This is a genomic window from Geodermatophilus sp. SYSU D00766 (genome assembly GCF_054049915.1).
Genome location: NZ_JBJGYI010000009.1, coordinates 1 through 109774 on the forward strand (window position 1 = coordinate 1; position 109774 = coordinate 109774).

A 109774-nucleotide genomic window follows, 5' to 3' on the forward strand; every position below is an offset into this window, starting at 1 on the left:
GGGAGCGCGGTGAGCTCGGTGCGGGAGGTGACGCCGAGCTTGCTGAAGACGTTGCGCAGGTGGAAGTCGACGGTCCGGACGCTCACGAACAGCTGGGCGGCGACGTCCCGGTTGGACAGACCCTGCCGGACCAGCGCGGCGACCTGCCGCTCCTGCGGGGTCAGGTCGGTGGCCGTGGACACGTCGCGGCGGCGGGCGGTCTCCCCGGAGGCCCGCAGCTCGGCCGCGGCCCGCTCGGCCCAGGTCACCGCGCCGAGGTCCTCGAAGAGGGCCAGCGCGCTGCGCAGGTGCCCGCGGGCGTCGACCCGCCGCCGGGCCCGGCGCAGGTGCTCGCCGTAGGCGAGCTCGGTGCGGGCCCGGTCGGGCAGCCGCGGCGAGCCGGCGTGCGCGGCCAGCGCGCGCCGGAAGTGCTCCTCCGTGGCCTCGCCCTCGGCGAGCAGGGCGTGCCCGTGCTCGACGACGGCGACCGCGGCGGGCGCGCCGGTACCGGCCGCGAAGCCCTCGAGCTCGGCCAGCCACGCGCGGGCGAGGTCGTCGCGGCCGGCCCGGGCGGCGGTCTCCAGGCGATCGAGCGCCGCCATCCGGCTCACGCCGGTCTCGGTGATCTGCTCCAGGTGGTGCAGGGCGGTCGCGGGCTGCCGGGCGGCGCGCAGGCCCCGCGCCCAGTTCAGCAGGTCGACCACGACGACGTCGGTGACCCCGCCGGGGTGCCCGGCCCGGATGCCGGCCGCCTCCTCGACGAGACGCTCGGCGTCGTCGTCGCCGCGGCGGGCCGCCAGCACGGCGAGCTGCGCGGTCGGGAGCGCGACCATCCCGGGGTGGCCGGTGCTGGCCGCCAGCGGCACCGCCTCGGTCGCCGCGCCGGCCGCTCGCGCCCAGGCGCCCACGGCGAGCTGGATCTGCACGCCGCGGGTCAGTGCGTACTCGACGGTGGCGAGCGCTCCGGCGCGGCGGGCGGCGGCCAGCAGCTGCTCGTGCAGGCGCAGCCCGCGCTCGTCGTCGCCGATGACCAGGGCGGCGATGCCGAGGTTGCGCTGCACGTGGTCGTCCCGGACGTCGGCGTCGGTCAGCGCGAATGCGTCACGGAAGGAGCCAGCCGCGGCTGCCCAGTCCCGGCGGGCGGCTGCCGTGAACCCGCGCAGCAGAGCCGCCGCGGCCCGCACCCGCGGTGGGGCGTCCGGTGCGGGGGCGGCCACCAGCCCGGCCGGGTTCGCCGGCTGCGGGGAGCGGGCGCCGTACACGGTCAGGGCCGCGGCGATCACCGCCAGCTGCTGCGCCAGCGCCGGGTCGACGTCGCCGGCGACCCGCGCGGCCTGCGCCACGAGGTCGTAGCCGTCGTCCAACGACCCGGTCGTCCAGGCGATCTGCCCCTGGAGGGCCAGCAGCTGGGCTCGCAGCAACGGCTCGGTCACCTCGGCCGCCGCGGCGGACGCGAGTGCCGTCGCCCGCGACGGGTGCGCACCCAGCCACGCCGCAGCCGCGGCCCGGTACAGCCGGCGGCCACGGGCCGGGCCCGGGGCGGTCAGTTCGGCGGCGCGGGCCCAGGCGGCGTCGGCGGCCTCGTGGCCACCGCGACCGGTGGCACGCTCGGCGACGCCGTCGAGCGCGGCGACGACGGCCTCGTCGGGCCGGTCGGTCGCCGCCGCGAGGTGCCAGGCACGGCGGTCGGGGTCGGCGCCCGACACCTCGGCCAGCACCCGGTGCGCGGCCCGGCGCTGGGCGCTGGGAGCCGCCCGGTAGACCGCCGAGCGCACCAGCGGGTGGTACAGGGACAGCACGCCCCCCTCGACGCGCAGCAGGCCGGCCCGCTCGGCCTCGTCCAGGGCCTCGTCGCCGGCGCCGAGGCGGTCGGCGGCGTCGCGGACGACGGTGAGCCGGCCGGTGTCATCGGCCGCGGCCACCAGCAGCAGCCGCTGCGCCGCCTCGCCGAGCCGCCGGTACCGGTCCAGGAAGCCCCGCTCCACCCCACCGGTCAGCGGCAGCGCCGCCGGCAGCGGCGCCCGCCCGGTGAGCTGGTCGGGGGAGAGGACGCCGGCGAGCTCGCCGAGCGCGAGCGGGTTGCCGCCGGTGGCGGCCACCAGCCGGTCGCGCACGCCCGGGTCGACGTCGGCGCCGGACCGCTCGGCCAGCAGTGTCCCGGCGGCCGCCCCGGTCACCCCGCCGAGGACGAGGGTGGGCAGGTCGGGCGCGTCGAGGGAGTGCGCCTCGCCCTCGCGGGCGGCGAACAGCAGCGCCACCCGCTCGGCCTGCAGCCGGCGTGCGGTGAACAGCAGCGCGGCGGCCGAGGCGTCGTCGAGCCAGTGCGCGTCGTCGACGACGGCCAGCACCGGGCGCTCCTCGGCGGCGTCGGCGAGCAGGCTGAGCGTGCCCAGGAACGCCAGGAACCGGTCGCCCTCGCCCTCGGCCTCGCCCAGCGCCGCGCGCAGCGCCCGCCGCTGCGGCTCGGGCAGCGCGGCGAGGGAGGAGCGCAGCGGCCACAGCAGCCGCTGCAGCGCAGCGAACGCCAGCGGCGACTCCGACTCCACGCCCTGCGTGCGGAGCACGGTGGCGTCCGACGCGGCGGCGACCGCCTCGGCCAGCAGCGTCGACTTGCCCGACCCGGCGACGCCGCGCACCACCAGCGCTCCGCCCCGCGCGTTCCGCGCGGCGTCGAGCAGGGCGGCCACCGTGGCCCGCTCGGCGTCGCGACCGGCCAGCACGGGGCCGACCGTACCGGCCCGCGGGCGCCGTCCCGGCCTCCCGGACCCGGCGACGTCGCCGGTCCGAACGCGCCCGGTCCCCGGCGATCCTCGGGGTGCACTCCCACTCCACCCCGCACCCGTCGGAGGCTCCCGTGAGCAGCACCGCCGTCCGAACCCACCCCGCGGACCACGGCCTGCGCACCCCGGTGCTGTGGGGCGTCGTCGTCGGCGCCCTGCAGTCCGTCGCTCCGCTGGCCTTCCCCTGGCTGGCGCCGGTGACCGTCCACGCCCTGGGCCTCACCCTGATCGCCGCGGTCTACGTCGGGTTCGCCGTCGCCGACGGGCGCCGGCACGTCCTGGCCGTCGAGGTGGCCGTCGCGTCGGCCTTCGTGGTCCTCGCCGCGGCCGCGGTGCCGGCGTCGGGCTGGCTGGTCGTGGCCGGGCTGCTGGGCCACGGCCTCAAGGACCTGTGGCAGCACCGCACCGGCTTCGTGGCCGGCACCCGCTGGTGGCCGCCGTTCTGCGCCACCGTCGACGTGGTCGCGGCCGCACTCGTCGCCGTCGCGATCCTCACCGGGCTGCCCGTGGCGCCCTGACCCCGGCCGCGGGCCGGCCCCCCGTGGACGACGCCGGTCAGGACCGGGCGGAGTGGCGCCAGCTGCGGCCGTCCCGCGTGATGAGCGCGTCGGCCTCCGGCGGCCCCCAGGTGGCCGCCTGGTAGAGCGGGATGGGCCGCGGGTCGCTCGCCCAGTACCGCATCACCGGGTCGACGATCCGCCAGGACCGCCCGACCTCGTCGGCGCGGATGAACAGCGTGGGGTCGCCGATCAGCGCGTCGAGGATGACCCGCTCGTAGGCGTCGGGGGACTGCTCGTCGAAGCTCTCGTAGGAGAAGTCCATCGAGGCCTTCTGCACCCGGAAGGCGTGGCCGGGCACCTTGGCGCCGAACTTCAGGCTCAGCCCCTCGTCGGGCTGGACGCGCACGACGAGCGCGTCGGGCTCCAGCCCCTCGGCCCGGCCGGGGAACAGCGGCAGCTGCGGCGGACGGCGGAACTCCATGGCCACCTCCGTCAGCCGCGCCGGCAGCCGCTTGCCGGTGCGCACGTAGACCGGGACGCCGGTCCAGCGCCAGTTCTGCACCTCCAGGCGCATCGCCACGAAGGTCTCCGTGGAGCTGAGCGGGTCGACGCCGGGCTCGTCGCGGTAGCCGGCCATGAGGTCCTCGCGGGTGCCGCCGCGGGTGTACTGCCCGCGCACCGCGTTGGCCGCGATCTGCGCCTCGTCCTCCAGCGGCGCGATGGCCCGGAGCAGCTTGACCTTCTCGTCCCGGATCGCCTCCGCGTGGAACGACGTGGGCGGCTCCATGAGGAAGAGGGAGAGGACCTGCAGGACGTGGTTCTGGACGATGTCCCGCATGGCGCCGGTGGTCTCGTAGAACCCGCCGCGGTCCCCGACGCCCAGGGTCTCGGCGACGGTGATCTGCACGTTGTCGACCCACGTGCGGTTCCAGATCGGCTCGAAGATGGAGTTGGCGAAGCGCAGCGCCAGCAGGTTCTGCACCGTCTCCTTGGCCAGGTAGTGGTCGATGCGGAAGATCTGCTCCTCGGTGAACGCCGACGACAGGTCCGCGTAGAGGGCGCGGGCGCTGTCCTCGTCCCACCCGAAGGGCTTCTCGACGACCGCCCGGACGAAGGCGCCGTCGGAGGGCACCGACAGCCCCGCCTTGCCGAGGCTCACCGCGATCGGCCCGAACAGCCGCGGCGGCGTCGCCAGGTAGTACACCCGGTTGCCGGCGGTCCCGTGCCGCTCGTCGCACTCGGCCAGCACCTCGGCCAGTCGCTGGTAGGTGGCCGGGTCGTCGTAGCCGCCGTGCACGTAGCGGGCCGCCGCCGTGAGCTCGCGCCACCGCGGGTCGTCCCCGGACACGCTGCGGCGGCACAGCTCGCCGAAGTCGGCGTCGCTCATCGGGGTGCGGGCGACACCCACCAGCGCCACCTCCGGCGGCAGCGCCCCGTAGCCGGCCAGCCGCTCGAGCGCGGGCAGCAGCTTGCGCGCGGTCAGGTCACCCGAGGCGCCGAAGATGACCAGCACGCACGGCGGGGAGCGGCGGTCCGGATCGAGGTCCACGTGCTGAGCATGCCGGGGCGGGACGGCCACCGACAGACCTCGCCCCGGCTACTCGCGGACGACCCACACCTCGGCCGGCCCCTCGGGGGTGTCGCGCACCTGCACCGGCTCGTACCGCTGGTAGACGCCGAACCACCGGGGCCCGTCGTAGACCAGCACCGAGGACGTCAGCATCTCGGCCCGCAGGTCGTCGACCTCGCCGTGTCGGGGCCCGCCCCAGTGCAGCACCAGCGGCATGCCCGGCAAGGTAGCCGGTCGGGGCCGGTCCCGTCCGCGGGGGCCGGTCCGGGGACGGACACGCCTCGGCGTCGTCACCCTCCGCGAGCACCCCGTTCGGCACCGATCGGATGACGTCGGCGAGGCGGACGCGCACGGTGCTTGCGCAGGTCGGCAGACTGCCGGGGTGACGGAGAGCGCCGACGGCAGCGGGACGACGTCCCCGGCTCCCGTCCCCGCGCCCACCGCCGACACCCTGCTCGTCCCCGGCGAGACGTGCTGGCGCATCGAGCGCGCCGACCGGCACGCCGTCTTCGTCGACGCCGCCGACTACTTCGCCACGCTCAAGCAGGCGGTGCTGCGCGCCGAGCGGCGGGTGCTGTTCATCGGCTGGGACTTCGACCCCCGCATCCGGCTGGACCCCCGCACGCCCGGCCGCGCCCACGACGACCGGCTCGGGCCGGTGCTCGAGCGGGCCGTGCGGGCCAACCCGCGGCTGGAGATCGGCGTCCTGCAGTGGGACCTCGGCATGGTGGTGGCCCTCACCCGGCGGATGGCGCCGATCGTGCTGCTCAACCGCCGCTCGCCCGACCGGCTGCGGTTCAGCGTCGACACGCACCACCCGATCGGCGGCGCGCACCACCAGAAGATCGTCGTCATCGACGACTGCCTCGCCTTCGCCGGCGGCATCGACGTCACCGCCGACCGCTGGGACACCTCCGAGCACCGCGACCGCCACCCGCTGCGCCACCGGCCGCACACGACCCGGCTGAGCGGGCCGTGGCACGACGTCACCAGCCTCGTCTCCGGCCCGGCCGCCCGCGCGCTCGGTGACCTCGCCCGCGAGCGCTGGGAGAGCGGCACCGGCGAGCACCTGGAGCCGGTGGACGACGTCGAGGCGTGCTGGCCCGACGTCGAGACGTTCCTGACCGACGTCGACGTCGCGATCTCCCGCACCCGCCCGGAGCACGGCGGCGCGCAGCTGGTCCACGAGATCGAGCTGCTGTGGCTCGCGGTGATCGCGGCCGCCCGCGAGGCCGTCTACATCGAGACGCAGTACTTCGCCAACCGCCGGATCGCCGAGGCGATCGCCGACCGGCTCGGCGAGCCCGACGGCCCGGAGTTCGTCGTCCTCAACCCGCAGACGGCCGAGAGCTGGCTGGAGACCCGGGCGATGGACACCGCCCGCGTGAAGCTCCTCGACCTGGTCCGCCGCGCCGACCGGTACGACCGGTTCCGGCTCTACGTCCCGGTCGCCGAGGGCCGGCGGCCGGTGTACGTGCACGCCAAGGTGACCGTCCTCGACGACCGGCTGCTGCGCATCGGCTCGTCCAACCTCAACAACCGCTCGATGGGCCTGGACACCGAGTGCGACGTGTCGATCGAGGCGCGCACCGGCGACCCCCGCGAGGCGGAGATCCGTTCGGCGGTGCTCGGGATGCGCCACCGGCTGCTCGGGGAGCACCTCGGCGTGGCGCCCGAGGAGGTGGCCGCCGCCGTCGAGCGCTGCGGGGGCTCGCTGGTGCGGGCCATCGAGTCGCTGCAGCGGCCCACCGGCCGCTCGCTGGTCGCCTTCGAGCCCCCGGAGCTCGCGCCGGTCGAGCGGTTCCTCGCCGAGACCGAGCTGCTCGACGCCGAGCACACCCCCAACCGGTGGCGCCGGGTCAAGCAGGCCTTCGGTGGCCGCCGGCGGCGGCAGCGCGGCTGAGCCCCGCTCGCTGGCCGCACGCCCCGTGGCGGGGTAGGACACCGGGGTGCCCTCCGCGCGCCCCCTCGACCTGCTGGCCGCCCCCTCCAGCGCCGCGGCGCACTGGCCCGGGCAGGAGCGGGCCTGGGCCGCGCTGCAGCAGGCCGGGCTGCCCGGCGCCCTGGCCGCCGGCGGCGAGGTGGCGGTCCGGGAGCTGTTCGCGCCGGTGCGCTGGACGGCGGGCCGGGCGCCCGCGGGCCGGGTGCGCGACGCCGGCCGGGTCGCCGCCGGGCTGGCCGCGGTGCGCGACGCCGTCGCCGGATCGCTGCGCGCCGGGCGGCTGCCGGTGGTCGTCGGCGGGGAGTGCACGACGACGGCCGGGCTGGTCGCCGGTGCCCGCGCGGCCGGCCTGACCCCCGGGCTGGTGTACGTCGACGGCGGCGTCGACCTGCGCACCCCGGCCGACAACCCCACCGGCGTCGCCGACTCCATGGCGCTGGCGCACGTGCTCGCGCTCGACGGGTGCGACCCCGACCTGCTCGCCGTCGGGCCGGTGCCCCTGCTGCCGGTCGAGAGCGTGCGGGCCGTCGGCGTCCGCGACACCGAGCCCGACGCCACCACCGCGGCGCGCACCGGCCTGGCCGTCGTCGGCGCCGCGCAGGTCGCCGCCGACCCGGCGGGGGTCGCGGCGGACGCGGCCGCGGCGGTGGGCGGGCCCGACGGGTTCCTCGTGCACCTCGACGTCGACGTCGTGGAGTTCCTCGACCTGCCGCTGGCCGACGTCCCCGACCACGGCCAGGGCCTCGCCCTCGACGTCGTGGCCGGCCTGCTGGCCCGGCTGTGCGCCGACCCGGGGTTCCGCGGGCTGTGCGTCACCGAGCTCAACCCCGACCACGCCGCCGGCCCCGGCGACGTCCGGCGGCTGGTCGACGTGCTCGCCCGCGCGCTGGCGTGACCCGGCGCCCGCGTCGGGTAGGGCGCCGGGCATGAGCGGCTCAGCGACCTTCGACTTCACCGGCTCCGTCGTCCTCGTCACCGGCGGCGGCACGGGCATCGGCCTGGCCATCACCCGCGCGTTCCTCGACGCCGGCGCCACCGTCGTGGTCACCGGCCGCCGGCGGGAGCGGCTCGAGGCCGCCCTCGACGGCGTCCCCGCCGGGCGCGGGGCGGCACTGCCGGCCGACGTCTCCGACCCCGCGCAGGTGCGGCGGCTGGTCGCCGACGTCGTCGACCGCTTCGGCCGGCTCGACGTCGTGGTGAGCAACGCGGCCGGCTACGAGAGCGGGGAGGTCACCGACCTCGCCGACGACGCCTGGGAGCGGATGCGCGCCACCAACGTCGACGCGTTCTTCCACCTCGCCAAGGCCGCGCTGCCGCGGCTGGCGGAGTCCGGCGGCAACCTCGTCGCCGTCTCCTCGGTGTCCGGGCTGCGCGGCGACTGGGGGCAGGCCGGCTACAACGCCACCAAGGCCGCGGTCACCAACTTCGTGCGGTCCCTGGCGCTGGACTGGGGCCCGCGCGGCGTGCGGCTCAACGCCGTCGCGCCCGCCTTCACCTTCACCGAGCTCAACGCCGACGCTCCCCGCGACGACGCCTCGCTCGCGCCGTTCCGCAACCGCATCGCGCTGGGCCGCCCCGGCGAGCCCGAGGACATCGCGCCGTCGGTGCTGTTCCTCGCCTCCGAGGGCGCCCGGTACGTGACCGGCGCGGTGCTCGCCGTCGACGGCGGGACCAGCGCGTCCACCGGACAGGCGCACGTGTGACCGCACGGGCGGCGTCCGACCGGCTGGCGTTCGTCGCCGGCGTGGTCGCGGCGGCGCCGGGGGAGCGGGTGCTCGAGGTCGGCTGCGGCGCCGGCGTCCTGGTCACGGAGCTGGCTGCCGCGGTCGGCGCGGGCCGCGTGGTCGCCGTCGACCGGTCGGCGCGGATGGCCGCCGCCGCCGCCCGGCGCAACCGCGCGGCCGTCGACGACGGCCGGGTCCGGGTGCTCCCCGCGCCGCTGCTGTCGGCCGACCTCGGCGGCGAGCGCTTCGACGCGGTGGTCGCCGTCGACGTCCGGGCGTTCTGGACCCCGCCGGCCCCCGAGTGGGACGCCGTCGCGGCCCTGCTGGCTCCCGGCGGGCGGGTGGTCGTCGGCTTCTCGGTGATGCGCCCACCCGACCGCGACGCGGTGCCCGCCGCGGTGGCCCTGCTGGCCAGCCGGCGGGGGCTCGCCGTGACGGCGACGAGCGAGGCGGCGACGGCGCCGTACCCGACGGCCGCCGTCGCGTTGCGGGCGGCCGCGGCGGGTAGGTGAGGACGACCCGATCGACGGAGGACCCGCGATGACCGACGAGCTGCCCGGCGACCTCTACGGCTACGAGACGCTGCTGACCGACGACGAGCGCAAGGAGCTGACCGGCATCCGGCGCTTCCTGGACGAGGAGGTCCGCCCGCGGGTCAACGACGCGTGGGCGGCCGCGGAGTTCCCGATGGACCTGGTACCGCGCTTCGCCGAGGAGGGGATGGTCGGGCGCAGCTACGACCTGGAGCACCGGCCGCGCGCCTCCCGGCTGTTCACCGGGTTCATCGCCCTGGAGACCGCGCGCGTCGACCCGTCGATGGCCACCTTCCTCGGGGTGCACAACGGCCTGTCGATGGGCTCGATCGTGCTGTTGGGCTCCGACGAGCAGCGGGCCCGCTGGGTGCCCGGCATGGTGGCGCTGGACCGGATCGGCGCGTTCGCCCTCACCGAGCCGCACGGCGGTTCCGACGTCGCCCGCGGCCTGGAGACCACCGCCCGCCGCGACGGCGACGAGTGGGTCATCGACGGCGCCAAGCGCTGGATCGGCAACGGCACCTTCGCCGACGTCGTCGTCGTGTTCGCCCGCGACGTCGCCGACGACCAGGTGAAGACGTTCGTCGTCGAGAAGGGCACGCCCGGCTTCACGCCGACGAAGATGGAGGGCAAGTACGCGCTGCGCACGGTGCAGAACGCCGACATCGTCTTCGACGGCTGCCGCGTCCCGGCGGAGAACAAGCTCGAGCACGGCAACTCCTTCAAGGACGTCAACCGCGTGCTCAAGCTGACCCGTGGCGGCGTCGCGTGGTCGGCCGTGGGCTGCCAGATGGGCGCCTTCGAGGCGGCGATCGCCTACGCCAAGGATCGGCGGCAGTTCGGCCGGCAGATCGCCGGGTTCCAGCTTGTGCAGGACCTGCTCGCCCGGATGGCCGGCAACGTCACCGCCAGCCTCGGCATGGCGGTGCGGGTGTCGCAGCTGCAGGAGGAGGGGGTCTTCCGCGACGAGCAGGCGGCGCTGGCCAAGTCCTTCGTCACCGCCCGGGCCCGCGAGACCGTGGCGCTGGCCCGCGAGCTGTTCGGCGGCAACGGGATCCTGCTGGAGAACGACGTCGTGCGGTACTTCGCCGACGCCGAGGCGCTCTACTCCTACGAGGGCACCCGCGAGATCAACAGCCTGATCGTCGGCCGCGCGCTGACCGGGGTGAGCGCCTTCGTGTGAGGGCGCGCGGGCCGAGCGGGCAGGTGCGGTCGGCGACCCGCGCCGACCCGCCGCGTCGAGCCGCGGCAACTGCTCACTCGGCCGAGCGAGCCACCGCTCCCCGGCTGCACCTGTCGCACCGCCGCGCCGAAGCCCTGCGGGAGACGGGCGGGACCGCCGCCCGCGGTGGGGAGGTGCGGTGGCCGCGCAGTCGGTGCTCGTCGTGGAGGACACCGCCGAGATCCGCGAGCTGGTCGTCACGGTGCTCACCCGGGCCGGGCTGGACGTGCGCGCCGTCGGGTCGGCCGCCGGGTGCCTGGCCGAGGTGCGCCGGTCGGCGCCGGACCTGGTCGTGCTCGACCTCGGGCTGCCCGACGGCGACGGCACCGAGGTCTGCCGGCAGCTGCGCGCCGAGAGCGGCTGCTACGTCCTCATGCTCACCGCGCGCGCCGAGGAGGTCGACCTGCTCGTCGGCCTCGCCGTCGGCGCGGACGGGTACATGGCCAAGCCGTTCTCCCCGCGCGAGCTCGTCGCCCGCGTGCAGGCCATGCTGCGCCGTCCGCGCACGGTCACGGACACCACGGCGCCGGGCACGGCCCCCGTCCGGCTGGCCGACCTGGAGATCGACGAGGACAGCCGCGAGGTGCGCGTCGACGGCGCCGTCGTGGACCTGACCCGCACCGAGTTCGACCTGCTGGCGGCGCTCGCGTCGCGGCCGGGCCGGGTGCTGCAGCGGGAGACGCTGCTGCGCGAGGTGTGGCGCACCGAGTGGGCCGGCAGCCTGCGCCTGGTGGAGGCGCACATGTCCAACCTGCGCCGCAAGCTGCAGGCCGCGGGCCTGGCCGAGGCCGGGATCCGCACCGTCCGCGGGGTGGGCTACCGGCTGGTGGCCTGACCCCCGCGCGGCGCCGGCACCGCGCCGGCGGCCCCGGTCAGCCCGGTCAGCCCGGTCAGCTCGGTGACCAGCGCGTGCGCGACGACGCCGCGGCGGGCCTGCCGGGCGATCGCCCCGGACAGCCGCGCGACGGCGGGGTCGCCGAGCTGCCCGCTGCTGCCGGCCAGCGCGCTCGCGCCGTCGGCCAGGGCGGCGGTGTCCCCGGCGCGGGCGGCCCGGCCGATGGCGGCCAGCCGCCCCGGCAGGGCGTCGGCGTGCGCGGCGCGCAGCCGCTCGACGACGGCGGGGTCGACCGCGGCGGGGTCGACCGCGGCAGGGTCGGCGGGCGCGGTCGCGGCGCGGTGCTCGAGGAAGGCCAGCAGGCGGGCGGGGAGGTCGCCGTCGGTGACGAGGGTGGTCCGTCGCTGCGGGGTGCGGTCCGCCGTGCTCACGCCGGGGAGCCTGCCAGCGCCCGCGCAGCGCCTCCGCGGGGACCCCGCACGATCGCCGCAAGACGGCTGTGCTCAGCGGGGCAGGACCAGGGTGGCCGTGGTGCCGCGGCCCTCGGTGCTGACCAGCTCCAGCCGGCCGCCGTGCGCGGTGGCGATGGCCCGGGTGATCGCCAGGCCGAGGCCGGCGCCCGGCACCGACCGGCGCACGTTCGACCCGCGGGTGAAGCGGCTGCCCAGCCGCGCCTGCTCGGCGGCCGGGACGCCGACGCCGGTGTCGGCGACCGCCACCCGGACCTCCTCCGCGGTGGGGACGACGGTGAGGTCCACCCGCCCGCCGCGGGGGGTGAACTTGACCGCGTTGGACACCAGGTTGTCCAGCGCCTGGCCCAGTCGGACCGCGTCGCCGGGCACCACCGGGCCACCCGCGGGCACCCGGGCGGTGAGGACCACGCCGGCGGCGGCCGCGGTGACCCGCGCCGACTCCTCGGTGGCGCGCGCGAGGGCCCCGAGGTCGGCCTCGCCCGGCACGAGCGGGAACCGGCCGGCCTCCACCTGGGCGGTGAACAGCAGGTCGCCGACCAGCCGCTCGAGCCGGGCGGCGTTGCGGGCGACGACGTCGAGGTACCCGCGGGTCTGCTCGCCCAGCGCCGGGTCGTCGAGGACCAGCTCGAGGTAGCCGAGGACCGACGACAGCGGCGTGCGCAGCTCGTGGCTGACCAGCCCGACGAACTGGTCCTTGAGCCGCTCGGCCTCGCGCACCCCGGTCACGTCGGTGCCGACGAAGGTCCACCCGTCGGGACCGCCGTCGTCGGCCCGTGGGGTGACCGCCACCGACACCGTGCGGCGGGTGCCGTCGGCGGCCACGTAGGTCCAGTCGCGGACGTCGCTGCCGCGCTCGGCGGCGGTGCCCACCAGCGCGGACAGGCCGCGGCCGGCGAGCTCGGCGGGGTCGTGGAAGTCGGTGACGCGGCGGCGGCGCACGACCTCGGCGCGGGGGAGGCCCAGCAGCCGCTCGGCGCCGGGGTTCCACACCCGGACGACGCCGTCGGCGTCGGTGCCGACGACCGACTGCTCGGTGATGGCGTCGACGACGCCGGTCATCGTGGCGGCGCGGGCGCGCAGCACGCGGGCGGCGACGGCGAGCTCCTCGCCGCGGTCGTCGACCAGCGCGGCCAGGGCCGAGCGCTCGGCCTCCAGCTCGGCCACCCGCGCGCGCAGCGCGGCGAGCTCGGCCCCGGTCCCGGTCACGGGGGTCAGGTCGGCCCCGCCGGCGCGGCCCTGCAGGCGGCGCGCCGCCGGCTCACCCGAGCAGGGGAGACCCGGACACGGCAGCACCCCGCCGGGGAGACCCGGCGGGGCGCTGCGCGGTGCTGGGTGCTGCTACGAGCTGGTGGCCTGGCTCTGCACGGACTCGCGGGACTGCTGGGCCTGGCCCTGCACGTCCTGCGCGGCCGACTGGCCCTCCTGCTTGACCGTCTGGGCGGCGTCCTGGGCGGTGCCCTTGACCTCCTGGACGGCCTGCTGGGCGGCCGGCTTGAGCTGCTCGCCGACCTCCTGGGCGGCCTGCTTGGCCGGGGCCAGCAGCTCGTCCTTGTGCTCGCGGAGGGCGGACTCGGCCTGCTGCGCCAGCTCCTGCTCCTTCTGCGTGGCCGGCAGCAGGCTGCTCACCAGCCAGCCGACGCCGAAGGCGATGAGACCGGCCGCGAGGGGGTTGCCCTGCGTCTGGCGGATCACCGCGTCCGGGGCCTGCTGCACGGCCGAGGCCGCCGACGAGGCGGCGTCCTGCACGGTGCCGGCCGCGTTGGAGGCGGCGCCCTGCACCGAGCCGGCCACGTTGGAGGCCGTGCCCTGCACCGAGCCGGCCACGTTGGAGGCCGTGCCCTGCACCGAGCCGAGCGCGTTCTGAGCGGTGCCGCGCGTCGAGGACCGGGTGTCGTGGGCCGAGCCCATGACCTTGTCCTTGACGTTGGCGAAGCGGCCCTTGGCCGCGCTCATCCGCCGGTCGACGACGCGGGCCGGGTTGACCTTCTCGTTGAGGGCGTCGACGTCGTAGCTGAGCTCGCGCCGCGTCTCCTCGATCTGCCGCCGGATGGCGTCCGGGTCACTGCTGGTCATGTCTGCTCCAGAGAGGTGTGGGGGCCGTGGGCCCGGGGGTCAGTGGGGCTTCAGGGCGCCGGGGACCTGCTGGAGCGTGTCCACGGTCCGTTCGGGCTTGGGGTTGACCTGCCGGAACTTCTTGCGGCCCATCGAGAACGCGACCGCGCCGATGATCGCCCAGAGGACCGCGACGATGAGGGCCGACCAGCTGTGGCCGACCAGGTGGGACAGGGCCCACCACAGCGCGATGCTGAGGAAGATCACGGTCATCAGCCCGGCCAGGCCCGCGGCGCCGAACATGCCCGCGCCCTGCCCGGCCTTCTTGGCCTCGACCTGCAGCTCGGCCTTGGCCAGCGCGAGCTCCTGGCGCATGAGCACCGAGAGGTCCGTGGTGACCTCGCTGATGAGCTGCCCGACCGAGACGCCCTCGACGTCGGGCCGGCCGGCCTCGGTGGTCGGGGTGCCCAGGTTGCCGGCGTGGGCGCCCGTCGAGGCGCCGTAGGACTCGTCGGCGTAGGACTGCTCGCCGTAGGCGCTGCTGCCGGCCTGACCCTGGTCGTACGTGGGCGGGACGGCGTAGTTGGCCGGCGGGGGCTCCGGCGGGTAGCCCGACTGGCCGCCCACCGGCGTGGCGCCGGAGTAGGGAGAGGACATGGCTCAGACCCCCGTGCCCGGGCGGCGGGTGGGGTCGTCCCAGCCCGCGGGAGTGGTCGGCGGGACGACGCCGCCGGCCGGCGGGGTGGTGCCGTACGGCGGGGGCGGCAGCGGCGTGCCGGTGGTCCCGGTCTCGCCGTAGCCACCCGACGTGGTCGTCTCGTAGGTGGTGGTCGTCTCGTAGGACGGCGTCGACTCGTAGCCCGAGGTCGTCTCGTAGCCGGAGTAGGACGGCGTGGTGTCGACGAAGTTGCCGGTGCCCTGGGTCGTCCCCGTGTAGTGCCGGCCCGACGAGGAGCTGGTGTCGGAGTGCGCGGCCTTGACGCCGCTGGTCAGCCGGCCCGCGAGGACGCCGGCGAGCGCGGCGCCGAGCAGGAAGGAGCCGGGGCGGCGACGGGCGAAGCTGCGGACGTCCTCGAGCAGGTCGCCCGGCTCGCGGTTCTGCAGCATGCGGGCGAACTCCTCGACCCGGCCGGCGCCCTGCTGCAGCAGGTCACGGGCGGGGCCGGGGGCCGGGGCGTTGCCCTCGACCATGCCGCGCAGCTGCTCGGCGAGGCTCGCCAGGCTCTGCCCGGCCTTCTGCTGCTGGGAGACGACCTGCTGGCGCACCTGGGTGCGGCCCTGCTGGACGAGGCCCTGGGCCTGCTGCTGTGCCTCGGCGACGACCGTCTTCGCCTGGTCGGCGGCGGTCGAGGCGACCTGGCTGCCGGCCTGCTTGGCCGTCTGCCCGACGTTGCGGGCCTCGTCCTTGGCCACGTCGGTGGTGGACGGCGAGCCGGTGCTGGTCGTGGTCGAGGTCGTACTCGTGTCCCCGTAGCCGGTCGCACCCGAGGAGGGCGGCGGCGGGAGGGGGGCGTCGATGGAGTGGGTCATCGTTCCTCCTGAGTGGATCTCGGTCGGCGTCCTGCTACCCCGGAATGGATCACGCACACATCGCCGGGCGACGGCCGTCGCCGGATCGTGTGCAGGTCGAGCGGGGTCGGCACCGGGGCGGGTGACGGCCCGTGAGTCGTGGGGAGAGCGGTCCGGCGCCGTCCGGGGGAGCGGCGCGCGCCGGATGACGGCGCCGGGGACGGCGTCGTTCCCGCAGGCCAGGGGCTACCCGGACGAGGCGGTCCGGAAACGGGGCCGGCCCGGCGGTACACCGGAGGTAAGGTGAGCCTTCCCTGATCCGAGGAGGGCCCGTGGCCGACCCGACCCCGCGCCGCCGGCGCACGCCGCGCACCGGCACCGTGATGAGCACCACCCGGCCGACGCCGCACCTCGTCCGCGTCGTCCTGGGCGGCGACGGGCTGGCCGGTTTCGCGCCGGAGCACACCGACTCCTACGTCAAGCTGCTGTTCCCGCCGCCGGGAGCGCCCTACGCCGCGCCCTTCGACCTCGACGAGGTGCAGGAGCGGCTGCCCCGCGAGCAGTGGCCCTCGACCCGCACGTACACCGTGCGCTCGTGGGACGCCGCGGCCGGCGAGCTGACCATCGACTTCGTCGTCCACGGCGACGAGGGCGTGGCCGGACCGTGGGCGCTGGCCGCGCGCCCGGGGGACGCGCTGCAGCTGTTCGGGCCCGGCGGCGCCTACACGCCCGCGGTCGACGCCGCCTGGCACCTGCTCGCCGGCGACGAGACGGCGCTGCCGGCGATCACCGCCGCGCTCGCGGCGCTGCCCGCCGACGCCCGCGCGGAGGTCTTCGTCGAGGTGGCCGGGCCGGAGGAGCAGCAGCCGCTGCCCGGCGGGCCCCGGGTCCGGGTCACCTGGGTGCCCCGCGGCCGCGCGCCGGGGGTCGCCCTGGTCGCCGCCGTCGTCGGGGCCGACCTCCCCGAGGGCGACGTGCACGTGTTCGTGCACGGGGAGGCCGGCGCCGTGCGCGAGCTGCGCCGGTTCGTGCGCTCCGGGCTCGGCGTCCCGCGGGAGCGGATGTCGGTGTCGGGCTACTGGCGGCTGGGCAGCACCGAGGACCGCTGGCAGTCCGAGAAGCGCGAGTGGAACGCCGCCGTCGAGGCGGAGGAGGCCGGCCTCGGCGTCGCCTGACCCGGAGGTCAGCCGCGCCAGGGGAAGCGGGGTGCGCGGCGCTCGGCGAAGGCGGCGACGCCCTCGGCGAGCTCGCCGGCGGCCGCGGTCTCCCGGTACCAGCGCCGAGCCAGCTCCTCGACCCGCTCGTCGTCGCCGCCGTCGTCGAGCGCGGCGGTGATCTCCTTGGCCGCGCGCTGGGTCAGCGCCGAGCGGCCGGCCAGCACCTCGGCGAACCGCCGCACCTCACCGGCCAGGTCGCCGGCGGGCAGCAACCGGTCGACCAGCCCGGTGCGCAGTGCGGTCTCGGCGTCGACCAGCTCGCCGGAGTACAGCAGGTAGCGCGCCGTCGCCGGCCCGACCAGCCGGACGAGCTGGCGGGTCGACGTCGGGGTGAAGACGATGCCCACCTTCGCGGGGGTGACGCCGAAGACGCCGGTCGGGTCGGTGAAGCGGAGGTCGCAGCAGGTGGCCAGCTCCACGCCGCCGCCGATGCAGTGCCCGCGGACCATCGCGATGGTCGGCTTGGGGAAGTCGCGCAGCGCGGCCTGGGCGGCGAGGTTGGCCTCCCGCACGGCCGCCATCGGGTCGCCCGCGTCGGGACCGCCGAGCAGGTCGGCGATGTCGGCCCCGGCGCAGAAGCTGGGCCCCGCGCCGCTGACCACGAGCACGCGCACCGCGGGGTCGTCGGCCAGCTCGGCGAGGACGCCCGGCAGCGCCGCCCACATCTGCGCGGTGAGCGCGTTGCGCTTCTCCGGGCGGTCGATGACCAGCGAGGCGACGGCGCCGTCGCGGCCGGTCCGCAGGTGCCCGGTCACCGGCTCAGCCGAGGTCGTCGGTGGCGAAGGTGTCGCACTGCGCCGGGTCGCCGGTCTCGTAGCCGGTGAGGAACCACCGCTGCCGCTGCTCGGAGGAGCCGTGGGTGAAGGTGTCCTGGTCGACCGAGCCCCCGCCCAGGTTCTGCTGGATGAAGTCGTCGCCGATGCGGGCGGCGGTGTCCAGCGCCCGCTGGATGTCGTCCTCGGTGATGTCGGCGATCAGCGGGGCGCCGGACTCGTCGGGCACCGTCTCGGCGTGGTTGGCCCACACCCCGGCGTAGCAGTCGGCCTGCAGCTCCAGGCGCACGGTGCCGCTGGTGGGGCCGGTCTCCCCGGGGGTCACCAGCCGGTTGGTGCCGAGCAGGTTCTGCACGTGGTGGCCGTACTCGTGGGCGAGCACGTAGGCGTTGGGGAACGCCCCGCCCTCGGCGCCGAACTGGGTGCGGAGGGTGTCGAAGAAGGTCAGGTCGATGTACACGAGCTGGTCGGCGGGGCAGTAGAACGGGCCCGAGCCGCTGGTGGCCCCGCCGCACTGCGTCTGCACCTGGCCGGAGAAGAACACCGTGTCGGTCGGCACGTACTCCGCGCCCAGCGCCTGCGACCAGTAGTCCTGGATGGAGTCGATGTCGGCGACGACGGCGCACTCGACCGAGTCGTTGGCGTCGCCGCTGTCGTCGCAGGACTGCTCGAGCGCGGCGTTGTCGGCCGTCTCCCCCTCGGCCAGCCCGCCGGACAGCGCGCCGAGCCCGGCCCCGGCGCCGCTCCCGCCGCCGAGGACCTGGATGAGCACGACGACGAGCAGGCCGACGATCCCGAGCCCGCCGCCGCCGACGGCGAGCCCCCGTCCCCCGCCGAGCCCGCCGCCCCGGCCGCGCCGGTCCTGGACCGACGACGTGTCGAGCCGCCCGCCCTCCCTGTACCGCATCGCCCGCGCCCTCCCGGTCCGTGTGTGCCGCTCGACGGTGCCACCGGCTCCCGGGCCCCGCGACCGGGGAGCGGCTCAGCGGCGCCGGCGGCGGGTGCCGAACAGGCCGCGGGTGAGCTCCCGGCCCAGCGCCGAGGCCGCCGACCGGGCGAAGCTGCGGAACACCGGGGAGGCCATGACGTCGGCCAGCACGCCGCCCTCCTCGGGCTCCTCGCGCCGGCGCGCCGGTTCCTCCCTCGGGGCCTCCCGCGGCGGCGCGGGAGCAGCCGGCGGGGCGGGCGGCGCGAGCCGCGCGGCCAGCAGCTCGCGCGCGGACTCGCGGTCGACGGCGGTGCCGTAGCGGGGCTGCAGCGGCGAGGCGGCCACCGCCGCGGCCATCGCGTCCGGCGCCACGGTGCCCATGGAGGCCCGCGGTGCGCGCAGCACCGTCCAGGCCAGCGGCGTCGGCGCCCCCCGCTCCGAGAGCACGGTGACCGCCGCCTCCCCGGTGCCCAGCGAGGTCAGCAGCGCGGCGACGTCGTCGTAGACGTCGCTCGCCGGGAAGGTCCGCACCGTCTTGCGCAGCGCGTCGGCGTCCTCGGGGGTGAAGGCGCGCAGCGCGTGCTGGACCCGGTTGCCCAGCTGGCCGAGGACGTCGGAGGGCAGGTCGGTGGGCTGCTGGGTGACGAAGAAGACGCCGACGCCCTTGGAGCGGATGAGCCGCACCGTCTGGGTGACCGCGGTCAGGAACGCCTTGCCGGCCCCGGCGAAGAGCAGGTGCGCCTCGTCGAGGAAGAACACCACCTTCGGCTTGTCCAGGTCGCCGACCTCGGGCAGCTCCTCGAACAGCTCGGCGAGCAGCCACATGAGGAACGTGGAGAACAGCGCGGGCCGGTCGGCGACGGCGGGCAGCTCGACGGCGCTGATCACGCCGCGGCCGTCGGGGGCGGTGCGGATCAGGTCGGCGGGGTCGAAGGCGGGCTCGCCGAAGAAGACGTCGCCGCCGAGGTCCTCCAGCGCGACCAGCTCGCGCAGCACCACGCCCGCGGTCGCCTTCGACAGCCCGCCCAGGCCCGCGAGCTCCGCCTTCCCCTCGGGCCGGGTCAGCCAGGTCAGCAGTGCGCGCAGGTCGGCCAGGTCGAGCAGCGGCAGGCCCGCCTCGTCGGCGTGGTGGAAGACCAGCCCGAGCGAGCTCTCCTGGGTGGCGTTGAGGCCGAGCACCTTGGCCAGCAGCGTCGGGCCGAAGTCGCTGACCGTGGCCCGCACCGGGACGCCGGTGCCGAGCCCGCCGAGGGCCAGGTACTCGACGGGGAAGCCGGTCGGCGTCCACGGGTCCCCGGTCTCGGCGGCCCGGCGGGTGATCCGCTCGCTCGCCTGCCCCGGCTCGGCCAGCCCCGCGAGGTCGCCCTTGAGGTCGGCGAGCACGACCGGGACGCCGGCGGCCGAGAGCTGCTCGGCCAGGAGCTGCAGCGTGCGGGTCTTGCCGGTGCCGGTGGCGCCGGCGATCAGGCCGTGCCGGTTGAGGACCGACAGCGGCAGCCGCACCTGCGCGCCGGGGTGCGGGCGGCCGCCGACGGACACGGCGCCGAGTTCGAGGGCGGGCCCCTCGACCGCGTAGCCGGCCGCGATCCGGACCGCGGCCTCCTCGTCGGGCTCCGGGCTGCAGGGGTCGCTCACGCGGCGACCGTAGCGGCGCCCCGGCTCAGGCGCGCTCGGCCGGCTCGGCGCCCGTGCGCGGGGCGGCGTCGGGTGCGTCGCGCAGGAACAGGTACCAGTAGGAGGTCCCGACGAAGACCACCGCGCCGACGAGGTTGCCCACGCCGGCGAGCAGCCAGTTGGTCAGGGTGTCGCCCCAGTTCGCCCCCTCGACGCCGGCGAACACCGCCGCCGGCAGGAAGAACATGTTGGCCACCACGTGGTCGAAGCCCATCGCGACGAAGGCCATGACCGGGAAGAAGACGGCCAGGATCTTGCCTGCGACGCTGGTGGTGGCCAGCGACATCCACACCGCCAGGCAGACCAGCCAGTTGCACCCGACGCCGCGCAGGAAGGTCTCCCACGCGGTGTGGTGGGTCTTGCCGTCGGCGATCTCGGCCAGCCGCGCGAAGGTGAGCCCGGCGCTGCCGGTGCTGTCCGGGTCGCCGATGACCCCGGTGGAGACGGCGAGGAAGAAGGCGACGAACAGCGCGCCGAGCAGGTTGCCGAGCAGCACCAGCGTCAGGTTCCGGACGACGTCGGCGACGGTGACCTTGCCGTTCATCGCGCCCAGCGGGACCAGCATCATGTTGCCGGTGGCCAGGTCGGACCCGGCGATCAGCACCAGCACCAGCCCGAGGGTGAAGGCCGCGCCCATGAACAGCGTGGGCAGCGTGCCCCAGGTGCCCGGGTCCAGCCCCGAGGAGACGGTGATCGCGACCAGCGCCCCGAAGGAGATGTAGGCGCCGGCGAGGAAGGCGCTCACCAGCACCCGGTCCCAGCTGCGGTGCACCTTCTTCGCCCCGGTCGCCGCGGCGACCCTGGCGACCTCGGCGGGTTCCTTGGCGGTCATCACGCCTCCCCGGGCACGACGGCGTCGGTGCCCGGACCGTAGCGGTACGGGACCGTCCGCGCCGCCCGGCGGCCGTCGGGGGAGCCGGGACGGCCTAGGGTCGGGGCGTCCACCGAGGCGGGAGGGGTCCATGGCGTTCTCGAACCGGGTGCGCAGCGCGTTGACGACGACGGTGCTCGCCACCGCCGCCACCGGGTTCCTCGCCGGCTGCGGCACCGACGACCAGGAGGAGCAGGTCGCGTACTGCACCGACGAGGACGGCGAGATCGTCGACGACGACTACTGCGACGACGGCTACCGCGGCCCCGGGCTGTTCTTCCTCTACCTCGGCGCCTTCCGCCCCGGCCTGCCGGTCGGCACCGTGCTGCCCCGCGGCGGCACCCGGGTCGACCCGCGCGACACCGTCGCCCGCCAGCGCTACGGCCTGCCCGCCGCCGGCGCGGTGGTCGCCGGCACCCGGGTCGCCGGGGGCATCGGCTCGGGCACCGGCGGCACCGGCAGCTCGGGCTCCTGAGGCGTGCGGCGCGTCGAGGGCGGCGTCGTCCGGCCGGGGTGGGAGGCCGAGGTCGAGGCCCAGGGCCTGGTCTACAACCGCACCGCCACCCCCGGCGGTGAGGTGCGCAGCTACTGGCGCGAGGGCCCGTACTACGACTTCACCTCCGAGGAGGTCGCCCGGCTCGAGGGCTGGGTGGCCCAGCTGTTCGAGATGTGCGTCGCCGCCGGCGACCACGTCATCGAGCACGACCTGTTCGACCGGATGGGCATCCCGCTGATCGCCCGCTCCGGCATCCGCAGCACCTGGGAGGCCGAGCCGCCCAGCGTCTACGGCCGCTTCGACCTGCGCTACGACGGCTCGGGCCCGCCCAAGCTGCTCGAGTTCAACGCCGACACCCCCACCGCGCTGGTCGAGGCGGCGGTCACGCAGTGGAACTGGCACCTGTTCACCGGGCAGGGCCGCGACCAGTGGAACGCGCTGCACGAGAAGCTCGTCGCGGCCTGGCAGCGCAACCTGACCCGCTGGGAGCGGCGGACCGGGGTGCGCCCGCGGGTGCACCTGGCGTGGAGCAGCGCCGACACCTCCGGCGAGGACCGGATGACCGTCGCGTACCTCATGGACACCGTCGTGCAGGCGGGCTACGAGGCGGTGGAGGTCGTCGTCGAGGACCTCGCGCTCGACTCCGGCGACGGCCGCTTCTACGACCCGGCCGGGCGCCACGTCGACGTCGTCTTCAAGCTCTACCCCTGGGAGTGGCTGGTCGACGACGAGTTCGGCGCCGCCGTCCTCGCCGACGCGGCCCGGCCCGGCGGCACCACCTGGGTCGAGCCGGTCTACAAGATGCTGTGGAGCACCAAGGCGCTGCTGCCGGTGCTGTGGCGGATCTTCGGCGGCGACCCGGTGCTGTCCGAGCTGCTGCTGCCGGCCTACTTCGCCGACGAGATGCCCTCGAGCTGGCGCGACTACGTGCGCAAGCCGCTGTGGGGCCGCGAGGGCGCCAACGTGCAGATCGTCCGCGACGGGCAGGTGGTGACGGCGATGCCCGGCCGCTACGGCACCGAGGGCTTCGTGGTGCAGGGGTTCGCGCCGCTGCCCGACTTCGCCGGCGTCGACGGCCCGCACCACCCGGTGCTCGGCGCGTGGGTGGTCGACGGCGAGCCGGCGGGCCTGGGCATCCGGGAGAGCGACGGGCTGGTCACCGACGACCTCAGCTTCTTCGTCCCGCACACCGTCGACGCCGGCTGAGCCGCCCTCACGCCCGCCGGTAGGTCAGCAGCGTGACGCCGGAGCGGAAGGTGCGGCCGCTGCCGGTGGCGGTGAGCCGGACGTCGGTGCCCTCGGGGAACAGCCGCCGGCCGCGGCCGAGGACCCGCGGGAAGACGAACAGCCGGTACTCGTCGACCAGGCCCGCGGCGACGAGCGCGTGGCAGAGGGTGATGCTGCCGGTGACGCCCACCTCGCCGTCGCGGCCGGCCACCAGCCGGGCCACCTCCTCGACCGGGTCGCCGGCCAGCACGGTGGTGCCGGCCCAGTCCGGCTCGGTGAGCGTGCGCGAGACGACGGCCTTGTCCACCGCGTCGAGGTGCGCGGAGATGCCGGTGGTGTCGCCGGGCCGCTGCCGCCAGTAGCCGCGCATCTCCTCGAAGGTGCGCCGGCCGACGAGGAAGACCGACTGGCCGGTCATGTGCTCGCGGACGGCGTCGAGCTGGTCGGTGGTGTCGGCGTCGTCGTCCTGCGGGGCGAACCAGCCGCCGGTGGCCTCCACGACGCCGTCGAGGGTGCTGTTCTGGGTGATCACGAGCCGTCCCACGCCGGCCTCCTGTCGCTCGGGGTCTGACCAGGGGTGACCGGCCGGGCGGCGCGGAGTCATCGGTCCTACGGTCGCGACATGCCACTCGAGGGGGAGTACGAGCCGAGCACGCAGGGCTGGGTCCGCGAGCAGGTGGAGCGCTACGAGGCCACCGGGGGCCGGGAGGCCAACACGCTGCGCGACACCGGGCTGCCGGTCGCGATCTTCACGACCCGGGGCGCGCGGACGGGCAAGGTGCGCAAGCAGCCGCTCATGCGCGTGGAGCACGACGGCGTGTACGCGATGGTCGGCTCGCAGGGCGGGGCGCCGCGGGACCCGGCCTGGGTGGCCAACCTGCGCGCCCACCCCGACCAGGTGACCGTGCAGGACGGCCCGGAGCCGTGGGACGGCGTCGCGCGCGAGATCGGCGGCGAGGAGCGGGCCGTCTGGTGGGAGCGCGCGGTCGCCGCGTACCCGCCCTACGCCGAGTACCAGGAGCGGACCGACCGCGTGATCCCCGTCTTCCTGGTCGAGCGGAAGGGGTGACGTCGGCCCCTTTGGTGAGGCTGTCCTAAGTTCTCCGTGGTGCCGGGTGGTCCGGTGCCGGGAGGAGGGCAGTGGTGCTCTGGGGACGGACCGGCCGTGGCCGGGGAGCCGGTGCGGTGCTGGCGCTGGCTCTGCTCAGCGGCTGCGGGTCGACGGAGGCCGAGGCGGAGGCCGGGGCGGCGCCCGCCGAGGAGACGCGCACGGTCGAGCACGCGATGGGGGAGACCGAGATCGCCGGCGAGCCGGAGCGGGTCGTCGTCCTGGACACCGGTGAGCTCGACGCCGCCCTGGCGCTCGGCGTGACGCCGGTCGGGGCGGTCCGCACCGACGTCAGCGACGAGCTGCCCGGGTTCGTGACCGCCGCCGGCGCCGACCCCGCCGACATCGCCGCCGTCGGCACCATCGCCGAGCCGGACCTGGAGGCGATCGCGGCGCTCGAGCCCGACCTGATCCTGTCCAACGCGGTGCGGCACGCCGACGTCTACGAGCAGCTCGCGGGGATCGCGCCCACGGTCTTCGCCGAGGCGATCGGCGAGAGCTGGCAGGAGAACCTGCTGCTGGCCGGGGAGGCGCTGGGCCGCGCCCGGGAGGCCCAGGAGCTGCTGGACGCCTACACCGCCCGGGCCGAGGAGGTCGGCGCGCGCTACGGCGACCCGGCGGCCACCGAGGTCAGCGTCGCCCGCTTCCTCGACGGCACGCTGGTGCGCCTCTACGGCGAGGGGTCCTTCATCGGGTCGGTGCTGGCCGACGTCGGCTTCGCCCGGCCGCCGGTGCAGCGCACCGCCGAGACCTTCGTCGAGGTCTCGCCCGAGCAGGTGACGCAGGCCGACGGCGACCTGCTCTTCTACGGCGCCTACGGGCAGGAGGGCGCGACGGCGGCCGGGCAGGTCACCGGCGGGCCGCTGTGGCAGTCGATCCCCGCGGTGGCGCAGGGGCGCTCGGTCGCCGTCGACGACGACCGCTGGTTCCTCGGCCTCGGCCCGCTCGGCGCCGGCCTGGTGCTCGACGACCTCGAGGAGCTGGCCGACCGGCTCTGACGGCGCTGGACGCGGCCCGCCCGGGACCGGGAGCATGCCCGGCACGACCACCGACCGGCTGCTGCGGGCCGCGCTGTACGTCAAGGGACTCGACGGCGCGGTGGAACTGCTCGCCGGGGTGGCGCTGCTGGCGGTGGGTCCGCGCGGGCTCGGCGAGCTGACCCGCGCGGTCGTCACCCACCACCTCCTCGGCAGCCCGGCCGGCGGCCTGGCCGAGCGCTTCGCCGCCGGGGAGGCCGACCTGGCCGGGCGCGACCGGACCTTCGCCGTCGTGTACCTGACGCTGCACGGCCTGGTGAAGCTCGGCCTCGTCGTCGCCCTGCTGCGGGAGGTGCTGCCCGCGTACCCCGTCGCCGTCGGTGTCCTCGGGGTGTTCTGCGCCTACGAGGCCCACCGCGCGCTGGACCACGGCTCGTGGACGCTGGGGGTCGCGGCCGTGCTCGACCTCGCGATCGTCGTCCTGGTGCTGCGGGAGTACCGGCGGCTCAGAAGCCGGCGACGGCGTGCGGGCGGTAGGGCGCCTCGAGCCGGCTGACCTCGTCGTCGGTGAGGTGCAGGTCGACGGCGGCGACGGCGTCGTCGAGGTGCGCCGCCCTCGTGACGCCGACGATGGGTGCGGTGACCACCGGCTTGGCCAGCAGCCAGGCGAGCGCCACCTGCGCGCGGGGGACGCCGCGTTCGCCGGCCACGTCGGCCACCGCCTCGACGACCGCGCGGTCGCTGCGCTCGTCGTAGAGGCGGCTGCCGAACGCGTCGTTCTCCGAGCGGTGCGTCGTCTCGTCCCAGTCGCGGGTGAGCCGGCCGCGGGCCAGCGGGCTCCACGGCACCACGCCGATGCCCTGGTCGGCGCACAGCGGCAGCATCTCCCGCTCCTCCTCGCGGTTGAGCAGGTTGTAGTGGTCCTGCATCGAGACGAATCGGTGCCAGCCGTGCTCGCCGGCGGTGTACAGCGCCTTGCTGAACTGCCAGGCCCACATGCTGCTCGCGCCCAGGTAGCGCACCTTGCCGGAGCGGACGGCCGAGTCCAGCGCCTCGAGGGTCTCCTCGATCGGCGTGGCCGGGTCCCAGCGGTGGATCTGGTAGAGGTCGACGTGGTCGACCTGCAGCCGCCGCAGGCTCGCCTCGAGCTCCCGCAGGACGGCCACCCGCGACAGCCCGCCGCCGTTGGGGCCCGGGCGCATCCGGCCGTGCACCTTGGTGGCCAGGACGACGTCGTCGCGGGTGGTGAACTCGCGGATCGCCCGCCCGGTGATCTCCTCGCTGGAGCCGGCCGAGTAGACGTTGGCGGTGTCGAGGAAGGTCACGCCGGCCTCGAGCGCCTTCCGGACCAGCGGCATCGCCTCGTCCTCGGGCAGGCTCCACGGCGTCATCCCGCGCCCCGGCTCGCCGAAGCTCATCATCCCCAGGCAGATCCGCGACACCTCGAGCCCGGTGGCGCCCAACCGCGTGTACTCCATGCGCCCACCCTGCTGCGGCGGCCGGTCACCCGCGACCGCGCCCGGGTGCGCTGTGCCGGTGTTCCTCGTGCACTGCCGGTCCTGCAGCGCCCGCGGTGCACGACGAACGCGGGCAGTGCGGGCGCTCAGGGCAGCGCGGCGGCCAGCGCGGGCACCTGCTCGGCGACGCCGTCGGGCAGCGTGGTGAACGGCTCGACGGTCACCGTCCGCCGCGCGCCGGTCCCGGTCCACCGCCACGTGCCCACCGCGCACCCGCCGGTGACGACGGTCGGGCGGAAGACGCCGTTGCCGCCGGGCACGATCCGGTCGGCGTGCTCGGCCGGCACGGTGCAGGTGCGGTCGGCGTAGCCGAGGACGATCTCGTCGAAGCCCGGCAGCAGGTGCAGCCCCGCGGCCTCGGCGCGGCAGCCGGCCAGCCGGTCGGGCGTGTCCGGGTCCATCAGCATCTCGGTGCCGCCGACGTCGACCGCCGCCAGCCGGTCGCGCACCAGGGCGAGCCCGGCCCGGGCGTCGCGCACCGTCGTCCCGGCCCAGCGGACCAGGTCGGCGACGCCGGCCGGCCCGTGCCCGGTGAAGAAGCGCAGCGCCAGCTCGGCCAGCGCCTCCTCGCCGGCGAGTCGCCGGGGCCGGCGGATCCACTCGGCGAGCAGCACGAAGGCCTGGTCGGTGCCCTCGGGCGGGCCGAGGACGAGCGTCCCGGTCTGCGCGAGGTACCAGAGCGTGTGGTAGCCCTTCTGGCCGGCGACGTCGCAGCCGCCGTCGGCCAGCGCGGCCAGCAGGTCCCGGCGGCCCAGCCGCCGGCCGCCGGAGAGCGCGGCCACCGCCGTCTCCCGCGACCGCTCGAGGTCGGCCTCGGTCAGGCCGACGACCGCGCGCCGCTTGGCCGCGCCGGCCAGCGCGCGGGCGCCGAGCAGGTCGAGCATCCAGGGCAGGTCCTCGGCGGGGGTCAGGTGCAGCGTGCCGCGCATCGGCCACGAGCGGACGACGCTCCCGTCGGCCAGCGCCGCCTCGACACCGGCCCGCGACCGGTCGGCGGTGCGCAGCGCCACCGACGTCAGCGCCCCGGGGCAGTCCTGGCCCTGCACGGCCAGCAGTCCCCGGACGGCGGCCGCGGCGTCGGGGAACGGCGGCCCGGCGACCCGCTGGGCCACCAGCCGCAGCAGCGCGACCTCCTGCGGCGGGACCTGCGGCGTCGTCATGGCGCGACCCTGCCACGGCCCGCCGACGGCAGCGGGCCTCAGCGCACCAGGTGCCGGTAGACCACGTCCTCCGCGTCGGGCTCGGTGGTCAGCGCGGTGAACCCCGCGGCGGCCGCCGCGCGCAGGCTCGCGGTGTTGTCCGGCTCGATGCCGAGGACGAACTGCTCGACGTCGGCGGTCTCCGGCGCGGCGACCAGGGCCCGCAGCGTCGCCGCGCCGATCCCGCGGCCGCGGCGGGACGGCGCGACGACGTAGGCCGCGCCCATCGTCCGGCGGGGGTCGGTCGCGAGCACCCGCTCGGTCGCCGGGTCCCACACCGTCCAGCGGTCGTAGACGTCGCCGCCGACCTGGGCGACCACCACGCCGTCGTCGTCGAGGGCGACGAAGGTGCACGAGCGCAGCACCCGCCGGCCGCGGAACTCGTCGGTCCACACCGTGCTGCGCAGCGCGAACTCCCGCGCGGGCCAGTCGCGCCCGCCCAGCCGGCGCTGCGTCTCCGGGTCGTCGAACCACGGCAGCAGCCCGGGGAGGTGCTCCGGCTCGAACGGCGCCAGCCGGACCGTGCTCACCCCGACCAGCGTGGCCCGGCTGCGCACCGCCCGCACGCCGGGCCGGGGCGCTGCCACACTGCCGCCCGTGCAGGCGGAGGACTGGGACGCGCGCTACGCCGAGCGGCAGCAGTGGTCGGGGGAGCCCAACGCCCTGGTGGCCGAGCTGGTGGGCGGCCTGCCGCCGGGTGCGGCGGTCGACCTGGCCGCGGGGGAGGGGCGGCACGCGCTGTGGCTGATGCGGCTCGGCTGGCGGGTGACCGCGGTGGACTTCTCCGCCACCGGCCTGGCCCGGGGGCGGGCGCAGCCGGACGCCGGCCGCGTCAACTGGGTCACCGCCGACGTCACCGGCTGGTCCACCTCCCCGGACTCGCTGGACCTCGTGCTGGTCGCCTACCTGCACCTGCCCGACCCCGCGATGACCGGCCTGCTGCGGCGCGCCGTCGGCTGGCTGCGCCCCGGCGGGCGGTTCCTGCTGCTCGGCCACGACGTGGACAACCTCGCGCACGGGACCGGCGGCCCGCAGGACCCCGCGATCCTGCACAGCGCCGCCCGCCTGGCGCCGGTGGCCGCCCTGCTCGACGTCGACCGGCTCGGGCCGGTGCCCCGCGGGACCCCGGCCGGGACCGCCGTCGACACGCTGCTCTGGGGACGGCGACCCGCCCGTCCCGTCGGTCCCGGCGGCTAGCGTCGCGGGCGTGATGGGCATGGGCGGGGCCGGCGGCCCCGGGGCCGAGCGGCGACGGCGACTCGTGGCCGCGATCGTCGTCCTCGCGCTGGTGCTGGCCGCCGGCGCGACGGTGCTGTCCCTGGTGCTGCAGTGAGGAGGCCGTCGTGACCGACCCGGTGGAGGAGTGGTTCGCCGCCGCCGGCCCGCGCGCCGACGAGCTGCGCCGCGTCGACGCGCTGGTGCGGGAGGCCGCGCCCGGCCTCGACCGGCAGCTCGTCCCCGCCGGCTCCGGGCACGTGCTGGGCTACGGGCTGATGCCCTACCGGCCGCGGTCGGCGAAGGAGACGACGCGGTGGCCGCTGGTCGCCCTCGCCGCGCAGAAGCGGCACCTGTCGCTGTACGTCTGCGCCGTCGTCGACGGGGAGTACCTGCCCGAGGCCCGTGCCGCGCGCCTCGGCACGGTGTCCTGCGGGAAGAGCTGCATCCGCTTCTCCTCCCTCGACCGCGTCGACACCGGTGAGCTCGCCGCACTGCTCCGCGACGCCGCGGCGGTCACCTCCTCCGGCGGCAACGCCTTCTTCGCGACCTGACCGGCCGCCGCCCCCCGTGGGCCCTTGGTCCCTGGTCCGGCGGGCGGTGCCCCGCCACGCTGGACGCCGACCCCGGACCGGCCACACGAGAGGCCCGCCTGCGCATGACCGCGACCTCCGAGTACGTCGCCCCCGTCACCGACACCTCCGTCGACGAGGCGGTGGCCCGTCTCGTGGAGGAGTTCCGGCCGCGGCTGCGGCCCCAGGTGATCGGCACGGTGGTCGCCTCCTGCCGCCGCGACCTCAGCGGCGTCCCGGTCACCGCGCTGCCGGAGATGGTCGAGCGGCTGGCGCGCACCCGCCTGGAGTCGGTCGGCTGAATCCGCTTGCCCCGTCGCCGACGATGAGCCGGTGGGCTACGTCGACGTGAGCGGGGTCCGGCACACGCTGCCGGACGGCCGGGTGCTGCTGGACGACGTCTCCTTCCGCGTCGGCGAGGGCGCCCGCGCGGCGCTGGTCGGGGAGAACGGCGCCGGGAAGACGACGCTGCTGCGGATCATCGCGGGGGACCTCGTCCCCGAGGCGGGCGCCGTCGCCCGCAGCGGCGGTCTCGGCGTCATGCGGCAGTTCGTCGGCTCGGTGCGCGACGACACCACCGTGCAGCGCTTCCTCGTCGGGCTGTCCGCGCCGGCGGTGCGCGCCGCGTGGGACGCCGTCGAGGCCGCCGAGCTCGTCCTCATGGAGACCGACGACGAGCCCGCGCAGCTGGCCTACGCCGACGCGCTCGCGCAGTGGGGCGACGCCGGCGGGTACGACGCCGAGGTCACCTGGGACACCGTGACCGTCGCGGCCCTGGGCGTGCCCTACGACCGGTGCAAGTACCGCGAGCTGTCGACGCTGTCGGGCGGTGAGCAGAAGCGCCTGGCGCTGGAGGCGCTGCTGCGCGGGCCCGAGGAGGTGCTGCTGCTCGACGAGCCGGACAACTACCTCGACGTCCCGGGCAAGCGCTGGCTGGAGGAGCGGCTGCTCGAGACCCGCAAGACGGTGCTGTTCGTCAGCCACGACCGCGAGCTGCTCTCCCGGGTCGCCGACCGGGTGGTCACCGTCGAGGGCGGGACGGCGTGGGTGCACGGCGGCGGGTTCGCGAGCTACCCGGAGGCCCGCGCGGCGCGGCACGAGCGGATGGCGGAGCTGCGGCTGCGGTGGGACGAGGAGCACCAGCGGCTCGTCGACCTGGTGCGCACGCTGCAGCAGCAGGCCGCCAACTCGCCGGACATGGCCTCGCGCTACCGGGCGATGCAGACGCGGCTGGCGAAGTTCGAGGCCGCCGGCCCGCCGCCGGACCGCCCGCCGGAGCAGAAGGTGGCCATGCGGCTGCGCGGCGGCCGTACCGGACAGCGCGCGGTCGTGGCCGAGCAGCTGGAGCTGACCGGGCTGATGCAGCCGTTCGACCTGGAGGTCTGGTACGGCGACCGGGTCGGCGTGCTGGGGGCGAACGGGGCGGGCAAGTCGCACTTCCTGCGGCTGCTGGCCGGGCAGGACGTCGCGCACACCGGGTCCTGGCGGCTCGGCGCCCGCGTCCTCCCCGGGTTCTTCGCCCAGACCCACGCCCACCCCGAGTGGCTCGACCGCACGCCGGTGGACCTGCTCTGGCACGGCGAGCCCGGACGGCCGGGGGTCGACCGCGGCCGGGCGATGGCGGTGCTGCGCCGCTACGGGCTCACCGACTCCGCCGACCAGCCGTTCCGGACCATGTCGGGCGGGCAGCAGGCGCGGTTCCAGATCCTCGTGCTCGAGCTGTCGGGCGCCACGCTGCTGCTGCTCGACGAGCCGACCGACAACCTCGACGTGCTGTCGGCCGAGTCGCTGGAGGAGGCGCTCGCGGCCTTCGACGGCACGGTGCTCGCCGTCACCCACGACCGCTGGTTCGCCCGCTCGTTCGACCGGTTCCTCGTCTTCGGCGCCGACGGGCGGGTGTACGAGTCGGCCGAGCCGGTGTTCGACGAGGCCCGGGTCGCCCGGGCGCGGTGAGGCTCCGTCAGGTCGTCCTGACATACGCTGGGTCATGGACGTCGACGACCTCGAGCGCCGGACCACCCTCGCCGGCGCCGTCCGCCGCTACGACGAGCTGCGCGCCCGCGACTCGCTGGCCGACCCCGACGACCCCACCGGCCCGCGACCGCTGGACCGCGACGAGGCGCTGGAGCTGCTGGCCCTCGGCGAGGTGATCGTCCGCCGCGCCGCACAGGGCCGGCAGCTCACCGTGCGCACGGCACGGACCACCGGCGCGTCCTGGGCGCAGATCGGCCGCGCGCTCGGCGCCACCCGCCAGTCGGCGTGGGAGGCGCACCGCCGCTGGATCGACGCCCAGGTCGACCACCCGGAGGGTTCGGGCGGGCTCACCCCGGAGGAGGCCGCCGAGGCCCGCGCCTGGCTCGCCAACGACGCCGACTGATGAAGGGCCCTCCTGCCCCCCACCGCTCGCTCCGCTCGCGGCGGGCCCCTGCAGGAGGGCCGTTCCAGTACGTCACCCGAACGTGCGGCCCTCGCCGCGGTAGGTCGGGACGGCGCCGGTGAGCCGGTCGCCGGCGAGGGTGTGCAGGACGTCGACGTGCTCGCACACCTCCCCGGCCTTGGCGTGGCGGAACCACACCCGGTCGCCGACCGCCAGCCCCCGGGTCCCGGGACCGCGCAGCGGCGTCTGCACCTCCCCGACGCCCTCGGTGCCGAGCAGCCGCAGCCCCGCCGGGTGCACCGGGCGCGGGGAGCGGTCGGGGCCGGGCGGGCCGGAGGCGATCCAGCCGCCCCCCGCCACGGTGACGATCCCCGGCGCCGGGCGGCGGGTGACCGCCAGCGCGAACAGCAGCGCCGGCTCCCCGCGGACGGCGCGGTATCCGTCGAACAGCGTCGGCAGGTACAGCCCCGACCCGGCGGCCAGCTCGGTCACCGCGGGGTCGGCCGCGGTGCGCTCGAGGCTGCCGGTGCCGCCGCCGTTCACGAACTCCAGCGGCGCCACCGCGGAGACGGCGGCGACCGCGGCGGCCCGCCGCCCGGCCAGCTCGCGCATCGACAGCGCCTGCACGCCGCGCACCGCCAGGGCCCGCAGCGGCCGGCCGGGCGGCGCGTCGGGCACCCCGGCCACCTGAGCCTCGTAGGCCATGAGCCCGGCCAGGGTGAACCCGGGCCGGTCGTGCACCGTCCGCGCCAGCGCCGCCGCGCCGGCCGGGTCGTGCACCGGCGACCGGCGCACCCCGAGGTGCACCCGCCCGCCCCCGGCGCGCAGCGAGGCGTCGAGGTCGAGGCAGACCCGCACCGGCGGCCGGGTGCCGGGAGCGGCCACCGCGTCGACCAGGTCGAGGTGGTCGGGGGAGTCGACCACCAGCGTCACCCGGGCGGCGAGCACCGGGTCGGCCACCAGCCGGCGCAGCGCCGACCGGTCGGCCGACGGGTAGCCGACGACGACGTCGTCGCTGACCGGGTCCTCGCCCCCGGCCAGCCACAGCGCCTCGGCCAGGGAGTACGCGAGCACGCCGGCGAATCCCGGCCGGGCCAGCACCCGCCGCAGCACCGCGCGGCAGCGGACGGACTTGCTCGCCACCCGCACCGGCCGCCCGCCCGCGCGGCGCACCAGGTCGTCGGCGTTGGCGTCGAGCGCGTCGAGGTCGACGACGGCGAGCGGCGGGTCGAGGTCGGCGGTGGCGGCGTCGAGCCGGGCCCGGGCGGTCACGGTCCGGGAGCCTCCCGGGCGGTGGGGGCCGCGGCAAGCAGCGACCCTCGACGGGCGGCGCCGGGCCCGCCAGACTGCCGCGGACACCGGGAGGACGAGTGACGGGCACCGGCACCCCGCGCACGGGCACGTGGCGCAACTGGGCGGGCGACCAGCGGGCGAGCGGGCTGACCGTCCTCGCCCCGGCCGGCACGGAGGAGGTCGCCGCGCAGGTGCGGGCGGCGGCCGCCGCGGGCCGCCGGGTGACGGCGCTGGGCAGCGGCCACTCCTTCAGCGGCATCGGCCGGCCGGAGGACGTCGCGCTCACCCTCCACCGGCACGCCGCGCTGCTCGGCGTCGACGACACCGGCCTGGTCACCGTGCAGGCCGGCATGCCGCTGCACCGGCTGAACGCCGAGCTCGCCGCCCGCGGCTGGGCGCTGACCAACCTCGGCGACGTCGACCGGCAGAGCGTCGCCGGCGCGGTGTCCACCGGCACGCACGGCACCGGGGCGCGCTTCGGCGGGCTGGCCACCCAGCTGCGGGCGCTGGAACTGGTCACCGCCGACGGCGGCGTGCTGCGCTGCTCCCCCGACGAGCACCCCGACGTCTTCTCCGCCGCCCGCGTCGGGCTCGGCGCGCTCGGCGTGCTGACCGCCGTGACCGTGCAGGCCGTGCCCGCCTTCGCGCTGCGCGCCGAGGAGGGCCCGGCGCGGCTGCCGGACCTGCTGGCCTCCTTCGAGGAGGTCGTCACCTCCACCGACCACGTCGAGTTCTACTGGTTCCCGCACACCGACCGGTGCCTGCTCAAGCGCAACACCCGGGTGCCGCTGGCGGAGGTGGCGCCGCTGTCGCGGGCCCGGGCGCTGTGGGAGGAGGAGGTGCTGGCCAACGCCGGGTTCGCCGCCGTCGTCGCGGCCGGCCGTCGCGTGCCCGCGCTCGTCCCGCCCCTGGCGGAGCTGTCGGCGCGCGCGTGGGGCACGCGGACCCACACCGACCGGAGCCACCGCGTGTTCGTCTCCCGCCGGCGGGTGCGGTTCCGGGAGATGGAGTACGCGGTCCCGCGGGAGGCCGCCCCCGCGGTGCTCGCCGAGCTGCACCGGGCGGTCGACGCCGGACCGTGGCGCGTCCCGTTCCCGGTCGAGGTGCGGGTCGCCGCCGCCGACGACGTCCCGCTGTCGACGGCGTACGGGCGCGACACCGCCTACGTCGCCGTCCACGTCCCCGCGCGCAGCGACCCCGGCGGCTTCTTCGACGCGTTCGAGGCGATCGCCGGCGCCGCCGGTGGCCGGCCGCACTGGGGCAAGCAGCACGGCCTCGACGCCGCCGCGCTGGCCGCCCGCTACCCGCGGTTCGCCGAGTTCACCGCGCTGCGGGCCCGGCTCGACCCCGGCGGCGTCCTCGGCAACGCCCACCTCGACCGGGTGCTCGGCCCGGTCGGGGCGGGCGTCGCCGGGTGAGCGCTCAGAGGTCGACGTCGGGCTCCCCGGTGCCGCCGATCCGGTCGAGCTCCTCGAGCTCGGCGGGCCCGAGCACCCGCATCGCCGCCTGCAGGTTCTCCTCCAGGTGCGCCACCGACGCGGTGCCCGGGATCAGCAGGACGTTGGGCGAGCGGGCGAGCAGCCAGGTCAGCGCCACCTGCATCGGCGTGGTCTCCAGCCGCCGGGCCACGGTCTCCAGCGCCGCCGACTGCAGCGGGGTGAACCCGCCGAGCGGGAAGTAGGGCACGAAGGCGATGCCCTCGTGGGCGAGCGCGTCGACCAGCGGGTCGTCGTCGCGGTGCACGAGGTTGTAGTGGTTCTGCACGCACACCACCGGGGCGATCGCGCGCGCCTCGGCGAACTGCTGCGTCGTCACGTGCGAGACGCCGAGGTGGCGGATCAGGCCCTCCTGCTGCATCTGCGCCAGCGCCCCGAACGGCTCGGCCAGGGACCGCTCGACCGGGGTGGCCTGGCCGGGCATCCGCAGGTTCACCACGTCGAGGACGTCGACGCCGAGGTGCTCGAGGTTGTCGTGCACCGCCGAGCGCAGCTCCTCGGGGGAGAGCGCCTCGGGCCACCCGCCGTCGGGGGTCCGCCGCGCGCCGACCTTGGTGACGATCGTCAGGTTCTCCGGGTAGGGGTGCAGCGCCTCGCGGATGATCTCGTTGGTGACGTGCGGGCCGTAGTAGTCGCTGGTGTCGAGGTGGTCCACGCCGAGCTCCACGGCCCGGCGGAGCACGGCGACGGCGGCGTCACGGTCCGCGGGCGGGCCCATGACGTGCGGCCCGGCCAGCTGCATGGCCCCGTAGCCCAGGCGGTGGACCGTGCGGTCCCCGAGCGCGAACTGTCCTGACCTGTCGGCGGTCGTCATGCCCGCCTCCTACCCGTGCCGGCGGCGGCCGACCGTCGGGTCGGGCCGTCGCTCAGGCCGCCGTGTCGAGCCGGTCGCCCACCGCACGGCGCCACTGCCGGACGTCGGCGTCGACCCGTGCGCGCTCGCGCAGGTCGGCCCGCCGCACGAGCAGCGCCAGGCCGGTGCCGACGACGGCCAGCCCGGCACCCACCCAGATCGGCGCGGTGTAGCCGAGGTCGAGGGAGAGGACCAGCGCGCCGAGGGCGGCACCGATCGCGTTGGCCACGTTGAACGCCGCCTGGTTGGCCGCCGACACCAGCGTCCCGCCGCGCACCCGGGCGGCCTCGATGACCCCGTTCTGCACCACCGGGCCCATCGCGAAGGCGACGGTGCCGAAGAGCACGAGCAGGACGACGGCGGCGGCCGGGGTGCCGGCGAGCAGCGCGAAGGCCACGAGCAGGCCGGCGGTGGTCAGCAGCCCGACGGCGACGAAGGCGAACCCGAAGCGGTCGCCCAGCCGCCCGCCGGCCAGCGTGCCCACGGTGGTGCCCACGCCGAACAGCGCCAGCACCGGCGTCACCCAGCCCGCCGACAGGCCGGCCAGCTCGGTCAGGATCGGCGTGACGTAGCTGTAGACGGCGAACAGCGCGGCGAACCCCAGCATGGTCAGCGCCAGGACCAGCCACACCTGCGCGCGGCGGAACGCGGCCAGCTCCGACCGCAGGTCACCGCGCTCGCCGACACCGGCCGGCAGCCAGGCCAGCAGCCCGGCGATGGTGACCAGCCCGACGACGGCGATGCCGCCGAGGACCAGCCGCCAGCTCAGCTGCTGGGCGACCAGCGTGCCCAGGGGGACGCCGACGACGTTGGCCAGCGTGAGGCCGGTGATCATCAGCGAGATCGCCTGGGTGGCCCGCTCGGGCGCGACCAGCCGGCGCGCGGCCACCGCCCCCACGCCGAAGAAGGAGCCGTGCGCCAGGGCGGTGAGCACCCGCGCGGCGACCAGCGTCTCGTAGGTGGGCGCCAGCGCCGACAGCGCGTTGCCGACGACGAAGACGACCATCAGCGCGACCAGCGTCTGCCGGGGCGGGAAGCGCACCCCGAGTGCGGTCAGCGTCGGGGCGCCGAGCACGACGCCGATCGCGTAGGCGGAGATGAGCAGGCCGACGGCCGACACCGAGACGCCGAGGCCGTCGGCGATCTCAGGCAGCATGCCCATCACCACGAACTCGGTGGTGCCGATGCCGAAGGCGCCGATGGCGAGGGCGAGCAGACCGCGGGGCACGAGGGGGACTCCTGGGGACGACGGCGGACGGGGCGGTGCGGACGTCGTCGTCCGGAGTGGTTGTCCTATCCAACGGCAAGGCGCCGGCCGCGCGGGACATGCCCCGCGCGGCCGGTGGTCCTGCTCACGGTCAGGGCTGCAGCAGCACCTTCACCGCGCCGTCCTTCTTCTCGCGGAAGTCCGCGTAGGCCTGTGGCGCCTGCTCCAGCGGGACGCGGTGCGTGGCGAAGTCGTCGACGCCGAGCGGGTCGCCCTCGAGCAGCAGCGGCAGGATGTCGGGCACCCAGCGCCACACGTTGGCCTGGCCCATGCGCAGCTGGATCTGCTTGTCGAACATCTTCGACAGTGGCATCGGGTCGGTCGCCCCGCCGTAGACCCCGGACAGCGAGATGGTCCCGCCGCGCCGGACGGCCTCGATCGCCGTGTTCAGGGCGGCCAGCCGGTCGATGCCGGCGACCTTCATCACCGGCGCCATGATCGCGTCGGGGACGACGGCGCTCGCCTTCTGGGCGATCTGCGCGAGGGGGGAGCCGTGCGCCTCCATGCCGACGGCGTCGATGACCGCGTCCGGCCCGCGGCCGTCGGTCAGGTCGCGGATCGCGCCGACGACGTCGTCCTGGTCGGTGGAGCGGATCACCTCGGTGCCGCGGGCGGTGGCCCGGGCCAGCCGCTCGGGGACGACGTCGGAGGCGACGACGCGCTGGCCCAGGTGGGCGGCGATGCGGGTGCACATGTCACCGATCGGGCCGAGGCCGAGCACCAGCAGCGTGCCCCCGGGCGGGGTCGCGGCGTACTGCACCGCCTGCCAGGAGGTGGGCAGCACGTCGGAGAGGTAGACGAAGCGGTCGTCGGACGGCCCGTCGGGGACCTTGATCGGCAGCGTGTTGCCGAAGGGCACCCGCAGGTACTCGGCCTGCCCGCCGGGCACCTGCCCGTAGAGCTTCGTGTAGCCGAACAGCGAGGCGCCGAAGCCCTGCTCGCGGTTCTGCGTGGTCTCGCACTGCGACTGCAGGCCCTGCGAGCACATCCAGCAGGTGTTGCACGAGATGTTGAACGGAACGACGACGCGGTCGCCGGGCTTCACCGCGGTCACCGCGGAGCCGACCTCGCGCACGATCCCCATCGGCTCGTGCCCCATGACGTCGCCGGTGGACATGAACGGCGCCATCACCTCGATCAGGTGCAGGTCCGACCCGCAGATGCCGCTGGAGGTGATCTCGACGATGACGTCGGTGTCCTCCTGCAGCGTCGGGTCCGGGACTGTGTCGACCTGGACGTGGGCACGTCCGTGCCAGGTGACTGCGCGCATGAGTGGGCTCCTCGGGTCCTCGTCAAGGGGGTCTGCTTCCGGCTCCTGCCCCACGTGAGCCTCGTCGCGCCTGGTCAGCGCACCCATGCGGCGCGTCGGTCACTCTGAGTCAGCAGAGGTAACCGCTGCGTGGAGAGACGTCCGCGTCGTCCCGTGGCCGACACCACACCAACGGCCGTCTGTACCCCGGTCGTCAGATCACGAAAACATCACGGCGTGTTTACATGGGCCCCGCCCGCTCCCCCGGGCACCGCACGACGTCCCTGTCCCCGACGGAAGTCAGGTGCATGACCGAGCTCCACCACGACCGCCTCCTCGACGGAGGGACGGCCCCGCGACCGACCGCGGCCGGCACCCTCCGCACGGCTCCGGCGGCGTCGCCCTCGCGGCGGCGCTCCCCGAGCGGGACGGCGGCCCAGCGCACGACCCCGCAGGGACGTCCGGGGGAGACGTCCTCGACCGGGGAGTCCACGCCGACCCGCGACGCGGGCGGCCTCGAGGTCCGGACCATCGTCCTCACCGGCAACGTCGTCGTCGACCCCTCCCGGGGCGACGGCGGCGCCGCGCCCGCCGACCTCGTCGAGGAGGTCCTCGCGGCCGAGCCGGTGACCGCCGTGGCCGACACCACCGAGCTCGTCGAGGCCGCCGACGCCCAGGCGCTGGCCGTCGTCGCCGGACCCACCGAGGACACCCCGCCCGCGGAGGTCCGCCCCGCCGACGGGCCCGGCACGACCTCTCCTCGGCGCTCCCGGCTGCGGGTGCCGCGCCGGCGCCCGGCCTTCTACCTCGCCGCCGCGCTCGTCGGCGCCCTGGCCGTGGGCGCCACCTCCGCCGGCGACGGCGTGGCCCGGGCCCACGACCCCGAGCCGGTGAGCCACTCGGTCAGCGTCGCCGAGGAGCTCGGCCTCGACCGCGAGGACCTGTCCGCCGAGGCCGCCGCGCAGGCCGACGCCGCCGCGCTCGGCGAGGTGACCGCCAGCCGCAACGCCCGCGAGGCCGAGGCCGCCGCGGCCGCCCAGGCGCAGGCCGAGGCCGACCGGGTCGCCGCCGAGGCAGCCGCCGCCGCGGCCGCGGAGGCCGCCCGGCCGAAGGCCGTCCTGCCCGTGGCCGGCGGCCGGCTCACCAGCACGTTCGGCGCCCGCTGGGGCACCCTGCACGCCGGCATCGACCTCGCCGCCCCCATGCTCACCCCCGAGTACGCGGCCGCCGACGGCGTCGTCCTCGAGGCGGGCCCGGCCAGCGGGTACGGCAACGCCGTCTACGTCCAGCACGACAACGGCGACGTCACCGTCTACGGGCACATGGAGGAGATCCTCGTGCAGCCCGGCCAGGTGGTCCGCGCCGGCGACACCATCGCCCTGCTGGGCAACCGCGGTCAGTCGACCGGGCCGCACCTGCACTTCGAGGTGCACGTCGGCGGCATCGACGGGCAGAAGATCGACCCGATCCCGTGGCTGCAGGAGCGCGGCGTCACCGTCGCGTAGCCGTCTCGTGGTCGGGACCCCGTCCCGGCGCGCCCCCTCCCGGCAGGTCCGGGCAGGGGGGCGCCGCCGTCCGGGGACACTGCGGGGGGAGACCGAGGGGAGGTGGGGCGGGTGGGAGCCGGGCACCGGCACGACCACGGCACCGCCGCCGGCGCCTCCCGCGGCCGGCTCGCGGCCGTCCTCCTGCTCACCCTCGCGGTGCTCGCGGCCGAGGTCGTCGGCGCCCTGGTGTCCGGGTCGCTGGCGCTGCTGGCCGACGCCGGCCACATGGCCACCGACGCGCTCGGGATCGGCCTGGCCCTCGGTGCGGTGACCCTCGCCCAGCGCCCCGCCCGCGGCCGGCGCACGTTCGGCTGGCAGCGGGTGGAGATCCTGGCCGCCGTCGCCAACGGGCTGCTGCTCGCCGGGGTCGCGGTCGTGGTGGTCGTCGAGGCCGTCCGCCGCATCGGCGACCCGCCGGAGATCGACCCGGCGGTGGTGCTCGTCGTCGCCGCCGCGGGACTGCTGGCCAACCTCGCCGGGCTGGCCCTGCTGCACCGCCGCCGCGGGTCGCTGGCCGTGCGCGGCGCCCACCTGGAACTGCTCGGCGACGCGCTCGGCTCGGTCGCGGTGCTGCTCGCGGGCGCCGTCGTCGCCCTCACCGGGTGGACGCCGGCCGACACCGTCGCCGCCCTGCTGGTCGCCGCCCTGGTGCTGCCGCGGGCCTGGACGCTGCTGCGGGAGTCCCTCGACGTCCTGCTCGAGGCCGCACCGCGCGACGTCGACCTCGACGCCGTCCGCGCCCACATCCTCCGGGTGGAGGGCGTCGTCGGGGTGCACGACCTGCACGCCTGGACGATCACCTCGGGCCTGCCGGTGCTGTCGGCGCACGTCGTCGTCACCGACGAGGCGCTGGCCGCCGGCCACGGCGGGCGGGTGCTCGACGCGCTGTCGGGCTGCCTGGGCGACCACTTCGACGTCGCCCACTGCACCTTCCAGATCGAGGCCGAGGCGCACGCCGGGCACGAGGCCCCCGTCCACGACTGAGGAAGGACCACCCTTCCCCCACGCCTCGCAGGCTCGGCGCGGGACCCTGAAGGACGGCCGTTCCACCTCCTCACCAGGTGGGACAGTGGAGGGCGACGCGGAGGACCGGAGGTACAGGTGGAGCACGGGCACCACTCGGGCATGTGGGTGCCCGGCGAACCACCCACGTGGGGACGGCTGTTCCTGCCGCACCTGGACGCGTGGTCGGTGCTGCCGGTGCTCGCCCTGCTCGGCCTGCTCGCCTACCTCGTCGGCACGGTGCGGCTGCGCCGCACGGGCGTGGCCTGGCCGTGGTGGCGCACGGTGTCGTGGGGAGCCGGCTGCCTGTCGCTGTTCGCCGTCACCGGGACCTGGCTGAACGGCTACAGCATGGTGCTGTTCAGCGTGCACATGGCCCAGCACATGGTGCTGTCGATGGTGGCACCGCTGCTGCTGCTGCTCGGCCGCCCGGTGACCCTGGCGCTGCGGGCGCTGCCGCGGGGGAGGGGAGTGGCCGGGGTGCCGCGGGCGCTGCTGCTCGACGCCCTGCACAGCCGGGTGGCCCGCTTCCTCTCGCACCCGCTGTTCACGCTGCCGCTGTTCCTGGTGAGCCTCTACGGCGTCTACTTCACGCCCGTCTTCGACGCCCTCATGGGCGACCCGCTCGGGCACCAGTTCATGCTCGCCCACTTCACCGTGACCGGGCTGCTGTTCTTCGGGCCGATCCTGGCGCAGGACCCGTGGCCCCGGCAGGTCGGCCACGCCGGCCGGATGCTCGAGCTGCTCATCCCGATGCCGCTGCACGCCTTCTTCGGTGTCGCGATCATGATGTCGTCGTCGCTGGTGGTCCGGACCTTCGCCGACCCGCCGGCCGGCTGGGGCGTCGACCCGCTCACCGACCAGAACACCGCCGGCAGCATCGCCTGGTCCTTCGGCGAGCTGCCGACGGTGCTCGTCCTGCTCGTCGTCCTGGCGAGCTGGATGCGCTCGGAGGAGCGCCGCGGCCGCCGGATCGACCGGGTGGCCGCCCGCACCGACGACGCCGAGCTCGAGGCCTACAACGCCCGGCTCCGGGCGATGGCAGCCCGCAGGTGACCGGCTGGAACGGCCCCGCTGCAGGGGCCCGCGCCGAGCGGAGCGAGGCGTGGGGGGCAGCGGGGTCCTTCGTCAGCCGACGTGGACGACGCCGTCGCCGGTGGGGACGTCGTCCCTGGTCGCCTTGATCAGCAGGCCGGCCACGATCGAGCCGGCGACCAGCAGGGCCGCCGCCCAGGTGAACGCCGTCGTGTAGCCCTCCACCTGGCCCTGCAGGCCCACGGTCGGGTCCTGCGGGTTCGCCCCCGAGGACAGCGCGTCCGCGGTGTAGGCGCTGATGGCACCGACCGACAGCGAGGCGAGGACGGCGGTGCCGATCGAGGCGCCCACCTGCTGGGTGGCGTTGAGCACCGCGCTGGCGGCGCCGGCGTCCTGCTCCCCGGCGCCCACGAGCGCCAGGTTGGACAGCGGCACGAACGTGAAGCCCAGGCCCAGGCCCAGCAGCAGCTGCCCGGGGAAGGGCAGGGTCCAGAAGCTGGTGTCGAGCCCGACGAACGACAGGGTGAACAGCCCGGCCGCGGCCAGCAGTCCGCCGACCACCATCAGCGGCTTGGGGCCCAGCCGCGGGGTGAGCGCGCTGGCGGCGCCGGCGGAGACGAAGACGCCGAGGGTGGTGGGCAGCGAGGCCAGCCCCGCCCGCACCGGCGTGTAGCCGAGCACCTGCTGGAAGTAGAGGCTGAGGAAGAAGAACGCCCCGATCAGCCCGGCGCCGACCAGCGTGGAGGTCAGGTAGGCGCCGCCGCGGTTGCGGTCGAGGACGATGCGCATCGGCAGCAGCGGGTTGCGGGTGCGCAGCTCCAGCAGCACGAACAGCGCCACCAGCACCAGGCCGGCGACGATGAACACCCACGCCAGGCCGTCGGTCCAGCCGCTCTCGGGCGTCAGCAGGGAGGTACTGCCCTGGGCGGCCGCCTGGGCGTTGGCGGCCGCGGTCTCGGCGGCGTTGGTCTGCGACGCCTCGGCGACCCGGGTGAACCCGTACACGATCGACGCGAGGCCCAGGGTCACCAGCACGGCGCCGGGGATGTCGTACCTCGTGTCCCCGGGTGCCTTGCTCTCCGGGACGATCGGGATGGCCAGCGCGATGGCCAGCAGCGCCACCGGCAGGTTGACCCAGAAGCACCAGCGCCAGTCGGCGTACTCGGTCAGCACCCCGCCGAGCAGCAGCCCGACCGCCGACCCGCCACCGGCGATCGCGCCGTAGACGCCGAAGGCCTTGGCCCGCTCCCTCGGGTCGGTGAACAGCACGGTGAGCAGGGCCAGGGAGGCCGGCGCCAGCAGCGCGCCGAAGACGCCCTGCAGCGCCCGGGCGCCGAAGAGCATGGCCTCGTTCTGCGCGAGGCCGCCCACCGCCGAGGCGACGGCGAAGCCGGCCGCGCCGACGAGGTAGGTGCGCTTGCGGCCCCAGAAGTCGGCGATGCGGCCGCCGAGGAGCAGGAAGCCGCCGAAGGTGAGGGTGTAGGCGGTGACGATCCACTGCTGGGTCGCGGCGCTGATGTCCAGGCCGCCCTCGGACTCGGGCGCGGACACGGCGGGCAGGGCGATGTTGACGATCGTCGCGTCGAGGATGACCAGCAGGACGGTCATCGCGATGACGCCGAGGGCCAACCAGCGCTTCTCGTAGGGCTCCGCGGCCGGGGTGTCCGCGGACGTGGACGACGGGTGGCTCATGTGGGTCCTCGGGACTCGTGCGGGGGTGGACCGGGGCATCGGCCGTACGCAACGTAGTGCCCTGCGACGATGGTCCGGTGCCCCTCTCGCTGGTGGTGACGTCCGACACGCACCTGCCCAGGCGCGCACGTGACCTGCCCCACTCCCTCTGGGACGCCGTCGACGCGGCGGACCTCGTCGTGCACGCCGGCGACTGGGTCGACGTCGCCTTCCTGGACCAGCTGGAGGCCCGCTCGCGCCGGCTGCTCGCCGTCCACGGCAACAACGACCACGGCCCGCTGCGCGAGCGACTGCCGGAGGTCGCCCGCGCCGAGGTGGAGGGGCTGCGGATCGCCGTCGTCCACGAGACCGGCGACGCGAAGGGCCGCGAGCGCCGCTGCGCCGCCCGCTTCCCCGACACCGACGTGCTGTTCTTCGGCCACAGCCACATCCCGTGGGACAGCACCACCGGCACCGGCCTGCGGCTGCTCAACCCCGGGTCGCCCACCGACCGCCGCCGCCAGCCCCACGGCACCTTCCTCACCGCCGTCGCCGACCGCGGCGCGCTCACCGCGGTGACGTTCCACCCCGTCCCCCGGTGAGCCGGCGACCGTGGCCGCCGGGCGCCGTCGCGCTGCTGGCCTGCCCGGTGTGCGGGGCGCCCCTGTCGGCCCTGCCCGGCGACGCCGGCCTGCGCTGCCCGGCCGGGCACTCCTTCGACCGGGCGCGGCAGGGCCACGTCACGCTGCTGCCCCCGGGGCACACCCCGCCCTCGGGCGACAGTGCGGAGATGGTCGCCGACCGGGCCGAGGTGCTGGCGGCCGGCACGTACGCCGGGCTGACCCGCGTGCTGGCCGACGCCGTCGCCGCGGAGGGAGACCCGGTCGGGTCCGTGCTCGACCTCGGCGGCGGCACCGGCCACCACCTCGCCGGGGTGCTCGAGCGGCTGCCCGGGGCCGTGGGCGTGGTGCTCGACTCCTCGCGCTACGCCGCCCGCCGCGCTGCCGGCGCCTCGCCGCGCGCACTGGCCGTCGTCGCCGACACCTGGGCGCGGCTGCCCGTGCGCGACGGCGTCGTCGACCGGGTGCTGGTGGTCTTCGCCCCGCGCAACGGGGCCGAGACCGCCCGGGTGCTGCGCCCCGGTGGCCGGCTGGTGGTGGCGACGCCGGCCCCGGACCACCTCGCCGAGCTCGTCGGGCCGCTGGGGCTGCTGCGGGTCGACCCGGACAAGGCCGCCCGGCTGGCGGGCTCGCTGGAGCCGCACCTGCGGCCGGCGGGGGCGGTGGCGCACCGGGAGCACCTCGAGCTCGACCACCGCGCCGTCGCCGCGGTGGTGGGGATGGGTCCGCACGCCCGCCACCTGGCGCCCGGCCGGCTGGCCGCGGCGGTGGCCGGTCTGCCGCCGCGGGTGCGGGTCACCCTCGCCGTCGACGTCACCACCTGGACGGGCTGACCCCCGGACGCACGGAGGGGCCCGGCCGATCCGGCCGGGCCCCTCCGGGAGGACTCACCGCGGGGCCGTCAACGGGCCCCGCAGGTCACACGCGCGTGCTGCGGGCGCGTCCCCGCGTGGCGAACACGTAGACCAGCAGCACCACGATGGCGCCGATGATCGAGCCGATGATGCCGGACGTGCCGAGCTCGAAGCCGTTGCCGCTGAGCAGGCTGCCGAGCAGGTTGCCGACGAACGAGCCGATGATGCCGAGCACGATCGTCATGCCCACGCTCATGGACTGCTTGCCGGGGACGACGGCGCGGGCGATGAAGCCGGCGATGGCGCCGACCACGATCAGGACGATGATGTTCCAGAGGATCTCCACGGTGGACCTCCCGTGAGTGCTGGCCGAGGCGGCCGGCGTCCTGGGATCTCCAGGGCCAGACGCTCCTGTTCCCCTCCTGAGCAGGGCGGAAACCCGGATTGATCATGACGGATCGGTAACGGCCCTCCCCGGGCGCTCGGCGGACCGGCGCGCCCGCCCGGTCGGCCCCGACGGGTCGGCCGCGCACGGTCTAAGCTGCGGCCGTGACGATCGCGCCTGCACCGATCGTGAGCCGGCCGAGCCCGGCTCGCGAGGTCCAGCGGGGTGCGCGGCTCTCGAACCTGCTGCGGACCACGGACCACAAGACCATCGGCCTGATGTACATGGCCACCGCCTTCGCCTGGTTCATCGTGGGTGGCTTCATGGCCATGCTGATCCGCGGTGAGCTGGGGCAGCCCGGCCTGCAGTTCCTCTCGCCGGAGCAGTACAACCAGCTCGTCACGATGCACGGCACGATCATGCTGCTGATGTTCGCGACGCCGTTGTTCTTCGCGTTCTCGAACCTGATCATGCCGCTGCAGATCGGTGCGCCCGACGTCGCGTTCCCGCGGCTGAACGCGTTCTCGTTCTGGCTGTTCTTCTTCGGCAGCATCATCGTCGTCTCGGGCTTCCTGACCCCCGGCGGCGCCGCCGACTTCGGCTGGTACGCCTACGCCCCGCTCTCCGACGTCGTGCACACCCCCGGCGCCGGCGTGAACATGTGGTTCACCGGTCTGGCGGTCAGCGGTCTGGGCACCATCCTCGGCGCGGTCAACTTCACCGCCACGATCGTCTGCCTGCGCGCGCCGGGCATGACCCTGTTCCGGATGCCGATCTTTACCTGGAACACGCTGGTCACCAGCCTGCTGGTGCTGCTGGCCTTCCCGATCCTCACCGCCGCGCTGCTCGGCATGCTGGCCGACCGCAACCTCGGCGCCCTCGTCTTCTCCGACGAGAACGGCGGCCCGATGCTGTGGCAGCACCTGTTCTGGTTCTTCGGCCACCCCGAGGTCTACATCATCGCGCTGCCGTTCTTCGGCATCATCACCGAGATCATCCCGGTGTTCTCGCGCAAGCCGCTGTTCGGCTACAAGGGCATGGTCGGCGCGACGCTGCTCATCGGTGGCCTGTCGCTGACGGTGTGGGCGCACCACATGTACGCCACCGGTGCCGTCCTGCTGCCGTTCTTCGCCTTCCTGACGTACCTGATCGCCGTTCCCACCGGCATCAAGTTCTTCAACTGGATCGGCACCATGTGGCGCGGCCAGCTGACCTTCGAGACGCCGATGCTGTTCTCGATCGGCTTCCTGGTGACCTTCCTCCTCGGCGGCCTCACCGGCGTCCTCCTGGCCAGCCCGCCGCTGGACTGGCACGTCAACGACAGCTACTTCGTCGTCGCCCACTTCCACTACGTCGTCTTCGGCACCGTGGTGTTCGCCGCCTACGCCGGCATCTACTTCTGGTTCCCGAAGATGAGCGGCCGGATGATGGACGAGCGGCTGGGCAAGCTGCACTTCTGGCTGGTCTTCATCGGCTTCCACACGACGTTCCTGGTCCAGCACTGGCTGGGCACCGAGGGCATGCCGCGCCGGTACGTCGACTACCTGCCCACCGACGGCTTCACGACCCTGCACGTGATCTCCACGATCGGGTCGTTCATCCTCGGCGCCTCGACCATCCCGTGGCTCTACAACGTGGTGAAGTCGTGGAAGTACGGGCGGCTCGCGCTGCGCGACGACCCCTGGGGCCACGGCAACTCGCTGGAGTGGGCCACGTCCTCGCCGCCGCCGCGGCACAACTTCACCGAGATCCCGCGGATCCGGTCGGAGCGCCCGGCGTTCGAGGCGCACTACCCGCACCTCATCGAGCGGCTGCACCGCGAGGCGCACGTGGGCAAGCGTCACGAGCCCTACGCCGGTGTCAGCGAGCTGGCCGAGGGCACCGGCCCCCGGCAGGGGCCGAACGACCCCGACCCCTTCTGATCGCTGCGCGATCCCGTCACCTGCGACGCCCCGTCGGCTCCGGCCGGCGGGGCGTCGCCGCGTCCGGGCGGTCCCGTGGCCGGGGCGGTCGCCGTGTGCGCAGCCGGCCCCCACCGGCTGCCGGGACGGGCGCGCCGGTGCGGCACGATGGCCGCCGTGCCGCTCGACCCCGCACCCCGCGTCCGTCCGCAGTCCGCCGAGGCGGGGCCCCGCGCGCTGCTCACGGTCACCGGCGCCGACCGGCCGGGGGTGACCGCACGGCTCTTCGGCGCGCTGGCCGAGGGCGGTGCCGGCGTCGCGCCCGTGGAGGTGGTCGACGTCGAGCAGGTCGTGGTGCACGGGCACCTGGTCCTCGGCGTCGTCGTCGCGGCGCTGCCGGCCGACGGGCCGGTCGACGAGGAGGGGTTCCTCGCCGGGCTGGGACGGCTGGCCGCCGGCGTCGCGGCGGCCACCGGGGTGCAGGTGGCGGTCGAGTCGGCCTCCGACCGGGGTCCCGACGGCGCCCGCCCGGGCCGGCCGCACCACGTCATCCTGCTCGGCCGGCGGGTGCCCCCGGGCGCGGTCGCGGGCGCGGCCACCGCCATCGCCGGCGTCGGGGGCAACATCGACGCGATCCGGCGGCTCTCCGACCACCCGGTCACCGCCCTGGAGCTGACCGTCTCCGGCGCCGAGGCGACCGAGCTGCGCACCGCGCTGGCCGTCGTCGCCAGCACCACGGGCGCCGACATCGCCGTCGAGCAGGTGGGGCTGGCCCGCCGCAGCAAGCGGCTGATCGTCCTCGACGTCGACTCGACCCTGGTGCGCGGCGAGGTCATCGACGAGCTGGCCGCCCGCGCCGGCCGGGCCGCCGAGGTCGCCCGCATCACCGCCGCCGCGATGAACGGCGAGCTGGACTTCGCCGAGTCGCTGCGCGCGCGGGTGGCCACCCTCGCGGGGCTGCCGGTGGAGGTCCTCGACGAGGTGCGCGAGCACCTGGAGCTCACCCCCGGGGCGCGCACGCTGATCCGGACCCTGCAGCGGCTCGGCTTCCGCTGCGGGATCGTCAGCGGCGGCTTCACGCAGATCACCGACCCGCTCGCGCGGTCCCTCGGCCTGGACTTCGCCGCGGCCAACACCCTCGAGGTGGCCGACGGGACGCTGACCGGGGGGCTGGTCGGGGAGATCGTCGACCGCGCCGGCAAGGCCCGCGCGCTGGCGCGCTTCGCCGCCGAGCACGGGATCCCGCTGGACCAGACGGTCGCCGTCGGCGACGGCGCCAACGACCTCGACATGCTCAACGCCGCGGGTCTGGGCATCGCGTTCAACGCCAAGCCGGTCGTGCGCGAGCAGGCCCACGCCGCGCTCAACCAGCCCTACCTCGACGCGGTCCTGCAGGTCCTCGGCTTCACCCGCGACGAGGTCCTCGACGCCCTCTAGTGCCTCCGTCGCGCTGTTGGCTGCGGTGGGCGGCGCGCGGTGGTGCCTCCTGCCCCGCGGTCGGCCCGCCGTCCTGCGCAGGGCGGCTCACCTCGGGGCAGGGCTCACCTCGAGGGGGTGTGGACGGCGCCCGCCAGCTCGACGCCGGCCGTGCGGAGCTGGTCGAGGGCGGCATCGGTGGAGGCCTGCGCCACCCCGGCGGTCAGGTGCAGCAGCACCCGCGTGGCGAAGCCCTCGGCGACGGCATCCAGGGCGGTGGCGCGCACGCAGTGGTCGGTGGCGATCCCGGCGACGTCCACGGCCTCCACCCCGCGCTCGCGCAGCCAGTCGGCGAGCGGCACGCCGTCGGCGAGGCCCTCGAAGCCGGAGTAGGCCGCGGCGTACTCGCCCTTGTCGAACACCGCCTCCAGCCGCGACCGGTCCAGCGCCGGGTGCAGCTGGGCTCCCTCGGTGCCGGCCACGCAGTGCGGCGGCCAGGTGTCGAGGAAGTCCGGCTCGTCGGCGAAGTGGCCGCCGGGGTCGACGTGGTGGTCGCGGGTGGCGACGACGTGGGTGTAGGTGGCGTCCCGCAGGTGCTCGGTGATCGCGGCGGCCACCGCCGAGCACCCGGAGACGGCCAGGCTGCCGCCCTCGCAGAAGTCGTTCTGCACGTCGACCACCAGCAGCGCGCGCCTCACCGCGGACCCCCGTTCACGAGCTCACCGTCTCCAGCACCGGTTCCCCGCGGGAGAGCGCCCATGCCTCCTGCGGCAGGGCTTCTCGAACCCGCCGGTGGTGCGCGGCGGCCGCCGACAGCGCCTCGGCCGGCGACGACGGCGCCACCGCCTCGCCGCCGCGCACGAGGGGGACGAGCAGCTGCCGGTCGCCGTCGCGCGCCTCGACCGGCCCGCTGCTGACGACCTCGGCGGTCGCCGTGCCGTCGGGGTCGTGCCGGCGGACGGCGGACTTGCGCCCGCCGGTGGAGTTCTTGCCCTCCGAGCGCTTGGCCACCGGCACCCCGTCGCGCTCGACCAGCTTGTAGACCATCCCCGCCGTCGGCGCGCCGGACCCGGTGACCAGCGAGGTGCCGACGCCGTACCCGTCGACGGGGGCGGCCATCAGGCCGGAGATGGCGAACTCGTCGAGGTCGCTGGTCACGATGATCCGCGTCCCGGTGGCGCCCAGCTCGTCGAGCTGGCGGCGCGCGGCGGTGGCCAGCGTCGGCAGGTCACCGGAGTCCAGCCGGATGGCGCCGAGCCCGGGGCCGGCCACCTCGACGGCGGTGGCGATGCCCTTGGCGACGTCGTAGGTGTCCACCAGCAGCGTGGTGCCCACGCCCAGCGTGTCGACCTGCGCGCGGAAGGCCGCGGCCTCGTCGTCGTGCAGCAGCGTGAAGGCGTGCGCACTGGTGCCCGTCGTCGGCACGCCGTAGCGCCGGCCGGCCTCCAGGTTGGAGGTGGAGACGAAGCCGACCAGGTGGGCGGCGCGCGCCGCGGCGACGGCGGCCTGCTCGTGGGTGCGCCGCGAGCCCATCTCGATGCACGGCCGCTCGCAGGCCGCGGCCACCATGCGCGCCGCCGCCGACGCGATCGCGCTGTCGTGGTTGAGCACGGAGAGCACCAGCGTCTCGAGCAGGACCCCCTCGGCGAACGGCGCGCGCACCGTCAGCACCGGCGAGCCGGGGAAGAACAGCTCGCCCTCCGCGTAGCCGTCGACGTCGCCGGAGAAGCGGAAGTCGGCCAGCCAGTCCAGCAGCCGGGAGTCGGTGAGCCCCTGCTCGCGCAGGGTGGCGAGCTCGTCGTCGCCGAACCGGAAGCGGGGGAGCAGCTCCAGCAGCCGGCCGGTGCCGGCGACGACCCCGTAGCGGCGGCCGTGCGGCAGCCGCCGGGCGAAGACCTCGAACACGCAGTCGCGCGAGGCGGTGCCGTCGGCCAGGGCGGCCGCGACCATGGTCAGCTCGTACCGGTCGGTGAGCAGCGCGGGACCCGTCGGCATGGCACGGGAGCCTAGGTCGGTCGCGGCGACCGCACCGGGGGAGGCGGGACGGGGGCCGTCCTATGGTGGTCCCCGTGGCCGGACCACTCGCCCCGAGCCGGACGACCGACCCCACGGTCGAGGAGGTCGAGGACCTCGACCGCCCGTGGGTGACCATCGTCTGGAACGACCCCGTGAACCTCATGACCTACGTGACCCACGTGCTGCGCGAGCTGTTCGGCTACGACGAGCCCACCGCGACCACCCTCATGCTGCAGGTCCACAACGACGGCCGGGCCGTGGTCAGCTCCGGCCCGCGGGAGCGGATGGAGCACGACACCAGCCGGCTGCACGCCTACGGCCTGTGGGCCACCTACCAGCAGGACGCATGAGGCCGTTCCGCCGGAAGGGCAAGGACGTCGTCGCGCGGCTCGAGCCGGCCGAGTCCGGCGTCCTGGGGCTGCTGCTCGACCAGCTCGAGCAGCTGCTGACCGCCGACCCCGACGACGTCGAGGGCGACCCGGTGATGGCCCGGCTGCTGCCGGCCGGGCACCGCAGCGACCCCGAGCTGGCCGCGGACTACCGCGAGCTGACCGAGACCGCGCTGCGCAGCGGCAAGACCGACGACCTCGCCGCCGTCCGCGCGACCCTGCCCGACGGCGGGGGGGAGGTGCGGCTGGACCGGGAGCAGGCCGGCGCCTGGCTGCGGACCACCAACGACCTGCGGCTGGCGCTGGGGGAGCGGATCGGCGTCACCGAGGAGACCGAGCCGCCGGAGGACCCGGTCGGTGACGAGGGGCAGCAGCTGGCCGTCTACTACTGGCTCACCGCGCTGCAGGGGTCGCTCGTCGACGCGGTCGCCGCCGCGCGCGACGCCCGAAGGTGAGCAGCACCAGCGTCGCCAGCAGCAGGTCGAGCAGGAAGAACACCGGGACCAGCCCCGGCAGCTCGAGGTCGCGGACCACCGCCCCGACCGCGGAGAGGAGCGTGACCGCGGTGAGCGCCAGCACCAGCAGCAGCACCAGCAGGCGGACGGTGACCAGCAGGACCAGCGAGGCGCGGTCGGCGGAGGCGTCGCTGCTGTAGTGGCCGCTGCGCAGGGTCAGCCCCCGGGCACCCAGCCACAGCGCCGGCAGCGCGACGAGCAGCACCCCGGCGACCATGAGCAGCTCGACCACCACGGGTCCGCACGCTAGCGGTCGGCGGCCGGGCGACCGTCGTCCGGGAGCGACGGGGACGCCGCCTAGACTGCAGGGCGTGCTGCGCATCGACCGCGCGACCTACGACGCCATCGTGGCCCACGCCCGGGAGGACCACCCGGACGAGGCCTGTGGCGTCGTCGCCGGACCCGAGGGCAGCGACCGTCCCGAGCGGTTCGTCCCGATGCTCAACGCCGCCCGGTCGCCGACCTTCTACGAGTTCGACTCGGCCGACCTGCTGCGCCTCTACCGGGACATGGACGACCGGGGCGAGGAGCCGGTGGTGATCTACCACTCGCACACCGCCACCGAGGCCGCTCCCTCGCGCACCGACGTCAGCTACGCCTCCGAGCCGAACGCGCACTACGTCCTCGTCTCCACCCGGCACCACGGCCGGGAGACCGGCCTGGCCGGGGACGAGGTCGAGTTCCGCAGCTTCCGCATCGTCGACGGCGAGGTGAGCGAGGAGGACGTCGAGGTCGTCGAGTCCTACCTGTTCGGCCACTCGCCGACCACCGTCGTCTACGACTGAGCACGGACCCCCTCGCCACCCACGACGCGCTCCGCACGCCGCGGGGCCCTGTGAGGGGGCCGACCGGACGGAATCACCGCCCGGTCCCCGGCGTTACCTCCACCGACACGCGCCCCGAGGCGCTCCCGCACGTCCCCGTCCTCCCGAGGAGAACCGCACGCCATGGCCATCGAGGTCCGGATCCCGACCATCCTGCGCACCCACACCGGCGGCAACAAGACCGTCGAGGGCAGCGGGGACACCCTGGCCGCGCTCGTCGACGACCTCGACGCCAAGCACCCCGGTCTCAAGGGCCGCCTGGTGACCGAGGAGGGCACGCTGCACCGCTTCGTCAACGTCTACGTCAACGACGAGGACGTGCGCTTCACCGGCGCCCTGGACACGCAGGTCAAGGACGGCGACTCCGTCACCATCCTCCCGGCGGTCGCCGGCGGCTGCTGAGGCAGCGCCGCACCGTTCCTCCCCGTCTCCCGGAAGAGCCCCGCGCATGGCCCGCTTCGCCTCCCTCGTCGACTCCCTCGGCGGCACCCCGCTGGTCGGGCTGCCCTCCCTGTCGCCGACACGGGACGTGCGGCTGTGGGCCAAGCTCGAGGACCACAACCCCACCGGGTCGATCAAGGACCGCGCCGCGATCTCGATGATCGAGGCGGCGGAGAAGGACGGCTCGCTCACCCCCGGCGCGACCATCCTGGAGCCGACCAGCGGCAACACCGGCATCTCGCTGGCGATGGTGGCCCGGCAGCGCGGCTACCGGCTGGTCTGCGTCATGCCGGAGAACACCTCCGTCGAGCGCCGCCAGCTGCTGGAGATGTACGGGGCGCGGATCATCAGCTCACCGGCCGCCGGCGGCTCGAACCAGGCCGTGGCGATGGCCAAGGAGCTGGCCGCCGAGCACGACGACTGGGTGATGCTCTACCAGTACGGCAACCCGGCCAACGCCGAGGCGCACTACACCGGCACCGCCCCGGAGATCCTCGCCGACCTGCCCTCGATCACCCACTTCGTCGCCGGCCTCGGGACCACCGGCACGCTGATGGGCTGCTCGCGCTACTTCCGCGAGCACAAGCCCGGCGTGCAGGTCATCGCCGCCGAGCCGCGCTACGGCGAGCTCGTCTACGGGCTGCGCAACATCGACGAGGGGTTCATCCCGGAGCTCTACGACCCCGAGCTGCTGGACTCGCGGTTCTCCGTGGGCCCCGAGGACGCCCTGCACCGCACCCGCCAGCTCGTCGAGCGCGAGGGCATCTTCGCCGGCATCTCGACCGGCGCCATCCTGCACGCGGCGCTGGGCGTCGCCGACCGCGAGGTCGCCGCCGGGCGCCGGGCCGACATCGTGTTCGTCGTCTGCGACGGCGGGTGGAAGTACCTGTCCACCGGCGCCTACGCCGGCACGCTGGAGGAGGCCACCTCCGCCCTGGAGGGCCAGCTCTGGGCCTGACCCGGCAGATCCCCGCCCGGGGCCTGCTGTTCGACAACGACGGCGTCCTGGTCGACTCCGACGCCGCGGTCACCGCCTCCTGGTCGCGCTGGGCCGCCGAGCACGACCTCGTCCCGGCCGAGGTGCTGGCCGTCGTCCACGGGCGGCGGTCGGCCGACACCGTCGCCGCGCTGGTCCCGGAGTCCCGGCGGGCCGCCGCGACGGCGCTCATCGACCGCTACGAGCTCGAGGACGCCGGGACGGTGCCCGCCGTCGCGGGCGCGGCCGAGCTGCTGGCGTCCCTGCCCCCGTCGGTGTGGGCGGTCGTCACCTCCGGCACGCCCGCGCTGGCCGCGACCCGGCTGCGCGCCGCCGGGCTGCCGCTGCCCGGTGCGCTGGTCAGCGGCGCCGACGTGCGCACCGGCAAGCCCGACCCCGAGGGCTACCTGCTCGGCGCCCGCCTGCTGGGCGTGCCGCCGCAGGAGACCGTCGTGGTCGAGGACAGCCCGGCCGGCATCGCCGCGGGCAGGGCGGCCGGCGCGCGGGTCCTCGGCGTCGGCGCGCGGGCGCTGGGGGCCGGCGCCGACGTCGTCGTCGCCGACCTCACCGGGTTGTCCTGGGCCGACGGCGTGCTGTCGGTGCCCGCGGGCTCCCTGCTGCGGCCCGGCGGCTAGCCTGACGCCCGCCATGGGGAGCGTGCAGGGGACCGTCGGTCAGGGGAGTGCGGCGTGAGGCTGACGGTGGTCGGCTGCTCGGGCAGCGGCCCCGGCCCGGCGTCGGCCGCGTCCTGCTACCTGGTCGAGCACGACGGCTTCCGATTGCTGCTCGACCTCGGCAACGGCGCGTTCGGCGCGCTGCAGGCGCTGGCCGACCCCGACACCGTCGACGCGGTCTACCTCTCCCACCTGCACGGCGACCACTGCCTCGACGTCGTCCCGATGGTCGTCTGGCACCGCTACTCCGGCCGCTCCTCGCGCCGCCGCGTGCCGCTGATCGCCCCCGCCGGCGCCCAGGAGCGGCTGCAGCAGGTCTACGACTCCGGCGGTGCCCCGCTGACCGACGTCTTCGACTTCGCCGTCACCCCGGTCTCGGCCGTGCTCGGGCCGTTCACCGTGCAGACCACCCGCACCGCGCACCCGGTCGAGTGCCACGCCGTCCGGCTGACCGCGCACGGCTCCTCGCTCGTCTACACCGGCGACACCGGTCCCAGCCGGGCCGTGGTCGACCTCGCCCGCGGCGCGGACGTGCTGCTGGCCGAGGCCGCCGAGCCCGAGGGCGACGACCAGCCCCGCGACCTGCACCTGACCGGCCGCCAGGCCGGCGAGGCCGCGGCCGCCGCGCAGGTGCGCCGGCTGCTGGTCACCCACGTCCCGGCCTGGGTGGACCCGGCCGCGCAGCTGGCCGCCGCCCGGTCGGTGTTCCCCGCCGCCGAGCTGGTGCGGCCCGGCGCCACGTACGACGTCTGACGGCGGGGGCGCGCGTCGGGGTGCGCCGGGATCAGGTCACCTGATCGTCGGGCGTCCTCCCGCACGGTGGGACGTGCGGGAGGACCCGCTGCGGTGGGGGAGGACGACGCGCCGCGCCCCGGGGACCGGCCCGCGCTTGCCCCGCCCGACGCCGGCGGGCACGGTGGGCCGGTGGTCGACGACGAACGGGACGGCGTCCGGCTGACCAGCCTCGACGCGCCGCTGGGCGACGGGCTCGAGGTCACCAAGGGCGACCTCGTCGACCACCTCGACCGCTTCGCCGACCGCCTGGTGCCCCAGCTGGCCGGCCGACCCCTGACGGTCAAGCGGGTGCGCCCGGGCCAGCAGCCGTTCGTGCAGCGCGACGTCCCCAAGGGCGCCCCCGGCTGGGTGCGCACCGTCGCCGTCTGGTCCTTCGGCGCGCACCGCGAGGTGCACCAGGTGCTCTGCGACGACCGCCGCACGCTGCTGTGGCTGGCCAACCAGCGCGCCGTGGAGTTCCACGTCCCGTTCTTCGTCGCCGGTGCGGAGACCGAGCCGACCGGCATCGTGCTCGACCTCGACCCGCCCGAGGACGCCGGGTTCGACGTCGTCGTGCAGGCGGCGGACCTGGTGCGGCGGGCGCTGGCCGACACCGGGCTCACCGGGGCGGTGAAGACCAGCGGGTCCAAGGGCGTGCACGTCGTCGTCCCGGTGCACGGCGTCGGGCCGGAGGACGCCGCCGCCGCGACCCGCGCGCTGGCCGCCCGCGCCGCGGCGCTGGACCCGGACCTGGCCACCACCGCCTACATCAAGGAGGACCGGCACGGCCGGGTCTTCCTCGACTCCACCCGCTCGGGCTCCTCGACGATCGTGGCGGCCTACAGCCCGCGGATCCGCCCCGGCCTGCCGGTGTCGGCGCCGGTCGCCTGGGCGGACCTGCCCGCGCTGCGGCCCGGCGACGTCACCGTCCGGACGGCGGTGCAGCGGCTCGGCGACGGCGACCCGTGGACGGCGCTGCTGCCCGGTCCGCAGGAGCTGCCCGCCGACCTGGTGACCGAGGGGCACGCGATCCCGGTCGCTCGGGTGGCCGCGATGCACGAGGGCAAGCGGCGGGCGCGGGCCAGGCGGGCCGCCGAGGACTGACGCTGCGACGATCCAGGCACCGTCGTCCACAGCCGGCCCGCCCGTCCACCGCCGGGCCGGCGCCCCGGCGTCCTGTCGGTGCCCGGTCGCAGGCTCCCGGCATGACCACCGACCCGCAGACCACCGCCTGGCTCGACCAGGAGGACGCCCACCTCGCCGCCGTCATCCGCCGCGCACGCTTCGCCGTGCAGTACGTGGGGCCGGGAGACCTGCCCGAGGAGCCCGCCTTCGGCTACACCATCGGGCTGTTCGGGCTGGGGCACCCGGAGCTGGTGGTCGTCGGGCTGGGCGCCACCGCCACGCACGCCCTGCTCGACGCGGTGGCCGCCGACGTCGTCGGCGGCCGGTCGCTGGTCTCCGGCGAGCTGCTCGAGGGGGTCGGCGGCCGGGCCGACCTGGTGGTGGAGGAGTGCCCCAACCCCGGGGAGGTCCTGCTCGGGGCCAACCGCTGGTACCGGCGGCCGCCGGAGTACTCCGTGCCGGCCCTGCAGCTGACGTGGGCCTCGCCGCCGAGCTGCTTCCCGTGGGACGCGGGCTGGGACGGCGGCATCCACGGCCAGCCGCGGCCGGGTACCTGGACGGCCTGACGCCGTGGGCGGAGGGTCAGCCCAGCCCGAGGTCCCGGCGCAGCTTGGCCACGTGCCCGGTGGCCTTCACGTTGTAGGCGGCCCGCTCGACCCGGCCCTCGGCGTCGATGACGAACGTCGAGCGGATCACGCCCTGGACCTCCTTGCCGTACATCTTCTTGGTGCCGAACGCGCCGTAGGCGGTGAGCACCCGCTTGTCCGGGTCGGAGACCAGGGTGATGCCCAGACCCTCCTGCTCGCGGAAGCGCTGCAGCTTCTCCGGCGGGTCGGGCGAGATGCCGATGATGTCGAGCCCCGCCTCGGCGAGCTCCCCGGCGGCGGCGGTGAAGTCGACCGCCTGGGTGGTGCAGCCGGGGGTCAGCGCGGCGGGGTAGCAGTAGACGATCACCCGGCGGCCACGGTGGTCGGCGAGGGAGACCGGCCGGCCGTCGGCGTCGGGCAGCGTGAAGTCCGGCGCCGGGTCGCCGGGCGCGAGGCGGACGGGAGCGGGCGCGGTCTCGGTCATGCCCGGCATCCTGCCGTGCCGGGCGCAGCGGTCACAGCCAGGGGCGCGTCAGCCGCGCAGGAACGACAGCCGCACGTGGCGCTGCGGGTTGTCCCGGTTGGGGTCGACCAGGCAGATGCGCTGCCAGGTGCCCAGCTGCAGGCGGCCCTCGAGCACGGGCACCGTGGCGTGCGGCGGCACGAACGCCGGCAGCACGTGGTCCCGGCCGTGCCCAGGGCTGCCGTGCCGGTGCCGCCAGCGGTCGTCGCGGGGGAGCAGCTCGTCGAGCTGGGCGAGCAGGTCGTCGTCGCTGCCGGAGCCGGTCTCGATGATGGCCAGCCCCGCGGTGGCGTGCGGGACGAACACCTGCAGCAGCCCGTCGCCCTCGCCGCGGACGAACTCCTCGCACTCCCCGGTCAGGTCCACCACCGCCGGCACCCCGCCGGTCCGCACCGTCCGCAGCTCCGATCTCACGCCGTCGATCGTGGCAGCTCGGCCGCGGGACGGCGTGCCGGCGTCGATAGGCTCGGCGTCCGTGACCCGTCCCGACGGCCGCACGGCCGACCAGCTCCGCCCGGTGACCATCACCCGCAACTGGCTCGACCACGCCGAGGGCTCGGTGCTCGTCGAGTTCGGCCGCACCCGCGTGCTGTGCGCCGCCAGCGTCACCGAGGGCGTCCCGCGCTGGCGCCGGGGATCGGGGCTGGGCTGGGTCACCGCCGAGTACGCGATGCTGCCGCGGGCCACCCACACCCGCGGCGACCGCGAGTCGGTCAAGGGCCGCATCGGCGGCCGCACCCACGAGATCAGCCGGCTCGTCGGCCGCTCGCTGCGGGCCGCGGTCGACCTGAGCGCGCTGGGGGAGAACAGCATCGCCATCGACTGCGACGTCCTGCAGGCCGACGGCGGCACCCGGACGGCGGCCATCACCGGCGCCTACGTCGCCCTCGCCGACGCCGTCGGCTGGCTGGCCGACCGGCGGAAGCTGGCGAAGAAGACCGCGATCGTGCAGTCGGTGGCCGCGGTGAGTGTCGGAGTGGTCGACGGCGAGCCGCGGCTGGACCTCGCCTACGAGGAGGACGTGAAGGCGGGCACCGACATGAACGTCGTCTGCACCGGCGAGGGCGGGTTCGTCGAGGTGCAGGGCACCGCCGAGGGCGCCGTCTTCGACCGGGCCACCCTCGACCGGCTGCTCGATCTCGCCGTCGCCGGCTGCGCCGACCTCACCCGCGTCCAGACGGAGGCCCTCGCGCGATGACCCGACTGCTGCTCGCCACCCGCAACGCCGGCAAGCTCGCCGAGCTGCAGCGGCTGCTGGCCGGCGCCGTCCCCGGGGTGCAGGTCGTCGGCCTGCGCGACGTGCCCGAGTACCCCGAGACGCCCGAGACCGGTGCCACCTTCGCCGAGAACGCGCTGCTCAAGGCGCGGGAGGCGGTCCACCACACCGGCCTGCCCGCCGTCGCCGACGACTCCGGCATCGCCGTCGACGCGCTCAACGGCATGCCCGGCGTGCTGTCGGCGCGCTGGTCGGGCCGGCACGGCGACGACGCGGCGAACACCGCGCTGCTGCTGGCCCAGCTCGCCGACGTGCCCGACGAGCGGCGCGGCGCGGCCTTCGTCTGCGCCGCCGCCCTGGTCACTCCCGACGGCGCCGAGTCGGTGCTGGAGCGGCAGTGGCGCGGACGGGTGGTGCGCGAGCCGCGCGGTACCAACGGCTTCGGCTACGACCCGGTCTTCCGGCCCGACGGCCTGGAGGTCACCTCCGCCGAGCTCGAGCCCGCGGAGAAGGACGCCCGCAGCCACCGCGGGCAGGCCTTCGCCGCGCTGGTCCCGGAGGTCGCGCGGGTCCTGCGCGCGGGCTGAGCCCCCGGCGGCCCGTCCCGACGTAGGGTGCCGCCCGCGACGGGCACGGGCGCCCGCGGGAGGAACGGGGGCCGCGTGGACCGGCGGGTGTGGATCGGGGCGCTGCGACCGGGACCGGTCGGCTACCGGCGCACCGAGGTGCTGCGCGGGGGGCTCGGCGCGCTGCTCGGCATCGCGCTGGCCGGGGTCAGCGCGCACGCCGTGCCGGGCGGGCCGGTGGGCCTGCCGTGGATCGTCGCGCCGATGGGCGCCACCGCCGTCCTGCTCTTCGCCGCGCCCGCCAGCCCGCTGGCCCAGCCGTGGCCGGTCCTCGTGGGCAACACGCTGTCCACGCTCGTCGGCGTCGCCGCCGGCAAGCTCCTCGACGACGTCACGCTGGCCGCCGCCGTCGCCGTCGGGGTGGCGATCCCGGTGATGATGCTGCTGCGCTGCGTGCACCCGCCGGGCGGGGCGTGCGCGCTGTTCGCCGCCGTCGGCACCGCCGCGGTGGCCGACCACGGCTGGGCGTTCGCGCTGTGGCCGGTCGGGGTCGACACCATCGTGCTGCTGGCGGTCGCGACGCTGGTCAACAACCTCACCGGCCGGCCCTACCCGCACGTGCCCGACCCCCCGGCGCCGCCGCCGGGCACCGACGCCCCGCCGACCAGCCGGGTCGGGCTGCAGCCCGAGGACGTCCGCGCCGCGATGGAGCGCCTCGACCGCGGCCTCGACGTCATGCCCGGCGACGTGCTGGCGCTGGTCCGCGACGCCGAGGCACACGCGCTCGACCGCCGGCTCGGGCAGCTGCGGGTCGGGGCGCTGATGGCCCGCGACGTCCGCACCGTGCAGCCGCAGGAGACGCTCTACCGCGCGCGGATGCTGATGAACCAGCACGCGGTCAAGGCGCTGCCGGTGGTCACCGGCGACGGGCACGTGGTCGGCATCGTCACCGTCCACGACCTGTTCAACACCGACATCGTGGCCTTCACCGCGGTGGCGGAGGTGATGACCAGCCCGGCGAGCACCGTCGGCGTCGACACGCCCGTCTCCGAGCTGGTCGGCCTCATGGCCGACCGGGGGCTGCGCCACCTGCCGGTGGTCGACGACGACGGCCGGCTGGCCGGGATCGTCACGCGCGCGGAGCTCGTCGCCGTGCTGCACCGGGCCCTCGTCGGCTCCTGACCCCTCCGGGTGAGCCCGGCCGGCCGGGCTCCACCGCCGCCGGCCGGCTGCCGAAGCCCTCCAAGACGACCGACGTCGGAGGGACACGGCATGACGGAGGACAGCGGGACGGCGCGCGCCCGGCTGGTGGTGCTGATCCCGGCGCACGACGAGGCCGCGAACATCGGGGTCACGCTGACCGCGCTGCAGCAGCAGACCCGGCGCCCGGACCGGGTGGTGGTCATCGCCGACAACTGCACCGACGACACGGTGGAGATCGCGCGGGCGCACGGTGCCGAGGTCTACGAGACGGTGGGCAACACCGACAAGAAGGCCGGCGCGCTCAACCAGGCGATCGTGCAGCGCTTCCGCCGCACCGCCGACAGCGACCGCCGCGGCGCCTCCGAGGACCCCCGGCGCGGCCCCGACCGCCGCCGCCCCCGGGCGGGCTGGACCGACGGGGACGACGACCTCCCGGCCGGCCCCTCACCGGACCTGCGCGACGACGACCACGTCCTGGTGATGGACGCCGACACCGAGCTCGCCCCGCGCTTCCTCGAGGTGGCCGCGGCCAGCCTCGACAGCTCGCCGCGGATCGGGGCGGCCGGCGGGCTGTTCTACGGCCACCCCGGCAGCGGCGTGCTGGGCCAGCTGCAGCGCAACGAGTACCTCCGCTACAGCCGCGACGTCGCCCGCACCGGCCGGGTCATGGTGCTCACCGGCACCGGCACGCTGTTCCGGGTGCGGGCGCTGCGGGAGGTCGCCGCCGCGCGCGGCAGCACGCTGCCGGGCACCCGCGGCCAGGTCTACGACACCCTCGCCCTCACCGAGGACAACGAGCTCACCCTCGCGCTGAAGACCCTCGGCTGGCGGCTGACCAGCCCCTCGGCGTGCGCGGTGGTCACCGAGATCATGCCGACCTGGTCGGACCTGTGGAAGCAGCGGATGCGGTGGCAGCGCGGTGCCCTGGAGAACCTGCGGCACTACGGCCTGTCCCGGGTCACCCTGCGCTACTGGGGACAGCAGGTGGGCATCGGCCTCGGCGTCCTCGCCTTCCAGGCCTACCTGCTGCTGACCGTCCTGGTCCTGTCCCGGGACGGCGGCCTGACCCTCGACCCGTTCTGGGGGTCGGTCGGCCTGGTCTTCCTCGCCGAGCGCCTGGTGACCGTCCGCCGCGGCGGGTGGCGCGCCCTGCTCCTGGCCCTGCCGCTGCTGGTGGAGCTGGTCTACGACCTGTTCATCCAGGCGGTGTTCGTGCGCTCGCTGCTCGACGTCGTCCGCCGGCGCGAGGCCACCTGGCACCACGTCGCCGCACCGGCGACTCCCTGACCCCCGCCGCCGGCCCGGCGGCGACCCGACCCCCCAGGAGGGAGGTGCACGTGTACAGCAAGGCGGGTTACGTGACCGCCAGCGGCGTGGGCGGCTCGACCGCCCTGGCCTACACCGGCTTCAACGCCCTGGCGTGGGTGGTCGCCGGCGTGACGCTGGTCTTCGCCGGGATGGCGCTGCTGAAGCTCGTCCCGCGCCGGTCGCGCGGCTGACGGGTCAGGACGCCGGCGCGGCCCCCGCGCCGCCGTCCGTCCCGGACTGCGAGCCGGTGTCCGAGCCGGTGTCCGAGCCGGAGCCCGAGCCGGTCTGCGGTGCCTGCGTCGAGGGCTCGGCGGGAGCGGTCTGACCGCTCCCGCCGCCGTCCTCGGTGGACCCGGTGCCGTCCTCGGCGTCGCTCCCGGTGGCCGGCGCGGACTCCTCGGCCTCCTCCGGCTCCTCGGTGGGGGTCGTCGACTCCCCGGTGTTGTCACCGGGCTGCGGGGTCTGGGTGGCGGGGGCCTCGGTGGGGGTCCCGTCGGCGGGGTCGGTCTCGGCCGGCGTGGTGTCCCGCGACGACGACGCCGTCGACAGCTCACCGATCGTGGTGGACGACGACGACGAGTCCTCGGTGCCGCCGACCAGCGCCGACACCGGCTGCTTGCCCACCAGCTCGACGCCGGTGACGATCGCCATGGCGACCGCGAAGACGGCGACGGCGTACACCGCGACCCGCGACCAGCGGGGCCGCCGGCGCGGAGCCGGGGCGCGACGCGGGTCGAGCGCGGCCGGCAGCACCTTGGTGGCGGCGGCGTCGTCGGGGGCGTCGGCGGCCGGCGCGGGACGGGTGTCCTGCCGCTCCCGGGTCCGCTTCAGCCGCTCGGCGGTGCGGTCGAGGGAGGCGGTGTAGAGAGCCGACCCGACGGTGCTCACCACGCTGACGAGTGCCGCGCCGATGACGGTGCCGGCCACCCCGAAGAAGGAGGCGGCCACCGCGGCGGACACCGCGGCGAGGGCACCGGCGACCACCTGCTTGACGGAGAGGGTGGTGCGCGGGGGCTTCTCGGGGGCCTGGTCGGGACGCGGCTGGATCTCGGTGCGCGAGGACATGGGCTCCGACGGGGTCGAGGACGTGCGGGGAAGACGACCACCCGGCGACCTCGTCGTCACACCGGGCGGTCTGCTCGACACTACGGGGCCGCGGGAGGACCCGCAGTCGCGTTCCCGGGTGCCGTGGCGCCCACCAGCGGGAACGCCGCCGGTGTGATCCTCGTCGCGGTCGGCGGCGTGGACCGGCCCGGCGCTGGGCACCGCTGCGGCGTGCAGGTGGGGATCACGGCGGTGCGGCGGCTCCGGTTCGACGACGGGACGCCGGTGACCGCGGCGTCGGGCATCGCCCCGCTCGGGGACGGCTGGCTCGTCGCCCAGGACGACGCCACGCACGCGGCCTGGCAGCGCCCGGGCGGCGTGGCGCGCCTGCGCCTGCTGCCGCCCGTCGAGGGCCTCGACCGGTTCTCCGAGGCCGCGGGCACCAAGCACCTCAAGCCCGACCTCGAGGTGGCCTGCCCGGTGGAGGCCGACGGCCTCCCTGGCGTGCTGCTGCTGGGCTCCGGGTCGGCGGCGCGCCGCACCCGCGGCGTCCTCGTCACCCTCGACGGCGACCGGCCCGGCGTGCGGGCCGCGGACCTCGCGCCGCTGTACGGCGCCGTCGCCGAGCGCCTCGGCGTGCCGGTCGACCAGCTGAACCTGGAGGGCGCCAGCCGCGCCGGGGACGTGCTGCGCTGGTACCAGCGGGGCAACCTGGCCGCCGGCGTGGCCAACGCCGCGGTCGAGGTGCCGCTGGAGGCCCTGGTCGCCGTGCTGCTCGGCCGGGCAGGCGCCGGCCCGGTGCCCCTGGGTGCCGCGCACGTCCTGGAGCTCGGGGAGGTGGCCGGCGTCGGCCTGGCGGTCACCGACGCGGTCGCGCTGCCCGACGGCCGGGAGCTGCTCGCGGCCGCCGCGGAGGACACCCCGAACCCGGTCGACGACGGCCCGGTGGTGGCCACCGCCCTCGTGCTCGTCGACGGCGGCCGGGTGCTCGACGTGGTGCCGCTGCCGGAGGTGGACGGCCGGGTGGTCAAGGTGGAGGGGCTGGCGCTGCGCGGGACCGACGGCGACGCGGTGCACCTGGTCGCGGTGGGCGACGTCGACGACCCGGAGCTGCCCTCGCCGCAGGTGGACCTCACCGTCACCCTCGGCTGAGCGGCCGGGTCAGGCGGCGGCCCGCCCGCTGGTCATGAACCCGGCGACCCGCGGCACGCCGTCCTGGTACCAGGTCCTCGCCTCGGTGACCGCCAGCGGCGAGGCGGCCAGCAGTCCCGCGACGTCGTTGTCGAGGACGCAGCCGGACACCACGCGGTTGACCGGGGTGCCGCGCCGCTGCCACCGCCGCACCGCGGGGTCCGGGGCCGCGCCGTGCTCGACGAAGTGCAGGACACCGCCGGGCCGGAGCACGCGGGCGACCTCCGCCAGCGCGCGGCCGGCGTCGGGGATGCCGCAGAGCACCCAGGTGCACAGCGCCGAGTCGAAGCGGTCGTCGGGGAAGGGCAGGGCGCGGGCGTCGTCCCCGGCGACGGCGACCGGGACCGGGGAGGCCGCGCGGCGCTCCTGCGACATCCGCAGCGCCGTCCCCGACGGCTCCACCGCCCACACCCCGGTGACCGCCGGCGGCAGGTGCGGCTGGTTGAGCCCCGAGCCGTACCCGATCTCGAGCACGTCCCCGGTCAGCCCGGCGCACACCCGTTCCCGGATCGGCCCGGTCAGCCGCGGCCCCAGGGCCCGGTCGAGCAGCCGGGGGCGGACGCACCGGCCGTAGATCCCCACGGGGTCGCAGGCTCCTCCCGGCGACCGCCCGGGGCAAGGGGGCCCGGAGACGTCGCCGCGTGCGGGAGGCGGGAGTCGAACCCGCACGCCCGGAGGCACCAGATCCTAAGTCTGGCGTGGCTGCCGTTACACCACTCCCGCGTGGCCGCAGAGTGTAGGTGTGATCGCCCGGCAGAGTGCCCCGGCTCGGCGGAACGGGCCGGTCGGGGCCGAGTCTGGCAGGCTGTCGGCCGTGCCTCCTCAGCCTCGCGACCCCCGAGAGATCCAGCTGGAGATCGACGCCGCCCGCGAGTCGCTGGCGGCCACCCTGGACCAGCTGGCCTTCAAGGGCAGTCCCGACCGGCTCAAGGCACAGGGGCAGGCCGCTGTCACCCGGTTCCTGCAGTCGCCCGCCGGCAAGGCCACCATGGGCGGCCTGGGCCTGCTGGTGTCGCTGGTCGTCGTGCAGAAGGTCCGGCACCGCCGGGCCGCGCGGCGGACGGTCCCGCGCCGCACGCGCTGACGTGCGCGCCCCCCGGCGGGACCCGGCCGGTCCCGGTCAGGAGTCGGTGTGGGACTACCCGCGCCCGCCCTCGGCCGAGGTGACCCCGCGGCGCGTCGTCGTGGAGATCGGTGGGCGGGTCGTCGCCGACACCACCCGCGCGGTCCGGGTCTGCGAGACCAGCCACCCGCCGGTGTACTACGTGCCCCGCGAGGACGTCGTCCCCGGGGTGCTCGAGCGGGCGGGCGGCTCGTCGTGGTGCGAGTGGAAGGGCGCGGCCACGTACTGGGACGCCGTCGTCGACGGGGCACGCCGCCCGTCGGTCGCGTGGTCCTACGAGCAGCCCACCGCCGGCTACGAGCACCTGCACGGGGCGGTGGCGTTCTACCCGAGCCGGGTGGACCGGGCCACCGTCGACGGGGAGCAGGTCCGCGCCCAGGCCGGGGACTTCTACGGCGGCTGGATCACCGACGACGTCGTCGGGCCGTTCAAGGGGGAGCCGGGCACGCTCGGCTGGTGACCGGGCCGGGGGTCAGCCCGCCCGGCTGCCGGTGGACTCCTGGCGGACCAGCGGGAGGACGACCCGCTCGAGCACCGCGTCGGCGTAGGCGGCGTCCACCGGCTCGCGGGTGACCAGCCAGCGCTGCACGAACAGCGCCGTGGCCGCCTCGGCCGGGATCGACTGCGTCATGCCGGGCCCCACCTCGCCGCGCGCCTGGGCGCGGGCCCACATGTCGGCGAACGCCCGCCGCCAGATCGCCATCGGGCCCTCGCGGAAGGCGTCGATCAGCGCCGGTTCGTGCTGCATGGCCGCCAGCAGCGAGCGGGTGGCCGCGCCGACGGGGCTGGCCATCATCTCGACCATCCGGTGCACGAGCTGGCGCAGGTCGCCCTCGAGGGACCCGGTGTCGGCGTCGAGGATCCAGGCGCGGTTGAGCTCGGAGACGGTGTCGATGACGAGGTCCTGCTTCGTGCGCCAGCGGCGGTAGATGGTGGCCTTGCCGACGCCGGCCTCCGCCGCCACGGCGTCCATGGTGAGCGCGCCGTAGCCGACCTCGCCGAGCAGTCGCAGGATCGCCGCCCGGATGACGTCGTCGCGGCTGGGGTCGCGTGGTCGTCCTCCGCGGCCCGTGCGTGCCGGTGGGTCGGTGACCGGGGCAGCAGCCATGGGGCGACCCTAGGGCCTCCGGGGCCCCTCGACGGTGGTCGGCTGCGCGGTGCACCCGCCTGTTCGCCGCGCCCGCGCGCCTGCCCGCCGCGCCCCGGCGCGTCGGTCATCCTGCTGGCCGTGGCGAGCACGATCGGCGCGGCCCGCCGGCGCGAGGAGTGGGACCTGCCGGAGGCGGCGACCCGGGTCCTGCTGGCCAGCGCGGCCGAGCACGTGCTGCCGGCCGTGGCGGCGGTGGCGCGCGCGGTCGGGCTGTCGACCTTCGCCGCCCCGGGACTGCTCGACCTGGCCGACGAGCACGACGGCCTGGCGGTGGAGCTCTTCTTCGACCGCATCTCCCGCGAGCTGACCGGCGCGGAGGCGGAGGCCGTGCGGGTGGCCACCGACCCGGCCAACGAGTACACGGCGCTGGTGCGCGCGCTGCTGACCGCGCCCACCCTCGCCCAGGAGCTGGCCCGGCGCGGCGTCACCGCGGAGGTCGGCGTGCTGGCCGAGGCCGAGCTGTGGTCGGCCTACCAGCCGGTCGTCGCCCTCGCCGACCGCTCGGTGGTGGCCTACGAGGCACTGCTGCGCGGCAACTCCGACGGCCGCGCCGTCGACGGCGGTGACCTGTTCTTCGTCGCCGACTCGGCCGGCTGGCTGCCGCGGCTGGACCGGGTGGGCCGCGAGTGCGCGATCGCCGGCGCGGCGGACTGGCTCGGCGACGCCGACCTGTTCGTCAACACCCACCCGACCTCGGTGCTGCGGCCCGACGCCGACCTGGACAGCACCGCGCAGGCCGTGGCGCTGGCCGGTCTGCGGCCGGGGCAGCTGGTGCTCGAGGTGGGGGAGCGGGCCGCCGTCGCCGACCGCGGGCACCTGCTCGCCGTCCTCGAGTCCTACCGCGCGCACGGCTGGCGGGTGGCCCTGGACGAGGTGGCCGCGGGCTGGTCGAGCGCCTCGCTGCTCGACGTCGTCCGGCCCGACGTGGTCAAGCTCGGCCGTTCGCTGGTCTCGGCCCTGCCCGACGACGGCGCCCGCGCGGTCGTGCGCACCGTCGCCGCGCACGCCCACCGCCTCGGCGCGGTGGTGGTGGCCGAGGGCGTGGAGGACGAGCGGGCCGCCGAGGAGGTCACCGCGCTCGGCGCCGACCTCGCCCAGGGCTGGCTGTTCGGCCGGCCCGAGGCCCCCGCTACCGCCCCGGCCGCGGCGGTCAGTCCAGACCCCACCCCGTGAGCACCGGCCGCGCGTGCTCGTGGCCGAGGACCCCGTAGGCGCCGGCGGGCAGGGCGAACAACTTGCCGTCGGCCGGCTCGAGGTCCAGCCAGCGGGCGGTCAGGACGCGCAGCACGTGCCCGTGCGCGACCAGCGCGACGTCGCCGTCGTCGAGCCGCCGGCGGGCCCGCTCCAGCACCCGGTCGACCCGCTTCCCGACCTGCTCCAGGGTCTCGCCGGGGGTGTCCCCGGGCACGACGGCGTCCCGCCAGACCGACCACTCGCGGCCCAGCTGCTCGCTGATCTCGGCGGTGGTGCGCCCCTCGTAGCCGCCGTAGTCGAGCTCGACGAGGTCCTCGTCGACGGCGGTGGGGGTCAGCCCGGCCAGCTCGGCGGTGCGCCGGGCCCGCTGCCGCGGGCTCACCCAGACCTCGACGAGGTGTCGCCGGGCGAGGCTCGGGGCCAGCGCACGGGCCCGCTGCTCGCCCTCGGGCAGCAGGGGCAGGTCGGTGACGCCGGTGTGCTGGCCACTGCGGCTCCACTCGGTCGCGCCGTGCCGGAGCACCACGATCTCGCCCATGCCGTCTCCTCGTGCCGGTGTCGCCGGTCGGACCTGAGGAGCATCGTCGGGGACGGCGGCGGTTCCCGCTGGGCCTCCGGCGTCAGCGCCAGCGGTCGAGCGCGACCGGGGTGGCCGAGCGCCGCAGGCCCCGGGGGCCGTGCACGGCGTGCGGCTCCGGGCGGGGGCGGCGCGGCTCCTCGTGCAGGGACGGCACCCAGGCGGCGGTGACCGGCGGTTCGCGGTCGGGCCGCGGCGGGCGGGGGCGCACGGGGTCCTGCCCGGTCAACGGGCCGTCGAGCTCCAGCCGGCCGGCCAGGCCGGCCTCCCAGACCTGGCGGCGGACGGCGGCGGGCGCGCCGACCACCCGGCAGCGGCGGCCGGCCGCGGCGAGGGTGTCGCTGAAGCCGGCCAGGGCCTGCAGACCGGTGCCGTCGTCGAAGCGAGCCCCGGCCACGTCGACGACGACGCTGCCGGTGCCGTGGCCGGCAGCCCGGGTCAGTGCCGAGGTGAGGCGGGCGAGGGTCGGGTGCCCGGCGTCGCCGGTGAGGCGGACGACGACCTGGGCGGGCGCGGGGACGACGGCGACGGAGAGGTGCACGGCTACTCCGGGTGGCAGCGGCACCACTGGTTCGGGTGCCGCCCACGACCGTAGTGCCGCCGACCGCTGCTCACAACGGGGAGTGCTCGCCCGGTCGCTCATCGCCACCTGTGCCGCATTGCGAGGCCCGCTCGCCGGGGGTGCCCGCGCACCGGCACCATGGGGCCGTGGACGCCGAGGACTTCACGCAGATCCGGGACGCGGTGCGCCGGCTGGTCCGGGAGGTGGTGGTCCCGCGCGAGGAGGAGATCGACCTCGACGACCGCATCCCCGAGGAGCTGCGCGACGCGGCCGCCGAGATGGGCCTGTTCGGCTACGCGCTGCCCGAGGAGTACGGCGGCCTGGGCGTGGACATGCGGGAGGACGTCGAGCTGGCCTTCGAGTTCGGCTACACGACGCCGGCGTTCCGCTCGCTGTTCGGCACCAACAACGGCATCGCCGGGCAGGTGATCGCGCGCTTCGGCAGCGAGGAGCAGAAGAAGGCGTACCTGCCGCGGATGGCCGCCGGGGAGCTGATCGGGTCCTTCGCGCTCACCGAGGCCGAGGCCGGCTCCGACCCCGCCGGCCTGCGCACCGCCGCCCGCCGCGACGGCGACGGCTGGGTGCTCGACGGCGCCAAGCGCTACATCACCAACGCGCCCCTGGCCGACCTGTTCGTCGTCTTCGCGCGCACCGACCCGGAGGAGAAGGGCGGGCGGGGGATCTCCAGCTTCGTCGTCGACGCCAAGGCGCCCGGGGTCACGCTGGGGCCCCGGGACAAGAAGATGGGGCAGTCCGGGGCGTGGACGTCGGAGGTGTTCTTCGACGGCGTCCGGGTGCCCGCCGACGCGCTGGTCGGGGAGGAGGGGCGCGGGTACGCCAAGGCGCTCACCGTGCTCTCCCGCGGCCGGCTGCACATCGCCGCGCTGTGCGTCGGCATGGCGCAGCGGGTGCTCGACGAGTCGGTGGCCTACGCCGCCACCGCCAAGCAGGGCGGTGCCCCGATCGGCCGGTTCCAGCTGGTGCAGGCGCTCATCGCCGACGTGCACGCCGAGCACCTGGCCGGGCGGGCGATGGTCCGGGAGGTGGCGGCCCGTTACGACAGCGGCGAGGACACCTCGATCGGGCCGTCGTCGGCGAAGCTGTGGTGCAGCGAGATGGTGGGGCGGGCCACCGACCGCGCCGTCCAGGTGCACGGCGGGCTGGGCTACCTGCGCACCACGCCGGTCGAGCGGTTCTACCGCGACGCCCGGCTGTACCGGCTCTACGAGGGCACCAGCGAGGTGCAGCGGGTGATCGTCGGCGGAGGGCTGCTGCGCGCGGCCGGCATGCCGCGTGGGTGAGCCGCTGTCACCGGAGGAGCGGGCCGGGCGCCGGGTCGTCGTCGGGGAGCTGGGCGGCGCGCTGCGCGAGCTGGTCGACGCCGCCGTCCGCACCGAGGTGCCCGAGGCGGAGCTCGAGTCGGTGGCCGCCGCGGTGCGGGACCTGACGGCCCGGCTGCGGACCGCCGGCCGGGGGCTGCACGAGATCGCCCGCGTCGACGACCCCGAGACAGGCGAGCGCTGGTACAGCCCGGTGTACGGCCCGGGCAGCCCCGTGGCGCCGCCGCTGGTCGCGACCGACAGCCCCGACGGGCGGGCGACCGGCCGGGTCACCGTGGGCAAGGCGCACGAGGGGCCACCCGGGCTGGTGCACGGCGGGGTGGTGGCCACGCTGCTCGACCACGTGCTGGCCCGCGCGCTGCGCGCCGCCGGGCGGGGTGGGCTGACCGCCGCGCTGACCGTCCGCTACCGCCGGCCGGTGCACCTCGGCGTGCCGCTGCTGCTCACCGCCGAGATGGGCGGCACCGACGGACGGCGGACCACCGCGCACGCCCGGCTGGTCGCCGAGGACACCCCCGAGGTGGTGCTGGCCGAGGCCGAGGGGACGTTCGTCGCGCTGCGCAGCGAGCAGGCCGCCGACGTCTTCGGCGCCACCGGCCGCACGGTCGGCGCCTGGACCAGCCGGAGCTGAGCGTTCCCGCGGCGCCGGACGGGGCCGCCTCCTCCGGTCGGGCGCGGACGTCGAGAGGGCCGCACCGGCTCCGTCCCTCGGGTGCAGGACCCACCCAGGGGTCCGATCGGAGGAGGAAGCCGTGCGCACCGTCGTCGTCAGCAACATCGTCTCCATCGACGGGTTCTACGAGGGGCCGGGCGGTGACGTCATGGCGCTGAACTTGGACGCCGCCTTCGACGCCTACAACCTCGAACGGATCCGCGCCGCCGGGACCGTGCTCCTCGGCCGCCGCTCGTTCGAGGGCTTCAGCTCCTACTGGCCGACCGTGGCGGCGGCACCGCACGACCCGGCCGACCGCGCGCTCAGCGAGGACAACCGTGAACTGAGCCGGCTCTACGACCCGCTGCCGAAGGTCGTCGTCAGTGACGGGCTCGTCGTGCCGGCCGACAACCCGTGGCACGCGGTGACGTCGGTCGTGCCGCGCGCCGACGCGACGGCCCGGGTCACCGCCGAGAAGGAGCACGGGTCCGGCGACATCCTGGTGTTCGGCAGCCGGACGACCTGGAACGGGCTGCTGGCCCAGGGCCTCGTCGACGAGATCCACCTCGTGGTGGGACCCCGTGCCCTGGGCGGCGGTACCCCGACCTTCGACGCACCCGCGGACCTGTGCCTGCTGGGCGTCCGTCACCCCCAGGGATCCGACAACGTCCTGGTGCGCTACGCCGTCCGCCGGTGAGCGGAGGACCCGGCGGGCCGGCGTGCTGCCAGAGTGGGTGGGTGGCCAAGGAGCGGTTCGCGCACGACGCGGTGCTGTCGATGGCGGTCGGCGCCGACGAGCGCGCGCCGGGCGGTGCGATCACCGTCGCGCTGTGCGGCAACTGGGAGCACGAGCCGCCGTGCCCGCTCGCCCCGCACCACACCCGGGCGCTGCGGGCAGGGGACGAGCTGCGGTTGCGGGTCCTCTTCGCGGCCGAGCCGGGGGACGAGCAGCGGGTACGGGGGACGATCGACGACGCCCTGGCCGCGGGCACGGGTGCGACTCCATCGGGCGGGACCGTCTCCTGGCGGCTCGTCGGCACGTGGCCGTCGGAGGTCCGACCGGAGGAGCAGGAGCACGCCGCACGCCTGGCGGAGGGCTGAGTCGCACCGACCTGTCGCGCGCGGCTGGCGGCAGGGCCCGCCTCAGTAGGGCGGTGGGGTGGTCGTGGCGGTGAGGCCGGATGGGGTGGTGACGGTGAGGGTGCCGTCGGGGGCCAGCTCGTGTCGCCAGCCGGGTGCTTGGTGCTTGCCGCGGTGGTGGCCGGTGCAGTAGCCGGCCAGGTTGGTGGCGGTGGTGGGGCCGGCGGGCCAGGGGGTGTGGTGGTCGAGTTCGCCGCGGCGGGGAACGGGGCGGCGGCAGCCGGGGAAGCGGCAGCGGCGGTCGCGGGCGCGCACGAACCGGTCCAGGGCGGCGGCGGGCCGGTAGCCGGGGCTCTCGCCGGGTGCGGTCAGGCCGGTGCCGGCGCGGGCGGCGCGGCGCAGTCCGGGCAGGTCGGTGAGGGTGAGCAGGGCGCCGGTGACCGCATCGGTGAGGGCGAGGCGGGGCCGGTCGGCCAGCCCGCCGCCGGCGGTGCGGGCGAGCAGGTCGGCCAGGTCGGCGCGGGTTTGATCGGTGGCCGCGGCCAGCGCGCTCAGCGCGTCGGGTGCGGCGCTGATGCGGCCCGCGGCACTCGCCGCCCAGGCGGCCTCGTCGGCGGTGTCGGCGCGCTGCGCGGTGGCCACCAGCCGGCGGGCGTGGCCGAGCGCGCGCTGGAGGGTGAGCAGGGTGGTGCTCGCGTCGTCGACGGCGCGGTCGGCGCGCGCCCACCACCCGTCGGGCACGGCCGGGCCGGGGCGATGCCCTGGGGGCGCCAGTGGTGGTGGGCCGTCGGGCCAGATTTCGGGTGGTGGCCCGTCCTCGTCGAGATAGCAGGGGGCCGGCTCGGCGTCGAACTCCCCGGCCAGCACCCGCTGCTCCAGCTCCTGCGACCAGCGCGCGAAGTCCTCCTCCGCGGACACAATCGCGGGTGTGCCCGCCGTTGCGGCCGGCTCGGTGTCGGTGGGCTCGGTGTCGGTGGCGGCCGCGTGACCGGTGAGGGCGGCGAGCAGGGCACGCACCACCTCGGCGGGCACCACCTGCCCGTCGATCTCGCACGGGGCATCCCCGCCCAGCAGCGCCCCGACCGGGGCGACCACCGTCAGCGCGACCTGCACCAGCGGCCGGCCGGTGTCGCCGGGCCGCAGCACCAGGTCCAGCAGGCAGTCGGCCATCTTCTGCCCGCGGCTGCGGCCATCGGCCGGATCGGCGGGCAGCGCGTCGGCGTGCGCGCCCAGCGCCGCCAGCAGCGCGGCGGCCTCCGGCGTGGTCAGCAACGCCGACACCACACTCATCCCGGCGGTGCGGTCCGGGCGGGCGGATACCCCGCGCCGGCGCAGCGCGCGGGCCAGGTCGCGGGCGGCGTCACGGGCGCGGTGGGCGAGCACCACCCGGCGCACCTTGTCGCCCAGCTGCGCCGGGGTAGTCACCGACCGGCCGGCCAGCCAGGCCAGCAGCTCGGTCTCGATGCGGGCGCGCAGCGCGTGGTCGGCGATCGGCGCGACGTGCTCGAGCAGGCACCACAGGTGCCCGGCGTGCAGCACCCCGGCCTGCAGCGCGGCCAGGGCGCCAGGCAGCCGGTGCACCAGGGTGAGGGAGCGGACCAGCTCCTCCTCCGCCCGCTGCGCGGTCACGTTCAACGCCACGACCAGCTCCTGCACCGCCCACTCACTGACCGGCCGCAGCACCTCGGCCCGCGCCGCCCACCGCTCGGCCGCCATCGCGCCGGGCTCCCCCGGCTGGCGGTCGGCCGAGGCGGGCCGCGTCTCCGCGAACGCCGCGATCGCCCGCGCCCGCAACGCCGTCTGCCGGGACAGTTCGCGATCGGCGGCCTGCACCGCGCCCAGCGGCCCCGACGCCCAGCCCACCACGGGCTCGTCGACCGCCAGCACCTCCGTCATGTGTTCGATCATACGTTCGAACACGGATGTGATCAAGTCCTGCGGACGACGAACCCGCAGGTCAGGCAGACAGCCTCAGTCCGGACGGCGGTTCGGCACGTTCGCGGGATCGCCGCCCGGGTCGTGCGAGCGGCCACCGGTGGGGGACAGCAGCGGGCCCGGCGCGCCGTCGCCACGGCCGAGGGCGGCGACGAACTGGCGCAGCACGTCGTCCCCACGGTGTGCGGGGTGCCAGTCCAGCTGCGTGCGGGCGCGGTTGGTGTCGAGCACCGGCGACTGGATCCCGAGGTCGAGCCAGCCCGGCTCGGTGGGCACCACGTGCGCGCGGAAGGCCGCCGTCAGCCCGGTCCGCACCAGCACGGCCGGGACCGGGATCCGGGTGGTGCCCAGCGCGCGGGCGATGCCGTCGGCGTCGAGGGCGGGGTCGGCGGCGACGTTGAACGGCCCCGGGACGCGCCGGTCGAGCATGCGGACGATCGCGTCGGCGAGGTCGTCGGCGTGCACGAAGCCGACCCGCAGCGACGGCAGCGGCAGGGGCAGCACCGAGGCGAGTTGCCCGGGCACGAGGCGGACGGCGCCGAACACCAGCGGCCCGAGGAAGTAGCGGCCGATCTCGCTGGCCGCCTCGGGCTGCAGCACGAGGGTGGGCCGGACGACGGTCAGCGTGACGTCCTTCTTGCGCCCGACGACCTCGCGCACGACCCGCTCGGCCTCGGACTTCTGCCGGCTGTACTGCGAGCTCGGGATGCCGGTGACCGGCCAGTCCTCGGTCACCGGCCGGTCGCCGCCGCCCGCGGCGTAGGCGCCGAGCGAGGACATGTGCACCACGTGCTGCACCCCGGCGGCGACGGCCGCCCGCATGACGCGCCGGGTGCCGTCGACGTTCGCCCTGTGCAGCTCCTCGGACCGGCGGCCCGGCTGCAGCACCCAGGCCAGGTGCACGACGGCGTCGACGTCCTCGAGCAGGTTGGTCAGCGCCTGCTCGCTGGCGGTCTCGCCGAGGTCGGCGGTGTACCAGGTCACCGACGAGTACGGCTCGGTGTCCGGCGGCTGCCGGCGGGCCAGCCCGCGCACCTCGGCCACGCCGCTGCCCGGCGCGGTCAGCCGCCGCAGCAGCGCGGTGCCGACGTTGCCGCTCGCGCCGGTGACGGCGACCTTGAGGCCTTCGAGGTGTGCCTGGGGGAGCTCAGCCATGACGTGCCGCTACCCGCTGGCCCCCGCTGCGATACGGCGAGCTGTCTCACCCTGCGCCTCCGCGGGCCGCAGCCCGAGGGAGACCACCCCGATGAGCAGGACGGCGACGGCGCCGGCGAGGAAGCCCGCGGGCAGCCCGGCGGCGTCGGCCAGGCGGGGGAGCAGCAGGCTGCCCAGGCCGCCGCCGAGCATCAGCGCGACCGACTTCGCCGAGACCGTCGTCGACCGCTGGGCGGCGCCCACCTGCTCGTGCATGAGCGCCTGCCGCAGCGGCCAGCCGGCGCCGTTGGCCAGGTAGGAGACGACGAAGGCGACGGCGGCCACCGCGACGTGCCCGGCCAGCGCCACACCGACGACGGCGAGGGCCCACACCACCGCGGTGAGGAAGCTCGCCCAGGCCACCGACCCCCGCGCCAGCCGGCGGGCGGCCGGCGCGAGCAGCGCGCCGAGCCCCGCGGCGGCGAACGACACGGCCATGACGACGCCGTACACCGCAGCACCCCGGTCCAGGCCGCCGCCGAGCTCGGCGAACCACAGCGGCCCGAGCACCTCCAGCGTGGTCAGCGCGGTGCCGGTGAGGAACGAGATGACCAGCAGCCGCCGCAGGACGCGGTGCCGCGACGCGAGCCGCACGGTGTCGCGCACCACCACCGGCACCTCCCGGACCCCGGCGGCCAGCGCCCGCAGCCCGCCGGTCGGGGCGGTCGGCAGCGGCACGACGAGCACCGCGACGGCGACCACCGAGACCACGACGAGCGCCGCGGCCAACAGCAGGGGCAGGACCAGCGCCGCGCTGCCCCCGCCCTCGGCGAGCAGCGGCAGTGCCCCGCCGAGCGCGGCCCCCAGGGCCAGCCCCAGGCCGTCGGCGGCACCGGCGCGCGACAGGCCCGTCGCCGGGTCGGCGTCGGGGTCCGCGGCGTGCACGGTGTCGACGTACCAGGCCTCCAGCGGGCCGGAGTCCAGCGCGCGCGACGCGCCCTGCAGCCCCCAGGCGAGGGCGAACAGCGGCACGGAGTCCGCGACGGCCATCGTCAGCAGCGACGCGACGCCCAGCAGGCCGGACAGGACGAGCACCGGCCGGTGCCCGATCGCGTCGGCGAGTCCGCCGGTGGGCAGCTCCAGCAGCAGCGTGACGACGGAGTAGACGGCCAGCACCAACCCGATGTCGGCCGGGGACAGCCCGCGCGAGGAGGCCAGGAGCACCGTGATCGGCGCGGCGATGCCGACCGGCAGCCAGCGCAGCGCGGTGAGCCCGACGAACCGCCGGCCGGCCGACCGCGCCGACAGCGGCGCGCTCACGCCGGGTCCTCGGTCAGCGGGAACAGGTCGACCAGCACGTGCACCAGGGGCGCGCCGGGCTCCTCGCGCTCGGCGCGCCAGCGGGCCAGCACGCCGTTGAGCTCCTCGGCCAGCTCGCCGGCGGCCGCCGGGGACAGGTGCAGCGCCCAGTCGTTGAGCGAGACCGTGTCGCGCCAGACGTCGTCGAGGGACTCCCGCTGCTCGGCGTGCGCCGCGAGCATCCGCCGCTGCCGGCCCAGGGACTGGTGGGTGAACTCCTCGACGACCTCGCGGCCGCCGGGCTGGTCGACGAGGTCCTCGGTGCGCCAGCGGGTGCTGCGGTGCCGCGCCCGCCACCAGCGCTCCCGCGCCGTCCCCTCGCCGGGGACCTCCTCGACGAAGCCGAGCGCGGCCAGCTGCCGCAGGTGGTAGCTGGTGGTGCCGCTGCTCTCACCCAGGCGCTGGCCCAGGCGGGAGGCCGTGGAGGGGCCCTCCGAGCGCAGCAGGCCGAGCAGGCCGGTGCGCAGCGGGTGCGCCAGGGCACGCAGGGTCCGGGGGTCGGTGACGTCGACGACGGGTTCGGGCGGGACCTCGGTCACGCCCCCAGGCTAGAGATGCAGAGAACTCTTTGCAAAGACCTCTCTGCAGAGAGTTCTCTGCACCCCGCCCCGTCAGCCGTCGGAGTCCTCGCCGTCGGTGGCGTCCTCGACCTCCTGCTCGGCGTCGTCGACGCCCTCCTCCACGGTGTCCTGCACGTCGTCGTCGACGACGTCGGAGCCGCAGGCGGCGGTCACCGGGGCCAGGGCCAGGACGAGGCCGACGGCGGCGACGCGCCAGCGGCGGCGGGGGGTGGTGGCGGTGGACACGGCTGCCTCCTCGGTCTCGGAACGGTCCGGGCACCATGCCCGCGCGGGCGGTCGGGCATGCCCGGGCGGCGCTACCGTCCCCGCATGAGGGGACAGCTCGCGGTCGTCGAGGCGTGGCTGGCCGCCGTGGACCGCGCCGATGCCGCCGCCGCGACGGCCCTGTCGGCGCCGGACCTGGAGGTGGTCGGACCGCGCGGCACCGTGCGCGGCCGCGAGGTGCTCGGCCCGTGGACGGCGCGGGCGGGCTTCTCCGGCGCGCCGCGGCGCTGGTTCTGCGGCGCCGACGGCGCGGTCGTCGTCGAGCAGGACGCCGTGTGGGCCGACCCGGCCACCGGCGCGGAGCGCGGCCGCGCCGTCGTCGCCTCGCGGTTCACCGTCGCCGGCGGCGTGGTCACCCGGTACCAGCGCCACGACGACGGCCTGCCGCCCGCGCTGGCCGCCGCCGGGCTCGGCCCGGCCGACGAGGTGACCGCCCGCGCCGGCTGATCAGCCGGGCGCGCCGACCGCCGTCCGGACGTGCTCGACCACGAGCTCGGCGGTGCGCTCGGCGGCCAGCTCCGGGATCCAGTGCGGCACGCCGTCGAGGACCTCGAGCCGGTAGGGCCCGGTGACGTGGCGGCGGGTCATGGCGGTGGCCGCCGGGCCGAGGAACGCGTCGCCGGTGCTCCACACGTGCAGGGTGGGCACGGGGACCTCGCCGACGGAGTCGCGGGCGGCCAGCGGGACCGCCCGGTACCAGGCCAGCGCGGCCGACAGCGCCCCCGGCTCGCGCAACCGGTCGACGTAGCGCGCGGCGGTGTCCTCGGGCAGGCCGCCGTTCTGCAGCACCCCGCGCAGCACCGCGCCGTCGCGGGCGAGCATCAGCCGCTCCGGGACGACGGGCACCTGGAAGGCGGCCATGTAGGACGACCGCAGCCCCTGGTCGCTGGTGAGCACCGCCCGCCCGGCTGCGGCCGGGTGCGGGGTGGACAGCGCCGTGAGGGTGCGCACCCGCTCCGGGTGCCAGGCACCCAGCGCCCAGGCGACCGCGCCGCCCCAGTCGTGCCCGACGACGTGCGCGCTCTGCAGCCCCGCGGCGTCCAGCAGCGCCAGGACGTCGCCGGCGACCGCGCGCAGCCGGTACGGCGAGCGGCCGCGCGGGCGGGCGCCGGGGCTGTAGCCGCGCTGGTCGGGGGCGAGGGTGCGCAGGCCGGCGTCGTGCAGCAGCGGGGCCACCCGGTCGAAGGCCGAGCAGTCCTGCGGGAAGCCGTGCAGGAGCACCACGGGCTCGCCGTCGGGCGGGCCGCCGTCGCGGACGTCGAAGGTGAGGCCGTCGTTCTGGAACTGCCGCATCCCCTCCCGGTGCCCGGGCGAGGTGTGCCGGAACCCTGCCGCGGGGGAGGATGGTCCGGTGACGGTGACCGCGGCGGAGCTGATCGTGCTGGTCGACGACGACGGGACGCCCATCGGCACGATGCCCAAGCCGCTGGTGCACCACGGCGACACCCCGCTGCACCGCGCGTTCTCCGCCTACCTGTTCGCCGACGACGGCCGGCTGCTGGTCACCCGCCGCGCGGCGGGCAAGCAGACCTTCCCCGGCATGTGGACCAACACCGTCTGCGGCCACCCCGGCCCCGGGGAGGACGACGGCGCCGCGATCGCCCGGCGGGCCTCCCAGGAGCTCGGGCTGCAGGTGGCCGACCTGCGCCCGGCGCTGCCCGGCTACCGCTACCGCGCGGAGTTCCGCGGTGTGGTGGAGAACGAGGTCTGCCCGGTCTACCTCGGTCGCTTCACCGGCACGCCCGACCCCGACCCGAGCGAGGTGGGGGAGTGGGAGCTGCTCGGGTGGGCGGAGTTCCGCCGTCGCCAGGAGGAGTCCGAGCGCGACGCGTGGTCGCCCTGGTGCCGCGAGCAGGCGCGGCTCATCGAGCAGCAGGGCCTCGTCCCGGCGTCGTAGTCGGCAGGCCACCGAGCGTGTCGGGCGCGCGAGGCGCCTGGTGTCGCTCACCGGGGCGCGCCGGGGGCGCTCCTAGCGTCCGCCGCGTGGACCGCCGGGGCTTCCTGTACCTCCTCGCCGCCGGGCTCACGGGCGCCGCCGTCGGGCGCGGCGCCGCCGCCCTCGACCTCGCCGAGCCGCCCGCCCCCGCGCCGGTGCGCGCGCCGGCCCCGGCGACCCCCACCGGTCCCGGCGGCATCGTCGCCGTCCCCGCCCCGCAGGGGGTGGTCGAGGAGCTGCCCGGCACCGGGCCGCAGATCGCGCTGACCATCGACGACGGCAGCAACGGCGAGGTGGTCGCCGCGCTGGTCGCCCTCTGCCGCGACACCGGCACCCGGCTGACGTTCTTCCCCAACGGCTCCTACCGCACGTGGGGCGACAACGCCCGCGACCTGTGGCCGCTCATCGAGTCCGGCCAGGTCGCCTTCGGCAACCACACCTGGTCGCACCCGGACCTGACCACGGTCCCCGACGCCGAGGTCGCCGAGGAGCTGCGGCGCAACCAGGACTTCATGCGCCGCACGCTCGGTGTCACCGAGACCCCGTTCTGGCGGCCGCCCTTCGGCTCGCACGACGAGCGCGTCGACGCCATCGCCGCCGACCTCGGCCACCCGACGACGGTCATGTGGAACGGCACCTTCGACGACGGCCGGGTGGTCTCGGCCGAGGGCCTGATGGCCGCCGCCGACCAGTGGTTCGCGGCGCGGGCGATCATCGTCGGCCACGCCAACCAGCCGGCGATCGCCACCGTGCTCGACCAGCTGCTCGCGCTGGTGGAGAGCCGGCAGCTGGTCACCGTCACCCTCGCCGACGCCTGGTCGGCGCCGGCCTGACCCGCTCCGGCCCGCTCGACCTGCGGGCCGGACCGACCTCGGCGAGAGTGGCGGGGACGCTGACGTGATCACGGCCGGCACGGCCGGAGGACGGAGGAACGGGTGGCAGGGGAGCTCAAGGGCCGCGTGGCACTGGTGACCGGCGGGGCGAGCGGGCTGGGCCGGGCGACGTGCGTGTCGCTGGCCGAGGCCGGCGCGCACGTGGTCGTCGCCGACATCGACGCCGACGGCAGCGCGCGCACCCGCGAGCTGGTCGCCGACGCGGGGGGCAGCGCCGACGTCGTCGCGCTGGACGTGACCGACGACGCCAGCCGCCGCGCGGTGGTCGCCCAGCTGTTCGAGCAGCACGGCGACGCCTTCGACGTGCTGGTCAACGTGGCCGGCATCGACCGCCCCGGCTACGCCACCGACATCGACCTCGACGACTACCGCCGCGTCATGGCGGTCAACTGCGAGGGGCCGGTCTTCCTGACCAGCGAGTTCCTGAAGCGGGTGCAGCACCTGCCCGAGGGCCGCACGGCCGACGTCGTGCACATCGTGTCGCTGTCCGCGCTCACCTCCGGCAGCGGCGCCATCGCCTACAACGGCTCCAAGGCCGGCTTCCTCAACGCCACCCGCTGCATCCAGCGCGAGCTGCGGGAGAAGGCGGTCAGGCTCGAGGACGGCAGCGAGCGGCCGTTCCCGTGCCGGGTGCAGAGCGTGATCCCGGCGGCGATGGACACGCCGATGATGGAGCAGTGGGGCATCCCGGGGCACCTGATGATGCCGCCGTCGGCGGTGGCCGACACCGTCCGCACGCTGCTGCTGCTGCACCCGTCGGCGTTCGTGCCGGAGATGCAGATCGTGCCGCGCCTCGAGCCGAACTTCCCGCGGTGAGGGAGGACGCGATGACCGAGCCCGACCTGCCCGACAGCGGCATGGCCTCCGGCACCGACGCCGGCCGGCCCGGCGAGCACCTCGGCGGCGGCGACCTGCGCCCCGACGAGCAGCAGCTGCTCGCCGAGCTCGAGCGCGGCGCCGAGGCGCCCCCCGCCGGCAGCGACGCGGAGCTGCGGGCGGCCGAGGACGACGCGCCGCTGCCCGCCGAGGGCGGTGCCCAGGACGACGGCCTGGAGGCCGACTTCTCCGACCGGCCCTGAGCCGATCCGTGCACTTCCGCGGAAGTGCTCGGTCTCAGGAAAGCAGCAGGCGGACGGCGACGAGCGCGACGTCGTCCTCGGCGCCCCCGGGCACCAGCCGGTCGAGGACGCCGTCGCAGACCTCCTCGACCGGCCGGTCGCACAGGTCGGCCAGCGCCCGCCCGAGCCGGTCGACGCCGTCGTCGAAGCCCTCGTGCCGGCGCTCGACCAGCCCGTCGGTGTAGAGCAGCAGCGTCGACCCGGGCTCGAGCAGCACGTCGGCGTCGGGCCGCACGGCACCCGGGTCCACCCCCAGCAGCAGGCCGGGCCGCTCCGCGGCGAGCACGCGGGCGGCGCCGTCGGGGCCGGTGACCAGTGGCGGCAGGTGACCGGCGCTGGACCAGCGCAGCCGCATGCCGCCGTCGCCGGCGGGGGACAGTCGGGCGACCAGCACGGTCGCGATCGCCCCGAGCTCCAGCCCCTCGATCGCGGCGTCGAGCCGGGACAGCACCCGGGCCGGGCTGTCGCCGTGGTCGAAGGCGATGCCGCGCAGCAGACCGCGCAGCTGCGCCATGCAGGCGGCGGCCTGCACGTCGTGGCCGACGACGTCGCCGATGACGAGCATCGTGGAGCCGTCGGGCTGGCCGAACGCGTCGTACCAGTCGCCGCCGACCTGCGCCTCGCGGGTGGCGGGCACGTAGCGCACGCCCACGGCCAGGCCCGCGGGCGACGGCGGCTCCGACAGCAGGCTGCGCTGCAGGGTCTCGGCGGCCCGCACGATGCTGCGCGAGCGGGCGTAGAGGGCCTCGAGCAGGTGGACCCGCAGGTCGTGCACCTCGGCGCGCTCCTGCGGGGTCCACGGGTACGAGCGCTCCCGCACCGTCTCCCGCCAGCGGTCGAAGCTCTTGCGCGGGCTCAGCCGCACGTCGCCGTCCTCGCGCTCGGCGCGGGCCTTCTCGTGCGGGTCGCCGCCCCAGTCGACGTGCCGCACGGCCTCGCGCCGGTGCCACAGCACGTACTGCCCCTCCGGCAGCGGGACGACGAGCACCCCGCAGGCGACGTCGACCGGGATGCCGAGCTCCGGCGCCTCCCGCTGCAACGAGTCGGTGGCCACGACCTCCTCGCCGTGCGCCGCGGCCCAGGCGACCAGCCGCTCGACGACGTCGGCCGGCAGCTGCTCGCCCCGGCCGCCGGTGACCTCCTGCAGCGAGACGGTGACGCCGTCGGCGGGCAGGACGTCGAGCAGGTTGGTGCCGCCGAGCACGGTGTCGGCCAGCGGGCGGTCCTCGTCGAGCATCGCGGCGGTCAGCCAGGCCAGCGTCGAGCGCACCTGCAGCGCCCGGTGCACCTCGTCCTCGGTGGTGCGGTCGACCAGCCGCAGCGACAGCGTCGAGCCGAGGAACTCCGCCGCGGCGCGGGTGGCGTACGGCGGCTGGTGGGGGCCGGCGTAGTGGTGGCAGGCGATGAGCCCCCACAGCCGGTCGTCGCGCAGCAGCGAGATCGACATCGAGGCCCGCACGCCCATGTTGTGCAGGTACTCGAGGTGGATCGGCGAGACGCTGCGCAGCGTCGAGTAGGTGAGGTCCATCGGCCCGCCGGTGGCGGGGTGGGCGGCCGGCCGGATGGGGCTGGGGACGTAGTCGACGTCGCTGATCAGCCGCAGCCAGTTCTTCTCGTACAGCGCCCGGGCCTGCGCCGGGATGTCGGAGGCGGGGTAGTGCAGGCCGAGGAAGGAGCCGAGGTGCTCGGCCCGGGCCTCGGCGACCACCTCGCCGTGGTAGTCGGCGTCGTAGCGGTAGACCATCACGCGGTCGAAGCCGGTGAGCTCGCGCACCGCCCGGGCCGTGGTGTCGTACAGCTCCTGCAGGGTCACGGCCCGGTTGAGCGCGGCGACCGTGCCGCGCACCGCCTGGTAGGTGTTCGGGAAGGAGAACGGCCGCGGCCCGCGCGCCGGCTCCAGCTCCACCACCAGGTTGGTCACCGGCTCCTCGCCGGAGGAGAGCAGGGCGCGGTGCAGGATCGCGTCCAGCGGCACCGGCTCGCCGTCGACGTCGAGGGTGACCTCCACCGGGTTGCGCTCGCGCAGGTCGCCGAAGGCGCTGGCCGAGCGGACCACCGCCTCCGCCGGGGCGACCCCGAGGACGTCGGCCAGCGGCCGCCCGAGGGCGTCGGCCCACCCCACCCCGGTCAGCTCGGCGAGGTTCTCCGAGGCCTGCACGACGACGAGGTCGGGCTCGGTGACGGCGAGGAACGCGCCGCGCGGCTGGATGCTGCCCGGGACGTGGATCGGCTCGCGCGCGCAGGTGTCGAGGTCGACGGCCTCGCCGGGCTCGAGCCAGGCCACGTCCTGCCCGGCGGTGGCGGCGTCGTCACGGGCGTCGACGTCGGTCACGCGGGGACCTGGGAGCGCGCGGCCGGCGCGCACCAGTCGGCCAGGACGGCGAAGGTCTCGCGGGCCGCGCCGACGACCCGGCCGGCGTCGCCCCCGCCGGTCACGTGCCCGCGGGTGACGCGCCGGAACGCCGCCCACATCGCGCCGGTGTCGCCGCCGTACGGGGTGAAGGAGCGCAGCCGGGGCAGCCCGGGGAGGCCGGCCAGGTGGCGGTCGATGAACGTGCCGCCGAGCGTGGAGCCCTCGAGGACGTAGAGCCGGCCGAGCGCCTCGTCGGTGCCGGCGACGGCGGGCAGGACCGGCCGGCCGGCGTCGACCCGGCCGCCGAGGACGTGCAGGTCGGCGGCGTAGAGCGCGGCCCGCCGCCGGCGGTGCCAGTCCAGCGCGTCGGCGTCGGCGGGGGAGCGGGCGGCCCAGGCGTCGAGGCCGGCCTCGGCGGCCCGCCAGAAGGCGTGCAGCAGCCCCAGGACCTCCACCAGCCGGTCCCGGTCCAGATCGGTGTCCATCAGCCCGAGCGTCGTCTCGACCCGCTCGTGGTCCACGGCGGTGGCCGTGCGCAGGTCCCGGAGGACGTCGCCGGCACCGCCCGTGTCTCGCGGCAACGCCTCTCCTCCCGCAACGATCGGTTACCCGAGGGTAGGTCAGCGGGGGGACGCCGTCGCGGCGGGACGGCCCGGCTCCTCGGCCACCCGCGTCACGGCAGGCGGGCGCGGCGCAGCGAGGCGTGCACGAGCAGGCGGGTGTCGCCGTCGGCGAGGTCCAGGCCGGTGACGGCGGTGATCCGGTTGAGCCGGGAGTACAGCGTCTGCCGGTGGATGCCCAGCGCGGCCGACGTCCGGGCGACGCTGCCGGCCGCGTCCAGGTAGGCCTCGGCGGTGGCGGCCAGCGCCGGCTCGGCGAGCAGCGGCGCGACGGCCGGGTCGGGCGCCGGCAGCGCCGCGGCGGCGCGCCAGCCGCCGAGCCCGACCCAGGAGGCCACCGGCGCCAGCCGCGGGGCGACGGCGGCGACCGCGGCCGCGGTGCGCGCCTGCTCCCAGCAGCGGGGCAGGTCGGCGACCGCCGGCGCCGGGTCGGACACCCCCGCGGTGCTGCCGGCGGGCAGCCGGGTCAGCAGCGGGCCGGCGGCGGCCGACGCTGCCCGCGGGTCGGCCGGCCGGGGCAGCCGCACGGCGACGGCGACCTCGCTGCGCCCGTCGGCGTCCTGCAGCACCGCCGCACCCGGGGGCAGCCGGCGGTCGGACGGCACCGCGCCCCCGGCCGGGCGCAGCGCCACCAGTGCCACCGCGGCGCCGGCGAACCGGTCGGCCAGCACGGCGCCGGCCCGCTCCCGCGCGGCCGCCGGGCCCCCGAGCGTCGCGGCGAGCGCGCCGGCCAGGTCGTCGTCGTCGCGCCGGCGGGCCAGCAGCTCCCCGGCGCGGGCGGCCAGGCCCAGCGCCGCGGCCAGTGCGGGGTCGGCGGGGTCGGCCGGGTCGGTGCGGCCGCCGTCGAGCAGCCACAGGTACCCGAGGGTGCGGCCCTCGTGGCGGACCGGCAGCAGCAGGCGGGTGAGGATGCCGGCGTCGGGGTCGGCGGGGGTGCGCAGCGGCCCCTGCGCGCGGGCGATGCCGAGGTCCTCGAACCAGCGGCGGGTCGCCGGGGTGGAGCCGCGGCCGAGGATCGACCGGGTGCGGACGGCGTCCATGGCACTGCCGTCGTCGAGCGGGTGCGCGGCGAAGGCCAGGAGCGTGAAGTCGGTGTCCTCGAGCGTCGCCGGGGCGCCGAGCAGGCGGGCGACCTCGTCGACGACGTCCTGCAGGTCGTCGCGCACCGTACGAATGTACGAGGGCGCGACGTACGTCTGTCCCTGGCGGGGGGCCCGGGCGCTGCCTAGCGTCGGTGGCGGACGCTGGTGTCCGGGACGAGACGGAGGTCGGGTCGGTGCTCTCCACGAAGACCGTGCTGCTGGGGGCCTCGCGGCGCCCGGGGCTGCGCCGCGCAGTGGTGGGCACGCCGGTGACCCGCCGGGTGGTCGAGCGGTTCGTCGCCGGTGAGACCTTGCCGGAGGCGCTCGACGTCGTCACCCGGCTGACCGGCGAGGGTCTCGCGGTGACGCTGGACCACCTCGGCGAGGACGTCACCGACCCCGAGGAGGCCCGCGGCACCCGCGACGCCTACCTCGCCCTCCTCGACGGCCTCGCGCCGCTCGGGCTCGGCGCCGACGCGGAGGTGTCGGTCAAGCTCTCGGCGTTCGGGCAGGCGCTGCCCGGCGGCCACGACGTCGCCCTGGAGCTGGTCCGGCCGGTGGTCGAGCGGGCCACCGCGATCGGCACCACGGTCACCCTCGACATGGAGGACTCCTCCACCGTCGACTCCACGCTGGCGATCCTGGCCGAGCTGCGCCGCGACCACCCCGGCACCGGTGCCGTGCTGCAGGCCGCGCTGCGGCGCACCGAGGCCGACGCCCAGGCGCTGGCCGTGTCCGGCTCGCGGGTGCGGCTGGTCAAGGGCGCCTACGACGAGCCCGCCTCGGTCGCCTTCCGCGACCGCCGCGACGTCGACGCCGCCTACGCCCGCTGCCTCGGCATCCTCATGCGGGGGCCGGGGTACCCCATGGTCGGCAGCCACGACCCGGCGATGATCGACCTCGCGCAGCGGCTGGCCGCCGAGTACGGCCGGGCCGCCGACTCGTGGGAGGTGCAGATGCTGCACGGCATCCGCGTCGACGAGCAGCACCGGCTGGCCGCGGCCGGCACCACGGTGCGCGCCTACGTCCCCTACGGCGTCGACTGGTACGGCTACTTCGTCCGCCGGCTGGCCGAGCGCCCGGCCAACCTGCGCTTCTTCCTCCGCGCCCTCGTCAGCCACTGACCCCTCACCCCACCCGGAGGCATGCCGTGGACGGCATCACCCGCGTCCCCCCGCCGCACAACGAGCCCGTGCTCAGCTACGCGCCCGGCTCCCCGGAGCGCGCGGCGCTGCAGACCCGCCTCGCCGAGCTGGCCGCCGAGCCGCTGGAGCTGACGGCCACCATCGGCGACAAGCAGCGCATGGCCGGCGGCGAGCGCTTCGACGTCGTCCAGCCGCACCGGCACGCGGCCGTGCTGGGCACCTCGGCGCACTCGACGCACGCCGACGCCGAGGAGGCCGTGGCCACCGCCAAGGCCGCCGCCCCGGCCTGGCGCGACCTGTCGCTCGACGACCGCGCCGCGGTGTTCCTCAAGGCCGCCGACCTGCTGGCCGGCCCGTGGCGGCAGACGCTCAACGCCGCGACGATGCTCGGGCAGTCCAAGACCGCCTACCAGGCCGAGATCGACAGCGCCTGCGAGCTGGTCGACTTCTGGCGCTGGAACGTGCACTTCGCCCGCGAGGTCGTCTCCGCGCAGCCGGTGTCCTCCCCGGGCGTGTGGAACCGCAGCGACCACCGGCCGCTCGAGGGCTTCGTCTACGCGGTCACCCCGTTCAACTTCACCGCGATCGCCGGCAACCTGCCCACCGCGCCGGCGCTCATGGGCAACACCGTCGTCTGGAAGCCCGCCCCCACCCAGCAGTTCGCCGCGCACTTCCTCATGCGGCTGCTGGAGGAGGCCGGCCTGCCCCCGGGCGTCATCAGCATGCTGCCCGGCGACGGCATCCCGGTCTCGGAGGTCGTGCTGGCCGACCGCGACCTCGCCGGCATCCACTTCACCGGGTCGACGCCGGTGTTCCAGCACCTGTGGCGGACGGTGGGGGAGAACATCGCCTCCTACCGCGGCTACCCGCGGATCGTCGGCGAGACCGGCGGCAAGGACTTCGTCGTCGCCCACCCCTCGGCCGACCTCGACGTGCTGCGCACCGCCCTGGTCCGCGGCGCCTTCGAGTTCCAGGGGCAGAAGTGCTCGGCCGCCTCGCGGGCCTACGTGCCGCGGTCGGTGTGGGCGCGGCTGCGCGACGACCTGGTCGGGGTCACCGAGTCGCTGTCGATGGGCGACGTCACCGACTTCTCCAACTTCATGGGCGCGGTCATCGACCGGAAGTCGTTCTCCAAGCTGTCCGGCGTCATCGACCGGGTCGACGACGACCCCGCGCTGTCGATCGTGGCCGGCGGCCAGAAGGACGACTCCGAGGGCTTCTTCGTGCGGCCCACGGTCATCGAGGGCACCGACCCCGAGCACGAGGTGTTCACCACCGAGTACTTCGGCCCGATCCTCGCCGTGCACGTCTACGACGACGCCGACTACGACACCGTGCTGCGTCAGATGGAGTCGGTGGCGCCGTACGCGCTCACCGGCGCGGTCATCGCCCAGGACCGGGCGGCCATCGCGCACGCCGAGCGGTTCCTGCGCTTCGCGGCCGGCAACTTCTACGTCAACGACAAGCCCACCGGCGCCGTCGTCGGCCAGCAGCCCTTCGGCGGCGGGCGCGCGAGCGGCACCAACGACAAGGCCGGCGCGGCGCAGAACCTGCAGCGCTGGACCTCGACCCGGTCGATCAAGGAGACGTTCGTCCCGCCGACCGACCACCGCTACCCGCACATGGGCTGACCGCGCCCCGCGACGATCAGGTGACCTGATCGTCGGGCGTCCTCCCGCACGTCCCACCGTGGGGGAGGACGCCGCGCGGTGCGGGAGGACGCGCCACGGTGCGGGAGGACGCCGCCCCGCCCGGCCCCGCCGGTCAGCCGGGCCAGTGGACCTGCCCGTCGTCGCCCAGCACCGCGCCGGCCGAGGGGGTGTGCGGGGTGAGCCGCCCGTCGGGCATCAGGTGGTGCACCGGCACGCCCCGCGCCAGCACGGCGACGTCGGCGACGATCCGCCGGTGGCAGCGCCACCACACGCTCTCACTGCACATCAGCGCGACCGTGTCCTCCGCCGCCCCGGCCTGCACCGCGTCGAGTGCGGCGGCGAACTCCGCCGTGCGGGTGTGCGCGGCGTAGGCGGCGAACTGCGCCACGGTCCACCAGCCGTCGGCGACCGGCTCACCGGGCGGCAGCCGGCGCCGGCCGCCCAGCCGCGCGTCCCAGCGGTATCCGATCCCGGCGGCCGGCAGCCACTCCTCCAGCGCCTCCCGCCGGACCTCGGGGTTGCTGCGGCTGCCCGGGAACCTGCGGACGTCGACCACGCACCCGACCCCGGCCCCGGTCAGCCGGGCGCCCAGGGCGGTGCGGTCCTCGGGTCCGTGGCCCACGGTCAGCAGTGGCACGGGGGGCCCCTACCCGCGTCGGGACCGCTCGCGCGGTGCGAGCGGTCCCGGGTGCTGTGCGCAGCGGAGTCAGTCCAGGCGGACCTCGACGTCGACGACGTCGGTGCCGGGCCGGAAGGTGCCGACGACCTCGCCCCCTGCCCCGGCGTAGCGGCCGGTGCCACCGGTGACGGCCCAGGTGAAGCCGGCGGGTCCGGCCGCCGGGTCCTCGTCGAAGGCGCCCTGGGCGGTGATCTGGCCGCGGGGCAGGATCAGCGTGGCGGTGCAGGCGGCCGCCAGCCGGTCCTCCGAGAGCGCCGTGACGGTGCACGAGCCGCCGCTGGTGCCGATGGTCCGGCCGTCGCGCTGCACGTCGTCGAGGAAGACCTGGGTGTCGCCCGGGCTGGGGCCGGGCGCGCCGAGGTCGAGGTCGGTGTTGCGCTCGGGCACGGCCACGGTGGTCAGCCGCAGCGTGGTGTCGGCGGAGGCGGCCGGGACCACGGCCAGGGCGGCGCCGGTGCCGGCCAGCAGGACGGCGGCGGCGAGGGCGGTGCGGCGGGTGTGGGACACGGAGAGCTCCTCGGGAGGTGGGGGGTCAGCCGGCGAACGCCAGCCAGACGGCGCAGGCGACGGTGAGGACGGCGAGGGTCAGGGCCACGGCAGCCGGGGCGGGCATCCGCCCGAGGCGGCGGCGGGCGTCGACGGCGAGCCCCGTGGCCCCGCCGGCGAGGACGGCCGGCAGACCGGTCCAGAAGACGCCGATCGAGACGGCGCCCAGGACGGCGAGGACCAGCGCCCGCACGGCGGTGCGCGCGGGTGCGACGGTGCGGGCGCGGGCGGCCACGAGCCCCACGACGACGGTCGCCACCCCGGTGCAGGCGACCAGGAACGCGAGAGCACCCCAGCCGCCGTTGCCGGAGAAGGCCACGCTCCACTCGCCGTCGCCGGACCTCTTCCACGGCGTCTCGACGTACTGGCCCACGAGCGTGCAGGCCAGCGCGATGCCGGCCCCGGCGAGGGTCGGGGCGTCCGGCGCCGCGGTCCGGCGTGACGCGGCGGCGGGGGTCGGGGACGTGGTCGTCATGGCGGGTCCTCCTCGGTGGGGGGCCGGCCCTCGTGGCCGGACGGGACGACCGTGGCCGCCCACCGCGACCCGCCGGATGGGCCGCACGACCCGGTCCGACCGGGAGGACCTCCCGGGTCGGCCGGGACGCCGGAGGTCCCACCCGGGACGCGGTCGGCGACACACTGACGCCCGTGACCAGGCGCTCCCCGACGACCGGTGCCGCCCTCCTGGTGACGCTGCTGTGCGCTGCTGCCACCGGTCTGTCGGCGTGGGCGACGTCCCGGGTCCCGGAGGCGGGGTTCTCGCCGGCCGCCGGCGCCTACGCCGTGGTGTGCGCGGCCACCGGCACCCTGCTGGTGCACCTCCGGCCGCGCAACGCGATCGGGTGGCTGCTCGTGCTCACCGGTCTGCTCCAGGCGCTGAGCCTCGGGGGCAACGCCTACGGGGCCTACGGTGTGAGTGTCGCGGAGCCCGGCTGGCCCCTGGCCGCCTGGGTCGGCCAGCTGACGTCCATGGTGTGGCTCTCGTCCTTCGTGGTGCCCGCCGTCGTGCTGATCGCGCTCTACCCGACCGGTCGGCTGCCGGCCCGCTGGTGGCGGTGGCCGGTCGCCGCGGTGTCGGTCGGCCTCGCCGTCCTGACCGTCGTCACCGGCCTGACGCAGGGCGCGTACGACGACGTGGCGCCGGGACCGGCACCGGTGGACCTCTCCGGCGCCGGGTGGACGGCCGTCGCGGGGGTCGCCGCCGCCGGGTTGGTGTGCGGTGCCGTCGTCGTGTGGGGGGCCACCGTCGTCCGGCTGCTCCGGGCGCGGTCGCCGGAGCGCCAGCAGTTGGCGTGGCTGGTCTGCGTCGTGCTCCCGCTGTTGGTGGTCATGTTCGCGGCCGGCGACTGGATGCCCGAGTGGCTGGTCGCGCCGCTGGTCCTCATGGTCCCGGGGTCGATCCTGGTCGGCGTCGTGCGCTACCGGCTGCTGGGAATCGTGGTCAGCCGGGCGCTGGTGTACGCGGCGCTCACGGTCGCCGTCCTCGGCGTGTACCTCGCCGTGGCGGCGGTCGCCGCGGCCGGCCTGGGCCGCACGCTGTCGCCGGTGACGGGCGCGGTGCTGGCGGTCCTGCTCGCGCTCGCCCTCGCGCCGGCCCGCTCCCGGCTGCAGGCGGCGGCCGACCGGTTCGTCTACGGGCGGCGCCGCGACCCGGTGACGGCGGTGACCGAGCTCGGTGACCGCGTCGCCTCCGCCGACGAGGCCGACCTGCTGCCCGCCGTCGTCAGCACGGTCGCCGCGGCGCTGCGCGCCCCCGCGGCGCGGGTCGCGCCGCAGGGGCAGCCGGTGCCCGACGAGGGCGTGGTGGCCGTGGCGTTGCGCGTCGGCGGCCGGGACGTGGGCACCCTGTGCGTGGCCGAGCGGTCCCCCGGCGAGCCGTTCACCGCCGGCGACCGGCGGCTGCTCGCCGCCCTGGCGCCACAGGTCGCGGCGGTCGTCCGGGCACTGGAGCTCACCGGGTCGCTGGAGCGCGAGCGCGACCGGGTCCTCACCGCCACCCACGCCGAGCGGGACCGCATCCGCCGCGACCTGCACGACGGGCTCGGGCCCTCGCTGGCCGGCGTCGGGCTCGGCGTGCAGGCGGTGCAGGCCCGGCTGGGGGAGGGTGCCGACCCGTCCACCCGGGCACTGCTGGCGCGGATGCGGGAGGAGGTCGACGGCGCGGTCGGCGAGGTGCGGCGGATCCTCGACGGGCTCCGCCCCGCGCCGCTCGACGACGTCGGCTTCGTGGCCGCGGTCCAGCGCCACGCCGAGGCGCTGGCGCCGTCGGTGCCGGTGCGGGTGACCGCCGGGCCGCTGCCGTCGCTCCCACCCGACGTCGAGACCGCGGCCTACCGGATCGCGCAGGAGGCGCTGACCAACGTGGCCCGGCACTCCGGCGCCCGGTGCGCGGAGGTGGAGCTGTGCGCCCGGGACGGCCGGCTGGAGGTGGCGGTGGCCGACGACGGCGCCGGCTTCCCGGCCGACGGCGACCCGCGTCCCGCCGGGGTCGGGCTGGCCTCGATGCGGACCCGCGCGCGGGCGGTGGGCGGCGAGCTGACCGTGACCACCGGCCCGGGAGGCACGCGTGTGGTCGCGGGCCTGCCCCTGGGGGAGGGCCGGTGACCGTCCGCGTCGTCATCGCCGACGACCACCCGATGTACAGGTACGGCCTGCGGTCGGTGCTCGACGCCTCGCCGGAGGTCGAGGTGGTCGGCGAGGCGGCCGACGGCGTCGAGCTGGTGGGCGTCGTCGACCGGACCGCGCCCGACGTCGTCCTGACCGACCTGTCGATGCCGCGGCTGCCGGGCACCGCGGCCATCGACGAGCTGTGCCGCCGCCGGCCCGGGATCGGGGTCCTCGTGCTGACCATGCACGAGGACGACGCGTCCCTGTTCGGGGCGCTGCGCGCCGGTGCCCGTGGCTACCTGCTCAAGGGCGCCGACCACGAGGAGATCGTCCGGGCCGTGCTCGCCGTCGCCGGCGGTGACGCCGTCTACGGCGGGGCGGTGGCCCGCCGGGTCGTCGACGCCCTCACCGGGACCGCTGCCCGGCCCCCGGCCCTCCCCGAGTTGACGGCCCGGGAGCGCGAGGTGCTCGAGCTGCTCGCCGCCGGGCTGCCCACCGGCCAGGTCGCCCGCCGGCTGGCGCTGTCGGACAAGACGGTGCGCAACCACGTCTCCGCCGTCCTGACCAAGCTGCAGGTGCCCGACCGCGCCGCCGCCGTCGCCCGGGCGCGCGAGTCGGGCCTCGGCGGGGGACCGCCGTCCCCGACCCCCCGCCGCTGACGGAGCCCGGTGCCGGTCATGCTGGGAGGTCGGGCGCCGCGCCCGCGGAGGGAACGGGATGGTGGAGCGCACGACGCGGGACCGGACGTCGCTGTGGCGGCTGCCGGCGATGCGGGCACTGGTCGGCGCGACCGGGCTCGGCTTCGCCGGGTACTGCCTGACGCTGGCCTCCCTCCCCGCCTACGCGGTCGCGGGCGGCGCCTCCGCCGACACCGCGGGCGTGGTCACCGCGGTCTTCCTGCTGGTCACCGTCGCCGGCCAGTCGGTCGTGCCCGCGCTCACCGCCCGCCACGGCCTCGGGCCGGTGCTCGCCGGCGGGCTGGTGCTCCTCGGTGCCCCGAGCCCGCTGTACGTCCTCGACGACGGCGTCCTGTGGCTGTCGGCGGTCTCGGCCGTGCGCGGCGCGGGCTTCGCGGTGCTGACCGTCCTCGGCGCGGTGCTCGCCGCGCAGGTCGCCCCGCCCGAGCGCCGCGGCGAGTCGATCGGCCTCTACGGCCTGGCCATCGCCGTCCCCAACCTGCTCGCCGTGCCCGCCGGCGTCGCGCTGGTCCTCGACGGCCACGCCGCCTGGCTGGCCTGGCTGGCCGCCTCCCCGCTGCTGGCGCTGCCGCTGGTGCCCGGCCTGGCCCGCACGGTGCACTGGGAGGGGGCGGCCGGCGGCTCCTCCCGCGCGGCGGTGCGCGCCGCGCTGGCGCCGTCGGTGGTGCTGCTGCTGGTCACCCTCGCCGGCGGCGGCCTCATGACGTTCCTGCCGATCGAGCGGCCCGACGGCTGGGTGGCGACGGCGGCGCTGCTGCTGTTCGGCGTCACCGGCGCGCTCACCCGCTGGCAGGCGGGCCTGCTCGCCGACCGGGTCGGTACCCGCCGGCTGCTGCCCGCGGCGCTGCTCGTGGGCGCGGCGGGGTTGGCCGTGGTCGCGCTCGGCCTGCAGGGGGGCGACGTCGTCGTGCTCGCCGGCGCCGCCGTCTTCGGGGCCGGCTACGGCGCGGTGCAGAACCTGACGCTGGTCACCGCGTTCACCCGCGCCGGGGAGGGCGGCTCGACGGCGGCCAGCGCGCTGTGGAACGCCGCGTTCGACGCCGGCACCGCCGCCGGCGCGCTGGTCCTCGGCCTGGTCGCCGCGGGCGTGGGCCTGCCGTGGACCTACGTGCTGGTGGCCGGGGTGCTGCTCGCCGGGCTGCCCCTGGCCCGGGTGGCGACCCGCCCGGCCTGACCGGCGCGGCGGGACCGCTCAGCGCAGCACGGAGGTCAGCAGCAGGCTGGTCTGGCTGTTGATGATCCCGGGCACCGACCGGATCCGGTTGAGCAGCCGGTCGAACCCGACGAGGTCGACCGTGCGGTGCTCGGCCACCAGGTCCCACGCGCCGTTGGTCGAGTGCATCGACTCGATCTCGGGGAAGCCGCGCAGCCGCCGGATGACGTCGTCGGTGGAGCGGCCCTCCACCTCGATCAGCGACACCGCCCGCACGCCGCCGGACGCCGACTCGTCGCGCACCCGGACGGTGAAGCCCACGATCACGTCGTCGTCCACCAGCCGGTCGAGGTGGCTGGTCACCGTCGCCCGGGTGACGCCGAGCCGCCGGGCGAGCTCGGCGACCGGGGCCCGGCCGTCCTCGCGCAGGGCCGACAGCAGCCGCCGGTCGAGGTCACTGAGATCGGCCACGCACAGACCGTACGTCGGCAGTGGGCAGACTGCCTACCCCGTGAGCATGACGCGCGCTCCCTGCTCATTGTGTGTGCAGATCGCCAAGTCATACCGTGATCGCATGACCATGTTCGTCGACGTGCGCAACATGATCCGCTGGACCGCCTCGACCGGCCCCCAGCAGATCATCGACGGGATGTCCCGCTACATCGAGGACGACTTCCGCCGCTGGGAGTCCTTCGACAAGATCGCCCGTGTGGGCAGCCACACGCCGTTCGGCGTGATCGAGCTGATGCCCACCAGCGACGGGGAGACCTACGCGTTCAAGTACGTCAACGGGCACCCCAGCAACCCGGCCCGCGGCTTCCAGACCGTCAGCGCCTTCGGCGCGCTGGCCGACGTGTCCAACGGCTACCCGGTGTTCCTCGCGGAGATGACCCTGCTGACGGCGCTGCGCACCGCCGCCATGTCGTCCATGGTCGCCCGCCACCTCGCCCGGCCCGACTCGCGCCGGCTCGCCCTCATCGGCGCCGGCAGCCAGTCGGAGTTCCAGGCGCTGGGCATGCGCGCCGCCCTGGGCATCGAGCAGCTCTCCGTCTGGGACACCGACCCCGCCGCGATGGAGAAGCTGGTCCGCAACCTCGGGCCGCTGGGCTTCGACGTGCACGTGGCGCGGTCCGCCGAGGAGGCGGTCCGCGGCGCCGACGTCGTCACCACCTGCACCGCCGACAAGGCCCGCGCCACCGTGCTGCAGGCGGAGTGGGTGGAGCCGGGCATGCACATCAACGCGATCGGCGGCGACTGCCCCGGCAAGACCGAGCTCGACCCGGCGATCCTGCTGCGCGAGGACACCGACGTCTTCGTCGAGTTCCCCCCGCAGACCTGGATCGAGGGCGAGATCCAGAACATGCCGGAGGACTTCCCGGTCATCGAGCTGTGGGAGGTCGTGACCGGGCGCCGGCCCGGCCGCACCTCCGCGGAGCAGGTCACCCTCTTCGACTCCGTCGGCTTCGCCATCGAGGACCTCTCCGCGCTGCGCTACGTCCGCGACGCGGTGCGCGGCACCGAGTGGGTCGACGACATCGACCTGGTGGCCGAGCCCGAGGACCCGAAGGACCTGTTCGGGATGGTCGCGGCGTTCACGCCGATCCCCTCGTGACGCCGCCGGACCTCTCCGGCCAGGCGCCCGCCGCCGTCGTCCTGGTCCGGCCCCACGCGTTCCAGCCCAACCCGCAGACGATCGCCGACAACGCCTTCCAGGCGGTCGAGGTCGGTGAGGACCCCGCCGTCCTCGCCCGCCGGGCGCACGACGAGGTCACCGCGCTCGCCGACGCCCTCACCGGCGTCGGCGTGCGGGTGCACCTGTTCGACGACCCCGAGCCCGACCGGCCCGACAGCGTCTTCCCGAACAACTGGGTGTCCACCCACGCCGACGGGCGCGTGGCGCTGTTCCCCATGTACGCGGCCAACCGCCGCCGGGAGCGGCGCGGGGACGTCGTGGAGTTCCTCAAGGCCGCCTACCGCGTGCACGAGGTGGTCGACCTGTCGGGCCTCGAGCACGACGGCGTCTTCCTCGAGGGCACCGGCGCCATGGTGCTCGACCACGTGCTGCGGGTGGCCTACGTCGCCCGCTCGCGGCGGGTGGACCCGGTCGCGCTGGAGCGCTTCTGCCGCGTCTTCGGCTACGAGCCGGTGGTGTTCGACGCCCTGGACACCGCCGGGCGCCCGATCTACCACACCAACGTGATGATGAGCGTCGCCGGCGAGTACGCCCTGGTGGCCCTCGAGCTGCTGCCCTCGGCCGCCGAGCGCGAGCAGCTGCGGGCGCGGCTGGAGGCCGGCGGTCGCACCGTCGTGCCGCTGACCGCCGCCCAGATCGGCGAGTTCGCGGGCAACGCCATCGAGGTGCAGGGCAGCGACGGGCCGGTGCTGGCGCTCTCGGCCCGCGCGGCCGCGAGCCTCGACGCCGACCAGCGCCGCCTGATCGAGGCGTCGGCGCGGCTGCTGCCGGTGGCGGTGCCCACGGTCGAGCTGGCCGGCGGGTCGGTGCGCTGCATGATCGCCGGCGTGCACCTGGAGCCGCGGGTGGCTCCCGTGCCGGTCCCGGCGACCTCGGTCGTCGACGGCGCGGAGCCCGTCCCCGCCTGAGCGTCGCCGGCTCAGCCGGCGACGCGGTCGGCGGCGGCGCGCAGCGAGCGCAGCAGCAGGATCTCCTCCCCGGAGCGGCGCAGCCACGTCCGCAGCGCGGCGGGGTCGTCGCGGGCGGCGTCGCGGACGGTGCCCAGGTGCAGCTGCCGGGTGTTGGCCTGCGCCCGCTGGGCCGGCGGCAGGGCCCGGGCCTCGGTGCGGGCGACCGCGGTGAGCGCGGCGCCGACGTAGACGAGGGCGCGCACCTCGTCGACGTCGGCGAGGACGGCGTCGGCGCCGGGTCCGTCACCGGCCTCGAGGCGGCTCAGCAGCAGGTCGGCGCGCTCGCGGCCCAGGGTGGCGGGGTCGGGGGAGGTCACCCCTCCACTGTGCCCGCCCCCCGGCCGGAGCCGGTCGGCAGCCCCGGACGAGGCATTGGAAGCTATCCCCACGTCCTGGCGCCCAGGACGTGGGGATAGCTTCCAATGCCGCCTTCGTCAGGCGTCGCGGTGGGTGAAGACGACCGCGGCGACGGCGAGCAGCACGGCGACCTCCGCGGCGAACACGGCGAACCCGGTCCACGGCTCGAGCAGCAGCGGGTTGAACGTCTCCGGCGCGGCGATCCGCGAGCCGGCGTTGCCCGGCATGAGCTTGGTCAGCCACTCGCCGAGCGCACCCGGCAGCAGCATCACCAGGTTGCCGACGAGGAAGACCAGCGCCAGCACCACCGACACGACGGCGGCGGTCGAGCGCAGCAGCAGCCCGGCGGCCATGGCGAACAGCCCGAGCCCGGCCATGTAGAGGCCGCTGCCCAGCAGCGAGCGCACCATCCCGTCGTCGCCGAGGCCGATGCCGATGCCCTCCGCGGACAGGAAGGCGTTGCCGCCGAGCCAGCCGAGGAACGCCGTGACGACGCCGGCGACGAACAGCGTGGCGGTGAGCACCAGCGCCTTGGCCGCCAGCACGGTGCCGCGGCGGGGGGTGGCGGCCAGCGTCGCGCGGATCATCCCGGTGCCGTACTCGCTGGTCACCGTGAGCGCGCCGAGGACCACCGCGGTCACCTGCGCGAAGACCAGGCCCCAGGTGATGAAGGCGCCGACCGGCTCGCCGGTCTGCCCGTCGGCGAGGTCGCGGGCGACCAGCGCGCACACCAGCGTGGTGAGCCCGGCGCCTAGCGCCACCATCGCGGCCACCGACCACCCGGTGGAGCGCACCGACCACAGCTTGATCCACTCGGCGCGGACGGCGCGGGGCAGCCCGGCGCCGCCGGGAGGTGCGGTCGCGGGGCGGGGCGGGGTCAGGACGGGAGCGGTCACCGGGTCACCTCGGCGGGGCGGGCGGCGGCGTACTCGACGCTGCCGGCGGTCAGGGTCATGAAGGCCTCCTCCAGCGAGGAGGTGACGAGGCCGAGCTCGTGCAGCACGACGCCGGCGCCCGCGGCGAGCTCGCCGGTGGTGGCGGTGTCGGCGCCCTGCACCCGCAGCTCGTCGCCGTCGCGGGTGACGTCGGCGCCGGACCGGCGCAGCAGCTCGGCGAGCTGCGCCGGCTGCGGGGTGCGGACCCGGACGAAGGAGGCGGCGTGCTCGGCGATGAACTCGGACGTGGAGCAGTCGGCCAGCACCCGGCCGCGGCCGATGACGACGAGGTGGTCGGCGGTCAGCGCCATCTCGGCCATGAGGTGGCTGGAGACGAGCACCGTGCGGCCCTCGGCGGCGAGGTCGCGGGCCAGGGTGCGCACCCAGCGGATGCCCTCGGGGTCCAGGCCGTTGACCGGCTCGTCGAGCACGACCACCGGCGGGTCGCCGAGCAGGGCGGCGGCGATGCCCAGCCGCTGGCCCATGCCGAGGGAGAACCGGCCCACCCGCTGGTCGGCGACCGCCTCCAGCCCCACCAGCCCGAGCACCTCCTCGACCCGGGCGCGGGGGATGGCGTTGCTGGCGGCCATCCAGCGCAGGTGGGCCCGGGCGGTGCGGCCCGGGTGAAGGGCGCGGGCCTCGAGCAGGGCGCCGACGGCGCGCAGCGGGGCGGGGGAGTCGGCGTAGCGGGCGCCGTCGACGGTGACGGTGCCGGAGGTGGGCCGGTCCAGGCCGATGACCATCCGCATCGTCGTGGACTTGCCGGCGCCGTTGGGGCCGAGGAAGCCGGTCACCCGGCCGGGCCGGACGGTGAAGGAGACGGAGTCGACGGCGAGCCGCTCGCCGTAGCGCTTGGTCAGCCGGCTGGCGACGATCACGGGGTCACCGCCGGCGTGGGGGAGGGCGAGGAGGTCATGGACCGGAACGCTCCCGCTCCGGGGCTGCCCGGCACATCCGGGCCTTCCCCCGACCCGACCCTGATCCGCCCCCGACGGCGCGGTGGGGGGCGACCCCGGGACGTCAGGCGGTGCGAGGCAGGTCGTCGGCAGCGTCGCCGGCGGCCAGCAGCCGGCGCAGCGTGACCGCGGCGCTGCGCCCGGCGCGGTTGGCGCCGATCGTGCTGGCGCTCGGGCCGTAGCCGACCAGCTGCAGGCGCGGCTCGGCGACGGCGGAGGTGCCCTCGACCGGGATGACGCCGTCGCGGGTGCGCAGCCGCAGCGGGGCGAGGTGGCCGACCGCGGCGCGGAACCCGGTGGCCCACAGGACCACGTCGGCGTCGACCGAGCGGCCGTCGTCCCAGGCCACGCCGTCGGGGGTCATCCGGTCGAACACCGGCAGCCGGGTGAGGACGCCGTCGTCCAGGGCGCGGCGCACCCAGGGGGTGACCACCAGCCCGGTCACCCCGACGACGCTGCCGGGCATCCGGCCGGCGCGGACGGCCTCGGCCACCCGCGCCACCGCCGCGCGGCCCTGCTCCTCACCGAAGGGACCCTCGCGCCAGACCGAGGGACGGCGGGTCACCCAGGTGGTGCGGGCGACCGGGGCGATCTCCCCGAGCAGCTGCACCGCCGACGCGCCGCCGCCGACGACCACGACCGACAGCCCGGCGAACTCCGCGGCCCCCCGGTAGTCGGCGGTGTGCAGCTGACGGCCGCGGAAGGTCTCCTGGCCGGGGTAGTGGGGCACGAAGGGGCGGGTCCAGGTGCCGGTGGCGTTGACGACGCCGCGGGCCCGCCACACGCCGGCGTCGGACTCGACGAGGAACCGCCCGTCGCCGTCGCGGCGCACCGCGGACACCCGCACCGGCCGCCGCACGGGCAGGGCGAAGCGCCGCTCGTACTCGGCGAAGTAGGCCGGTACCGCCTCGGCGGCGGGCAGGTCGTCGGAGGCCGGCGCGAACGGCAGCCCGGGCAGCTCGTGCACGCGGTGCGTGGTGGCCAGCGTCAGCGACGGCCAGCGGTGCTGCCAGGCCCCGCCCGGCGCGGCGTCGCCGTCGAGGACGACGAAGCCGCTGCCGGGCGCGAACCCCTGGCGGACCAGGTGGTACGCGGCGGACAGGCCGGCCTGGCCCGCGCCGACCACCACGACGTCGACGTCCCGGGGGGTGCTCACACCCGCGGAACGCCGCCCGGTCGGCCGCTATGCCGGGGTCAGCCGCTCGAGCTCCGCGCCGGTCAGCGTCACCGACGCGGGGTCGTACCCGAACCGGACGACGACGGCGCCCGGGCGGGCCTCCACCAGCCAGGCGGTGCGCGGCTCGCCGCCGTCGGCCGGGCGGTACTCCCAGCGCCCGGCGAGCAGCGCCAGCCCGCGACCGCGGAGGAAGGACAGCGCCTCCTCGCGGGTGGGGAAGGTCCGCAGCGGCGTGCCGGGGACGGCGTGCGCCAGCCACCCGCCGTCGCACGGCGCGGCGGTCAGGTGGCCGACGAGCTCGCCGTCCTCCGGACGGTGCACCGGCTCGAGCACGGGGGGAGTGGTCACGCCTCCCATGCTGGGGAGGGGCTCAAGCGGTTTCCGGCCGCCAGGCGTCGGCGTGCTCCTCGACGAACCGCCGCAGGGTCGTGGGCTCGCGCCCGAGCAGGCGGGCGAGGTCGTCGGTGGTGCGCGCGGCCAGGCCCAGCCGGGTGGTGGTGAACAGCAGGGTCATGACCAGGATCAACCCGGGCGGCACGCCCTCGCGCCGCTTCTCGCGGGTGAAGGCGAACACCCCGGGGTGCGGGTAGACCACCGGGCGGCCCAGCACCGCCGACAGGGTGGCCGCGATCTCGGCGAACGTCGGCGCCTCGCGGGCGGTCAGCTCGTAGGCGCGGCCCTCGTGCCCCGGCTGCGTCAGCGCCGTCGCGGCCACCTCGGCGAGGTCGCGGACGTCGACGTGCGCGGTGCGCCCGTTGCCCGCCGGCACCGAGATCCGCGACCAGTCGCGGATCTCCTCCCGGTGCACCGTGAGCAGGTTCTGGTGGAAGTTCGCCGGCCGCAGGTGGGTCCAGGCCAGGCCCGTGGCCTCCACCCGCTCTCCAGCGCCCGGTGCGGCAGCAGCGGGTTGCGCCCGGCGGCCTGCACCGAGAGCAGGACCACCCGCCGCACCCCGGCGGCGACGACGGCGTCGAGGAAGGGCTGCAGCCGCTCGGCCCGGGCGACGTCGGGCGGGCGCAGCAGGAACAGCGCGTCGACGCCGTCGAGCGCGGCCGGCCAGCTCGCGGCGTCCTCGAGGTCGAGCCGGACGGCGGGCACCCCGGCCGGCAGCCCCGCGGCCGCCCGGCCCGGGTCGCGGGCGCCGGCGCGCACGTCGGCGTCGAGCGCGGCCAGCCGGCGGACGACCTCGCTGCCGACCGTGCCGGTGGCCCCGGCGACGAGGACGCTCACGCGTCGGCCGCCACGACGAACGGCGCCGCCGACAGCCACTCGCGCCCCTCGGCCAGCTCGACCATGGCGAGGGCGACGTCGGCCTTGGTCACCGGTGCCGCGCGCAGCCCGGGCGCCTCGGAGGTGAGGCGGTAGCGGCCGGTCCCGGGCCGGTCGGCGAGCCGCGGCGGGCGGACCTGCGTCCACTCCAGCCGGGAGCCGGCGAGGACCTCGTACTCGCCCTCCTTGTCCTCCACCAGGTCGCGGGCCAGCCGGTGGGTGAGGGCGGAGACGAACCGGGCGCCGCGGCCCTTGCGGTCACCGGGCAGGTCGGCCCCGGCGCCGGAGACCCCGACGAACCGGCGCGCCCCGGCCGCGTCCATCGCGGCCACCAGCCCGGGCAGCACCGCACGGCCCACGTCCCCGCCCGAGCCCCTGGTGACGCCGACGCACCACAGGACGGCGTCGGCACCCTCGACCGCCTTGGCCACCAGGGCGGGGTCGCGGACGTCCCCGGGGCGCTCCGTCACGCCCGCGTGCCCTGCCGCGCTGCGCGCCACCGCCACCACCGCGTGGCCGCGCTCGGCCGCCAGCCGCACCGCGTGCCGGCCCACACCGCCGGCGGCCCCGAACACCACCAGGTCCACGTCGCTCTCCCTCCCGTACCGGTTCCCCCGACCCGATGGTGTCAGGTAACCTGACAACCGTGCAACGGCGGGGAGAGCTGCCGCTGGCCCACCTGCTGCTGCAGGCCGGCCGGGCGTTCGACGCCGCGCTGCGGGAGGAGCTCGCCGCCCGCGGGTGGCCGCGGCTGAGCGGCGCGCAGTCGCTGGTCTTCGCCTACCTCGACCCGCAGGGCACCGCGCCGGCCGAGCTGGCGCGGCGACTGGGCACCACCCGGCAGGCCCAGCAGGACCTCGTGGCCGGCCTCGTGCGGCTCGGGCTGGTGGAGACGGTGACCGACCCCGCCCGGCGGCGCGGCCGGCTGGTGCGGCTGACCGGCAGCGGGCGCGTCCTCGCCGCCGACGCCGGCGGGATCCTGGCCCGGATGGAGGAGGAGCTCGGCGAGGCGGTGCCCGTCCTGCGGCGGCTGCTCGCCGAGGTCACCGGCCTGGCCGCCGGCCGGCGACCGGCCGTCGAGGGCGACCTGCCCGGCGATCTGAGCGCGACGGCCGACTGACCCCGCCCGGTTTCCGGCGCGGGGGCGCCGGGCACGGCGGGAGGACCGGCGGTCAGCGCCGGTCCCCGTCGAGCCAGGGAGGTCGCGTGCGGGCGATGGTCTACCGCGGGCCGTACAAGGTCCGGGTCGAGGACAAGGACGTGCCGGCGATCGAGCACCCGAACGACGCGATCGTCCGGGTGACGCTGGCGGCCATCTGCGGCTCCGACCTGCACCTCTACCACGGCCTCATGCCGGACACCCGGATCGGCCACACCTTCGGCCACGAGTTCATCGGCGTCGTGGAGCAGGTCGGCCCGTCGGTGCAGGACCTGGCCGTCGGCGACCGCGTGATGGTGCCGTTCAACGTCTTCTGCGGGTCGTGCTGGTTCTGCGCCCGCGGGCTGTACTCCAACTGCCACAACGTCAACCCCAACGCCACCGCCGTCGGCGGCATCTACGGCTACTCGCACACCACCGGCGGCTACGACGGCGGCCAGTCGCAGTTCGTGCGGGTGCCGTTCGCCGACGTCGGCCCGGTGCGGATCCCCGACTGGATGCACGACGAGGACGCCGTCGTGATGACCGACGCCGCCGCGACCGGCTACTTCGGCGCGCAGCTCGGCGAGATCGCCGAGGGGGACACGGTCGTCGTCCTCGGTGCCGGACCGGTCGGCCTGGTCGCCGCGCAGTCGGCGTGGCTGATGGGCGCCGGCCGGGTGATCGTGGTCGACCACCTGCGGGAGCGGCTGGAGAAGGCGCGGACCATGGCCCACGCCGAGACGCTGGACTACGACGAGGTCGACGACGTCGTCGTCGAGCTGAAGGAGCAGACCGACCACCTGGGCGCCGACGTCGTCATCGAGGCGGTCGGCGCGGAGGCCGACGGCAACCTCCTGCAGCACGTCACCGGGACGAAGCTCAAGCTGCAGGGCGGGTCGCCGGTGGCGCTGAACTGGGCCATCGACGGCGTGCGCAAGGGCGGCACGGTCGCCGTCGTCGGCGCCTACGGGCCGATCCCCAACGCGGTGAAGTTCGGCGACGCGCTGAACAAGGGCCTGACCCTGCGGATGAACCAGACGCCGGTCAAGCGGCAGTGGCCGCGGATGTTCGAGCACGTCCGCAACGGCCACCTGACCCCGCGCGCGGTGGTCACCCACCGCTTCCCGCTGGAGGAGATCGCGGAGGCCTACCACGTGTTCTCCAGCAAGCTCGACGGCTGCATCAAGCCGGTGATCGTGCCCGACGCGGCCTGAGGAGCAACCGTGACCGAGCCCGACGTCCCGAGTGCCATCCCGAGTGCCTACGTCCGGGACAAGCGCACCCCACCGCCCAGCCGGGAGGAGCTGCGCGCCCGCATCCCCGGCTGGGGCGCCGACCTCGACCCGGCCGACCGGCCCTCGCACCCGAAGCTGCAGTACCCGGCCGACACCGGCGCCCACTGGGACTTCCCGGAGCGGCAGCCGGGCGGGGAGGGGCGCGAGCGCTCGATCGAGCACGCCTTCGTCACGCCGGTGTTCGGCACCGCCCAGCCGCTGCGCGGCCTGTCGGGGGCGATCCGCCGGTACGCCTACACCCGGTTCAGCGAGGGCCGGCTCGCGCACTGGCTGCTGCTGATCGCCGGCGACCGGGTCGACGCGTGGGAGCACCACCTGCGGTCGTTCGCGACCCTGCGTCCCGACGTGCCCGCCACGGGCCTGCGGAGCGAGTTCACCCGCGGCGGGCTGCGGTCGCGGCGGGGCCGCAGCGACGCCCGCCACCAGCTGCTCGACCCGGTGGTGGTCGTGGGGCCGTGGCTCGCCGGCGTCGGCGCCGCGGTGCTCGGCGCCCGGAGGGTGGTGCGCGCCGTCCGCGGCTGAACGTGTGCACGCAGGCCGCGTTCCCGGGGCGCGGACGCGGCGCCGGCGCACACGCTCCGGGCTACCGTCCCCGACCGTGACCCCGCTCGACGAGCTGCCCCGCATCGGCGCCCCGGCCACCCGCGCGCTGCACGGCGCCGGGTACACCGGCCTGGGGCAGCTGGCCGGGGTCCCGCGCACCACGCTGGCCGCGCTGCACGGCGTGGGTCCGAGGGCGCTGCGGATCCTCGACGAGGCCCTCGCCGAGCACGGGCTCGCGCTCGGCTGACCCCGCCCGTGTACCTGCGGATCTGGGCCTACGAGGTCCCGCCGGGAGCGGTCGGCCGGTTCGTCGCCGCCTACGGGGCCGACGGCGACTGGGCGCGGCTGTTCGCCCGGGCCGCGGGCTTCGCCGGCACGGAGCTCTTCCGCGGCGCCGACGGCGGGACCCGCTTCCTCACCGTCGACCGCTGGCGCGACGCGACGGCGTGGGCGGCGTTCCTCGCGCGGTGGGGCGAGGACTACCGCGCCCTCGACGCGGCGCTGGCCCCGCTCACCACCCGCCAGGAGCTCCTGCTCGAAGGGGCGCCACCGTGAACACAGGCACCGAGACGACGGGAGCGGTCCCTCCCACCGGGGAGGAACCGCTCCGTGTGCTGTGCGCCATCAGGGACTCGAACCCCGAACCCGCTGATTAAGAGTCAGCTGCTCTGCCAATTGAGCTAATGGCGCGTGTCGCCCGGGTGACCGGGTTCCGAGCGACGACGATACCAGCGCCCGGCAGGCGGTCGCCGCCGGGGGCGGGACGCGGAGACGGCCGTCGTCCGCCCTGGACGTGGACACTGGACGGGTTGCACTCGCGCCCGGCCGGGCGCGGGCGGTCGGACGAAGGGCGGGCAGCGAGCGTGCGACGGACAGCGGCGCTGGTCACGGCGGGGGCCCTGGCCCTGCTCAGCGGGTGCACCGCGGGGAACGGCCAGGGGTCCTCCGCGGCCTCGGCCTCCTCGTCCTCGACGTCGGCGTCGGCCACCACGGCCGCCGACGCACCCCCTCCCCAGCTGCAGCTGGCGCCCGCCGACGGCGCCGTCGACGTCGCCCCGGGACTCCCGCTGGAGATCTCCGTCACCGACGGCGAGCTGGGTGACGTGACGGTGACCGACGACGCCGGCACCGAGGTCCCCGGGCAGGTCGCCGACGGCGCCACCGAGGGCACCGAGGTGTGGACGGCCGACGGGGCGCTGGACTACGGCAGCACCTACACCCTGACCGCCGCCGCCACCAACGCCGACGACGAGCGCGCCGAGGCCACCAGCACCTTCACCACCGCCGTCCCGGACGCACTGGCCACGCCCGCGATCGGCCCGCTGGACGGCCAGACCGTCGGCGTCGGCATGCCGATCCGCGTCTACTTCGAGCAGCCGGTCACCGACAAGGCCGCGGTCGAGAGCCGCCTGCTGGTCACCAGCTCGACCCCGACCGACGGCGTGTGGAGCTGGATCAGCGACACCGAGGTGCACTTCCGGCCCTCGCAGTACTGGCCGGCCGAGACCGACGTGACCCTGGAGGCCGACCTCCAGGGGGTCCCCCTCGGCGGCGGCGTGTGGGGCGAGAAGGACCGCACGGTCTCCTTCCACGTCGGCGCGAAGCACGTCTCGATCGCCGACGCCGCCACCCACCGGCTGCAGGTCTTCGACGGCGACCGGCTGGTCCAGGACTTCCCGATGAGCGCCGGCAGCCCGGACAACCCGAGCTACAACGGGCCGCACGTGGTCACCGAGCTCAACGCCGAGCGGATCATGGACTCCAGCACCTACGGCGTGCCGGTCGACAGCCCCGGCGGCTACCGCACCCCGGTGCAGTGGGCCGTGCGGCTGTCCGACAGCGGGGAGTTCGTCCACGGCGCCCCGTGGTCGGTGGCGCAGCAGGGCCGGGAGAACGTCTCCCACGGCTGCATCAACCTCTCGACGGAGAACGCCCGCTGGTTCTTCGACTTCTCCCAGCCGGGCGACGTCGTCGAGATCGTCAACTCCGGCGCCGGCACGCTGGCCTCCGACATCGACGACTGGACCGTCCCCTGGGACCAGTGGCGGGCCGGCAGCGCACTGTCGTGATCTCCGTTTCCTGACCGCCTGACCAGGGCACTTCCCGGCTGTCTTCGGGAGGGAGATGCGTCGTGGACACCTGGGTGATCGTCCTCATCGTCGTCGTCGCGGTGGTGGTGCTGGCGCTGGTCGCGCTGGCCCTGGCCAAGCGCAGCCGGGTGGCCGGCGCCCGGCGCCGGGAGCAGCAGCGCCTGGAGGCGCGCGAGCGGCTGGAGGAGGCACGGCTGCGCGGGGCGCAGGCGGAGAAGGAGCAGGCGCTGGCCGAGGAGCAGGCGGCGCGGGCCCGCCGCGAGCGCGCCGAGGTCGAGGAGCGCACCCGCCTGGCCGAGCAGGAGGCCCGCCAGCGGGCGGCGTCGGCGAAGGAGCACGCGTCGGCCGCCGAGAAGCTGCGGGCCGAGGCCGAGAAGCTCGCGCCCGGCCTGGCCGACCGTGACGGCCACGCCGGGGTCTCCGGCGACGGCCCCGGGGGCGCCACCCGCCGCTGAGCGGGGCACCGCTCAGTTCCGGGCGCCGCCGCGGTCGGTCCTGGTGGGCGGGGCCGGCCGGGCCCCCGGACACCGGAGGACGCCGTGGCCGACCTGATCGCCATCGGCACGCGCAAGGGGCTGTGGCTGGCCCGCAGCGACGACGACCGCCGCACCTGGCGCCTGGACGGGCCGCACCTGGTGGCCCAGGAGGTCGCCGCGGTCGCCGTCGACACCCGGGAGGCGGTGCCGCGCGTGCTGGCCGGCGTCCAGTACGGGCACTGGGGTCCCACGGTCACCTGGTCCGACGACCTCGGCGGCAGCTGGCACGAGACGCCGGAGGGCGCGATCGCCTTCCCCGTCGACACCGGCGCCGCGCTGGCCCGCGTGTGGCAGCTGCGCCCCGACGCCGCCGCGCGGCCCGGCGTCGTCTGGGCCGGCTGCGAGCCGCACTCGCTGTGGCGCAGCGACGACGGCGGCCGCTGCTTCGCGCTGGTCCGCGGGCTGTGGGACCACCCGCACCGGCCCACCTGGGAACCCGGCGGCGGGGGCGGCGCCGTGCACACCGTGCTGCCGCACCCGACCGGCGACCGCGTCGTGGTGGCGATGAGCACCGGCGGCGTCTACGTCAGCGACGACGGCGGCTCGACGTGGCAACCGCGCAACTCCGGCATCACCACCTCGTTCCTCCCCGGCCCGCCGCCGGAGTACGGCCAGTGCGTGCACAAGGTCGCCGTCGACGCCGGGGACCCCGACCGGCTGTACGCGCAGAACCACTTCGGCGTCTTCCGCACCGACGACGCCGGCGGCACCTGGACCTCGATCGCCGACGGGCTGCCCGCCGACTTCGGCTTCCCGGTGGCCGCCTCCCCGCGGACCCCGGGCACCGCCTGGGTCGTCCCGCTGGTCGCCGACGCCGACCGGACGCCACCGGGCGGCCGGCTGCGGGTCCACCGCACCCGCGACGGCGGGGCGAGCTGGACCGAGCTCGGCGCCGGGCTGCCCGACGGCTGCTGGACGGCGGTGCTGCGCGACGCCGTCTGCGTCGACGAGGCCGAGCCCACCGGGGTGTACGTGGGCACCCGCGACGGCTGCGTCTACGCCAGCGCCGACGAGGGGGAGTCGTTCACCCGGGTCGCCGCCCACCTGCCCGACGTGCTGTGCGTGCGCGCGGCCCGGCTGCCGTGAGCGTCGAGGTGCTGCTGCCGGGCGTGCTCGCCGACCTCGCCGGCGGCCGGCGGCGGCTGGAGGTCGACCCGCCGCCGGCGACGGTGGCCGGCCTGCTCGACGCGCTGGCCGCCGAGCACCCCGTCCTCGAGCGGCGCATCCGCGACGAGTCCGGGGCGCTGCGCCGGTTCGTCAACGTCTACGTCGACGGCGACGACGTGCGCTTCGCCGCGGGCGTGCACACCACGGTGCGCGACGGCGCCGTCGTCGAGGTGCTGCCCTCGGTGGCGGGGGGCTGAGCGGCGGGTCAGAGGCGGGCGAGCTCGGCGCACTCCGGGCACAGCTGGGAGTCCTCGTAGCCCTCCGGCGGCCAGACCGTCTCGTCGTCGACGGCGACGTAGGAGCCGCACAGCGACTTGCGGCTGCGGCCCTGCACCCGGCCGATGGTGGCGTGCGCCGGCCCGATCTGCCGCGGCTGGAGCCCGTCGGGCGAGCCGACCGAGCCCACCATCACGACGGCGTGGGCTGTCCCGTAGGAGTAGGCGGTCGTGGTCATGGCGTCAGCGTCCGAGGCGTGCGGGGCTCGGACGAGCACCGGCCGCCGCGTGTCCGCCACCGCCGGTCACGGCCGCCCCACCGGCACCACCCGGCCCTCAGGCCACGGGCCCCGAGACGACGCCGTCACGCACGAGGGCGGCGAGGTCGTCCGCCGCGACGCCGAGACCGGTGAGGACGGCGGCGGTGTGCTCACCGACCCGCGGCGCGCGCCCGCGCGGCCCGACGTCGGCGCCCCGGAGCCGAAGCGGCGCGCGGACGGTGCGGAACCGGCGTCCCGAGCCGTCGTCGACCTCGGGGAACAGCCCGTCGGCGGCGGCCTGCTCGTCGGCGGCGAACTCCGCGACGGTGGACGCCGGTCCCCAGATGAAGCTCCGCTCGTCGAAGGTCGCGCCCCACTCCGACAGCGGGCGGGTGGCGAAGGCCTCGTCCATCAGCCGGGTCAGCTCCGGCATGTGGGCCGCACGGGCGCCGCGGGTCGCGAAGCGCTCGTCCTCGACCCACTCCGGGTGGCCCACCGCCTCGCAGAACGGCGGCCACCAGTGCGGCTCGGGCATGAACAGCAGGATCCAGCGGCGGTCGGCGCAGCGGAACCCGCCGTGCAGGGCGTGCGGCCGGGCGATGCGGCCCTGCGGCGTGGGCGTGATCCCGTCGACGAGGGTGGCCGACAGGTCGCTGGACATCGTCCACGCGGCCGACGCGAGCAGGCTGACGTCGACCACCTGCCCCTCCCCGGTGGCCTCGACCACGCGCAGCGCGGCGAGCACGCCGCCGAAGAGGGCCAGCGCGGCGACGTGGTCGCCCTGGGCCGGGCGGAGCCGCGGCGGGGCGGGGTTGGCCGGCTCGCTCATCGCGTCGAGGACGGCGCCTCGGCCGAAGAAGGCGGTGAGGTCGTAGCCGGGGCGGGTCGCGTCGGGTCCGGCGGGGCCGTAACCGGTGAGGGTGGCGTGCACCAGCCGCGGGTTGAGCCCGTGCAGGGTCGCCGCGTCCAGGCCGAAGCGCGTCTGCCGGGCCGGCAGCAGGTTGCAGAGGAAGACGTCGGCGCCGGCGGCCAGCCGGCGCACCAGGTCGGCGCCGCGCGCCTCGTTGACGGCGACGGCGATGCTGCGCTTGCCGCGGTTGTCCATCTCGAAGGCGGCGTCGACCGGGTCCTGCCCCTCGGGGACCTGCGGCTGCCGGGTGGCCCCGCGCATGGCGTCGCCGCGCAGCGGCTCGACCTTGACGACGTCGGCACCCATGTCGGCCATCAACGCGGCGGCACCCGGAGCGGCCATCCAGTTGGCCACCTCGACCACGCGCACGCCCGCCAGCGGTGCGGTCACGGCCTGCTCCCCCTTCAGTCCTGCAGGTAGTCGAAGACCGGGCTCGCCCGGCCCAGGGTGAGGTCGGTGAGCAGGTGGCTGGCCGAGACGACCTCGCGCACGGGCAGGTCGGCGAGCGGCGCGAGCGCGTGCTCGAACAGCTGCAGCCGCGCCGGGCCGGTCCAGGCCCCGCGGACGGTGATGTCGGTGATCTGGCTGCGCACCAGCTCCAGGATCCGCGGCCGCCGGTCGTAGCCCGGGAGCACCTTCAGGCCGAAGGTGGGCCGGCCGATCTCGGCGATCGCGTCCTCGTCGCTCATCGGCGCGTGCTTGTAGCCCATGGTCGCGGTGGCCACCCGCAGCGTCCCGTAGTCCAGCGTGCCGACGAGGGTGTCGGAGTCGACGTAGAGGCGCGGCGTCCCCGACTTCTTGGGGAACGCGCTGATCTCCCGGCCGCTGGCGATCGAGGCCAGGCTGTCGACGTACATGGCGTGCAGGTAGTCGGCGCTCTCGCCCTCGTACTGGACCTGCAGCACCTGACCGGACTCGGTGAACGACCCCAGGCCGGTGACGTCGGGCATCCGCATGACCTCGAACTTGACCAGCGGGTCACCGACCGTGAGCGGTTCGGGCACCACGCGCCGCATCGCCTCGGCGTCGGTCCGGTACAGGATGTTGAGGTACTCGCGGCCGGTGAACCGGTAGCGCCCGGCCGGGTAGGCGGGCGCGCCGAGCGGCGTCGTCGACTGCCGGCGGACCTCGTCGGCGTCCATCAGCCCTCCCCGTCGCGCGCGGCGTCCCGCGCCCGGATGACCGCCAGCTGGGCGCGGTCGCGGGCCTCGGTCAGCTGCTCGTAGGTCCGCCCGGTGAAGCGCTCCTCCACCTGGCCGCTGACCAGCTCGACGGTCGCCTCGTCGAGCTCGGGCTGCTCGACGACCTTCCAGCGCCGGGCCATGCCCGGGCCCAGGTGCTCGAGGAAGTGCCGCATGCCGCCCGGCCCGCCGCCGAGGTGGAAGCTCTCGAACGGGCCGGCCGTCGCCCACCGGACGCCGATGGACTCGGTGACGATCTCGTCGAGCTCGGCGGCGCTGACCACGCCCTGGGACACCAGCCACACGCACTCGCGGAACAGGGTGGACTGGAGCCGGTTGGCGACGAAGCCACCGATCTCCCGGTGCAGGACCACCGGTTTGCGGCCGACCGAGCGGTAGAACGCGACCGCCGCCTCCACCGCCCACGGCGCAGTC

The 109774-nt window shown here is 76.2% G+C and carries 126 protein-coding genes, 2 tRNA genes and 1 pseudogene (1 of these 129 cut by a window edge); 70 read left to right on the forward strand and 59 right to left on the reverse strand.

Annotated elements, in window-relative coordinates; all coding sequences use genetic code 11:
• Window positions 1–2699, reverse strand: a 2699-nt coding sequence (locus ACI8AD_RS09455; protein WP_456870276.1) for a helix-turn-helix transcriptional regulator, incomplete at its 3' end; no start/stop codon positions are given.
• A 134-nt stretch (window positions 2700–2833) separates the two neighbouring features.
• Here ACI8AD_RS09455 and ACI8AD_RS09460 point away from each other — a divergent pair.
• Window positions 2834–3277, forward strand: a complete 444-nt coding sequence (locus tag ACI8AD_RS09460) for a hypothetical protein (protein WP_456870277.1) — start codon at window positions 2834–2836, stop codon at window positions 3275–3277.
• 37 nt (window positions 3278–3314) lie between these two features.
• Here the strand turns inward: ACI8AD_RS09460 and zwf are convergent, their stop codons facing one another.
• Complete coding sequence (zwf, locus tag ACI8AD_RS09465) at window positions 3315–4808, reverse strand: glucose-6-phosphate dehydrogenase (RefSeq protein WP_456870278.1); 1494 nt, start codon at window positions 4806–4808, stop codon at window positions 3315–3317.
• Window positions 4809–4856: 48 nt separating this feature from the next.
• The gene (locus ACI8AD_RS09470; RefSeq protein ID WP_141233894.1) at window positions 4857–5045 is read right to left on the reverse strand and encodes a hypothetical protein; all 189 of its coding nucleotides are present in this window, start codon (window positions 5043–5045) and stop codon (window positions 4857–4859) included.
• 166 nt (window positions 5046–5211) lie between these two features.
• Between ACI8AD_RS09470 and ACI8AD_RS09475 the strand changes: the two genes are divergently transcribed.
• From ACI8AD_RS09475 to ACI8AD_RS09500, 6 genes are all read left to right on the forward strand, one after another.
• On the forward strand, window positions 5212–6732 hold the full coding sequence (locus ACI8AD_RS09475; RefSeq protein ID WP_456870279.1) for a phospholipase D-like domain-containing protein: 1521 nt from the start codon (window positions 5212–5214) through the stop codon (window positions 6730–6732).
• A 46-nt stretch (window positions 6733–6778) separates the two neighbouring features.
• Complete coding sequence (locus tag ACI8AD_RS09480) at window positions 6779–7666, forward strand: arginase family protein (RefSeq protein ID WP_456870280.1); 888 nt, start codon at window positions 6779–6781, stop codon at window positions 7664–7666.
• Between the two features lie 31 nt (window positions 7667–7697).
• Entirely contained in the window at window positions 7698–8474 is a 777-nt protein-coding gene (locus ACI8AD_RS09485) for an SDR family NAD(P)-dependent oxidoreductase (RefSeq protein WP_456870281.1), read from the forward strand.
• Window positions 8471–9007, forward strand: coding sequence for a class I SAM-dependent methyltransferase (locus ACI8AD_RS09490; protein WP_456870282.1), 537 nt, complete (start codon window positions 8471–8473; stop codon window positions 9005–9007). The genes ACI8AD_RS09485 and ACI8AD_RS09490 overlap by 4 nt, the downstream gene beginning before the upstream one ends.
• Before the next feature lie 28 nt (window positions 9008–9035).
• On the forward strand, window positions 9036–10211 hold the full coding sequence (locus tag ACI8AD_RS09495) for an acyl-CoA dehydrogenase family protein (RefSeq protein ID WP_456870283.1): 1176 nt from the start codon (window positions 9036–9038) through the stop codon (window positions 10209–10211).
• A 178-nt stretch (window positions 10212–10389) separates the two neighbouring features.
• Window positions 10390–11085: a response regulator gene (locus ACI8AD_RS09500; RefSeq protein ID WP_456870284.1), complete on the forward strand. Its 696-nt coding sequence runs from the start codon at window positions 10390–10392 to the stop codon at window positions 11083–11085.
• On the opposite strand, the gene ACI8AD_RS09505 is transcribed toward ACI8AD_RS09500, so the two are convergent.
• From ACI8AD_RS09505 to ACI8AD_RS09525, 5 genes are all read right to left on the reverse strand, one after another.
• Window positions 11067–11516: a hypothetical protein gene (locus tag ACI8AD_RS09505; protein WP_456870285.1), complete on the reverse strand. Its 450-nt coding sequence runs from the start codon at window positions 11514–11516 to the stop codon at window positions 11067–11069. The two genes, ACI8AD_RS09500 and ACI8AD_RS09505, sit on opposite strands and share 19 nt — an antisense overlap.
• A gap of 72 nt (window positions 11517–11588) precedes the next feature.
• A complete protein-coding gene (locus ACI8AD_RS09510; protein ID WP_456870286.1) occupies window positions 11589–12764 on the reverse strand; it encodes an ATP-binding protein in 1176 nt (391 codons plus the stop codon).
• 132 nt (window positions 12765–12896) lie between these two features.
• The gene (locus ACI8AD_RS09515) at window positions 12897–13631 is read right to left on the reverse strand and encodes a DUF3618 domain-containing protein (RefSeq protein WP_456870287.1); all 735 of its coding nucleotides are present in this window, start codon (window positions 13629–13631) and stop codon (window positions 12897–12899) included.
• Window positions 13632–13670: 39 nt separating this feature from the next.
• The gene (locus ACI8AD_RS09520) at window positions 13671–14267 is read right to left on the reverse strand and encodes a phage holin family protein (RefSeq protein WP_089406188.1); all 597 of its coding nucleotides are present in this window, start codon (window positions 14265–14267) and stop codon (window positions 13671–13673) included.
• Between the two features lie 3 nt (window positions 14268–14270).
• A complete protein-coding gene (locus ACI8AD_RS09525; protein ID WP_456870288.1) occupies window positions 14271–15140 on the reverse strand; it encodes a hypothetical protein in 870 nt (289 codons plus the stop codon).
• 311 nt (window positions 15141–15451) lie between these two features.
• On the opposite strand from ACI8AD_RS09525, the gene ACI8AD_RS09530 reads away from it, so the two are divergent.
• Window positions 15452–16294, forward strand: a complete 843-nt coding sequence (locus tag ACI8AD_RS09530; protein WP_456870289.1) for a siderophore-interacting protein — start codon at window positions 15452–15454, stop codon at window positions 16292–16294.
• 8 nt (window positions 16295–16302) lie between these two features.
• Here ACI8AD_RS09530 and ACI8AD_RS09535 read toward each other — a convergent pair whose 3' ends face one another.
• The 4 genes from ACI8AD_RS09535 to ACI8AD_RS09550 form a co-directional block, all read right to left on the reverse strand.
• Window positions 16303–17091 (reverse strand): enoyl-CoA hydratase/isomerase family protein, encoded by a 789-nt coding sequence (locus tag ACI8AD_RS09535; RefSeq protein ID WP_456870290.1) that lies wholly within the window; start codon window positions 17089–17091, stop codon window positions 16303–16305.
• Between the two features lie 4 nt (window positions 17092–17095).
• The gene (gene ypfJ / locus ACI8AD_RS09540) at window positions 17096–18016 is read right to left on the reverse strand and encodes a KPN_02809 family neutral zinc metallopeptidase (RefSeq protein ID WP_456870291.1); all 921 of its coding nucleotides are present in this window, start codon (window positions 18014–18016) and stop codon (window positions 17096–17098) included.
• Between the two features lie 75 nt (window positions 18017–18091).
• A complete protein-coding gene (locus ACI8AD_RS09545; protein ID WP_456870292.1) occupies window positions 18092–19672 on the reverse strand; it encodes a helicase HerA-like domain-containing protein in 1581 nt (526 codons plus the stop codon).
• Window positions 19673–19697: 25 nt separating this feature from the next.
• Window positions 19698–20543 carry a formate/nitrite transporter family protein gene (locus ACI8AD_RS09550; RefSeq protein ID WP_456870293.1) on the reverse strand — a complete coding sequence of 282 codons (846 nt, stop codon included), beginning with the start codon at window positions 20541–20543 and terminating at the stop codon, window positions 19698–19700.
• A 130-nt stretch (window positions 20544–20673) separates the two neighbouring features.
• On the opposite strand from ACI8AD_RS09550, the gene ACI8AD_RS09555 reads away from it, so the two are divergent.
• Window positions 20674–21057, forward strand: coding sequence for a hypothetical protein (locus ACI8AD_RS09555; protein ID WP_456870294.1), 384 nt, complete (start codon window positions 20674–20676; stop codon window positions 21055–21057).
• Between the two features lie 3 nt (window positions 21058–21060).
• Window positions 21061–22284: a glutathionylspermidine synthase family protein gene (locus tag ACI8AD_RS09560; protein ID WP_456870295.1), complete on the forward strand. Its 1224-nt coding sequence runs from the start codon at window positions 21061–21063 to the stop codon at window positions 22282–22284.
• Between the two features lie 7 nt (window positions 22285–22291).
• On the opposite strand, the gene ACI8AD_RS09565 is transcribed toward ACI8AD_RS09560, so the two are convergent.
• Complete coding sequence (locus tag ACI8AD_RS09565) at window positions 22292–22849, reverse strand: dihydrofolate reductase family protein (RefSeq protein WP_456870296.1); 558 nt, start codon at window positions 22847–22849, stop codon at window positions 22292–22294.
• Between the two features lie 78 nt (window positions 22850–22927).
• Between ACI8AD_RS09565 and ACI8AD_RS09570 the strand changes: the two genes are divergently transcribed.
• From ACI8AD_RS09570 to ACI8AD_RS09580, 3 genes are all read left to right on the forward strand, one after another.
• The gene (locus ACI8AD_RS09570) at window positions 22928–23374 is read left to right on the forward strand and encodes a nitroreductase family deazaflavin-dependent oxidoreductase (protein WP_456870297.1); all 447 of its coding nucleotides are present in this window, start codon (window positions 22928–22930) and stop codon (window positions 23372–23374) included.
• Window positions 23375–23448: 74 nt separating this feature from the next.
• A complete protein-coding gene (locus ACI8AD_RS09575; protein WP_456870298.1) occupies window positions 23449–24411 on the forward strand; it encodes an ABC transporter substrate-binding protein in 963 nt (320 codons plus the stop codon).
• A 34-nt stretch (window positions 24412–24445) separates the two neighbouring features.
• Window positions 24446–24946, forward strand: a complete 501-nt coding sequence (locus ACI8AD_RS09580) for a DUF2127 domain-containing protein (protein WP_456870299.1) — start codon at window positions 24446–24448, stop codon at window positions 24944–24946.
• On the opposite strand, the gene ACI8AD_RS09585 is transcribed toward ACI8AD_RS09580, so the two are convergent.
• From ACI8AD_RS09585 to ACI8AD_RS09595, 3 genes are all read right to left on the reverse strand, one after another.
• The gene (locus ACI8AD_RS09585; protein WP_456870300.1) at window positions 24897–25868 is read right to left on the reverse strand and encodes an aldo/keto reductase; all 972 of its coding nucleotides are present in this window, start codon (window positions 25866–25868) and stop codon (window positions 24897–24899) included. The genes ACI8AD_RS09580 and ACI8AD_RS09585 overlap by 50 nt on opposite strands.
• A gap of 125 nt (window positions 25869–25993) precedes the next feature.
• Complete coding sequence (locus tag ACI8AD_RS09590) at window positions 25994–27067, reverse strand: winged helix DNA-binding domain-containing protein (protein WP_456870301.1); 1074 nt, start codon at window positions 27065–27067, stop codon at window positions 25994–25996.
• 38 nt (window positions 27068–27105) lie between these two features.
• Window positions 27106–27636, reverse strand: a complete 531-nt coding sequence (locus tag ACI8AD_RS09595; RefSeq protein WP_456870302.1) for a GNAT family N-acetyltransferase — start codon at window positions 27634–27636, stop codon at window positions 27106–27108.
• Between the two features lie 67 nt (window positions 27637–27703).
• On the opposite strand from ACI8AD_RS09595, the gene ACI8AD_RS09600 reads away from it, so the two are divergent.
• The 6 genes from ACI8AD_RS09600 (at window position 27704) to ACI8AD_RS09625 (ending at window position 31270) form a co-directional block, all read left to right on the forward strand.
• Window positions 27704–28303, forward strand: a complete 600-nt coding sequence (locus ACI8AD_RS09600) for a class I SAM-dependent methyltransferase (RefSeq protein ID WP_456870303.1) — start codon at window positions 27704–27706, stop codon at window positions 28301–28303.
• A 10-nt stretch (window positions 28304–28313) separates the two neighbouring features.
• Window positions 28314–28439, forward strand: a complete 126-nt coding sequence (locus ACI8AD_RS09605) for a hypothetical protein (RefSeq protein ID WP_456870304.1) — start codon at window positions 28314–28316, stop codon at window positions 28437–28439.
• 10 nt (window positions 28440–28449) lie between these two features.
• Entirely contained in the window at window positions 28450–28875 is a 426-nt protein-coding gene (locus tag ACI8AD_RS09610; protein ID WP_456870305.1) for a DUF1801 domain-containing protein, read from the forward strand.
• 104 nt (window positions 28876–28979) lie between these two features.
• Window positions 28980–29195 carry a three-helix bundle dimerization domain-containing protein gene (locus ACI8AD_RS09615; protein ID WP_456870306.1) on the forward strand — a complete coding sequence of 72 codons (216 nt, stop codon included), beginning with the start codon at window positions 28980–28982 and terminating at the stop codon, window positions 29193–29195.
• 31 nt (window positions 29196–29226) lie between these two features.
• Complete coding sequence (locus tag ACI8AD_RS09620; RefSeq protein ID WP_456870307.1) at window positions 29227–30846, forward strand: ABC-F family ATP-binding cassette domain-containing protein; 1620 nt, start codon at window positions 29227–29229, stop codon at window positions 30844–30846.
• Between the two features lie 34 nt (window positions 30847–30880).
• Window positions 30881–31270, forward strand: coding sequence for a hypothetical protein (locus ACI8AD_RS09625; RefSeq protein WP_456870308.1), 390 nt, complete (start codon window positions 30881–30883; stop codon window positions 31268–31270).
• A 72-nt stretch (window positions 31271–31342) separates the two neighbouring features.
• On the opposite strand, the gene ACI8AD_RS09630 is transcribed toward ACI8AD_RS09625, so the two are convergent.
• Entirely contained in the window at window positions 31343–32542 is a 1200-nt protein-coding gene (locus ACI8AD_RS09630; protein WP_456870309.1) for an amino acid deaminase/aldolase, read from the reverse strand.
• Window positions 32543–32640: 98 nt separating this feature from the next.
• On the opposite strand from ACI8AD_RS09630, the gene ACI8AD_RS09635 reads away from it, so the two are divergent.
• Complete coding sequence (locus ACI8AD_RS09635; protein WP_456870310.1) at window positions 32641–33981, forward strand: D-arabinono-1,4-lactone oxidase; 1341 nt, start codon at window positions 32641–32643, stop codon at window positions 33979–33981.
• A gap of 4 nt (window positions 33982–33985) precedes the next feature.
• On the opposite strand, the gene ACI8AD_RS09640 is transcribed toward ACI8AD_RS09635, so the two are convergent.
• From ACI8AD_RS09640 to ACI8AD_RS09650, 3 genes are all read right to left on the reverse strand, one after another.
• Window positions 33986–34873, reverse strand: coding sequence for an aldo/keto reductase family oxidoreductase (locus ACI8AD_RS09640; protein ID WP_456870311.1), 888 nt, complete (start codon window positions 34871–34873; stop codon window positions 33986–33988).
• Between the two features lie 52 nt (window positions 34874–34925).
• A complete protein-coding gene (locus ACI8AD_RS09645; RefSeq protein WP_456870312.1) occupies window positions 34926–36140 on the reverse strand; it encodes an MFS transporter in 1215 nt (404 codons plus the stop codon).
• A gap of 130 nt (window positions 36141–36270) precedes the next feature.
• The gene (locus ACI8AD_RS09650) at window positions 36271–37449 is read right to left on the reverse strand and encodes an alcohol dehydrogenase catalytic domain-containing protein (protein ID WP_456870313.1); all 1179 of its coding nucleotides are present in this window, start codon (window positions 37447–37449) and stop codon (window positions 36271–36273) included.
• A 287-nt stretch (window positions 37450–37736) separates the two neighbouring features.
• On the opposite strand from ACI8AD_RS09650, the gene ACI8AD_RS09655 reads away from it, so the two are divergent.
• The 3 genes from ACI8AD_RS09655 to ACI8AD_RS09665 all read left to right on the forward strand — a co-directional run bounded on the left by ACI8AD_RS09655 (window position 37737) and on the right by ACI8AD_RS09665 (window position 41033).
• The gene (locus ACI8AD_RS09655) at window positions 37737–38933 is read left to right on the forward strand and encodes a peptidoglycan DD-metalloendopeptidase family protein (RefSeq protein WP_456870314.1); all 1197 of its coding nucleotides are present in this window, start codon (window positions 37737–37739) and stop codon (window positions 38931–38933) included.
• Between the two features lie 111 nt (window positions 38934–39044).
• Window positions 39045–39959, forward strand: a complete 915-nt coding sequence (locus ACI8AD_RS09660) for a cation diffusion facilitator family transporter (RefSeq protein ID WP_456870315.1) — start codon at window positions 39045–39047, stop codon at window positions 39957–39959.
• A 117-nt stretch (window positions 39960–40076) separates the two neighbouring features.
• Window positions 40077–41033 (forward strand): cytochrome c oxidase assembly protein, encoded by a 957-nt coding sequence (locus ACI8AD_RS09665; protein ID WP_456870316.1) that lies wholly within the window; start codon window positions 40077–40079, stop codon window positions 41031–41033.
• 72 nt (window positions 41034–41105) lie between these two features.
• On the opposite strand, the gene ACI8AD_RS09670 is transcribed toward ACI8AD_RS09665, so the two are convergent.
• Window positions 41106–42704, reverse strand: a complete 1599-nt coding sequence (locus ACI8AD_RS09670; protein ID WP_456870317.1) for an MFS transporter — start codon at window positions 42702–42704, stop codon at window positions 41106–41108.
• A 77-nt stretch (window positions 42705–42781) separates the two neighbouring features.
• Between ACI8AD_RS09670 and ACI8AD_RS09675 the strand changes: the two genes are divergently transcribed.
• Together ACI8AD_RS09675 and ACI8AD_RS09680 are read left to right on the forward strand one after the other, a co-directional pair.
• On the forward strand, window positions 42782–43285 hold the full coding sequence (locus ACI8AD_RS09675; protein ID WP_456870318.1) for a metallophosphoesterase family protein: 504 nt from the start codon (window positions 42782–42784) through the stop codon (window positions 43283–43285).
• Complete coding sequence (locus ACI8AD_RS09680) at window positions 43282–44136, forward strand: putative RNA methyltransferase (RefSeq protein WP_456870319.1); 855 nt, start codon at window positions 43282–43284, stop codon at window positions 44134–44136. Before ACI8AD_RS09675 ends, ACI8AD_RS09680 begins: the two co-directional genes overlap by 4 nt.
• Window positions 44137–44221: 85 nt before the next feature.
• On the opposite strand, the gene ACI8AD_RS09685 is transcribed toward ACI8AD_RS09680, so the two are convergent.
• A complete protein-coding gene (locus tag ACI8AD_RS09685; RefSeq protein ID WP_456870320.1) occupies window positions 44222–44503 on the reverse strand; it encodes a GlsB/YeaQ/YmgE family stress response membrane protein in 282 nt (93 codons plus the stop codon).
• Window positions 44504–44706: 203 nt separating this feature from the next.
• On the opposite strand from ACI8AD_RS09685, the gene ctaD reads away from it, so the two are divergent.
• Together ctaD and serB are read left to right on the forward strand one after the other, a co-directional pair.
• Window positions 44707–46464 (forward strand): aa3-type cytochrome oxidase subunit I, encoded by a 1758-nt coding sequence (gene ctaD / locus ACI8AD_RS09690; RefSeq protein WP_456870321.1) that lies wholly within the window; start codon window positions 44707–44709, stop codon window positions 46462–46464.
• 147 nt (window positions 46465–46611) lie between these two features.
• Window positions 46612–47880 (forward strand): phosphoserine phosphatase SerB, encoded by a 1269-nt coding sequence (gene serB / locus ACI8AD_RS09695; RefSeq protein WP_456870322.1) that lies wholly within the window; start codon window positions 46612–46614, stop codon window positions 47878–47880.
• A gap of 104 nt (window positions 47881–47984) precedes the next feature.
• Here the strand turns inward: serB and ACI8AD_RS09700 are convergent, their stop codons facing one another.
• The gene (locus ACI8AD_RS09700) at window positions 47985–48557 is read right to left on the reverse strand and encodes a nicotinamidase (protein WP_456870323.1); all 573 of its coding nucleotides are present in this window, start codon (window positions 48555–48557) and stop codon (window positions 47985–47987) included.
• Window positions 48558–48570: 13 nt separating this feature from the next.
• The gene (locus ACI8AD_RS09705) at window positions 48571–49854 is read right to left on the reverse strand and encodes a nicotinate phosphoribosyltransferase (protein ID WP_456870324.1); all 1284 of its coding nucleotides are present in this window, start codon (window positions 49852–49854) and stop codon (window positions 48571–48573) included.
• Between the two features lie 74 nt (window positions 49855–49928).
• Here ACI8AD_RS09705 and clpS point away from each other — a divergent pair, with 74 nt between their 5' ends.
• Together clpS and ACI8AD_RS09715 are read left to right on the forward strand one after the other, a co-directional pair.
• Entirely contained in the window at window positions 49929–50225 is a 297-nt protein-coding gene (gene clpS / locus ACI8AD_RS09710) for an ATP-dependent Clp protease adapter ClpS (protein WP_456870325.1), read from the forward strand.
• The gene (locus ACI8AD_RS09715) at window positions 50222–50719 is read left to right on the forward strand and encodes a DUF2017 family protein (RefSeq protein WP_456870326.1); all 498 of its coding nucleotides are present in this window, start codon (window positions 50222–50224) and stop codon (window positions 50717–50719) included. Before clpS ends, ACI8AD_RS09715 begins: the two co-directional genes overlap by 4 nt.
• Here ACI8AD_RS09715 and ACI8AD_RS09720 read toward each other — a convergent pair.
• Window positions 50658–51014: a hypothetical protein gene (locus tag ACI8AD_RS09720; protein ID WP_456870327.1), complete on the reverse strand. Its 357-nt coding sequence runs from the start codon at window positions 51012–51014 to the stop codon at window positions 50658–50660. The genes ACI8AD_RS09715 and ACI8AD_RS09720 overlap by 62 nt on opposite strands.
• A gap of 76 nt (window positions 51015–51090) precedes the next feature.
• Between ACI8AD_RS09720 and ACI8AD_RS09725 the strand changes: the two genes are divergently transcribed.
• The 7 genes from ACI8AD_RS09725 (at window position 51091) to ACI8AD_RS09755 (ending at window position 56159) form a co-directional block, all read left to right on the forward strand.
• Complete coding sequence (locus ACI8AD_RS09725) at window positions 51091–51564, forward strand: Mov34/MPN/PAD-1 family protein (RefSeq protein ID WP_456870328.1); 474 nt, start codon at window positions 51091–51093, stop codon at window positions 51562–51564.
• A gap of 162 nt (window positions 51565–51726) precedes the next feature.
• A complete protein-coding gene (locus tag ACI8AD_RS09730; protein ID WP_456870329.1) occupies window positions 51727–52005 on the forward strand; it encodes a MoaD/ThiS family protein in 279 nt (92 codons plus the stop codon).
• Between the two features lie 46 nt (window positions 52006–52051).
• Window positions 52052–53002, forward strand: coding sequence for a PLP-dependent cysteine synthase family protein (locus ACI8AD_RS09735; protein ID WP_456870330.1), 951 nt, complete (start codon window positions 52052–52054; stop codon window positions 53000–53002).
• Window positions 52921–53655 (forward strand): HAD-IA family hydrolase, encoded by a 735-nt coding sequence (locus tag ACI8AD_RS09740; RefSeq protein ID WP_456870331.1) that lies wholly within the window; start codon window positions 52921–52923, stop codon window positions 53653–53655. Before ACI8AD_RS09735 ends, ACI8AD_RS09740 begins: the two co-directional genes overlap by 82 nt.
• A 54-nt stretch (window positions 53656–53709) precedes the next feature.
• The gene (locus ACI8AD_RS09745; protein WP_456870332.1) at window positions 53710–54447 is read left to right on the forward strand and encodes an MBL fold metallo-hydrolase; all 738 of its coding nucleotides are present in this window, start codon (window positions 53710–53712) and stop codon (window positions 54445–54447) included.
• A 171-nt stretch (window positions 54448–54618) separates the two neighbouring features.
• Window positions 54619–55572, forward strand: a complete 954-nt coding sequence (locus ACI8AD_RS09750) for a DNA polymerase domain-containing protein (protein WP_456870333.1) — start codon at window positions 54619–54621, stop codon at window positions 55570–55572.
• Between the two features lie 101 nt (window positions 55573–55673).
• Complete coding sequence (locus tag ACI8AD_RS09755; protein WP_456870334.1) at window positions 55674–56159, forward strand: DUF4262 domain-containing protein; 486 nt, start codon at window positions 55674–55676, stop codon at window positions 56157–56159.
• 16 nt (window positions 56160–56175) lie between these two features.
• Here the strand turns inward: ACI8AD_RS09755 and bcp are convergent, their stop codons facing one another.
• Together bcp and ACI8AD_RS09765 are read right to left on the reverse strand one after the other, a co-directional pair.
• The gene (bcp, locus tag ACI8AD_RS09760; RefSeq protein ID WP_456870335.1) at window positions 56176–56664 is read right to left on the reverse strand and encodes a thioredoxin-dependent thiol peroxidase; all 489 of its coding nucleotides are present in this window, start codon (window positions 56662–56664) and stop codon (window positions 56176–56178) included.
• 48 nt (window positions 56665–56712) lie between these two features.
• Window positions 56713–57117, reverse strand: coding sequence for a YjbQ family protein (locus tag ACI8AD_RS09765; protein ID WP_089406280.1), 405 nt, complete (start codon window positions 57115–57117; stop codon window positions 56713–56715).
• Between the two features lie 61 nt (window positions 57118–57178).
• Here ACI8AD_RS09765 and rph point away from each other — a divergent pair, with 61 nt between their 5' ends.
• The 5 genes from rph (at window position 57179) to ACI8AD_RS09790 (ending at window position 61187) form a co-directional block, all read left to right on the forward strand.
• Window positions 57179–57901, forward strand: coding sequence for a ribonuclease PH (gene rph, locus ACI8AD_RS09770; RefSeq protein ID WP_456870336.1), 723 nt, complete (start codon window positions 57179–57181; stop codon window positions 57899–57901).
• The gene (rdgB, locus tag ACI8AD_RS09775) at window positions 57898–58506 is read left to right on the forward strand and encodes an RdgB/HAM1 family non-canonical purine NTP pyrophosphatase (protein WP_456870337.1); all 609 of its coding nucleotides are present in this window, start codon (window positions 57898–57900) and stop codon (window positions 58504–58506) included. The genes rph and rdgB overlap by 4 nt, the downstream gene beginning before the upstream one ends.
• Before the next feature lie 75 nt (window positions 58507–58581).
• Window positions 58582–59667 (forward strand): HPP family protein, encoded by a 1086-nt coding sequence (locus ACI8AD_RS09780; RefSeq protein ID WP_456870338.1) that lies wholly within the window; start codon window positions 58582–58584, stop codon window positions 59665–59667.
• A gap of 90 nt (window positions 59668–59757) precedes the next feature.
• Window positions 59758–60975: a glycosyltransferase gene (locus ACI8AD_RS09785; RefSeq protein ID WP_456870339.1), complete on the forward strand. Its 1218-nt coding sequence runs from the start codon at window positions 59758–59760 to the stop codon at window positions 60973–60975.
• A gap of 50 nt (window positions 60976–61025) precedes the next feature.
• Window positions 61026–61187: a hypothetical protein gene (locus tag ACI8AD_RS09790; RefSeq protein ID WP_176450154.1), complete on the forward strand. Its 162-nt coding sequence runs from the start codon at window positions 61026–61028 to the stop codon at window positions 61185–61187.
• Window positions 61188–61191: 4 nt separating this feature from the next.
• Here ACI8AD_RS09790 and ACI8AD_RS09795 read toward each other — a convergent pair whose 3' ends face one another.
• Window positions 61192–62061 (reverse strand): hypothetical protein, encoded by an 870-nt coding sequence (locus tag ACI8AD_RS09795; RefSeq protein ID WP_456870340.1) that lies wholly within the window; start codon window positions 62059–62061, stop codon window positions 61192–61194.
• 123 nt (window positions 62062–62184) lie between these two features.
• On the opposite strand from ACI8AD_RS09795, the gene ACI8AD_RS09800 reads away from it, so the two are divergent.
• Window positions 62185–63192, forward strand: coding sequence for a DUF6910 family protein (locus ACI8AD_RS09800; RefSeq protein ID WP_456870341.1), 1008 nt, complete (start codon window positions 62185–62187; stop codon window positions 63190–63192).
• Between the two features lie 9 nt (window positions 63193–63201).
• On the opposite strand, the gene ACI8AD_RS09805 is transcribed toward ACI8AD_RS09800, so the two are convergent.
• Both ACI8AD_RS09805 and ACI8AD_RS09810 read right to left on the reverse strand, forming a co-directional pair.
• On the reverse strand, window positions 63202–63813 hold the full coding sequence (locus ACI8AD_RS09805; protein WP_456870342.1) for a class I SAM-dependent methyltransferase: 612 nt from the start codon (window positions 63811–63813) through the stop codon (window positions 63202–63204).
• Window positions 63814–63873: 60 nt separating this feature from the next.
• Window positions 63874–63954, reverse strand: a tRNA-Leu gene (locus tag ACI8AD_RS09810).
• A 91-nt stretch (window positions 63955–64045) separates the two neighbouring features.
• On the opposite strand from ACI8AD_RS09810, the gene ACI8AD_RS09815 reads away from it, so the two are divergent.
• On the forward strand, window positions 64046–64315 hold the full coding sequence (locus ACI8AD_RS09815; protein ID WP_456870343.1) for a DUF3618 domain-containing protein: 270 nt from the start codon (window positions 64046–64048) through the stop codon (window positions 64313–64315).
• A gap of 1 nt (window position 64316) precedes the next feature.
• Window positions 64317–64814, forward strand: a complete 498-nt coding sequence (locus ACI8AD_RS09820; RefSeq protein WP_456870344.1) for a DUF427 domain-containing protein — start codon at window positions 64317–64319, stop codon at window positions 64812–64814.
• A gap of 12 nt (window positions 64815–64826) precedes the next feature.
• On the opposite strand, the gene ACI8AD_RS09825 is transcribed toward ACI8AD_RS09820, so the two are convergent.
• The gene (locus tag ACI8AD_RS09825; protein WP_456870345.1) at window positions 64827–65462 is read right to left on the reverse strand and encodes a TetR/AcrR family transcriptional regulator; all 636 of its coding nucleotides are present in this window, start codon (window positions 65460–65462) and stop codon (window positions 64827–64829) included.
• A 120-nt stretch (window positions 65463–65582) separates the two neighbouring features.
• Here ACI8AD_RS09825 and ACI8AD_RS09830 point away from each other — a divergent pair, with 120 nt between their 5' ends.
• Window positions 65583–66677, forward strand: a complete 1095-nt coding sequence (locus ACI8AD_RS09830; RefSeq protein ID WP_456870346.1) for an EAL domain-containing protein — start codon at window positions 65583–65585, stop codon at window positions 66675–66677.
• On the opposite strand, the gene ACI8AD_RS09835 is transcribed toward ACI8AD_RS09830, so the two are convergent.
• Both ACI8AD_RS09835 and ACI8AD_RS09840 read right to left on the reverse strand, forming a co-directional pair.
• Window positions 66655–67236, reverse strand: coding sequence for a histidine phosphatase family protein (locus ACI8AD_RS09835; protein ID WP_456870347.1), 582 nt, complete (start codon window positions 67234–67236; stop codon window positions 66655–66657). The two genes, ACI8AD_RS09830 and ACI8AD_RS09835, sit on opposite strands and share 23 nt — an antisense overlap.
• 82 nt (window positions 67237–67318) lie before the next feature.
• Window positions 67319–67816 carry an STAS domain-containing protein gene (locus tag ACI8AD_RS09840; RefSeq protein WP_456870348.1) on the reverse strand — a complete coding sequence of 166 codons (498 nt, stop codon included), beginning with the start codon at window positions 67814–67816 and terminating at the stop codon, window positions 67319–67321.
• Between the two features lie 167 nt (window positions 67817–67983).
• Between ACI8AD_RS09840 and ACI8AD_RS09845 the strand changes: the two genes are divergently transcribed.
• From ACI8AD_RS09845 to ACI8AD_RS09860, 4 genes are all read left to right on the forward strand, one after another.
• Window positions 67984–69138 carry an acyl-CoA dehydrogenase family protein gene (locus ACI8AD_RS09845; protein WP_456870349.1) on the forward strand — a complete coding sequence of 385 codons (1155 nt, stop codon included), beginning with the start codon at window positions 67984–67986 and terminating at the stop codon, window positions 69136–69138.
• A complete protein-coding gene (locus ACI8AD_RS09850; RefSeq protein WP_456870350.1) occupies window positions 69131–69808 on the forward strand; it encodes a PaaI family thioesterase in 678 nt (225 codons plus the stop codon). Before ACI8AD_RS09845 ends, ACI8AD_RS09850 begins: the two co-directional genes overlap by 8 nt.
• 121 nt (window positions 69809–69929) lie before the next feature.
• Complete coding sequence (locus ACI8AD_RS09855) at window positions 69930–70526, forward strand: dihydrofolate reductase family protein (protein ID WP_456870351.1); 597 nt, start codon at window positions 69930–69932, stop codon at window positions 70524–70526.
• 41 nt (window positions 70527–70567) lie between these two features.
• Window positions 70568–70930: a hypothetical protein gene (locus ACI8AD_RS09860; RefSeq protein ID WP_456870352.1), complete on the forward strand. Its 363-nt coding sequence runs from the start codon at window positions 70568–70570 to the stop codon at window positions 70928–70930.
• A 42-nt stretch (window positions 70931–70972) separates the two neighbouring features.
• Here the strand turns inward: ACI8AD_RS09860 and ACI8AD_RS09865 are convergent, their stop codons facing one another.
• The 5 genes from ACI8AD_RS09865 to ACI8AD_RS09885 form a co-directional block, all read right to left on the reverse strand.
• The gene (locus tag ACI8AD_RS09865; RefSeq protein ID WP_456870353.1) at window positions 70973–72805 is read right to left on the reverse strand and encodes a DUF222 domain-containing protein; all 1833 of its coding nucleotides are present in this window, start codon (window positions 72803–72805) and stop codon (window positions 70973–70975) included.
• 75 nt (window positions 72806–72880) lie between these two features.
• Entirely contained in the window at window positions 72881–73999 is a 1119-nt protein-coding gene (locus ACI8AD_RS09870; protein ID WP_456870354.1) for an NAD-dependent epimerase/dehydratase family protein, read from the reverse strand.
• A 9-nt stretch (window positions 74000–74008) separates the two neighbouring features.
• The gene (locus tag ACI8AD_RS09875; RefSeq protein WP_456870355.1) at window positions 74009–75298 is read right to left on the reverse strand and encodes an MFS transporter; all 1290 of its coding nucleotides are present in this window, start codon (window positions 75296–75298) and stop codon (window positions 74009–74011) included.
• Window positions 75295–75876, reverse strand: a complete 582-nt coding sequence (locus tag ACI8AD_RS09880) for a helix-turn-helix domain-containing protein (RefSeq protein WP_456870356.1) — start codon at window positions 75874–75876, stop codon at window positions 75295–75297. The genes ACI8AD_RS09875 and ACI8AD_RS09880 overlap by 4 nt, the downstream gene beginning before the upstream one ends.
• A 72-nt stretch (window positions 75877–75948) precedes the next feature.
• Window positions 75949–76143 carry a hypothetical protein gene (locus ACI8AD_RS09885; RefSeq protein ID WP_456870357.1) on the reverse strand — a complete coding sequence of 65 codons (195 nt, stop codon included), beginning with the start codon at window positions 76141–76143 and terminating at the stop codon, window positions 75949–75951.
• 84 nt (window positions 76144–76227) lie between these two features.
• On the opposite strand from ACI8AD_RS09885, the gene ACI8AD_RS09890 reads away from it, so the two are divergent.
• On the forward strand, window positions 76228–76629 hold the full coding sequence (locus ACI8AD_RS09890; protein ID WP_456870358.1) for a DUF4440 domain-containing protein: 402 nt from the start codon (window positions 76228–76230) through the stop codon (window positions 76627–76629).
• Here ACI8AD_RS09890 and ACI8AD_RS09895 read toward each other — a convergent pair whose 3' ends face one another.
• Window positions 76630–77475: an alpha/beta fold hydrolase gene (locus ACI8AD_RS09895; protein WP_456870359.1), complete on the reverse strand. Its 846-nt coding sequence runs from the start codon at window positions 77473–77475 to the stop codon at window positions 76630–76632. It lies immediately after the preceding gene.
• Between the two features lie 58 nt (window positions 77476–77533).
• On the opposite strand from ACI8AD_RS09895, the gene idi reads away from it, so the two are divergent.
• The 4 genes from idi to ACI8AD_RS09915 all read left to right on the forward strand — a co-directional run bounded on the left by idi (window position 77534) and on the right by ACI8AD_RS09915 (window position 80090).
• On the forward strand, window positions 77534–78079 hold the full coding sequence (gene idi / locus ACI8AD_RS09900; protein WP_456870360.1) for an isopentenyl-diphosphate Delta-isomerase: 546 nt from the start codon (window positions 77534–77536) through the stop codon (window positions 78077–78079).
• 86 nt (window positions 78080–78165) lie between these two features.
• Window positions 78166–78951: a polysaccharide deacetylase family protein gene (locus tag ACI8AD_RS09905; protein WP_456870361.1), complete on the forward strand. Its 786-nt coding sequence runs from the start codon at window positions 78166–78168 to the stop codon at window positions 78949–78951.
• Between the two features lie 102 nt (window positions 78952–79053).
• Complete coding sequence (locus ACI8AD_RS09910; RefSeq protein ID WP_456870362.1) at window positions 79054–79827, forward strand: SDR family NAD(P)-dependent oxidoreductase; 774 nt, start codon at window positions 79054–79056, stop codon at window positions 79825–79827.
• An 11-nt stretch (window positions 79828–79838) separates the two neighbouring features.
• The gene (locus tag ACI8AD_RS09915) at window positions 79839–80090 is read left to right on the forward strand and encodes a hypothetical protein (protein WP_456870363.1); all 252 of its coding nucleotides are present in this window, start codon (window positions 79839–79841) and stop codon (window positions 80088–80090) included.
• A gap of 34 nt (window positions 80091–80124) precedes the next feature.
• On the opposite strand, the gene ACI8AD_RS09920 is transcribed toward ACI8AD_RS09915, so the two are convergent.
• From ACI8AD_RS09920 to ACI8AD_RS09930, 3 genes are all read right to left on the reverse strand, one after another.
• Window positions 80125–82461 carry a SpoIIE family protein phosphatase gene (locus ACI8AD_RS09920; protein ID WP_456870364.1) on the reverse strand — a complete coding sequence of 779 codons (2337 nt, stop codon included), beginning with the start codon at window positions 82459–82461 and terminating at the stop codon, window positions 80125–80127.
• On the reverse strand, window positions 82458–83063 hold the full coding sequence (locus tag ACI8AD_RS09925; protein WP_456870365.1) for a biliverdin-producing heme oxygenase: 606 nt from the start codon (window positions 83061–83063) through the stop codon (window positions 82458–82460). Before ACI8AD_RS09925 ends, ACI8AD_RS09920 begins: the two co-directional genes overlap by 4 nt.
• 92 nt (window positions 83064–83155) lie before the next feature.
• A complete protein-coding gene (locus ACI8AD_RS09930) occupies window positions 83156–84268 on the reverse strand; it encodes a PucR family transcriptional regulator (RefSeq protein WP_456870366.1) in 1113 nt (370 codons plus the stop codon).
• A 110-nt stretch (window positions 84269–84378) separates the two neighbouring features.
• Between ACI8AD_RS09930 and ACI8AD_RS09935 the strand changes: the two genes are divergently transcribed.
• Together ACI8AD_RS09935 and pruA are read left to right on the forward strand one after the other, a co-directional pair.
• Window positions 84379–85308, forward strand: coding sequence for a proline dehydrogenase family protein (locus tag ACI8AD_RS09935; protein WP_456870367.1), 930 nt, complete (start codon window positions 84379–84381; stop codon window positions 85306–85308).
• A gap of 26 nt (window positions 85309–85334) precedes the next feature.
• A complete protein-coding gene (gene pruA, locus ACI8AD_RS09940) occupies window positions 85335–86960 on the forward strand; it encodes an L-glutamate gamma-semialdehyde dehydrogenase (RefSeq protein WP_456870368.1) in 1626 nt (541 codons plus the stop codon).
• Window positions 86961–87093: 133 nt separating this feature from the next.
• Here the strand turns inward: pruA and ACI8AD_RS09945 are convergent, their stop codons facing one another.
• The 3 genes from ACI8AD_RS09945 to ACI8AD_RS09955 form a co-directional block, all read right to left on the reverse strand.
• Window positions 87094–87618, reverse strand: coding sequence for a DUF488 domain-containing protein (locus ACI8AD_RS09945; protein ID WP_456870369.1), 525 nt, complete (start codon window positions 87616–87618; stop codon window positions 87094–87096).
• Window positions 87619–87687: 69 nt separating this feature from the next.
• Entirely contained in the window at window positions 87688–88167 is a 480-nt protein-coding gene (locus tag ACI8AD_RS09950; RefSeq protein ID WP_456870370.1) for an allene oxide cyclase barrel-like domain-containing protein, read from the reverse strand.
• A 25-nt stretch (window positions 88168–88192) separates the two neighbouring features.
• Window positions 88193–88681 (reverse strand): hypothetical protein, encoded by a 489-nt coding sequence (locus ACI8AD_RS09955; protein ID WP_456870371.1) that lies wholly within the window; start codon window positions 88679–88681, stop codon window positions 88193–88195.
• A 173-nt stretch (window positions 88682–88854) separates the two neighbouring features.
• Between ACI8AD_RS09955 and ACI8AD_RS09960 the strand changes: the two genes are divergently transcribed.
• Genes ACI8AD_RS09960 through ACI8AD_RS09970 form a run of 3 tightly spaced genes read left to right on the forward strand, consistent with a single transcriptional unit; the run spans window position 88855 to window position 92685 of the window.
• Window positions 88855–90810 (forward strand): histidine kinase, encoded by a 1956-nt coding sequence (locus ACI8AD_RS09960; protein WP_456870372.1) that lies wholly within the window; start codon window positions 88855–88857, stop codon window positions 90808–90810.
• Window positions 90807–91472: a response regulator gene (locus ACI8AD_RS09965; protein WP_456870373.1), complete on the forward strand. Its 666-nt coding sequence runs from the start codon at window positions 90807–90809 to the stop codon at window positions 91470–91472. Before ACI8AD_RS09960 ends, ACI8AD_RS09965 begins: the two co-directional genes overlap by 4 nt.
• A gap of 58 nt (window positions 91473–91530) precedes the next feature.
• Window positions 91531–92685, forward strand: a complete 1155-nt coding sequence (locus ACI8AD_RS09970) for an MFS transporter (RefSeq protein WP_456870374.1) — start codon at window positions 91531–91533, stop codon at window positions 92683–92685.
• Between the two features lie 18 nt (window positions 92686–92703).
• On the opposite strand, the gene ACI8AD_RS09975 is transcribed toward ACI8AD_RS09970, so the two are convergent.
• A complete protein-coding gene (locus ACI8AD_RS09975) occupies window positions 92704–93135 on the reverse strand; it encodes an Lrp/AsnC family transcriptional regulator (RefSeq protein ID WP_456870375.1) in 432 nt (143 codons plus the stop codon).
• A 103-nt stretch (window positions 93136–93238) separates the two neighbouring features.
• Here ACI8AD_RS09975 and ACI8AD_RS09980 point away from each other — a divergent pair, with 103 nt between their 5' ends.
• Together ACI8AD_RS09980 and ctlX are read left to right on the forward strand one after the other, a co-directional pair.
• Window positions 93239–94276 carry an ornithine cyclodeaminase gene (locus tag ACI8AD_RS09980; protein WP_456870376.1) on the forward strand — a complete coding sequence of 346 codons (1038 nt, stop codon included), beginning with the start codon at window positions 93239–93241 and terminating at the stop codon, window positions 94274–94276.
• Window positions 94273–95265, forward strand: a complete 993-nt coding sequence (gene ctlX, locus ACI8AD_RS09985; RefSeq protein ID WP_456870377.1) for a citrulline utilization hydrolase CtlX — start codon at window positions 94273–94275, stop codon at window positions 95263–95265. The genes ACI8AD_RS09980 and ctlX overlap by 4 nt, the downstream gene beginning before the upstream one ends.
• A gap of 11 nt (window positions 95266–95276) precedes the next feature.
• On the opposite strand, the gene ACI8AD_RS09990 is transcribed toward ctlX, so the two are convergent.
• From ACI8AD_RS09990 to ACI8AD_RS10025, 8 genes and pseudogenes are all read right to left on the reverse strand, one after another.
• Window positions 95277–95624 (reverse strand): hypothetical protein, encoded by a 348-nt coding sequence (locus tag ACI8AD_RS09990; protein WP_456870378.1) that lies wholly within the window; start codon window positions 95622–95624, stop codon window positions 95277–95279.
• A 117-nt stretch (window positions 95625–95741) separates the two neighbouring features.
• Window positions 95742–96560 (reverse strand): ABC transporter permease, encoded by an 819-nt coding sequence (locus tag ACI8AD_RS09995; RefSeq protein ID WP_456870379.1) that lies wholly within the window; start codon window positions 96558–96560, stop codon window positions 95742–95744.
• A complete protein-coding gene (locus ACI8AD_RS10000) occupies window positions 96557–97477 on the reverse strand; it encodes an ABC transporter ATP-binding protein (RefSeq protein ID WP_456870380.1) in 921 nt (306 codons plus the stop codon). The genes ACI8AD_RS09995 and ACI8AD_RS10000 overlap by 4 nt, the downstream gene beginning before the upstream one ends.
• A 142-nt stretch (window positions 97478–97619) precedes the next feature.
• Entirely contained in the window at window positions 97620–98711 is a 1092-nt protein-coding gene (locus tag ACI8AD_RS10005; protein WP_456870381.1) for an NAD(P)-binding domain-containing protein, read from the reverse strand.
• A gap of 27 nt (window positions 98712–98738) precedes the next feature.
• The gene (locus ACI8AD_RS10010) at window positions 98739–99080 is read right to left on the reverse strand and encodes a hypothetical protein (RefSeq protein ID WP_456870382.1); all 342 of its coding nucleotides are present in this window, start codon (window positions 99078–99080) and stop codon (window positions 98739–98741) included.
• 22 nt (window positions 99081–99102) lie between these two features.
• Window positions 99103–99606: a hypothetical protein gene (locus ACI8AD_RS10015; RefSeq protein WP_456870416.1), complete on the reverse strand. Its 504-nt coding sequence runs from the start codon at window positions 99604–99606 to the stop codon at window positions 99103–99105.
• A gap of 47 nt (window positions 99607–99653) precedes the next feature.
• Window positions 99654–100001: pseudogene (locus tag ACI8AD_RS10020) on the reverse strand (SDR family oxidoreductase); the annotation flags it as partial.
• On the reverse strand, window positions 99959–100588 hold the full coding sequence (locus ACI8AD_RS10025; protein ID WP_456870383.1) for an NAD(P)-dependent oxidoreductase: 630 nt from the start codon (window positions 100586–100588) through the stop codon (window positions 99959–99961). The pseudogene ACI8AD_RS10020 and the gene ACI8AD_RS10025, both read right to left, overlap by 43 nt.
• 59 nt (window positions 100589–100647) lie before the next feature.
• Between ACI8AD_RS10025 and ACI8AD_RS10030 the strand changes: the two genes are divergently transcribed.
• The 5 genes from ACI8AD_RS10030 (at window position 100648) to ACI8AD_RS10050 (ending at window position 103535) form a co-directional block, all read left to right on the forward strand.
• A complete protein-coding gene (locus ACI8AD_RS10030) occupies window positions 100648–101121 on the forward strand; it encodes a MarR family winged helix-turn-helix transcriptional regulator (protein ID WP_456870384.1) in 474 nt (157 codons plus the stop codon).
• 95 nt (window positions 101122–101216) lie between these two features.
• Window positions 101217–102356 (forward strand): zinc-dependent alcohol dehydrogenase, encoded by a 1140-nt coding sequence (locus tag ACI8AD_RS10035; protein WP_456870415.1) that lies wholly within the window; start codon window positions 101217–101219, stop codon window positions 102354–102356.
• A gap of 9 nt (window positions 102357–102365) precedes the next feature.
• Window positions 102366–102959 carry a hypothetical protein gene (locus ACI8AD_RS10040; RefSeq protein ID WP_456870385.1) on the forward strand — a complete coding sequence of 198 codons (594 nt, stop codon included), beginning with the start codon at window positions 102366–102368 and terminating at the stop codon, window positions 102957–102959.
• 76 nt (window positions 102960–103035) lie between these two features.
• The gene (locus ACI8AD_RS10045) at window positions 103036–103227 is read left to right on the forward strand and encodes a DNA-binding protein (protein WP_456870386.1); all 192 of its coding nucleotides are present in this window, start codon (window positions 103036–103038) and stop codon (window positions 103225–103227) included.
• Window positions 103228–103235: 8 nt separating this feature from the next.
• On the forward strand, window positions 103236–103535 hold the full coding sequence (locus tag ACI8AD_RS10050; RefSeq protein ID WP_456870387.1) for an antibiotic biosynthesis monooxygenase family protein: 300 nt from the start codon (window positions 103236–103238) through the stop codon (window positions 103533–103535).
• A gap of 62 nt (window positions 103536–103597) precedes the next feature.
• On the opposite strand, the gene ACI8AD_RS10055 is transcribed toward ACI8AD_RS10050, so the two are convergent.
• Window positions 103598–103670: transfer RNA gene (locus ACI8AD_RS10055), tRNA-Lys, on the reverse strand.
• Between the two features lie 173 nt (window positions 103671–103843).
• Between ACI8AD_RS10055 and ACI8AD_RS10060 the strand changes: the two genes are divergently transcribed.
• From ACI8AD_RS10060 to ACI8AD_RS10075, 4 genes are all read left to right on the forward strand, one after another.
• Window positions 103844–105049, forward strand: a complete 1206-nt coding sequence (locus ACI8AD_RS10060; protein WP_456870388.1) for a L,D-transpeptidase — start codon at window positions 103844–103846, stop codon at window positions 105047–105049.
• Window positions 105050–105111: 62 nt separating this feature from the next.
• A complete protein-coding gene (locus tag ACI8AD_RS10065) occupies window positions 105112–105525 on the forward strand; it encodes a hypothetical protein (protein WP_456870389.1) in 414 nt (137 codons plus the stop codon).
• Between the two features lie 84 nt (window positions 105526–105609).
• Complete coding sequence (locus tag ACI8AD_RS10070; RefSeq protein ID WP_456870390.1) at window positions 105610–106692, forward strand: WD40/YVTN/BNR-like repeat-containing protein; 1083 nt, start codon at window positions 105610–105612, stop codon at window positions 106690–106692.
• Entirely contained in the window at window positions 106689–106970 is a 282-nt protein-coding gene (locus ACI8AD_RS10075; RefSeq protein ID WP_456870391.1) for a ubiquitin-like small modifier protein 1, read from the forward strand. Before ACI8AD_RS10070 ends, ACI8AD_RS10075 begins: the two co-directional genes overlap by 4 nt.
• An 8-nt stretch (window positions 106971–106978) precedes the next feature.
• On the opposite strand, the gene ACI8AD_RS10080 is transcribed toward ACI8AD_RS10075, so the two are convergent.
• The 4 genes from ACI8AD_RS10080 to ACI8AD_RS10095 all read right to left on the reverse strand — a co-directional run.
• Window positions 106979–107227, reverse strand: coding sequence for a hypothetical protein (locus ACI8AD_RS10080; protein ID WP_456870392.1), 249 nt, complete (start codon window positions 107225–107227; stop codon window positions 106979–106981).
• Between the two features lie 97 nt (window positions 107228–107324).
• Window positions 107325–108548 (reverse strand): CaiB/BaiF CoA transferase family protein, encoded by a 1224-nt coding sequence (locus tag ACI8AD_RS10085; RefSeq protein WP_456870393.1) that lies wholly within the window; start codon window positions 108546–108548, stop codon window positions 107325–107327.
• A gap of 14 nt (window positions 108549–108562) precedes the next feature.
• Window positions 108563–109300: an acetoacetate decarboxylase gene (locus ACI8AD_RS10090; RefSeq protein WP_456870394.1), complete on the reverse strand. Its 738-nt coding sequence runs from the start codon at window positions 109298–109300 to the stop codon at window positions 108563–108565.
• Window positions 109300–109774: the 3' portion of a 3-hydroxyacyl-CoA dehydrogenase NAD-binding domain-containing protein gene (locus ACI8AD_RS10095; protein ID WP_456870395.1), read on the reverse strand. The gene runs 467 nt beyond the window's last position; the window shows 475 of its 942 coding nt (coding positions 468–942); its start codon lies beyond the right edge, outside the window; the stop codon is at window positions 109300–109302. The genes ACI8AD_RS10090 and ACI8AD_RS10095 overlap by 1 nt, the downstream gene beginning before the upstream one ends.

What these genes read in the sequence shown, in the direction of transcription:
- ACI8AD_RS09470 (WP_141233894.1), bottom strand. Translation starts at nt 5,045, where the DNA reads ATGCCGCTGGTGCTGCACTGGGGCGGGCCCCGACACGGCGAGGTCGAC.
- ACI8AD_RS09485 (WP_456870281.1), top strand. Translation starts at nt 7,698, where the DNA reads ATGAGCGGCTCAGCGACCTTCGACTTCACCGGCTCCGTCGTCCTCGTC.
- ACI8AD_RS09495 (WP_456870283.1), top strand. Translation starts at nt 9,036, where the DNA reads ATGACCGACGAGCTGCCCGGCGACCTCTACGGCTACGAGACGCTGCTG.
- ACI8AD_RS09515 (WP_456870287.1), bottom strand. Translation starts at nt 13,631, where the DNA reads ATGACCAGCAGTGACCCGGACGCCATCCGGCGGCAGATCGAGGAGACG.
- ACI8AD_RS09520 (WP_089406188.1), bottom strand. Translation starts at nt 14,267, where the DNA reads ATGTCCTCTCCCTACTCCGGCGCCACGCCGGTGGGCGGCCAGTCGGGC.
- ACI8AD_RS09525 (WP_456870288.1), bottom strand. Translation starts at nt 15,140, where the DNA reads ATGACCCACTCCATCGACGCCCCCCTCCCGCCGCCGCCCTCCTCGGGT.
- ypfJ (WP_456870291.1), bottom strand. Translation starts at nt 18,016, where the DNA reads ATGCGGTACAGGGAGGGCGGGCGGCTCGACACGTCGTCGGTCCAGGAC.
- ACI8AD_RS09550 (WP_456870293.1), bottom strand. Translation starts at nt 20,543, where the DNA reads ATGACCGCCAAGGAACCCGCCGAGGTCGCCAGGGTCGCCGCGGCGACC.
- ACI8AD_RS09555 (WP_456870294.1), top strand. Translation starts at nt 20,674, where the DNA reads ATGGCGTTCTCGAACCGGGTGCGCAGCGCGTTGACGACGACGGTGCTC.
- ACI8AD_RS09570 (WP_456870297.1), top strand. Translation starts at nt 22,928, where the DNA reads ATGCCACTCGAGGGGGAGTACGAGCCGAGCACGCAGGGCTGGGTCCGC.
- ACI8AD_RS09580 (WP_456870299.1), top strand. Translation starts at nt 24,446, where the DNA reads ATGCCCGGCACGACCACCGACCGGCTGCTGCGGGCCGCGCTGTACGTC.
- ACI8AD_RS09585 (WP_456870300.1), bottom strand. Translation starts at nt 25,868, where the DNA reads ATGGAGTACACGCGGTTGGGCGCCACCGGGCTCGAGGTGTCGCGGATC.
- ACI8AD_RS09590 (WP_456870301.1), bottom strand. Translation starts at nt 27,067, where the DNA reads ATGACGACGCCGCAGGTCCCGCCGCAGGAGGTCGCGCTGCTGCGGCTG.
- ACI8AD_RS09615 (WP_456870306.1), top strand. Translation starts at nt 28,980, where the DNA reads ATGACCGCGACCTCCGAGTACGTCGCCCCCGTCACCGACACCTCCGTC.
- ACI8AD_RS09625 (WP_456870308.1), top strand. Translation starts at nt 30,881, where the DNA reads ATGGACGTCGACGACCTCGAGCGCCGGACCACCCTCGCCGGCGCCGTC.
- ACI8AD_RS09640 (WP_456870311.1), bottom strand. Translation starts at nt 34,873, where the DNA reads ATGACGACCGCCGACAGGTCAGGACAGTTCGCGCTCGGGGACCGCACG.
- ACI8AD_RS09650 (WP_456870313.1), bottom strand. Translation starts at nt 37,449, where the DNA reads ATGCGCGCAGTCACCTGGCACGGACGTGCCCACGTCCAGGTCGACACA.
- ACI8AD_RS09655 (WP_456870314.1), top strand. Translation starts at nt 37,737, where the DNA reads ATGACCGAGCTCCACCACGACCGCCTCCTCGACGGAGGGACGGCCCCG.
- ACI8AD_RS09670 (WP_456870317.1), bottom strand. Translation starts at nt 42,704, where the DNA reads ATGAGCCACCCGTCGTCCACGTCCGCGGACACCCCGGCCGCGGAGCCC.
- serB (WP_456870322.1), top strand. Translation starts at nt 46,612, where the DNA reads ATGGCCGCCGTGCCGCTCGACCCCGCACCCCGCGTCCGTCCGCAGTCC.
- ACI8AD_RS09705 (WP_456870324.1), bottom strand. Translation starts at nt 49,854, where the DNA reads ATGCCGACGGGTCCCGCGCTGCTCACCGACCGGTACGAGCTGACCATG.
- ACI8AD_RS09715 (WP_456870326.1), top strand. Translation starts at nt 50,222, where the DNA reads ATGAGGCCGTTCCGCCGGAAGGGCAAGGACGTCGTCGCGCGGCTCGAG.
- ACI8AD_RS09730 (WP_456870329.1), top strand. Translation starts at nt 51,727, where the DNA reads ATGGCCATCGAGGTCCGGATCCCGACCATCCTGCGCACCCACACCGGC.
- ACI8AD_RS09735 (WP_456870330.1), top strand. Translation starts at nt 52,052, where the DNA reads ATGGCCCGCTTCGCCTCCCTCGTCGACTCCCTCGGCGGCACCCCGCTG.
- ACI8AD_RS09755 (WP_456870334.1), top strand. Translation starts at nt 55,674, where the DNA reads ATGACCACCGACCCGCAGACCACCGCCTGGCTCGACCAGGAGGACGCC.
- bcp (WP_456870335.1), bottom strand. Translation starts at nt 56,664, where the DNA reads ATGACCGAGACCGCGCCCGCTCCCGTCCGCCTCGCGCCCGGCGACCCG.
- rdgB (WP_456870337.1), top strand. Translation starts at nt 57,898, where the DNA reads ATGACCCGACTGCTGCTCGCCACCCGCAACGCCGGCAAGCTCGCCGAG.
- ACI8AD_RS09785 (WP_456870339.1), top strand. Translation starts at nt 59,758, where the DNA reads ATGACGGAGGACAGCGGGACGGCGCGCGCCCGGCTGGTGGTGCTGATC.
- ACI8AD_RS09795 (WP_456870340.1), bottom strand. Translation starts at nt 62,061, where the DNA reads ATGTCCTCGCGCACCGAGATCCAGCCGCGTCCCGACCAGGCCCCCGAG.
- ACI8AD_RS09825 (WP_456870345.1), bottom strand. Translation starts at nt 65,462, where the DNA reads ATGGCTGCTGCCCCGGTCACCGACCCACCGGCACGCACGGGCCGCGGA.
- ACI8AD_RS09835 (WP_456870347.1), bottom strand. Translation starts at nt 67,236, where the DNA reads ATGGGCGAGATCGTGGTGCTCCGGCACGGCGCGACCGAGTGGAGCCGC.
- ACI8AD_RS09865 (WP_456870353.1), bottom strand. Translation starts at nt 72,805, where the DNA reads ATGACGGAGGTGCTGGCGGTCGACGAGCCCGTGGTGGGCTGGGCGTCG.
- ACI8AD_RS09870 (WP_456870354.1), bottom strand. Translation starts at nt 73,999, where the DNA reads ATGGCTGAGCTCCCCCAGGCACACCTCGAAGGCCTCAAGGTCGCCGTC.
- ACI8AD_RS09890 (WP_456870358.1), top strand. Translation starts at nt 76,228, where the DNA reads ATGAGGGGACAGCTCGCGGTCGTCGAGGCGTGGCTGGCCGCCGTGGAC.
- ACI8AD_RS09895 (WP_456870359.1), bottom strand. Translation starts at nt 77,475, where the DNA reads ATGCGGCAGTTCCAGAACGACGGCCTCACCTTCGACGTCCGCGACGGC.
- ACI8AD_RS09915 (WP_456870363.1), top strand. Translation starts at nt 79,839, where the DNA reads ATGACCGAGCCCGACCTGCCCGACAGCGGCATGGCCTCCGGCACCGAC.
- ACI8AD_RS09955 (WP_456870371.1), bottom strand. Translation starts at nt 88,681, where the DNA reads ATGACGACCACGTCCCCGACCCCCGCCGCCGCGTCACGCCGGACCGCG.
- ACI8AD_RS09970 (WP_456870374.1), top strand. Translation starts at nt 91,531, where the DNA reads ATGGTGGAGCGCACGACGCGGGACCGGACGTCGCTGTGGCGGCTGCCG.
- ACI8AD_RS09980 (WP_456870376.1), top strand. Translation starts at nt 93,239, where the DNA reads ATGACCATGTTCGTCGACGTGCGCAACATGATCCGCTGGACCGCCTCG.
- ACI8AD_RS10035 (WP_456870415.1), top strand. Translation starts at nt 101,217, where the DNA reads ATGGTCTACCGCGGGCCGTACAAGGTCCGGGTCGAGGACAAGGACGTG.
- ACI8AD_RS10080 (WP_456870392.1), bottom strand. Translation starts at nt 107,227, where the DNA reads ATGACCACGACCGCCTACTCCTACGGGACAGCCCACGCCGTCGTGATG.
- ACI8AD_RS10090 (WP_456870394.1), bottom strand. Translation starts at nt 109,300, where the DNA reads ATGGACGCCGACGAGGTCCGCCGGCAGTCGACGACGCCGCTCGGCGCG.